Annotated in this window: 83 protein-coding genes (2 of these 83 cut by a window edge); 44 read left to right on the top strand and 39 right to left on the bottom strand. The window is 69.3% G+C overall.

Features of this window, described 5'->3' with window-relative positions:
* The 3 genes from ACXRVZ_RS04835 to ACXRVZ_RS04825 all read left to right on the top strand — a co-directional run.
* Positions 1-419, top strand: partial view of a sensor histidine kinase gene (locus ACXRVZ_RS04835; protein WP_457418311.1) — the 3' portion only. It extends 652 nt beyond the left edge of the window; the window shows 419 of its 1,071 coding nt (coding positions 653-1,071); the start codon falls outside the window, past its left edge; its stop codon occupies positions 417-419.
* Positions 416-1,174 carry a LytR/AlgR family response regulator transcription factor gene (locus ACXRVZ_RS04830; protein ID WP_457418309.1) on the top strand — a complete coding sequence of 253 codons (759 nt, stop codon included), beginning with the start codon at positions 416-418 and terminating at the stop codon, positions 1,172-1,174. The genes ACXRVZ_RS04835 and ACXRVZ_RS04830 overlap by 4 nt, the downstream gene beginning before the upstream one ends.
* A gap of 109 nt (positions 1,175-1,283) precedes the next feature.
* The gene (locus tag ACXRVZ_RS04825) at positions 1,284-3,002 is read left to right on the top strand and encodes a M14 family metallopeptidase (protein ID WP_457418307.1); all 1,719 of its coding nucleotides are present in this window, start codon (positions 1,284-1,286) and stop codon (positions 3,000-3,002) included.
* Here ACXRVZ_RS04825 and yidD read toward each other — a convergent pair whose 3' ends face one another.
* The gene (gene yidD / locus ACXRVZ_RS04820; protein WP_457418305.1) at positions 3,003-3,440 is read right to left on the bottom strand and encodes a membrane protein insertion efficiency factor YidD; all 438 of its coding nucleotides are present in this window, start codon (positions 3,438-3,440) and stop codon (positions 3,003-3,005) included.
* A complete protein-coding gene (locus tag ACXRVZ_RS04815; protein WP_457418303.1) occupies positions 3,440-4,108 on the bottom strand; it encodes an esterase in 669 nt (222 codons plus the stop codon). The genes yidD and ACXRVZ_RS04815 overlap by 1 nt, the downstream gene beginning before the upstream one ends.
* Before the next feature lie 427 nt (positions 4,109-4,535).
* Between ACXRVZ_RS04815 and ACXRVZ_RS04810 the strand changes: the two genes are divergently transcribed.
* From ACXRVZ_RS04810 to ACXRVZ_RS04800, 3 genes are all read left to right on the top strand, one after another.
* Positions 4,536-7,544: a TonB-dependent receptor domain-containing protein gene (locus tag ACXRVZ_RS04810; RefSeq protein WP_457418301.1), complete on the top strand. Its 3,009-nt coding sequence runs from the start codon at positions 4,536-4,538 to the stop codon at positions 7,542-7,544.
* Between the two features lie 65 nt (positions 7,545-7,609).
* A complete protein-coding gene (locus ACXRVZ_RS04805) occupies positions 7,610-9,688 on the top strand; it encodes an alpha/beta hydrolase family protein (RefSeq protein ID WP_457418299.1) in 2,079 nt (692 codons plus the stop codon).
* Between the two features lie 170 nt (positions 9,689-9,858).
* Complete coding sequence (locus ACXRVZ_RS04800; RefSeq protein WP_457418297.1) at positions 9,859-10,602, top strand: PEP-CTERM sorting domain-containing protein; 744 nt, start codon at positions 9,859-9,861, stop codon at positions 10,600-10,602.
* 67 nt (positions 10,603-10,669) lie between these two features.
* Here the strand turns inward: ACXRVZ_RS04800 and ACXRVZ_RS04795 are convergent, their stop codons facing one another.
* Genes ACXRVZ_RS04795 through ACXRVZ_RS04780 form a run of 4 tightly spaced genes read right to left on the bottom strand, consistent with a single transcriptional unit; the run spans position 10,670 to position 17,775 of the window.
* Complete coding sequence (locus tag ACXRVZ_RS04795; RefSeq protein ID WP_457418295.1) at positions 10,670-11,386, bottom strand: queuosine precursor transporter; 717 nt, start codon at positions 11,384-11,386, stop codon at positions 10,670-10,672.
* Between the two features lie 28 nt (positions 11,387-11,414).
* Complete coding sequence (locus tag ACXRVZ_RS04790) at positions 11,415-14,723, bottom strand: PAS domain S-box protein (RefSeq protein WP_458232210.1); 3,309 nt, start codon at positions 14,721-14,723, stop codon at positions 11,415-11,417.
* Between the two features lie 2 nt (positions 14,724-14,725).
* Entirely contained in the window at positions 14,726-15,529 is an 804-nt protein-coding gene (gene pyrF, locus ACXRVZ_RS04785) for an orotidine-5'-phosphate decarboxylase (protein WP_457418291.1), read from the bottom strand.
* The gene (locus ACXRVZ_RS04780) at positions 15,526-17,775 is read right to left on the bottom strand and encodes a putative bifunctional diguanylate cyclase/phosphodiesterase (RefSeq protein ID WP_457418289.1); all 2,250 of its coding nucleotides are present in this window, start codon (positions 17,773-17,775) and stop codon (positions 15,526-15,528) included. The genes pyrF and ACXRVZ_RS04780 overlap by 4 nt, the downstream gene beginning before the upstream one ends.
* A gap of 80 nt (positions 17,776-17,855) precedes the next feature.
* Between ACXRVZ_RS04780 and ACXRVZ_RS04775 the strand changes: the two genes are divergently transcribed.
* Positions 17,856-18,365 carry a GNAT family N-acetyltransferase gene (locus ACXRVZ_RS04775; RefSeq protein WP_457418287.1) on the top strand — a complete coding sequence of 170 codons (510 nt, stop codon included), beginning with the start codon at positions 17,856-17,858 and terminating at the stop codon, positions 18,363-18,365.
* 5 nt (positions 18,366-18,370) lie between these two features.
* Here the strand turns inward: ACXRVZ_RS04775 and purB are convergent, their stop codons facing one another.
* Genes purB through ACXRVZ_RS04755 form a run of 4 tightly spaced genes read right to left on the bottom strand, consistent with a single transcriptional unit; the run spans position 18,371 to position 23,145 of the window.
* Positions 18,371-19,747: an adenylosuccinate lyase gene (gene purB, locus ACXRVZ_RS04770; RefSeq protein WP_457418284.1), complete on the bottom strand. Its 1,377-nt coding sequence runs from the start codon at positions 19,745-19,747 to the stop codon at positions 18,371-18,373.
* Between the two features lie 40 nt (positions 19,748-19,787).
* Positions 19,788-20,828 carry a M48 family metallopeptidase gene (locus ACXRVZ_RS04765; protein WP_457418282.1) on the bottom strand — a complete coding sequence of 347 codons (1,041 nt, stop codon included), beginning with the start codon at positions 20,826-20,828 and terminating at the stop codon, positions 19,788-19,790.
* The gene (locus ACXRVZ_RS04760; RefSeq protein WP_457418280.1) at positions 20,828-21,955 is read right to left on the bottom strand and encodes a YjgN family protein; all 1,128 of its coding nucleotides are present in this window, start codon (positions 21,953-21,955) and stop codon (positions 20,828-20,830) included. Before ACXRVZ_RS04760 ends, ACXRVZ_RS04765 begins: the two co-directional genes overlap by 1 nt.
* A 2-nt stretch (positions 21,956-21,957) precedes the next feature.
* The gene (locus tag ACXRVZ_RS04755) at positions 21,958-23,145 is read right to left on the bottom strand and encodes a YjgN family protein (protein ID WP_457418278.1); all 1,188 of its coding nucleotides are present in this window, start codon (positions 23,143-23,145) and stop codon (positions 21,958-21,960) included.
* 199 nt (positions 23,146-23,344) lie between these two features.
* On the opposite strand from ACXRVZ_RS04755, the gene ACXRVZ_RS04750 reads away from it, so the two are divergent.
* The gene (locus tag ACXRVZ_RS04750) at positions 23,345-23,968 is read left to right on the top strand and encodes a glutathione S-transferase family protein (protein WP_457418276.1); all 624 of its coding nucleotides are present in this window, start codon (positions 23,345-23,347) and stop codon (positions 23,966-23,968) included.
* A gap of 3 nt (positions 23,969-23,971) precedes the next feature.
* Here ACXRVZ_RS04750 and ACXRVZ_RS04745 read toward each other — a convergent pair whose 3' ends face one another.
* Positions 23,972-24,619: a hypothetical protein gene (locus ACXRVZ_RS04745; RefSeq protein WP_457418274.1), complete on the bottom strand. Its 648-nt coding sequence runs from the start codon at positions 24,617-24,619 to the stop codon at positions 23,972-23,974.
* Positions 24,620-24,725: 106 nt separating this feature from the next.
* A complete protein-coding gene (locus tag ACXRVZ_RS04740) occupies positions 24,726-26,378 on the bottom strand; it encodes an FMN-binding glutamate synthase family protein (RefSeq protein WP_457418272.1) in 1,653 nt (550 codons plus the stop codon).
* A gap of 85 nt (positions 26,379-26,463) precedes the next feature.
* Between ACXRVZ_RS04740 and sppA the strand changes: the two genes are divergently transcribed.
* Positions 26,464-28,344 (top strand): signal peptide peptidase SppA, encoded by a 1,881-nt coding sequence (gene sppA / locus ACXRVZ_RS04735; protein ID WP_457418270.1) that lies wholly within the window; start codon positions 26,464-26,466, stop codon positions 28,342-28,344.
* Positions 28,345-28,366: 22 nt separating this feature from the next.
* Positions 28,367-30,133 carry a zinc ribbon domain-containing protein gene (locus ACXRVZ_RS04730; protein ID WP_457418268.1) on the top strand — a complete coding sequence of 589 codons (1,767 nt, stop codon included), beginning with the start codon at positions 28,367-28,369 and terminating at the stop codon, positions 30,131-30,133.
* 14 nt (positions 30,134-30,147) lie between these two features.
* Here the strand turns inward: ACXRVZ_RS04730 and ACXRVZ_RS04725 are convergent, their stop codons facing one another.
* Together ACXRVZ_RS04725 and ACXRVZ_RS04720 are read right to left on the bottom strand one after the other, a co-directional pair.
* The gene (locus ACXRVZ_RS04725; RefSeq protein WP_457418266.1) at positions 30,148-30,894 is read right to left on the bottom strand and encodes a PEP-CTERM sorting domain-containing protein; all 747 of its coding nucleotides are present in this window, start codon (positions 30,892-30,894) and stop codon (positions 30,148-30,150) included.
* A gap of 128 nt (positions 30,895-31,022) precedes the next feature.
* Entirely contained in the window at positions 31,023-31,649 is a 627-nt protein-coding gene (locus ACXRVZ_RS04720; RefSeq protein WP_457418264.1) for a glutathione S-transferase family protein, read from the bottom strand.
* 121 nt (positions 31,650-31,770) lie between these two features.
* Here ACXRVZ_RS04720 and ACXRVZ_RS04715 point away from each other — a divergent pair, with 121 nt between their 5' ends.
* Positions 31,771-32,409, top strand: coding sequence for a DUF6515 family protein (locus ACXRVZ_RS04715; RefSeq protein WP_457418262.1), 639 nt, complete (start codon positions 31,771-31,773; stop codon positions 32,407-32,409).
* Here ACXRVZ_RS04715 and ACXRVZ_RS04710 read toward each other — a convergent pair.
* Positions 32,402-33,385 carry an XdhC family protein gene (locus ACXRVZ_RS04710; RefSeq protein ID WP_457418260.1) on the bottom strand — a complete coding sequence of 328 codons (984 nt, stop codon included), beginning with the start codon at positions 33,383-33,385 and terminating at the stop codon, positions 32,402-32,404. The two genes, ACXRVZ_RS04715 and ACXRVZ_RS04710, sit on opposite strands and share 8 nt — an antisense overlap.
* 95 nt (positions 33,386-33,480) lie before the next feature.
* On the opposite strand from ACXRVZ_RS04710, the gene ACXRVZ_RS04705 reads away from it, so the two are divergent.
* Complete coding sequence (locus tag ACXRVZ_RS04705) at positions 33,481-33,963, top strand: nuclear transport factor 2 family protein (protein ID WP_457418258.1); 483 nt, start codon at positions 33,481-33,483, stop codon at positions 33,961-33,963.
* Positions 33,964-33,973: 10 nt separating this feature from the next.
* On the opposite strand, the gene ACXRVZ_RS04700 is transcribed toward ACXRVZ_RS04705, so the two are convergent.
* The 3 genes from ACXRVZ_RS04700 to ACXRVZ_RS04690 all read right to left on the bottom strand — a co-directional run bounded on the left by ACXRVZ_RS04700 (position 33,974) and on the right by ACXRVZ_RS04690 (position 37,284).
* A complete protein-coding gene (locus tag ACXRVZ_RS04700; RefSeq protein WP_457418256.1) occupies positions 33,974-34,837 on the bottom strand; it encodes a hypothetical protein in 864 nt (287 codons plus the stop codon).
* 102 nt (positions 34,838-34,939) lie between these two features.
* Positions 34,940-36,667: a hypothetical protein gene (locus ACXRVZ_RS04695; protein ID WP_457418254.1), complete on the bottom strand. Its 1,728-nt coding sequence runs from the start codon at positions 36,665-36,667 to the stop codon at positions 34,940-34,942.
* Between the two features lie 80 nt (positions 36,668-36,747).
* On the bottom strand, positions 36,748-37,284 hold the full coding sequence (locus ACXRVZ_RS04690) for a DUF924 family protein (RefSeq protein ID WP_457418252.1): 537 nt from the start codon (positions 37,282-37,284) through the stop codon (positions 36,748-36,750).
* Positions 37,285-37,432: 148 nt separating this feature from the next.
* Here ACXRVZ_RS04690 and ACXRVZ_RS04685 point away from each other — a divergent pair, with 148 nt between their 5' ends.
* The 6 genes from ACXRVZ_RS04685 to ACXRVZ_RS04660 all read left to right on the top strand — a co-directional run bounded on the left by ACXRVZ_RS04685 (position 37,433) and on the right by ACXRVZ_RS04660 (position 46,059).
* Entirely contained in the window at positions 37,433-37,753 is a 321-nt protein-coding gene (locus ACXRVZ_RS04685) for a BON domain-containing protein (protein WP_457418250.1), read from the top strand.
* A 123-nt stretch (positions 37,754-37,876) separates the two neighbouring features.
* Positions 37,877-38,959, top strand: a complete 1,083-nt coding sequence (locus ACXRVZ_RS04680) for an acyltransferase family protein (RefSeq protein ID WP_457418248.1) — start codon at positions 37,877-37,879, stop codon at positions 38,957-38,959.
* Between the two features lie 86 nt (positions 38,960-39,045).
* Positions 39,046-41,022: a ferritin-like domain-containing protein gene (locus ACXRVZ_RS04675; protein ID WP_458232209.1), complete on the top strand. Its 1,977-nt coding sequence runs from the start codon at positions 39,046-39,048 to the stop codon at positions 41,020-41,022.
* Positions 41,012-43,828, top strand: a complete 2,817-nt coding sequence (locus ACXRVZ_RS04670; RefSeq protein ID WP_457418244.1) for an ATP-binding protein — start codon at positions 41,012-41,014, stop codon at positions 43,826-43,828. The genes ACXRVZ_RS04675 and ACXRVZ_RS04670 overlap by 11 nt, the downstream gene beginning before the upstream one ends.
* A 7-nt stretch (positions 43,829-43,835) precedes the next feature.
* Positions 43,836-44,888: a helix-turn-helix domain-containing protein gene (locus ACXRVZ_RS04665; RefSeq protein WP_457418242.1), complete on the top strand. Its 1,053-nt coding sequence runs from the start codon at positions 43,836-43,838 to the stop codon at positions 44,886-44,888.
* A 61-nt stretch (positions 44,889-44,949) separates the two neighbouring features.
* Positions 44,950-46,059, top strand: a complete 1,110-nt coding sequence (locus tag ACXRVZ_RS04660; protein WP_457418240.1) for a serine hydrolase domain-containing protein — start codon at positions 44,950-44,952, stop codon at positions 46,057-46,059.
* Between the two features lie 17 nt (positions 46,060-46,076).
* On the opposite strand, the gene ACXRVZ_RS04655 is transcribed toward ACXRVZ_RS04660, so the two are convergent.
* Positions 46,077-46,769, bottom strand: a complete 693-nt coding sequence (locus tag ACXRVZ_RS04655) for a helix-turn-helix transcriptional regulator (protein WP_457418238.1) — start codon at positions 46,767-46,769, stop codon at positions 46,077-46,079.
* 230 nt (positions 46,770-46,999) lie between these two features.
* A complete protein-coding gene (locus ACXRVZ_RS04650; protein ID WP_457418236.1) occupies positions 47,000-47,395 on the bottom strand; it encodes a VOC family protein in 396 nt (131 codons plus the stop codon).
* An 86-nt stretch (positions 47,396-47,481) separates the two neighbouring features.
* Here ACXRVZ_RS04650 and ACXRVZ_RS04645 point away from each other — a divergent pair, with 86 nt between their 5' ends.
* The gene (locus tag ACXRVZ_RS04645) at positions 47,482-48,057 is read left to right on the top strand and encodes a TMEM165/GDT1 family protein (RefSeq protein WP_457418234.1); all 576 of its coding nucleotides are present in this window, start codon (positions 47,482-47,484) and stop codon (positions 48,055-48,057) included.
* Position 48,058: 1 nt separating this feature from the next.
* On the opposite strand, the gene ACXRVZ_RS04640 is transcribed toward ACXRVZ_RS04645, so the two are convergent.
* Both ACXRVZ_RS04640 and glpK read right to left on the bottom strand, forming a co-directional pair.
* Positions 48,059-48,310, bottom strand: coding sequence for a hypothetical protein (locus ACXRVZ_RS04640; RefSeq protein ID WP_457418232.1), 252 nt, complete (start codon positions 48,308-48,310; stop codon positions 48,059-48,061).
* Between the two features lie 8 nt (positions 48,311-48,318).
* The gene (gene glpK, locus ACXRVZ_RS04635) at positions 48,319-49,785 is read right to left on the bottom strand and encodes a glycerol kinase GlpK (RefSeq protein WP_457418230.1); all 1,467 of its coding nucleotides are present in this window, start codon (positions 49,783-49,785) and stop codon (positions 48,319-48,321) included.
* A 22-nt stretch (positions 49,786-49,807) separates the two neighbouring features.
* On the opposite strand from glpK, the gene glpD reads away from it, so the two are divergent.
* Complete coding sequence (gene glpD, locus ACXRVZ_RS04630; RefSeq protein WP_457418228.1) at positions 49,808-51,262, top strand: glycerol-3-phosphate dehydrogenase; 1,455 nt, start codon at positions 49,808-49,810, stop codon at positions 51,260-51,262.
* A gap of 60 nt (positions 51,263-51,322) precedes the next feature.
* Positions 51,323-52,288 (top strand): DMT family transporter, encoded by a 966-nt coding sequence (locus ACXRVZ_RS04625; RefSeq protein WP_457418226.1) that lies wholly within the window; start codon positions 51,323-51,325, stop codon positions 52,286-52,288.
* On the opposite strand, the gene ACXRVZ_RS04620 is transcribed toward ACXRVZ_RS04625, so the two are convergent.
* Together ACXRVZ_RS04620 and ACXRVZ_RS04615 are read right to left on the bottom strand one after the other, a co-directional pair.
* Entirely contained in the window at positions 52,266-53,033 is a 768-nt protein-coding gene (locus ACXRVZ_RS04620; protein ID WP_457418224.1) for a metallophosphoesterase, read from the bottom strand. The genes ACXRVZ_RS04625 and ACXRVZ_RS04620 overlap by 23 nt on opposite strands.
* Positions 53,033-53,797 carry a UPF0149 family protein gene (locus ACXRVZ_RS04615; protein ID WP_457418222.1) on the bottom strand — a complete coding sequence of 255 codons (765 nt, stop codon included), beginning with the start codon at positions 53,795-53,797 and terminating at the stop codon, positions 53,033-53,035. Before ACXRVZ_RS04615 ends, ACXRVZ_RS04620 begins: the two co-directional genes overlap by 1 nt.
* Before the next feature lie 69 nt (positions 53,798-53,866).
* Here ACXRVZ_RS04615 and ACXRVZ_RS04610 point away from each other — a divergent pair, with 69 nt between their 5' ends.
* The gene (locus ACXRVZ_RS04610) at positions 53,867-54,475 is read left to right on the top strand and encodes a hypothetical protein (protein WP_457418220.1); all 609 of its coding nucleotides are present in this window, start codon (positions 53,867-53,869) and stop codon (positions 54,473-54,475) included.
* On the opposite strand, the gene ACXRVZ_RS04605 is transcribed toward ACXRVZ_RS04610, so the two are convergent.
* Entirely contained in the window at positions 54,423-55,781 is a 1,359-nt protein-coding gene (locus tag ACXRVZ_RS04605; protein WP_458232208.1) for an SH3 domain-containing protein, read from the bottom strand. The genes ACXRVZ_RS04610 and ACXRVZ_RS04605 overlap by 53 nt on opposite strands.
* Positions 55,706-56,572: a 23S rRNA (adenine(2030)-N(6))-methyltransferase RlmJ gene (locus ACXRVZ_RS04600; protein ID WP_457418216.1), complete on the bottom strand. Its 867-nt coding sequence runs from the start codon at positions 56,570-56,572 to the stop codon at positions 55,706-55,708. Before ACXRVZ_RS04600 ends, ACXRVZ_RS04605 begins: the two co-directional genes overlap by 76 nt.
* Positions 56,573-56,685: 113 nt before the next feature.
* Here ACXRVZ_RS04600 and ACXRVZ_RS04595 point away from each other — a divergent pair, with 113 nt between their 5' ends.
* Positions 56,686-57,768: an alkene reductase gene (locus ACXRVZ_RS04595; RefSeq protein WP_457418214.1), complete on the top strand. Its 1,083-nt coding sequence runs from the start codon at positions 56,686-56,688 to the stop codon at positions 57,766-57,768.
* On the opposite strand, the gene ACXRVZ_RS04590 is transcribed toward ACXRVZ_RS04595, so the two are convergent.
* Positions 57,765-58,916 carry a hypothetical protein gene (locus tag ACXRVZ_RS04590; protein ID WP_457418212.1) on the bottom strand — a complete coding sequence of 384 codons (1,152 nt, stop codon included), beginning with the start codon at positions 58,914-58,916 and terminating at the stop codon, positions 57,765-57,767. The two genes, ACXRVZ_RS04595 and ACXRVZ_RS04590, sit on opposite strands and share 4 nt — an antisense overlap.
* A 35-nt stretch (positions 58,917-58,951) precedes the next feature.
* Between ACXRVZ_RS04590 and ACXRVZ_RS04585 the strand changes: the two genes are divergently transcribed.
* Positions 58,952-60,358, top strand: a complete 1,407-nt coding sequence (locus ACXRVZ_RS04585; protein ID WP_457418210.1) for a pyridoxal phosphate-dependent decarboxylase family protein — start codon at positions 58,952-58,954, stop codon at positions 60,356-60,358.
* Here the strand turns inward: ACXRVZ_RS04585 and ACXRVZ_RS04580 are convergent.
* A complete protein-coding gene (locus ACXRVZ_RS04580) occupies positions 60,333-60,896 on the bottom strand; it encodes an MOSC domain-containing protein (protein WP_457418208.1) in 564 nt (187 codons plus the stop codon). The genes ACXRVZ_RS04585 and ACXRVZ_RS04580 overlap by 26 nt on opposite strands.
* A 105-nt stretch (positions 60,897-61,001) precedes the next feature.
* On the opposite strand from ACXRVZ_RS04580, the gene ACXRVZ_RS04575 reads away from it, so the two are divergent.
* From ACXRVZ_RS04575 to ACXRVZ_RS04525, 11 genes are all read left to right on the top strand, one after another.
* Positions 61,002-62,252: a cation:proton antiporter gene (locus tag ACXRVZ_RS04575; protein ID WP_457418206.1), complete on the top strand. Its 1,251-nt coding sequence runs from the start codon at positions 61,002-61,004 to the stop codon at positions 62,250-62,252.
* Positions 62,249-63,364 (top strand): YbdK family carboxylate-amine ligase, encoded by a 1,116-nt coding sequence (locus tag ACXRVZ_RS04570; RefSeq protein WP_457418204.1) that lies wholly within the window; start codon positions 62,249-62,251, stop codon positions 63,362-63,364. Before ACXRVZ_RS04575 ends, ACXRVZ_RS04570 begins: the two co-directional genes overlap by 4 nt.
* Positions 63,365-63,420: 56 nt before the next feature.
* Positions 63,421-64,440: an ABC transporter substrate-binding protein gene (locus tag ACXRVZ_RS04565; RefSeq protein WP_458232207.1), complete on the top strand. Its 1,020-nt coding sequence runs from the start codon at positions 63,421-63,423 to the stop codon at positions 64,438-64,440.
* Entirely contained in the window at positions 64,437-65,426 is a 990-nt protein-coding gene (locus ACXRVZ_RS04560) for an ABC transporter substrate-binding protein (protein WP_457418200.1), read from the top strand. Before ACXRVZ_RS04565 ends, ACXRVZ_RS04560 begins: the two co-directional genes overlap by 4 nt.
* 3 nt (positions 65,427-65,429) lie before the next feature.
* Positions 65,430-67,607, top strand: coding sequence for a PAS domain S-box protein (locus ACXRVZ_RS04555; protein WP_457418198.1), 2,178 nt, complete (start codon positions 65,430-65,432; stop codon positions 67,605-67,607).
* On the top strand, positions 67,604-71,059 hold the full coding sequence (locus tag ACXRVZ_RS04550; RefSeq protein WP_457418196.1) for a CHASE domain-containing protein: 3,456 nt from the start codon (positions 67,604-67,606) through the stop codon (positions 71,057-71,059). The genes ACXRVZ_RS04555 and ACXRVZ_RS04550 overlap by 4 nt, the downstream gene beginning before the upstream one ends.
* Before the next feature lie 23 nt (positions 71,060-71,082).
* Positions 71,083-71,508 (top strand): response regulator, encoded by a 426-nt coding sequence (locus ACXRVZ_RS04545; RefSeq protein WP_457418194.1) that lies wholly within the window; start codon positions 71,083-71,085, stop codon positions 71,506-71,508.
* 7 nt (positions 71,509-71,515) lie between these two features.
* Positions 71,516-72,655, top strand: coding sequence for a sensor histidine kinase (locus ACXRVZ_RS04540; RefSeq protein WP_457418192.1), 1,140 nt, complete (start codon positions 71,516-71,518; stop codon positions 72,653-72,655).
* The gene (locus ACXRVZ_RS04535; protein ID WP_457418190.1) at positions 72,652-73,551 is read left to right on the top strand and encodes a diguanylate cyclase domain-containing protein; all 900 of its coding nucleotides are present in this window, start codon (positions 72,652-72,654) and stop codon (positions 73,549-73,551) included. Before ACXRVZ_RS04540 ends, ACXRVZ_RS04535 begins: the two co-directional genes overlap by 4 nt.
* A gap of 262 nt (positions 73,552-73,813) precedes the next feature.
* Complete coding sequence (locus ACXRVZ_RS04530) at positions 73,814-75,685, top strand: phosphoenolpyruvate carboxykinase (GTP) (RefSeq protein WP_457418188.1); 1,872 nt, start codon at positions 73,814-73,816, stop codon at positions 75,683-75,685.
* 97 nt (positions 75,686-75,782) lie between these two features.
* Positions 75,783-76,478 (top strand): CAAX prenyl protease-related protein, encoded by a 696-nt coding sequence (locus ACXRVZ_RS04525; protein ID WP_457418186.1) that lies wholly within the window; start codon positions 75,783-75,785, stop codon positions 76,476-76,478.
* Between the two features lie 25 nt (positions 76,479-76,503).
* On the opposite strand, the gene ACXRVZ_RS04520 is transcribed toward ACXRVZ_RS04525, so the two are convergent.
* Both ACXRVZ_RS04520 and ACXRVZ_RS04515 read right to left on the bottom strand, forming a co-directional pair.
* Entirely contained in the window at positions 76,504-76,722 is a 219-nt protein-coding gene (locus tag ACXRVZ_RS04520) for a hypothetical protein (protein WP_457418184.1), read from the bottom strand.
* 20 nt (positions 76,723-76,742) lie between these two features.
* Entirely contained in the window at positions 76,743-77,537 is a 795-nt protein-coding gene (locus tag ACXRVZ_RS04515) for a helix-turn-helix domain-containing protein (RefSeq protein WP_457418182.1), read from the bottom strand.
* 182 nt (positions 77,538-77,719) lie between these two features.
* Here ACXRVZ_RS04515 and ACXRVZ_RS04510 point away from each other — a divergent pair, with 182 nt between their 5' ends.
* Genes ACXRVZ_RS04510 through ACXRVZ_RS04470 form a run of 9 tightly spaced genes read left to right on the top strand, consistent with a single transcriptional unit; the run spans position 77,720 to position 84,364 of the window.
* Positions 77,720-78,184 (top strand): YiaA/YiaB family inner membrane protein, encoded by a 465-nt coding sequence (locus ACXRVZ_RS04510; protein WP_457418180.1) that lies wholly within the window; start codon positions 77,720-77,722, stop codon positions 78,182-78,184.
* Between the two features lie 14 nt (positions 78,185-78,198).
* A complete protein-coding gene (locus tag ACXRVZ_RS04505) occupies positions 78,199-78,636 on the top strand; it encodes a hypothetical protein (protein ID WP_457418178.1) in 438 nt (145 codons plus the stop codon).
* Positions 78,633-79,412, top strand: a complete 780-nt coding sequence (locus ACXRVZ_RS04500) for a DUF2145 domain-containing protein (protein ID WP_457418176.1) — start codon at positions 78,633-78,635, stop codon at positions 79,410-79,412. The genes ACXRVZ_RS04505 and ACXRVZ_RS04500 overlap by 4 nt, the downstream gene beginning before the upstream one ends.
* Positions 79,409-81,310, top strand: coding sequence for an MFS transporter (locus ACXRVZ_RS04495; RefSeq protein ID WP_457418174.1), 1,902 nt, complete (start codon positions 79,409-79,411; stop codon positions 81,308-81,310). Before ACXRVZ_RS04500 ends, ACXRVZ_RS04495 begins: the two co-directional genes overlap by 4 nt.
* Positions 81,307-81,558, top strand: coding sequence for a hypothetical protein (locus ACXRVZ_RS04490; RefSeq protein WP_457418172.1), 252 nt, complete (start codon positions 81,307-81,309; stop codon positions 81,556-81,558). The genes ACXRVZ_RS04495 and ACXRVZ_RS04490 overlap by 4 nt, the downstream gene beginning before the upstream one ends.
* A complete protein-coding gene (locus ACXRVZ_RS04485) occupies positions 81,555-81,815 on the top strand; it encodes a hypothetical protein (RefSeq protein ID WP_457418170.1) in 261 nt (86 codons plus the stop codon). Before ACXRVZ_RS04490 ends, ACXRVZ_RS04485 begins: the two co-directional genes overlap by 4 nt.
* A gap of 19 nt (positions 81,816-81,834) precedes the next feature.
* Positions 81,835-82,128, top strand: coding sequence for a hypothetical protein (locus ACXRVZ_RS04480; protein WP_457418168.1), 294 nt, complete (start codon positions 81,835-81,837; stop codon positions 82,126-82,128).
* A complete protein-coding gene (locus ACXRVZ_RS04475) occupies positions 82,113-82,868 on the top strand; it encodes a prolipoprotein diacylglyceryl transferase (protein ID WP_457418166.1) in 756 nt (251 codons plus the stop codon). Before ACXRVZ_RS04480 ends, ACXRVZ_RS04475 begins: the two co-directional genes overlap by 16 nt.
* Entirely contained in the window at positions 82,865-84,364 is a 1,500-nt protein-coding gene (locus ACXRVZ_RS04470; RefSeq protein WP_457418164.1) for a radical SAM protein, read from the top strand. The genes ACXRVZ_RS04475 and ACXRVZ_RS04470 overlap by 4 nt, the downstream gene beginning before the upstream one ends.
* Here ACXRVZ_RS04470 and ACXRVZ_RS04465 read toward each other — a convergent pair.
* From ACXRVZ_RS04465 to ACXRVZ_RS04425, 9 genes are all read right to left on the bottom strand, one after another.
* Entirely contained in the window at positions 84,361-86,346 is a 1,986-nt protein-coding gene (locus tag ACXRVZ_RS04465; protein ID WP_457418162.1) for a DUF2075 domain-containing protein, read from the bottom strand. The genes ACXRVZ_RS04470 and ACXRVZ_RS04465 overlap by 4 nt on opposite strands.
* Positions 86,347-86,371: 25 nt before the next feature.
* On the bottom strand, positions 86,372-86,878 hold the full coding sequence (locus tag ACXRVZ_RS04460) for a hypothetical protein (RefSeq protein WP_457418160.1): 507 nt from the start codon (positions 86,876-86,878) through the stop codon (positions 86,372-86,374).
* Between the two features lie 5 nt (positions 86,879-86,883).
* Positions 86,884-87,678 carry an efflux RND transporter periplasmic adaptor subunit gene (locus ACXRVZ_RS04455; protein WP_457418158.1) on the bottom strand — a complete coding sequence of 265 codons (795 nt, stop codon included), beginning with the start codon at positions 87,676-87,678 and terminating at the stop codon, positions 86,884-86,886.
* Positions 87,675-89,675 (bottom strand): preprotein translocase subunit SecA, encoded by a 2,001-nt coding sequence (locus tag ACXRVZ_RS04450; protein WP_457418156.1) that lies wholly within the window; start codon positions 89,673-89,675, stop codon positions 87,675-87,677. Before ACXRVZ_RS04450 ends, ACXRVZ_RS04455 begins: the two co-directional genes overlap by 4 nt.
* Positions 89,668-91,818 (bottom strand): hypothetical protein, encoded by a 2,151-nt coding sequence (locus ACXRVZ_RS04445; RefSeq protein ID WP_457418153.1) that lies wholly within the window; start codon positions 91,816-91,818, stop codon positions 89,668-89,670. Before ACXRVZ_RS04445 ends, ACXRVZ_RS04450 begins: the two co-directional genes overlap by 8 nt.
* A gap of 4 nt (positions 91,819-91,822) precedes the next feature.
* Positions 91,823-93,547 carry an efflux RND transporter periplasmic adaptor subunit gene (locus ACXRVZ_RS04440; RefSeq protein WP_458232206.1) on the bottom strand — a complete coding sequence of 575 codons (1,725 nt, stop codon included), beginning with the start codon at positions 93,545-93,547 and terminating at the stop codon, positions 91,823-91,825.
* On the bottom strand, positions 93,544-94,878 hold the full coding sequence (locus ACXRVZ_RS04435; RefSeq protein WP_458232205.1) for a TolC family protein: 1,335 nt from the start codon (positions 94,876-94,878) through the stop codon (positions 93,544-93,546). Before ACXRVZ_RS04435 ends, ACXRVZ_RS04440 begins: the two co-directional genes overlap by 4 nt.
* Before the next feature lie 82 nt (positions 94,879-94,960).
* Positions 94,961-95,560 (bottom strand): PEP-CTERM sorting domain-containing protein, encoded by a 600-nt coding sequence (locus ACXRVZ_RS04430; RefSeq protein ID WP_457418147.1) that lies wholly within the window; start codon positions 95,558-95,560, stop codon positions 94,961-94,963.
* 106 nt (positions 95,561-95,666) lie between these two features.
* Positions 95,667-115,343 carry the 3' portion of a calcium-binding protein gene (locus tag ACXRVZ_RS04425; protein ID WP_458232204.1) on the bottom strand. Its footprint extends 17,199 nt past the window's final position, so only the last 19,677 of its 36,876 coding nucleotides appear in the window; its start codon lies off the right edge, out of view — the gene reads right to left on this strand; its stop codon occupies positions 95,667-95,669.

The raw sequence follows: 115,343 nt of genomic DNA, 5'->3' as shown, positions 1-115,343 counted from the left end.
CGCTGCCGATGTTCGAGCGCGAGCTGCAGCCTTTTGCCGATGAGATCGAGATGGTCAGGCGGTATCTGGCCATCATGCAGGCACGGCTGGGCGAGCGGCTGGAGTTCAGCATCGACGTGCCGGCCGACGTCGACGCCCAGCTGCCGCCAGGCCTCGTGCTGACGCTGGTGGAGAACGCCATCGCCCACGGCATCGAGCCGCAGTTGCACGGCGGTCGCATCGACATCGCCGGCCGTCGCGACGGTGAGCGCCTCGTGCTGACCGTGCGCGACGACGGCCCCGGCCTGGCCCCCGGCTGGACCGACGGCGTGGGCCTGGCCAACACGCGCCGCCGCCTCGCCCAGGCCTGCCCCGCCTGCACCCTGACCCTGGCCGATGCTGCCCCCGGCTGCATCGCCACATTGACGCTGACGCCATGAACCCCATCACCGCCCTGATCGCCGACGACGAGGAAGCCCCGCGCGAACAGCTGCGCGCCGCGCTGGCACGCCTGTGGCCCGAGCTCAGGCTCGTCGCCGCCAGCACCAATGGCGCCGAGGCCTGGGACGACTGCCTGGCGCACGAGCCGGCCATCGCCTTCCTGGACATCCGCATGCCCGGCCTGACCGGCCTGGAGGTGGCGCGCCGGCTCTCGGCCCTGGCCACGCCGCCGTTGATCGTCTTCGTGACGGCCTTTGACGACCATGCGCTGGCCGCCTTCGACGCCGGCGCGGTGGACTATGTGCTCAAGCCCATCGACGACGAGCGCCTGGCCCGCGCGCTGACCAAGCTGCGCGCGCGGCTGGCCCAGCCCGCACCCGACACGGCGGCTTTGCAGCGCCTGCTCGCCGGCCTCGTCCAACCCAGGCCGACGACCCGCCCCATCCAGGCCAGCGTCGGCCGCGAGGTGCAGCTGATCCCGCCGGAGGACGTCATCTACTTCGAGGCCGACGCGCGCTACACCCGCGTCGTGCACAGCGGCGGCGAGGCGCTGATCCGCACGCCGCTGCGCGAGCTGCTGACCCAGCTCGACCCCGAGCAGTTCTGGCAGATCCACCGCAGCGTGCTCGTCAACAGCCGCTGCCTGGCGCGGGCCATCCGCGTGGACGAAGGCACCATGGTCGTCACGCTGCGCGGCCGGGACGAGAAGCTGCCAGTGTCCCGACAGTTCCAGGCGCTGTTCAAGGGCCAATAAAGGGCAAAGGTGGGGGCAAACCCTGGGGGAGCCAAGGGGGCGAGTTCGGACAATCCGCGCCATTACAGATGTCCCTAGTTTTGGGGGCACCCACACCAGACCAGCCACCATGCCCAGTGCTCTGCCCAACCCGCGCTTTGACCACTTCTATCGCTACGACGAGCTGACGGCGCTGCTGTTTGCCTACGCCGAGGCGCGCCCCAACCTCGTGTCGGTGCGCGCCATCGGCAAGAGCTACGAGGGCCGCGACATCTGGGTCGTCGTCGTCACCAACCTGGCCAGCGGCATGGACATCGACAAGCCGGCGCTGTGGCTTGACGGGAACATCCACGCGGCGGAGCTGACGGCGTCCACCACCTGCATCTATTACCTGCACCATTTGCTGAGCCTGCATGGTGGCACGTCGGCCGAAAGCCAGCAGGTCAACCGCCTGCTGGACACGCGCACCCTCTACATCGTGCCGCGCCTGAACCCCGACGGCGCCGAGCTGGCCCTGGCCGAGCGGCCGCGCCACATCCGCAGCTCCACGCGCGCCTATCCCTACACGGAGGAACCAGTCGACGGCCTGACCGTGGAGGACATCGACGGCGATGGCCGCATCCTGACCATGCGCGTGCCCGACCCGCACGGCGGCTACAAGCGCCACGCCGGCGACCCGCGCCTGATGGTGGCGCGCGAGCCGGGCGAGCATGGCGGCGAGTACTACCGCCTCATCCCCGAGGGCTTCATCAAGCACCACGACGGCCTGACCGTGAAGGTCAACCCCGACCGCGAAGGGCTGGACCTGAACCGCAACTTCCCCGGCGAATGGCGCCAGGAGTTCCAGCAGTTGGGCGCCGGCCCCTACCCGACCAGCGAGCCCGAGGTGCGGGCGATGGTCGAGTTCATCACGAGTCATCCCAATATCGGCGCGGCGGTCAGCTTCCACACCCACAGCGGCGTCATCCTGCGCCCCTGCGGCACGCGCAGCGACAAGGACATGACACCCGAGGACCTGTGGCTGTTCCAACAGTTCTCGGCGCTGGGCGAGAAGCACACCGGCTACCCGGCCATCAGCATCTACGAGGACTTCCGCTACCACCCCAAGGACGTCATCACCGGCACGCAGGACTGGGTCTACGAGCACCTGGGCGCGCTGTTCTGGGTCGTCGAGCTGTGGTCGCCCAAGAAGGAGGCAGGCGTCGAGGACAACCAGTGGATTGACTGGTATCGCCAGCACCCGGTGGAGGACGACCTCAAGCTGCTGAAGTGGAGCGACGAGCAGTGCGGCGGCAAGGCGCATGTGGAATGGACGCCCTTCCAGCACCCGCAGCTCGGCGCCGTCGAAATTGGCGGCTGGGACAAGATGAACTACTGGCGCAACCCGCCGCCGGCCTTGCGCGAGCGTGAGGCGGCGCGCTTTCCGGCCTGGATGACGCAGATCGCCATGAGCCTGCCCAAGCTGGAGCTGATCCGCACCGAGGTGCGGGCGCTGGGCCCCGACATGTGGCGCGTGCGCCTGGCCGTGGCCAATGCCGGCTACCTGCCGGCCTACGTGACGCAGCGCGCGCTGGAGCGCAAGACGGTGCGCGGCGTGATGTTCGAGCTGCACCTGCCCAGCGGCGACCCGGCCATCAGCCTGGTCAGCGGCAAGGAGCGCATGGAAGGCCCGCAGCTTGAAGGCCATGCGCCCAAGCAGAGCCAGCTTGCCTTCCTGGCCAACAAGCAACCGACTGACGACCGCGCCGTGGCCGAGTGGGTGGTGCGGGCGCCGGTGGGCACGCGGCTGGCGCTGAGCGCCAGCGCGGAGCGGGCGGGCGTGGTGCGGACCGAGGTGGTGCTGGACTGATCAGCCGTCGCGGCGCCGGCTGGCGTCTGCGTCGGCGGATTCGTCCCAGCGGCCGGCTGGCGCGGCGCGACGCTGGCGTTTTTCCTGGCGCCGCGCCTTTCTCTCGGATGACGAGCAATCGCCACAGTCGCAGCAATCGGCGGCGTCGCTGCAGTCCACGTCGCCAGGCACGAAGTCGAAGTCACAGGCCCCACGCTGCGTCGCCAACGGCCGCCTGGGCTGCGCGTCCACGCAGCGCCGATGGACCTCGCTGCAACCACGCAGCCTGAGTTTCAACACCCCCAGCCCGCGCCACACGCCCCAGCGCCGGATGGCCCGTGCGCCGAGCGCCGAGCAGCTCGCCCGGCCGGTGTGCTCGCGGTAGGCGCAGCAAAAGCCCTTGTAGGGCGAGACGTAGCGCTGATAGACGCCGATGGCGGCCAGCGCGACCTCGCGCATCAGTCGGCCGCCCGTTCGCTCTCCTGAGCGGCCACCACCGCCGCCCGCCACAACCGCGCCGGGATGAAGGTGCGCAACTGTTCCATGCCCTTGGCGATGAGGGCCGGGTGCAGACCATGGTCGAGATGAGGCAGCACGTCCGCCGTCACGTCGGCGCCCAGGTCGACGAGGGCCTGAGCGGCGTCGACGACGTGGCGGTAAGGGAAGCGCTGGTCCGCCAGGCCGTGCAGCAGATGCACACAGACGTCCTGCGGCGCATGCTCGGGCCGCGACAGGTAGCCGCCGGCAAACGCCAGCACGCGGCCCACCAGTTCGGGTTCGGCCTGCACGGCCTCCAGCGCCAGCAGCGCACCGTCGCCCACACCGGCCAGGGCAACGCGCTCCCAGGCCAGGCCCAGCTTGGCGGCCTCCAGGCGCAGGCGCGCTATCAAGTGCGGCAGTGCGGCCTCGACGCCCTCCAGGCTGGGCGCGTCATCCGCCCACCAGCGGCAGCGGCCCTCGGCGTCGCGCAGCGGCGGGTGTAGCGTCAGCGTGGCGGCGTTCGGGTACTGGGCGTGCAGGGCCGCAGCCAGCGGCGCCACCGTGTCGGGGCCGTCCGGCGCGAGGCCGCTGTCGGGCAGCAGGGCGAACAGCAGATCGGGGGCCGCAGCGTCTTGGGTAGGGCTCATGACGGTATTTTCGGCGTCGGCGCCGTATTTTTTCAACTCAGTAAGAAACCAGGTCGATATTTTTCAACTCAGTAAGAGAGTGCGCTTTTGGCGAGATTCAAGCCAGTTTGATTTCGCCGCCTTCGTTTTCAGAGTTCGCAGTATGCGAAGGTTTGCGTCTATTTTTCCCCGCACAAAACCGTGCCTCTGCACTAGGCGAATGCCCGAGCGCCGGCCTAGGCCCGGCCGACACACTTTGTTGGCTGGCCGCAACGTTGCCGTCACGCAGCATGGTCCAGACGGATCGGTAATGACCCTAGGTGCGTGCCGAAGGGCACATGTAACTAAGCCCACCCCCTAGCATCGAAGTCGTTGACGAGCCGCAGGCTGCGCTGCCCTACCCGGGCGGCGGATGGCTTTGAAACGCACCCCCTTGATGGACCCTTTTATGCCCACCCATTCCTCCAGTTTCAAACCCGTTTACAAACCCGTCGCCCTCGCGGTTCTCGGCCTGCTGTTTGCGCAGCATGCTGCAGCGCAACAAACCCCGGCCGACAGTAACAAGCCGGCCACCGTCGCAGAAACTCCCGCACCCGTCCAAAAGCTGGACGCGGTTGTCGTCACTTCCGGCTCGCGCATCAAGCGTGACGCGTTCAGCTCGCCGGCGCCCATCCAGGTCATCAAGAACGAAGACGCCGCACTGGCGGGCTTCACCTCCACTGCCCAGGTGCTGCAGAGCACCAGCGTGACCGGCGGCCAAGGCCAGATCAACGCCGCGTTCGGCGGCTACGTCACCGACGGCGGCCCTGGCGCCAACACCGTGGGCCTGCGTGGCTTCGGCCCGACCCGCTCGCTGGTGCTGCTGAACGGCCGCCGCATGTCGCCGTCCGGCACCCGCGGCTCGGTCGGCGCCGCCGACCTGAACACGCTGCCCAACTCCATCGTCGACCGCATCGAAGTGCTGAAGGATGGCGCTTCGTCCATCTACGGCTCCGACGCCGTGGCCGGTGTGATCAACATCATCACCCGCAAGGACCTGGACTCCATCCGCATCGACGCCGGCGTGACCGCAACCGAGCACGGCGGCGGCAATGCCTACAACTTCTCCATCGCCGGCGGCGTGATCAAGGACAACTTCCGCGTCCTGGCCGCGTACAACTTCAACGACAACCAGGCGCAGACCCTGGGTCAGCGCGACTGGACGAGCTGCAACACCACCTACCAACGCACCACCGCCGGTGGGGTGATGGGCGAGTGGGGCAGCGCCGACTACAAGGACCCGAAGACCGGCAACCCCAAGTGCTACCCGACCGGCCTGACGGGTGAGAACGGTGTGACCATCAACACCCTGGGCACCAGCAACTTCACCGGCGTGGGCGCCACGAACGCTGTCGGCACGACCTTCAACCGCTGGCGCCCGAACGCCGCCGTGACGACCGGTCTGGTGGGCTACGAAGGCGTGGGCGGCGGCTCGACCACCAGCCTGTATGTGCGCGACACGTTTGACCCGCGCATGCTGGACAACACGCTGCTGTCGCCGATCCGCAATCACAACTTCTACGCCGAAGGCGCCATGGACCTGCCGGGTCTGGGCGATGCAGAGCTGTACGGTGAAGTGCTGTTCAACCGCCGCGAGTCCTCGCAAGTGGGCTTCCGCCAACTGTCGCTGGACTACGCCAAGGGCAGCCCGCTGATCCCGGCCAACCTGGCTTTCAGCCAGATCCAGGCTGCGGCCACCCCCATCACCAACGGCGCTGCCCTGGGCGTGCGCGGCTTCATCGGCGCCGGCAACAGCTATTCCAGCCAGTCAGTGGACTTCACACGTGCCGTCGCCGGCCTGCGTGGCTCGTTCTCCAAGATCAGCTGGGACTATGACGTCTCGGTGGCTCAGTCCGAGAGCAAGGCTTCCTACACGTTCGACGGCTTCGCGACTGATCGCCTGGCGCAGAGCCTGAACGTCGCCTCCAATGGCAGCGGCGGCTTCAACTGCATCAACACCGCCAACGGCTGCGTGGCCGCACCGGCACTGACCACCGATGTCATCAACGGCAAGCTGCCGGCGGCCTGGCTGGGCTTCGTCTACGGCAACTTTGTCGGCACGACGAAGTACAAGGAAACCGTGGTCACCGCCTCGACGACCGGCAAGCTGTTCAAGCTGCCCTATGGCGACCTGAAGGGCGCATTCGGCGCGGAGTTCCGCAAGGCATCCATCGACGACACGCCGTCGGAAGCCATGCAGAACGCCAACATCTACAACTTCACCTCGGGCGCACCGACACGCGGCAGCGATCAGGCCACCGACGTGTTCGCCGAGCTGGAAGTGCCGCTGCTCAAGGACGTCACGATGGCCAAGGAGCTGACGCTGAATCTGTCGGCTCGCCGTGCGGACTACAAGTCCTATGGCACGGGCTCGACCCACAAGATCGGCGCGCTGTGGGCACCCGCAGGCTGGATCTCGGTGCGCGGCACCACTGGCACGTCCTACCGCGCTCCGGCGCTGTTCGAACAGTTCGTGGGCGCAACGACCGGCTTCCTGACGGCATCGGGCGACCCCTGCAACGACTACACCTCCAAGGGTGCCGTGCGTTCAGCCAACTGCGCCAGTGAAGGCCTGCCGGCCAACTTCCAGCAGGTGAACAGCATCACCTCGATCACCTCGGGCGGCGCCACTGCGGGGCTTGCCGCTGAGACGTCCAAGAACGGCTCGTGGGGCATCATCCTGCAGCCGGGCCTGCCGACGGGCTTTGGTGACCTGTCGCTCGCCGTGGACCGCTTCGACATCAAGGTGGACAACGGCGTCTCGCGCGTCGGCACCGGCTCCATCCTGAGCAAGTGCTACGACGACCCGCAGTTCCGCTCCGGTGGTGGCTTCTGCCGCCTCGTGACCCGCAACCCGGGCAACAACGCGCTGTCGGTGAACAACAGCTACGTGAACCTGGCCACCGACGTCGTCCGCGGCTATGACTTCAACGTGCGCTACACCAACGAAGTCGGCATCGGCAAGCTGCGCGTGAACCTGACCGCGACGGAGTTCAAGGAGCAGTCGAACAAGCTGTTCGCCGAAGATGCGCTGGACGACACCAACGGCACCCTCGGTTCGCCGAAGTGGTCGGGCGCGATGGACGTGAACTACACGGTCAAGGGCTGGAACGTCTACTACGGCCTGGAATGGGTCGGCAAACAGTCGAACTACGAGTACTACGGCATCAACCCCGCCACGGCCGCATTCAAGATCGACACGCCGAACTACTTCCTGCACTCCGTGTCGCTGTCCTACAGCGACGCGGTGAGCAAGTGGAAGGTGACCGCCGGCGTGCGCAACATCGCCGACAAGATTCCGCCGCTGATCTCTGCGGTCACGGGCTACGGCAACAACCGCATCGGCAATGCCTCGCTGTACAGCGGCTATGACCTGCAAGGCCGCCGCTTCTTCATGAACGTCTCCAAGACCTTCTAATCGGCAAACGGTCCATCGCCCTGGCAACCCCCGGTTGCCAGGGCTTTTTTTCAGGTGTGATTTCCATGCAAAGCTACTTGAACAAGCTGGCGCGGCTGCTCGCCGTCGCCGGCGCCGCGTTGGCGGCCTGCCCGGCTGCCGTGCTGGCGCAGGCAGCGCCCGCCGCTGCGCCCATCCGCGTCCCGACCGTCGAGACGCTGGCGCAGTTCCCCGGCATGACCGGCTTCCAGATCTCCCCGGACGGCAAGCACATGATTGCCCTCCAGAGCCAGGGCGACAACCGCACCATCCTGGTCTGGAAACTGGCCGACCTTGCGGCGAAGCCGACCGTCATCGGCGCCAAGAACATGCAGATCTCCAGCGTGTCGTTCCTGAAGAACGACATGCTGCAGGTCAGCATGACGCAGCCCTACGACCTGCGCGGCGACGAGTTCATCAAGGTCTTCATCAACAAGCTGTTCTTCACCGACCTCGAGGGCAAGACCTGGATCGAGCCGATGGCGGCGACCGAGATCCCGCGCTCCGAGACCGCAAAGAAGGCAGCCGCGCTGGCCAACCCGACGGTGCTGAACCGGCTGCTGACCGACCCCGAGAACGTCATCGTCGTCAGCGACTCGGGCAGCGCGTCCAGCCGTGACGTCTACCGCTACAACCTGCGCAGCAACAAGGCCGTGCGCATCATGCGGCTGAGCGAATCGGACAGCAACGTGTTCGTCAACAGCAAGGGTGTCGTCTGGGCCAAGTCGCGCCTGAACACCGATGGCCAGGGCGCCTTTGTCGCGATCGACTTCCGCAACAAGGATGGCGATTGGGAAGAACACTTCCGCAACTACGTGAAGAACCGCGACGTCGTCGACGTCATCGCGGTGGGCAGCAAGCCCGGCACGGCCATCATCAGCAGCAACGTGGGCCGCGAGTTCGCGGGCCTGTACGAGTACGACATCGCCAGCCGCAAGGTTGCGTCCACGCTGTTCGAGCACAAGTACTTCGACGCCACCGGCGTGCGCTCCTTCCGCACCGACGACGCACCGCCCGAAGAAGGCTATGACGGCTACACCTACGACGGCCACCTGGGCCGCGACACTCACTGGGCCAACGACAAGCTGGATTCCGTCGTGCGCGGCGTCGGCCAGGCGCTGGGCATCAAGGAGATCGACCAGGAGTTCGTCGGCGTCGCCAGCGGCGAGCGCGCAGCCGTGCGTTCGTTCGACGGCGTGTCCGTGCGGCTAGCGGGCTATGTGGGCGGCGAGACACCCACCTACCTGATCCGCGTCAGCGGCCTGACCTACCCGACCGAGCACTACCTGCTGCGCGGCCAGAGCATCCAGCTGCTGGCCAAGGAGCGCCCGGACGTGGACCGGCGCGCCCTCGGCACGGCGCGCTTCGTCTACTACAAGGCGCGCGACGGCCTGAACATCCCCGCCTACCTGACCGTGCCCAACCCGCAGCTGTGCGGTGCCGGCCCCTACGCCGCAGTCGTGCATCCGCACGGCGGCCCCTGGGCGCGCGACACGATGGACTACGACGGCTCGGGCTGGGTACCGCTGCTGGTGTCGCAGTGCCGCGTCGTGCTGCAGCCGCAGTTCCGCGGCTCGCAGGGCTGGGGCCGGGCGCTCTGGTACGCCGGTGACCGCGAGTGGGGCCAGAAGATGCAGGACGACAAGGACGACGGCGCCAAGTGGCTGGTCAGCGAGAAGCTGGCCGATCCCAAGCGCATCGCCATGTTCGGCTTCTCCTACGGCGGCTATTCAGCCTTCGCCGCCTCGGTGCGCCCGAACGGCCTCTACAAGTGCGCCATCGCCGGCGCCGGCGTGTCGGACATCGACCGCATCTGGGCCAAGTTCTTCACCAACCCCTACTTCCAATCGGCGCAAGGGCCCACCGTGAAGGGCCTGAGCCCGCTGAGCCTGGCAGACAAGATGGAGATCCCGCTGATGGTCTATCACGGCGAACGCGACCAGACCGTGCCGATCATCCAGTCCGAGCTGTTCGTCGACAAGGCCAAGGCCGCCGGCAAGCCCGTGGAATACCACGTGCTGGCCGACTACGCCCACGGCCCCGCCTGGACGCGCAAGATCATGGCCGATCAGTTGAACCTGATCAGCACCTACCTGGCCAAGGGCTGCGGCACGGGCGGCTTGTAAGCGCTTGGCTGGCCGCAGCCGGCAACCTGGCTTTCCCACCATCTGGGGGTGTCGGCGGCATTGACAGTGGAGCCATGGCCGCACGGCCGGCGAGGGCCGTCTCATGGGAGAAATGTCACCGTGGCGCGAAGTTTGCGTTCCAGGTGTCATTTCTTCCCTTGAGGCTGAACATGAAAAAGATTCAAACCCTGCTGGCCACCGCCCTGATCGCCTGCGCCGGCCTCAGCCAGGCCGCGCCGGTCTTCTGGACCGATTGGCAAGGCAGCGACCTCGACCCTGGCGTCGGCTTCCAGGCCCAGGGCATCATCACCACGACGACCTCCAGCGTCACGGTGACCTACACCAACGCCCGCGGCATCGGCTTCTACCAATCCAACGGCGGCCCCGACTACTACGTCAACGGCGCCAATGGAGGCCTGGCCTCGCCCTACGAGAGCAGCACCGTGGACAACCGGCCGCTGGGCACCGACATCGTCGCGTTGACGTTTGCCGGCCCGCAGACCTTGCAGTTCTCGCAGGCCATCGCCAACCCGGTGTTCGCCTATGTCAGCCTGAACGGCAATGGCTACGGCTTCGACCAGGATTTCGACATCCTCAGCTACGACGATCCGGCCACCGGCCACGCCTGCGGCTACTGGGGCTGCGGCACCTCGTACAAGAACGTCATCGACCATGGCGGCGGCGTGTTCGAGTACCAGTTGCTGGGCACCGGCGAGCCGCATGGCGCGATCCGCTTCAAGGGCAGCTTCGACACCGTGCACTGGAACAGCCTGTCCAACGAATACTGGAACGGCTTCACGGTCGGTGTGCAGGGCACTGCGGTCGAGGTCTTCGGCGTGCCCGAGCCCACAGGCCTGGCATTGACCGGCCTGGCCCTGCTGGCCGCCGCCGGCGTGCGCCGCCGTCGCGACTGAACGGCCGGCTTCAAGTCAAACGGCGGCCCCAGGGCCGCCGTTTGCGTTTCTGGCCGGTCTGCGGTGCTCACACCTTGATCGAAAACGGATTGAAGCTGGTGTCGCGGTCGTAATGGTCCAGGCCCTCGACGCGCTTCAGGAAGGCGATGAAGCGCGCCGTGACCGGGAACAGCACCGCCTCCCAGATCAGCTTGAAGATGTACTGCGCGACGAACACGGCGAGCAGTTGCTCCTGCGGCCAGATGCCCCAGAACGCGATGCTCAGGAACAGCCCCGTGTCCAGCAGCTGGCCCACCGCCGTGGAGCCGACGATGCGCGCCCACAGGTAGCGGCCATTGGTGGCGACCTTCATCTTCGCCATCACGAAGCTGTTGGCGAAGCTGCCGGCGGCAAAGGCGATCATCGAACCGGCCACGACGCGCCAGGTGTTGCCGAACATCGCCTCGACGTGCAGCTGATAGGCGTCCATGAAGCCATTGCGCGCGGGCGGCAGGTGCACCACGACAAAGGCCATGAAGGCCGCGAACAGCAAAGCCCCGAAGCCGGCCCAGACGACGCGGCGGTCGCGGCCATAGCCGTAGACCTCGGTCAGCACGTCGCCAAAGATGTAGCTGATCGGGAAGAAGAACAGGTCCGCCCCGAAGGTGACCGGGCCGATCCACGGCAGCTGCACCTGGGCAGCCTTGGCCGGGCCGATCAGGTTGGCGCACAGCAGCACGCAGACGCAGGCCGCCATGATCAAGTCGTAATACTTGAAATGACGCTGTGGCACGGTGACGCTCATCGGGCTCCTCCTGTTGGAGCCGGCATTGTCAACCGGCCCTGGTCAACCTCAGCAGCGTCTGATGCAGCTTGGGCGTGTCGATGGGCTTGGTCAGGAAGTCGTTCATGCCCGCCGCGAAGGCGTCGTTGCGCTCCGAGACCAGGGCCGCCGCCGTCAGCGCGACGATGGGCAGTTCCTCGGCGCTGAAGTGCTTGCGCAGCTCGCGTGTCGCATCGTGCCCGCCCATGACGGGCATCTGCACGTCCATCAGCAGGATGTCGAACGGCTTGCCGACGCTGGCGGCGGCCAGCACGGCCTCGATGGCCTGGCGGCCGTCGCTGGCCTGGGCGACCTCCATGCCCCACTGCTCCAGCTGCGCCACGGCGATGAGCATGTTGACCGGATGGTCCTCGGCGATCAGCACGCGCCGGCCATGCAAGGCCTCGTGCGCCGCGCCGGTGGCGCGCGGCTCGCGTGGCTGGTGGGCCATGGGTGCCGGCGCGCCAGGCAGGGGCAGTTCGGCCCAGAAGGACGAACCCTCGCCGACGGCGCTGCGCATGCCGACCTCGCCGCCCATCAGCGAAGCCAGCTCGCGGCAGATGGACAGCCCAAGGCCCGTGCCCCCAAAGCGTCTCGTCGTCGACTCGTCGGCCTGCGTGAAGGGCTGGAAGAGGCGCTTCTGCTGCTCGGGCGCGATGCCGGCGCCGGTGTCGCTGACCTCGATGTGCACCCACTCGCCGGCGCTGCCCTGGCTGTTGCGGCTCATGGCCTTCACGCTGACGGTGATGCCGCCGTGGGCGGTGAACTTGAGCGCGTTGGTCAGGTAGTTGGACAGGATCTGGCGCGTGCGCAGCGGGTCGCCGAAGACCCAGCCGGGCAGGGCCGGGTCGATCTCGACGGCGAAGGTCAGGCCGCGCGCCTGCGCCAGCGTCAGGTAGGCCAGGCGGATGGAGGCGAGCAGCTCGCGCAGCGAGAAGGGCTGGCTCTCCAGCGTCAGCCGGCCGGCCTCGATCTTGGAGAGGTCGAGGATGTCGGAGATCAGGCCGGACAGGCTCTCGGCGCTGTCCATCATCTGGTTGAGATAGTCGCGCCGCTGCTCCTCGCTGAGGTCGGGCTGCTGCGCCAGGCGGCCCAGGCCGAGCAGGCCGTTGAGCGGCGTGCGGATCTCGTGGCTGGTGTTGGCCAGGAAGGCACTCTTGGCGCGGTTGGCGGCCTGGGCTTCGTCCTTGGCATGGGCGAGCTGGTCCTCCACACGGCGGCGCTCGGTGATGTCTTCAATGATCCAGATCGTGCCGCCGCGGCTGGGGTGGGCGGGGTCGACGGCCTGGGCCAGCAGGCGGGCCAGGAAGGTGGAGCCGTCGCGGCGGCGCATGGTGAGCTCGGTCTCGGCCTGCTCGCCGGCCACCAGGCGCGGGCCCAGTTGCTGGCCGGCGGCCTGCCAGTCCTCCACGGTGGGCCAGACGACGCTGCCATGCTGGCCGATCAGCGCGCCGCGCTCCCAGCCGAACATGGCCTCCACACGCGGGTTGGCCAGCACGAACTGCTGGTCGCGCGTGAGCGCGATGCCGATGGACGCGTTCTCCAGGATGGCGCCGTGCACGAGGCGCGTGCGCTCGCTCTCGGACACGTCGCGCGCGTAGAGCACCAGGTAGTTCTGGCCGTCCATCTCGAAGGGCGCGACCGACACCAACATGGCCACGGCACTGCCGTCCTTGCGACGGAAGCTCACCGGCACGTTGCTGGCGACGCCGTCGCGGCGCAGGGCGTCGCGGATGGCCGCGCGCTCGGCCACGTTCTGCCAGATGCCGATCTCGTCGGCCGTGCGGCCCAGCAGCTCGGAGCTGCTCCAGCCGCTGAGCTGCTCGAAGGCCTTGTTCACCATCGCGTAGCGGCCGCTCTCGGCCTCGGTCAGCGTGATGACGTCGGGGCTGGTGGCCACCAGGTGGGACAACAGGCCCTCGCTGCGCCGCAGCGCGTCCTGAGCGCGGCTCTGCTCGGTCTGGTCGGTGAAGAAGGTCAGCGTGGCCGGGCCCGAGGCCGTCTCGACACGCACGCTGGTCGCCTGCACCAGGCGGCGGCGGCGCGACAGCGTGCGCAGCCGGTACTCGGCCATCGGCTGCATGGCGCCGGGCGCCAGGCCCTCCAGGCGCGCGGCCTGCTGGCGAGCGGTCTCGTCGTCGCCGGGCTCGTAATGGCTGAACAGGTCCTGCCCGATCATGCTGGAGCGCTGCGCATAGCCGAACATGGCCATGGCCGCCGGGTTGGCGTCCACCACGCGGCCCCAGCGGTGCAGCACCAGCGGGCTGGGCGAGCGGCGGAACAGCTCGCGGTAGCGCGTCTCGGTGGCCTGCACGGTCTGCTCGGCGGTGACCTCGTGCGTCACGTCGCGGCCCACGCCCCAGTAGCCGCGGAAGTTGCCTTGCGCGTCCAGGCGCGGCTCGCCGCTGATGGACACCCAGCGCGTGCTGCCGTCCAGGCCCTGGCGGCGCGCCACCATACCGTGAAAGGCACGGTGCGATTCGAGATCGGCGCGGTGGGCGTCGAGCTCGTCGTCGCTGATGCCCATGCCGTCGATCTCCCATGGCGTCTTACCCAGGCGGCATTGAAGATCCAGGCCCGAACCGCCCGGGCGCTCCTCGGCGACATGGGTGAAACGGAACTCGCGGTCCATCTCCCAGTACCAGTCCACCGCCATGCCCAGCAGGCCACGGAAGCGCGCGGTGCGCTCGTCGGCCTCGGCCAGCGAGCGCTTGACCATCTTCAGCAGGCCGACGCCGGAGATCAGCCCCGAGGCCAGCAGGGCCGCCTGCACGAAGCCGCGCAGCCCCAGGCCCGACGAGCCCATCGGGTGGGTGGCCCAGCCCAGCGACTCGGCCACACCCAGGCCCGCCAGCGCGGCGGCCGCCAGCGCGGTCAGCGCCAGGCCCGCCGCCAGGCCGTGCAGGCCGGTCGCGAAGGCGATCACCAGGCTCATCAACGGCAGGCTCAGCGACCACAGCCCCAGGTCGCGCGACACCGCCACGACGACCGGCAGCGCCAACACCAGGGTCAGCATGGCCAGCGCGGCCAGCGGCTGCTCGCGGCGGCGCGGCGCGCGCGCCAGCGCCAGCAGGCGCAGCAGGGCCAGCACCGCGATCAGCAGCGCCAGCCCGGGCGGCAGCCAGCCGCCCTGCCATTCATGCGTCTGGCGGGTGACCCACAGCAGCAACGCCACCGGCACGAACACCGGCCCGCAGGCCAGCAGGAAGATGCGCGAGGCCTGCATGCGCAGGCTGGTCTGCAGGCGCTCGCGCTGCTGCTCGGGCGGCTCCGCGTGGCCGACGAGGCTGCTGAGGTCGTCGCTGGCGACGCGAGGCATGTTCAGGCGAGAGCGATGCGGGTGGCTTCGGCCACGGCGCGAGCGCGCTCGGCGAAGTCGGCGCCGTTGCTGGCGTACAGGATGGCGCGCGAGGAGCTCACGACCAGCGGCGCGCTGCGGCCGGCGGCCTGCACGACGGCCGCCGCATCGCCGCCTTGGGCACCGATGCCCGGCACCAGCAGCGGCAACGTGGGCGCAAGCGCACGCACGCGGGCAATCTCTTCGGGATAGGTGGCGCCGACGACAAGGCCCAGCTGGCCGTTGCGGTTCCACTGCGTCTCGGCCAGGTGGGCCAGGTGCTCGAACAGGCGCGGCTGGCCGGGCACGTCGGCCAAGCGCTGCATCTGCCAGTCGTCGCCGCCCTTGTTGGACGTGCGGCACAGCAGGATGGCGCCCTTGCCCTCGTAGGCGAGGTAGGGCTCGATGGAGTCGAAGCCCATGAAGGGCGACAGCGTCACGGCGTCGGCCTGGTAGCGCACGAAGCACTCGCGGGCGTATTGCTCGGCCGTGGAGCCGATGTCGCCACGCTTGGCGTCGAGGATGACCGGCACGCCGGGCGCGACCGCGTGGATGTGCGCGATGAGGCGCTCGAGCTGGGCCTCGGCGCCGTAGGCGGCGAAGTAGGCGATCTGCGGCTTGAAGGCGCAGACGAGGTCCTTCGTGGCATCGACGATGGCTGCGCAGAAGTCGTAGAACTTGCTCGCATCACCGGCCCAGGCGCCGGGCAGCTTGCTCGGTTCGGGGTCGAGGCCGACGCAGAGGCGGGATTGAGGGGTCAGGGCTTGAAGCTGGGAAACGAAACTCATGGAAGGGCGGCGTAGGCGGAAATGGGGGTGGAGGCCGTCGACGTTCTGGCCAGCACGAATTCTGCAAAAGCCTGGGCCGGCAGCGGCCGGCTGAACAAGTAGCCCTGCACGGCCTGGCAGCCCTGGCGGCGCAGGAAGGCGAGCTGGCCCTCGGTCTCGACGCCTTCGGCCAGCGTCTCCAGGCCGAGCGCGCCGGCCATGCGGATGACGGCGTCGACGATGGCGCGGTCTTCGGCGTCGTCGGTCAGGTCGCGGATGAAGGACTGGTCGATCTTGAGTTTGCTGACGCGGAATTTCTTCAGGTAGCTGAGCGACGAATAGCCGGTACCGAAGTCGTCGATGGACAGGCGAACACCGCGCTCGTGCAACCGGTTCATGACGGTGATGGCCACGCTCGGGTTGTCCATCGCGGCGCCTTCGGTCAGCTCCAGCTCAAGGCGCTCGGCGGGCATGCCGACGTCGCCCAGCACGCGCTCGACGAGTTCGGGCAGGTCGTCGTGGCGGAACTGCACGGCCGACAGGTTCACGGCCATGGACAGCTCGGGCAGGCCGGCGTCGTCCCAGCGGCGCAGCTGGTTGAGCGCTTCGGTCAGCACCCATTCGCCGATGGGCAGGATGAGGCCGGAGGTCTCGGCGATGGGGATGAACTCGGCCGGCGACACCCAGCCCAGATCCGGGTGGTGCCAGCGCAGCAGCGCCTCGGCGCCGACGATGCGGGCTTCGCCATCACCTTCGAGCACGAACTGCGGCTGGTAGTGCAGGCTGAGCTGGTGGCGCTCCTGCGCGCGGCGCAGCGCGTTCTCCAGCTGCAGCGCGCGGGCCGACTGGGCCTGCATCTCGCTCGTGAAGAAGCGGTAGGCATTGCGACCGTCGCGCTTGGCGCGGTACATGGCCGCGTCGGCGCATTTGCACAGCGTGTCGAAGTCGTCGCCGTCGGTCGGGAACATCGCAATGCCCATGGACGGCGTGACGGTCAGCTCCTGCTGCTCGACCTGGAAGGGCGCGCTGGCCAGGGCCATCAGTTTGGTGGCCAGGTGGGCGGCGCCGGCGATGTCGGTCAGCGGCAGCACCAGCACGAACTCGTCGCCCCCCATGCGGGCCACGGTGTCCTGCTCGCGCACGGCGCCGCGCAGCCGGCTGGCGAGCTGGGCCAGCAGCGCATCGCCGATGCGGTGGCCCAGCGAGTCGTTGACGTTCTTGAAGTGGTCCAGGTCCAGGAACAGCACGGCCAGCGGTTCGTCGCCGCGGCGGGCGATGTCGATGGCCTGGCTGGCACGGTCCGCCAGCAGGTGGCGGTTGGGCAGGCCGGTCAGGCCGTCGAACAAGGCCAGGCGCTCGGCGCGGGCTTCGGCCGCCTGCTGCTCGGCCACCTTGAGCTCCAGCTCTGCAACGGTCTGGCTGAGCTGCTGGGTGCGCTGCTCCACCAGCAATTCCAGCTGCGCCTTGGCCTCCACCAGCTCCTGCTCGGCGAGCTTGCGGGCGGTGATGTCCTGCGTGATCCAGATGGAGCCGCGCGACAGGTCGGCGCGGTCGATGGCCTTGCTGCGCACCTCGCACCAGACCGGGCTGCCGTCCTTCCTGACCAGCAGCATCTCGGCGTGGAAGGACTCGCCACGCGCCAGCGGCTCGTAGCAGAGGTCGCCGGCCGCCTGCCAGTCCTCGTCGCTGCCGTACCAGGTGCGCGACAGCTGGCCATCCAGCTCGCCGGGCTCATAGCCGAAGAGCTGCTCGAAGGCGCGGTTGCAGCGCGTCACGCGGCGGCCGCGCAGGAAGACGATGCCGACCATGGTGTGGTCGAAGATGAGCTGCTGCTCGGCATGCAGATCGGCCAGCGTGGCGTCGGCGAGCCGGCGCTCGTGGACGTCGTCGACGATCCAGATCGAGCCGTCGGCAGCGTTGTCAGGGTGGATGAGCCGACCCGTCAGATGGGCCCAGAACAGCTCGCCGTTCTGGCGCCGCATCAGTTGCTCGCTGCGGAAGGTCTCGCCGGCGGCCAGCAGCGGGTAGGCGCGGCGGCCCAGGTCACGGGCGTCTTCCTCGCTCTCGTAGAGCTCCACGCTGCTGCGGCCGATCGCGTCCTCGGGACTGTCGAAGCCGTAGATCTCGGCGTAGCGCTGGTTGCAGCGCACCAGCGTGCGGGCTTTCACGAAGACGACACCGACGCCGGCGTTGGCCAGGATGACGTCCAGCTCCCGCAGCGCCTGGCTTAGCGCGGGGTTGTCGCTGGAGTCGGGCGCGAGGCTCATGAAGGTCTGTGTGGCGGCAATCTGGCGGCGGGCTGGCGGGCGGCGGGGAATGCGGGCATGACCCGTTATTGTCTGGTCTCATGCACATCCTGAACACCGCGCGCCTGTCGCTGCGTGAATTCACACCGCTTGATGCGCCCTTCCTGCTGCGGCTTGTCAACGAGCCGGGCTGGCTGCGCAACATCAGCAAGCCCGGCGTGCACACGCTGGACGATGCGCTCGGCTGGGCCGAGGGCCGGCTGTTCAAGCCCTACCGCGAGCTGGGCCACGGCTTCTGGGCCGTCGAGCGGCGGGCTGACGGCTTGCTGGTCGGCATGTGTGGCCTGTTCAGGCGGCCCGTGCTGCCGGAGCCCGACATCGGCTACGCGCTGCTGGCCGAACACGAGGGACACGGCTATGCACTGGAAGCGGCGCGCGGCTGCGTGGCGCATGCCCGTGACGTGATGGGCTGGCCGACGTTGATGGCCATCACGGCCGTGGACAACCCGGCCAGCGTGGCGCTGCTGGGCAAGCTGGGCTTCGTCGAGCAGGGCCAGGAACAGCTCGAGGGCTACAACGAGCCCTCGAGGGTCTTCAAGCTGGCGCTCTGAAGCTCTTAGATTCGCTTCGCCAGGTCTTGCGCGATACCGGTATAGGACCCCGGCGTCATCTTCAACAGCCGCGCCTTCTCGCCCTTGGGCAGATCCAGCCCCTCGATGAAGGCGCGGATGGACTCCTGCGTGATGGCCTTGCCGCGCGTCAGCTCCTTGAGCTGCTCATACGGGTTGGGCAGGCCGAAGCGGCGCATCACCGTCTGGATGGGCTCGGCCAGCACTTCCCAGGCCGAATCGAGGTCCTCGGCCAGCGCCGCTTCGTTCACCTCCAGCTTGCCCAGGCCCTTGGCCAGGGAGTCGTAGCCCAAGAGCGCGTAGCCCAGGCCCACGCCCATGTTGCGCAGCACGGTGGAGTCGGTCAGGTCGCGCTGCCAGCGGCTCACGGGCAGCTTCTGGCTCAGATGCGTCAGCACCGCGCTGGCCAGGCCGAAGTTGCCTTCCGCGTTCTCGAAATCGATGGGGTTGACCTTGTGCGGCATCGTCGAGCTGCCGATCTCACCCGCCTTGGTGCGCTGCTTGAAATAACCCAGGGAGATGTAGCCCCAGACGTCGCGCGACCAGTCGATCAGGATGGTGTTGGCGCGCGTGAACGCGTCGAACAGCTCGGCCATGTAGTCATGCGGCTCGATCTGGATGGTGTAGGGGTTGAAGGTCAGCTTGAGCTGCTTCTCGATGACGGTCTTGGAGAACTTCTCCCAGTCATGCTTGGGCCAGGCCGACAGGTGGGCGTTGAAGTTGCCGACCGCGCCATTCATCTTGGCCAGCGGCTTGACAGCGGCGATGCGCGCGCGCGCCGTCACGAGGCGAGCCACGACGTTGGCAATCTCCTTGCCCACCGTTGTCGGGCTGGCCGTCTGGCCATGCGTGCGGCTGAGCATCGGCACGCCAGCGAACTGGTGGGCCATGCCGCGCAGCTTGTCGACGATGCCGTCCAGCGCTGGCAGCATCACTTCATCGCGCGCGGCCTTCAGCATCAGCGCGTGGCTGGTGTTGTTGATATCTTCGCTGGTGCAGGCGAAGTGCACGAACTCGCCGGCGGCCAGCAGCTCGGGCTGGCCTTCGAAGCTGCGCTTGATCCAGTACTCGACCGCTTTGACGTCGTGGTTGGTCGTGCGCTCGATGGCCTTGATCTCTTCCGCATCGGCCTCGCTGAACTTCTTCACCAGCCGGCGCAGGCGCGAACGGGCGGCGGACGACAGCGGCTTGAACTCCTTGAAGCCGGCGTCCGACAGCGCGATGAACCACTCCACCTCGACCTGCACGCGGCGGCGCATCAGCCCGTACTCGGACAGCAGCGGGCGCAAGGCGGCCACCTTGGCGGCGTAGCGGCCGTCCAGCGGCGAGAGGGCGCTGATGGCGGAGTAGTCGGAGGTGGTCATGGCAGCCGGGCGGATCGTGGAAAACCCGGCATTCTAAAAGTCACGGCTCGCTGAAGAACTTCACACGCTCGTCGTCGGCTGGATGCGACGAGATGGCGATGGCCACCGGGTTGCTTTCCACGGTCGCCTCGCGCTTCTTGGCGACACGCTCGAAGAAGACCGCCATGCGCGAGGCATCCACGCCGCCGGCCCGCGCCAGCGTGCGGGCATAGAGGTCGGCCTCGCGTTCGTTGTCGCGCGAATAGGCATTGCTGGCCAGCAGGGCCGGCGCCGCAGCCAGCAGCGTGGAGAAGTCGCCCACGACCACCGAGGCGACCACGCTGATGGCGCCCGCCCGCAGCATCAGCCGCAGGCCGTGGCGGTGCTCCACATGGCCCAGTTCATGGGCCAGCACAGTCAGAACCGCGTCGGGCTCGTCGGCCAGCAGTTCCAGCAGCTTGTCGGTGATGACGATGTCGCCGCCCGGCAGCGCAAAGGCGTTGGGGCCAAGCGCCTTGCCGCCGTCGCGGAAGTGGATCTCGAAGCGCTCCGGCACGGCCGGGCCGCCGTTGGCGCGCGCACGGCTCAGCGCCTTGGCCCAGCGCTGCCGCCAGGCCTGCTGCTGGTCGGTCGCAAGCCCGCTGGGCTTGAGCCAATCGCCGTCCAGCCCGCTCAGCAGATGCTCGCCCAGGCGGTGTTCGGCAGCGCGCGGCAGCGCGTCGACCGCCCGGTCCACCGCCCAGGGCAGGCCCCAGCGGTAGGCCCCCAAGAGGCCGGCCACCAGCAGCACCAGCGACAGCACGGCCAGCCGCCAGCTCTGCTGCCACTGCACCACCGCACTGTCGCTGCGGCCCGAGGCCAGCGCCCAGGCGTCGAAGGCGTCCGCGTCGGCAAAGCTCAGCAGGCCGCCACCGGGCAGCAAGACCTGGCGCTGGCCATGGCGCTGGCGCTCGGGCCAGGTCAGGCCGGCCAGCGGGGCGCTCTGGTCGCCGAAGTGCAGCGTGGCATCGGCCAGCCAGACCTCCACCGGCCGCGCGCGGGCGCTGCGGCCGTCGAACCAGTCGGCCGCGAGGCGCGGGCCGAGGCGAGGGGTGCCGTCCATCACAAGCCCAGATCGATGCCGAAGAAATCGGCAGCGAAGTCGCCCGCCGCGTTGTCGTCACGCCCCGCCTCGTTGCCCGCCAGGGCGTCGAGATCGATGCTCGTTTCCAGCGACACCGCCTCCAGCCGCAGCTTGGCCGTTGCGACCGCTGCGAACGGCCGGTACAGGCCCAGCGTGAGGACCATCAGCAGCCAGTTCTTCAGCGTCAGCTGGGCCAGGTCCAGGGTTTCCAGATCACTCTTGAAGCCGACGTTGTCGCTGGCGGTGCGCGACCAGGCCATGTTCTGAAAACCGGCCGTGAACGCGGAACTGATCCAGACATAGATCGCGCCATAAACGAGAGCGCCACCGGCGATCGGCACCCAGTCCCCCGCCCCACGTACCGACGGCAGCAGGATGGCCGCGAAGACGCCGATGACCATGGCGGCGATGCCGCCCATGAAGCCGGCGCGGAAGCTCAGCCCGTAGACCTGCGAGGGTTCCAGCCAAGTGCGGGTCTGCTGGTTGGCGAAGCGGTAGTGGTTGTGTTGATAGCGCTTGGCCAGGCCGAGCGTCCAGGGCACCATGAAGTTGACCGCCAGCGCGGCGATGCCGGCCAGAGCGCGCAAGCCCATGGGCGCCTCTTGGGGTACGACCACCAGCACGACCAACGGGATGCCCAGCGGCAGGAACACCTTGTAGGCATCCGCAACGTTGCCAGCAAAGCCAAAGCGCAGGCCGCGCCAACTGGTGTGGCTCAGCCGAAAACGCATGCCGGCCCGCCACAGCGGCGGCCACATCACCGCCAGCACGACGAAGGCAAGCCCGCCGAGCAGGGGCGACAGCCAGCTCAGGCCGCCATACACCGCCATCACCCCCACCAGCAGCACGAAGCCGCGGAACATCTTCCAGGGGTCGCCGTGGAAGCTCAGTGCCTGGCCGTCCACCAGCGTGTTGGCGTAGAAGTAGCGGATGCGCCGCGCCTTGGCAAAGGGCAGGTAGAAGCCCAGCGTCACCAGCGTCAGCAGCATGTTGACGGCCCAGATGCGGAAATATTCGCTGCCGGAACCGGTGAAGCGGATCTCCAGCAGGCGCTTCTGCGGCGTGGCAGGCAGGGCGGCGAAGCCAGGCTCGATGACGTCCAGCATGCTCACAGCCCCATGTCGATGCCGAAGAAGTCGCCGGCAATCTCGCCGGTGGCGTCGGCATGGCTGGCCAGGCTCGCGGCCACCCAGTCGGCCGGGTCTTCCTGGCTGGCTATCTGCACGGCCTCCAGGCGCAGCTTGGCCGTAGCGACGGCGGCGAAGGGGCGGTACAGGCTTAGCGTCAGCGCCGTCAGCAGCCAGTTCTTCAGCGTCAGGCCGAACAGGGACGAGAAGCTCAGCGCGCTGCGGAAAGCCAGCGACTGGCTGCGTGTGCGGTTCCACACCAGGTCCTGAAGGCGCGCCGCGCCATAGGGCATGACGACGGCGAACATCAGCAGGTAAGCGAGCAGACCGCCGATGCCCACAATCAAGATGCCCAGGGCGCGGTCCGGTCCCGTTGCCATCGTGCGCGCCAGGCCGGCAAAGAGCGCGATCAGCACGCCGCCGGCGGCAATGGGCAGCAGCGCCACACCGAAGGTCTTCAGCGCCAGCAGATAGACCTTGCCGGTGGGCAACTCCACCCAACCATGCTGGCCGGCGTAGCGGTAGCCGTTGTGCTGGTAGCGCTTGAACAGCGCCAAGCTCCACGGCGACAGCAACATGATGGCGAGGACGCCCGCTAGGTTCATGCCCATCGCGGCGGTGAAATGCCGGGCAGGCTGCGCTTCTTCAGGCGCCATCAGCATGCCGGCGGCGACCACGGCCATGGCCGGCAGATAGGTCGGCGCACAGGCCAGGTAGGCCTGTTTCAGCGGGGCGTCGAAACGCATGCGCAGGCCGCGCCAGCTCGTGTTGCCCAGGCGGAACTGCAGCGAAGCCCGCCACAGCGCCGGCCAGACAGCGCACAGGATCAGAAAGGCGATGAAGGCCGCCGTCGGCGACAGGCGCCCGGCAAAGGTGTACGCCCCCATCAACACCACCATCAGCATGAAGCCGCGGAACATCTTCCACGCGTCGCCGTGGAAGCTCAGCGCCTGGCCGTCGACCAGGGTGTTGGCGTAGAAGTAGCGGATGCGCCGCGCCTTGGCAAAGGGCAGGTAAAGCCCGAGCGTGACGAGGATGAGCAGCAGGTTGACGGACCAGATGCGGAAGTACTCGCTGCCGGAACCCGTGAAGCGGATTTCGAGGACACGGGGCCCCGGAATGGGCGATGGCGCAGCAGCCGCGTCGGCGGCGGCGTTGAGGTCTGACATGGGAACTCCCTGACTATGAAAGCCACCATCTACTGCGGTGGGCCGGCCGACACTTTGGCGGGCACCCGCGTGGCTGGCAACCCCTGCTTCCCTGGGGGGCCTGTCGGCCCCAGCCGACAGGCCTTTTTCACGGTCGGGCTGTCAAGGGCCGCTCGCTAGAATCGTTTCGACTTGTGACCCCTGCCTGCCTATGACCGCGATGAAGTTGATCGGATCTCTCGCCAGCCCCTACGTGCGCAAGGTGCGCATCGTCATGGCCGAGAAGAAGCTCGATTACCAGTTGGTGCTGGAAGACGTCTGGGGCAGCGACGCCATCCTGAAGATGAACCCGCTGGGCAAGGTGCCCTGCCTGGTCATGGAAGGCCAGGACTCGATCACTGGCGCCGTCTTCGACTCGCGCGTCATCGTTGAGTACGTGGACACGCTGTCGCCGGTGGGCAAGCTCATCCCCGACCGCGGCCGCGAGCGCTGCGAGGTGCGCACCTGGGAGGCACTGGCCGACGGCATCGTCGACGCCGCACTGCTCGCGCGGCTGGAGCGCACCTGGGCCCAGCGCACGGACGAGGAGCGCAGCCCCGCCTGGATCGCCCGCCAGATGGCCAAGGTGACGGCGGCACTGGCCGCGATGAGCCAGGGCCTGGGCGAGAAGCCCTGGTGCTCGGGTAACCATTTCTCACTGGCCGACATCTCGCTGGGCTGCGCCCTGGGCTGGCTTGAGTTCCGCTTTCCGGAGATCAACTGGCGCGAGGACTACCCGAATCTGGCGCGTCACATGGACAAGCTGTCCCAGCGCCAGAGCTTCGCGGACACCGTCCCGGCCTGATCCTCAGGCGATCAGCAATTCCCTGGAGCGAACATGCAGCAGGCGCACCAGGCGCCAGATGCGGCGTTCGATCTCGGCGGCTTCCAGCGTCCACAGCGTCGCGATCTCGGCCAGCAGCAGGCCTTGCGCCAGCAGCGTCAGCAGATGGCGGCTGGCCTGGTCGATCTGGCGGCCGGCGGGCGTGGTGTCCAGCGCCGCAGCGGTCTGGCGGGCGGTGACGAGCGGGCTGCGCTCGATGCCGAAGGCGGCCATGCCCTGGCGGGCAAGCTGGGGGCTGAGCATGGCGCGGCGGTCGTGCAGGCGCGTGATGGCCTCGACCAGCCCGCCCCCGCTGCCGTCGTCAACGTGATAGGCATTGGCCCCGGCGCTCAAGGCAGCGAAGAGCTGCAGATCGTCGGCCGTGGGCGTCAACAGCAGCAGCTGGGGCCGCACCGGCAGCCGGCCGAGTTCGTGGGCGACGCGCATCGCGTGGCTGTCCACCAGGCGCAGATCGCTGGCGACGATGTCGGGCGCGAGGGAGGCAATCTCCGACAAGGCATCTGTGAGATGACCATGGCTGCCGGCCAGCTCGATGCCGCCGGCCTGCAGCAGCAGGGAGCGCGTGCGCTGCAGGGTGGGCTCGCTGAGGCGGAGGAGATAGACGGTCGGCATGACGGCAGGGAAGGCGCAGCGATTGTGCGCGTTTTGGCCTTCATCCCCCTAACTTAAAGCCTTCTTCCGCCTCCAACCCCCGCGTCCGGGCGGTTGCCCCCCGAGTTCAAGGTGAGCGTTCGATGGCGCCCTGCGGCGCAAAGCTGTGGGCGCTGGCCAGCGGCCAGTAGACCTTGAAGGTGTTGTGCGGCAGCTCGCCGCGCAGCACGGCGCCGGGCGAGACGAAGGGCAGCAGGTTGGCCAGCAGCTTGACCTCGTGCTTGTCCAGCCGGTGCACGATGTGCTGGGCCGTGATCTCCTGCGGGTGGCACAGGCCGGCCGCCTCGACGAGTTCCTTCAGCGCCTTCAGCGTGCCCTGGTGGAAGTTGGCGACGCGCTGGGCCTTGTCGGGCACGACGATGGCGCGCTGGCGCTGCGGGTCTTGCGTCGTCACGCCGGTGGGGCAGTGGCCGGTGTGGCAGGCCTGGGCCTGGATGCAGCCCAGCGCGAACATGAAGCCGCGGCCCGAGTTGCACCAGTCGGCGCCCAGCGCCATCAGGCGCACGATGTCGAAGGCCGTCGTGACCTTGCCGGCACAGCCGATCTTGATCTTGTCGCGCAGGTTCAGGCCGACCAGCGTGTTATGGATGAGCAGCAGCCCCTCCTGCAGCGGCGCACCGACGTAGTTGGTGAACTCCAGCGGCGCCGCGCCCGTGCCGCCCTCGGCGCCGTCGACGACGATGAAGTCAGGCGTGATGCCGGTCTCCAACATGGCCTTGGCGACCGCGAACCATTCCCAAGGATGGCCGATGCAGAGCTTGAAGCCGGTCGGCTTGCCGCCCGAGAGCGTGCGCAGCTGCTCGATGAACTGCATCATCTCGATGGGCGTCGAGAAGGCGCTGTGGCGGGCCGGCGAGATGCAGGCCACGCCCTCGGGCACGCCGCGCGCGGCGGCGATCTCGGCCGTGACCTTGGGGCCGGGCAGCACGCCGCCATGGCCCGGCTTGGCGCCCTGGCTGAGCTTGAGTTCGATCATCTTGACCTGCGGGTCCACCGCCGCGGCCTGGAACTTCTCGGGGCTGAACGAACCGTCGTCGTTGCGGCAGCCGAAATAACCCGAGCCAATCTCCCAGATCAGGTCGCCGCCATGCACGCGGTGGTGGGCGCTGATGGAGCCTTCGCCGGTGTCGTGCGCAAACCCGCCCTGCTTGGCGCCCTTGTTCAGCGCCAGGATGGCGTTGGCGCTCAGCGCCCCGAAGCTCATGGCCGAGATGTTGAACACGCTGGCCGAATAGGGCTGGGCGCGGCCCGCGCCGATGGTGATGCGGAAGTCGTGGCTGGTGAGATGAGTCGGCGCCAGCGAATGGTTGATCCACTCGTAGCCGCGCGCGCCGACGTCGAGCTGGGTGCCGAAGGGCCGCTGATCGGGGTCGCCCTTGGCACGCTGGTAGACGATGGAGCGCTGGGCGCGCGAGAAGGGCGCGGCGTCGTTGTCGCCTTCGACGAAATACTGGCGGATCTCCGGGCGGATGAACTCCAGCAGGAAGCGGAAGTGGCCGATGACGGGGTAGTTGCGCAGGATGGAATGGCGCGTCTGGCGCACGTCGCGCAGGCCCAGCAGCGCCAGCGCCAGGAACACGATCACCACCACGCCATCCACCAGACCGCCCATCCAGCGGATGGCGAAGAACAGCGCCAGCAGGCCGCACAGCACCCAGGTCAGATAACGCAGCGGGAAATGCTGGTTGAGGCGTCTCGTCCAGCGGGGCCAAGCAAGCATGTGGGGTTCTCTCAACCGTGACTTGCAGAGCTTAAAGCCGCCGGACGACACAATCGCCGCGCATCAACCCTCAAGGTCTCCGGCGATGAAGTCCCTGTTCTCCGCAATCGGCTGGTTCTTTTCCAAGGCCTGGTGGCTGCTCGACGGCACACGCCGGGCGCTGACGAATCTCTTCGTGCTGCTGCTCATCGTCATCGTCGTCACGGCGCTGCTGACGCGCGGTCCCAAGCCGCTGGCCGAGAAGACGACGCTGGTGGTCAAGCTGGACGGCAACCTCGTCGAGCAGTTCTCGGGCAGCCCGCGCGAGCAGCTGATGGCCCAGGCCCAGGGCCGCAGCGTGCCGCGCCAGACGCGCCTGCGCGACGTGCTCGCCGCGCTGGACCAGGCGGCCAAGGACGACAAGATCACCTCTGTGCTGCTGGACGTGGAAGACCTGGGCGGCGCGGGCCTGGCCGGCCTGCACGAGGTGAGCGCGGGCCTGCAGCGCTTCAAGGCGTCGGGCAAGCCGCTGCTGGCCTATGCCGACAGCTACAGCCAGCGCGGCTACTTCCTGGCCGCCCAGGCCAACGAGGTGTACGTGCACCCCATGGGCATGGTGATGATCGAGGGCTTCGGCCGCTACCGCACCTATTACAAGGACGCGCTGGACCGCCTGGGCGTGACGGCCCATGTCATCAAGGTCGGCACCTACAAGAGCTTTGCCGAGCCCTACACCGCCACCGGCCCCAGCCCCGCCACGTTGGAGGCGGAAGGCCTGGTCTACGGCGAGCTGTGGAGCGGCTTCACCGGCGCCATCGAGACCGCGCGCAAGCTGGAAGCCGGCAGCATCGCCAAGGGCATCGCCGAGCTGCCGCAGCGCCTGGCCGCCGTGAAGGGCGACCCGGCCCAGCTCGCGCTGCAGACCAAGCTGGTGGACGGCCTCAAGACGCGCGACGAGATGCGCGCGCTGCTCATCGCCAAGGGCGCGAAGGACGAGCAGAGCAAGAGCTTCCGCCAGGTGTCGCTGAATGAGTACATGGCCTATGTGAAGGACGCCGGCACGCCGAGCAAGCTGCAGCCGGGCGTGGGCATCGTCGTGGCCGAGGGTGAGATCGTCGACGGCGATGCCGGCCCCGGGCGTATCGGCGGCGACACGACGGCCCGCCTGATCCGCAAGGCGCGCGAGGACGAGGCCATCAAGGCCATCGTGCTGCGCGTGAACTCACCCGGCGGCAGCGCCTTCGCGTCCGAGATCGTGCGCCGCGAGCTGGAGCTGACGCGCGCGGCCGGCAAGCCGGTCGTCGTCTCCATGGGCGACGTGGCGGCCTCGGGCGGCTACTGGATCGCCACCAGCAGCGACGCCGTCATCGCCGATCCCGGCACCATCACCGGCAGCATCGGCGTGTTCGGGATTCTGCCGACGGCCGAGGGGCTGATGAGCAAACTGTCGCTGCACACCGGCGGCACGACAACGACCTGGCTGGCCGGCAGCATGGACCCGCGCCGCCCGCTGGACCCGCGCCTGCAGGCCGTCATGCAGTCCAGCATCGACAACATCTATGCTCGCTTCACCACGCTCGCGGCGCAGGCGCGCAAGAGCACGCCGGAGAAGATCGACGCCGTGGCGCAGGGCCGCATCTGGACCGGCGCCCAGGCCAAGGAACGCGGCCTGGTGGACCGCCTGGGTAGCCTGGACGACGCCGTGCAGACGGCCGTCACGCTGGGCAAGCTGGAGGTCAAGGACGGCGACAAGCCGCGCCTGGTCTACGTGGAGCGCGACATGAGCCGCAAGGAGCGCCTGCTGGCCTCGCTGACCGACGTGGTGGCGCCGCCGCTGGCCCAGGCGGTCGGGCAGGCGCTGGGGCTGGATGCACTGCCGGCGCCGGTGATTGAGGAACTGGCCACGTTGAGGGAGTTGGCGAAGCAGTCGGCGCAGGGCAAGTGGGAAAGGGCGGCGGCGGTGCATTGCCTGTGCGCGGCGCCTTGATCAATCACGGGGAGGACGCCTCATGAGCTATGACTACAGTTCCGCCGGCGCCACGCTGGAACTGCCCAATCCGTACAAGGTCCAGAACCTGTTCCTGCTGTTGTGCGGCGGCGCGCTGTTCGTCGGCGGCGTGCTGGCGCTGCTGCAGGGCAGGCACACGCTGGCGCCCATCCCGCTGGGCATCGGCCTGGTTCTGGTGTTTGCCGCGCTGCTGGCCATCGCCGTGGCGGCCAAGCGCCTGCGCTTCTTCTTCGGGCGCGGCCGGCCGCACTCGCTGGCCGCAGAGATCCCACCCACCGCCGAAGGCAACTCCCCATCGGCCGACGCGATCAAACGGCTGCTGCGCGAGGGCGCACTGACCTACCCCGAGCCCACCGGCGCCGTGGAGGGCGTGCTCTACCACTGGGTGCCCAAGCTGATCACGGCCCCGCTGGCCGTGCAGGATCAGGCGCGCAGTGCCTTCTTCAACGTCTGCGCCATGGTCGCCGCCTCGCTGAGCTTCGTCGTGGCCTGGGGCGTCCTGGGCAACGAGGCCAGCCGGCCGCTGCTGTCGGCGGCCTACTTCGTCTTCGGCCTGGTCTTCCTGCTGCGGCCCATCCTCGGCGCGGGGCGGGCCAACCTGAGCACCAAGACCCTGGTCATCCTGATCGCTGCGGCGGTCGTCGGCCCGGCTCTGGTGGTGACCGTGGTCGGCAAGGGCCTGCCGACCTTCCAGTTCTCGCTGGCGCCGCAGACCTTCATGCTGCTGATCTCCGGCACGCTCGCCTCCGCCCTGCTGCTGCTCGCCACGCTGCGGCAGGTGGCCGCCCCACCCGCCACGCAGACGAGCTCCGAGCAGCTGCGCCTGTCGCTGAACGTGCCGCCCAGCCTCTTGCTGGACGAGCTGGAGCGCCGCATGCAGGAGCAGTGGACCGAGCGCATCCCCAACCGCCGCTACGCCCGCGCCACGCCGGTCATCCATCCCGAGCTGCATTCCGGCCCCTTCAGCGGCGAGCTGCTGGAGGAAACCCAGCCCACGCCCATGCCGAACATGGTGCCCACGTCCGCGGGCCAGGCACTCGGCTCGGACCGGCACCGCTTCCTCGTCAGCCTGGACCTCTACGCCACACTGCTCACGCTGGCCGCCACCGTCTGCGCCGTCTGGTTTGCACGCAGCAGCGAGGGGCTGCAGGTGAGGGACCTACCCCTCCAATTGCTCGGCGCGTCGCCGATCTTCCTGGTCGTGGCCGGCTTCTGCTTCCGCTCCGCGGCGCAGCTCTGGGGGCGGTTCGACTTCCAGTCCTTCATGACCTGGGTCGAGATGGAAGGCACCTACCAGACGGCCAGTGTCGGCACCGGCAACCAGCTCACCGCCCGGGTACAGACCAGCAACCAGATCGTCCGCACCGAGGCCATGACCCTGCGCGTCTGGCGCGCTCGCATCGAGTCCGTCGTCTTTGGCAAGGATGCGGGCCGCCAGATCACGGCGATGTTCTCAACCGATGCAGATGCCCGGGAGCTGGCCGCGCACCTGAGCGAGTTCGGCCGCAGCCGGGCCAGCCTGGTGGCGCCGGAGAGCGCGGAGGACATGAGCCGGATTGCGGCGCTGGGGCATGCGGAGCGGGCGATGGCGAGTGCTTCGGGAGCGCCGGCATTGGCTGGCGAGGCGGCTGCTTTGCTGGGCGCAGCGGCAGCCTCCGCCACGGCAAGCGCAGCCACGCAGGCGGGTGCGAAGTTCTGCCGGCATTGCGGGGCAAGGAACCTTGCGGATGCGCGGTTTTGCCAGGGGTGCGGCCAGCGGTTTGAGTAAGCCGTGCGCCGCCCTCAAATCCCGGTCGGACGTGGGCAGGGTGAGTCAGCCGCCGCGCCGCCGCGCCGCCGCACCGCCCCCGCCACCAGCCCCAGGCCCGCCACCAGCAAAGCCATGCTCGCCGGCTCGGGCACCGGGGTCGTGCTGAAGGTATCCAGCGCAAAGCCCGCGCCGCCGGGGCCGGAGACGAAGACGCTGATGGCGTCGATGTCGGCCCAGTTCACCGGGCTGGAGTTGCCGGCGTCGTTGACGAAGGCGCTGAAGGGGATGACCAAGGTCTGCGCCTGCGAGGCGGCGAGGGCGGTGGCGAAGTCGGCCACGCTGCTGAAGGTGCCGGCGCCGTGGGCGGTGATGACGGAGACCGTCAGCGACATGGGCGCCGAGACGTAGCGGAAGTCGAGCCGGAAGGCGGCCTCGCTGAGCAGGTCGATGGAGAGGTCCTGGCCCAGCTGGTTGGCCACGCCGTAGGTCAGGTTGGTGACCAGCGGTACGGCCGCATCGGCCAGCGTGAAGTAGGCACCGGCCTGGACGGCGGCAAAGGTGGATTTGCCGGCTTGGGCCACACCCGCTTCGATACTGTTGGCGAAATAGCGCCCGCCGCCTGGCGCCTGCGCCGAGGGCAGCCAGGTTTCGACATAGGGCGCAGCATCGGTCTGAATCAGGCCGGTGCCGTCGCTGAAGGTGTCCAGAATGGAGGCGGCCTGGGCGCTGTTGAGGGCAAAAGCAGCGGCGGCACAGACGGCGAATTGATGGCGGTTCACGAGGTTCTCCTTGGGTGGATGGAATGCAGTCGACAAGTTCGACTCATTCCGACCAACGCAAACCACCGCACGACCCGGACAGGGCCGGCCGCCACGAACGTGGGGGGAGCCGAGGCAGGCGCAGAGACTCAGTACACCGGGTCCGGCAACTTCTCCTTCGCCACCACCCGCTGCGTCGCCGGCCGGTCGAACACCCGCTTCAGATACGCCCCCAGCGCCGGCCGCGTCTTGGCCGGGTTGGCCTGAATGCGCGTCCAGCGGCACAGCATGAAGGCCAGCGGGTCGACCGCCGTGTAGGCCTCGCCCAGGAACCAGTCGCCGCCGTGGCGGGCCAGGTGGGCGTCCATCTGGTCCAGCATCGGCGCGACTTGCGCCTCGGCGCGGGCCTTGACCTCGGCCGCGTCGCTGGCCATGCGGTCCGGGTAGAAGTAGTGGATGAGCATGGCCTGCAGCGTGTTGGTCAGCCAGACCATCCATTTGTAGTACTCGGCCCGCTCGGTCGTGCCGGGCGCCGGGGCGAAGCCGGGATGGCAGTCGGCCAGATGCATCAGGATGGCGGCCGTCTCGTAGAGCACCAGATCGCCGTCGACCAGCGTCGGGATCAAGCCGTTGGGGTTGAGCTTCAGGTAGGCCGGCGACTTGTGCTCGTTGTTGGCGCGGTCCACCGTGCGCAGCGTGAAGGGGATGCCCAACTCCTCCAGCAGGATGTGGGGCGCGAAGCTGGCGTTGCTGGGGAAGTAGTGCAGTTCGATCATGGTGGGCAGCGGCGGCAGTTGCGACTGCGGCGAACTTTACGTGGCTGCAATGCCGCCGCAGTGCACGCGGCGCAGCCTGACGGCGTTGCGAATCCCTCCCCTGGCTTTTGGGTTGATGACCATGAAGACCTTGCTCCACACCACCGCCGCCGCCGTTACCACCGCTCTAGTCGCGCTTTGCGCCGCCCTGCCCGCCCACGCCGACGTGCGCGTGCGCGCCAACATCGGCATGGTGTTCGACAACCGCTACCACCATGACCACTACTACCCCGCGCGCGGCTATGTGGCGCCCTACGTGCCGCATGGCGCCGTCATGGTCGGCGCGGGCCCCGGCCGCTACTGGTTCCAAGGTGGCGTCTGGTATCAGCCTTACGGCCCGCGCTACCGCGTCGTGCAGCCATCGCTCGGCATCGTCATCCCGCTGCTGCCGCCGTCCTATGTGACGCTGACGCTGGGCGGCCTGCCCTACTACTACGCCAACGGCGTGTACTACCGGCCGGTGCCGGAGGGCTATGTCGTGGCGGCGCCGCCGCCCGAGGCCAACACGGCGCAGGTCATGCCGGCGCCGCCGCCCCCACCGGCCCCCAAGGCCGAACCCATCATCTACCCGCGCAACGGCCAGTCCCCCGAGCAGCTGGAAACCGACCGCCGCGACTGCAATCGCTGGGCGACGACCCAGCCGAATGCGCAAGCCGATGCCAGCGTGTTCAACCGTGCAGTGGACGCCTGCATGGACGGCAGGGGCTACACCGTCAAGTAAGGGCGCAACCTGCCTCAGCCCTCGCGCCCCCGGCGCGATACCGCACCGCCGTCATCTCCGCCAGGATGCTCAACGCGATCTCCGGCGGCGTGCGCGCGCCGATGTCCAGGCCCACCGGGCCATGCAGGCGGTCGAGTTGCTCGTCGGTCAGGCCGAAGTGCTCACCCAGGCGCGCGCGGCGCTTGGCCTGGTTGACGCGCGAGCCGATGGCGCCGACGTAGAAGGCGGCGCTCTTGAGCGCTTCCATCAGCGCCAGGTCGTCGAGCTTGGGGTCGTGGGTCAGCGCGACGATGGCGGTGGCGCCGTCGGGCTGGAAGGCCATGACGACGTCGTCGGGCATGTCGCGCGTCAGCGTGGCGCCTGCCAGCGTGAAGCCGTCGGCGTACTCGGCGCGCGGGTCGCAGACGGTGACGCCGTAACCCAGGGCCAGCGCCATCTGCGCGAGGTAATCGGTCATCTGGCCAGCGCCGATGACGAGCAGCCGCCATTGCGGGCCGTGATGGCTGATGAGCTGTGTGTCGGTCAGCGTCAGCGTGTCGGCGCCGGGCTCCGCGTCGGCCAACGAGGTGGCGCCGGTCAGCAAGTCGAGCGAGCGGCGCACGCGCTCGCCACGCGTCAGGCGAGCCAGCAGCTCATCAATGCCCGACTGCGGCCCCAGCGGCTCCAGCATCAGCTCCAGCGTGCCGCCGCAGGGCAGGCCGAAGCGGCGTGCCTCCTCGGCGCAGACGCCGTAGCGCAGCGGTGTGGGCTTGTCTATTGCCAAGCTGCCGGCACGCAGCTGGGCGATAAGGTCGTCCTCGATGCAGCCACCGGACACCGAGCCGGCGATCAGCCCGTCGTCGCGCACCGCCACCAGCGAGCCCACAGGCCGTGGCGCCGAGCCCCAGGTGCGGGTGATCGTGCCCAGCACGACGCCGCGCGCCTCGGCAAGCCAGCCGGCGGCCGTGCGCAATACGTTGAGATCGAGGTTGTCCATGGCTTCGCTGCAGATCGGGCGCGACCATACCGCGAACCGGTTCTGCCTGCAGCCAAGGGCTTCCTACACTCGCCGCTCCGCTCCCGAAAGCACGCATGAAGCACGCCCTCCTCTCCGGACTTCTGGCCGCCATGCTGGCCGGCCCCGCACTCGCCCAGGTGCCCGTCCAGGCCAACGCCGACCACGCCCAGCTGTTGGCCAGCGCCGATGCCAGGCTGGCGGCCAACAAGCGCCTGGTCTACGACTTCTGGCGCGAGGTATTCGAGGGCGGTCACATGGACCGGGTGGACCGCTACCTGGCCGAGAGCTACGTCCAGCACAACCCGATGGTGGCCACCGGCCGCGCGGGCTTCGTGGCGGTGTTCTCGCAGATCGCCAAGCCCAAGCCCATCGAGGACCGCGTCAAGGCGCCGCTGGTGGCCATCACGGCAGAGGGCGACCTGGTCATCCTCAGCTTCGTCAGCGAACGGCCGGACCCCAAGGATGCGACGCAGAAGTACACGACGACCTGGTTCGACATGTTCCGCATCGAGAACGGCAAGATCGCCGAGCACTGGGACCCGGCGACTCGCCGCTGAACCCGCCGGCTTACCAGGCGAAGCGGGCGGCCAGTTGGCCATAGGTGGCGCGCGTGCCCTGCGGGCCGTGGCTGCGGCCTAGTGCCGGCGCCAGCGTCCAGCCACCGCCCACGGGCACCGCAGCCTTGAGCTGGGCGGTGCGCAGGCTGCCGCCGTCCTGCAGGCGGTCCTGCATCACCTCGCCGCTGACGGCGACCTGGTTGTCGAAGCGCCAGGTCGCGCCGACCTGCGAGCTGCGCGCCAGGGCCAGCTCGTCGCGGTTGACGACGGAGGGGCGCGGCTGCAGCAACAGGCCGCCCAGTGCGCCGGACGAGCCGGCCTGCGTCGTCGTCTCGCTGACCTTGTAGCGGTTGCGCAGCGTCGCGCCGTAGACGGTGAGCTGCTTGCCCACGGCCACCGCGCCGTGCACGCCAACGCCGCGGCCACGCAGGCGCTGGTCGGTTGTCGCGTTGCGCGCACGGGCGGTGCGGTGCGTGGCGTCCACACCCACGCTGACGCCGTCCACCGGCCGCACGTCGGCGGCGGCGGCCCAGTCGGTCTGGTTGAGGGTGCTGCCGTCGCGGCGGTGGGTGGCGTCCAGCGTGGCCTGCCAGGCACTGCCGGCCACGCCAACGCCGGCGCTGACCTGCTTGGGGCGGTAGGTGCGGCCGGTGATGGCGTCCTGGCTGCGCGATGTGCCCGCACCAACGTTGACCCAGGCGCGCTCGCCCACCGGCAGGCTCAGCGCTGCGGCAGCCTGCTGGTTCTTCTGCGAGTCGCGCTGCGCGGCGACGCTGACGGCGCGCCGGCCAGCGTTGGGGGCCGGCTCTTCCGCGTGGGCAAGCACGGGCAGCGCAAGCAGGACGGCAAGCGTGGTGATCGAAAGGCGGGACATGGCGGGCTCCTCGGTGTTGTGGGTGGGGCCTGCTTCCAGCCCCTTCACCTGCACAACGCCCGCCGCGCCGCCTTTCTTCCCGACCCAGGTGCAACCAGATGTTTACGGGTACTCGTTCAACGTCGCCGTATTGGCCCCGCCCTTGCAGCGCGCCGCGTCGCCCTTGTCATTCACGATGCGCTCGATGCTGCCCTTGTCCACCAGGCAGACGGTGATCATGTGGTGCAGCTTCACGCCAGGCTTCTCCGGCACCTCGATGGCCCGGTCCAGCAGCACGTCGGGTTGCAGGAAGACGCTGTAGATGCCCAGGCCCCAGGCCTCGTGGCGGGTGACCGTGTCGGCCACCTTGTACGAAGCGAAGCCACGGCCGGTGGGGCTGGTCCATGCGCTTTGCGTCGGCGGGTCGTACGGCAGCTCGGACTGGTAGAAATAGACCTGCCCGCCGTTGCCGCGCCAGACCACCTGATGGTCCTGGAAATGCTCGACGAAGAGGCCGTAGACGGTCACGTCCTCGCCGTCCACGACCAGGCCGTGGGCGGACGGGTTGCTCGTCCAGCTGACGCCTTCGCCGTGGTCGGCGCGCCAGAGCCAGGTGTGGTCCACCAGCGTGTCGTGGGCGTGGATGCGCAGAGCGGTATGCACGCGGCCCGGCGCGGCGCCGCCGATGCGGAAGAACACGTCGTGCAGCACGGTCGGGTTGGCCTTGTGGCGCAGCTTGCTGCCCGGCGGGCCCACCTCCATCAGCACGCCGGAGTCCTCGCGGCCGGCGTCCAGGAACAGACCCGAAATCGTCAGCCCGTCCACGTCGGCCGTCTTCAGCAGCGGCGCGCCGTTGTCGGAGCGCAGCGTCGGGAAGCCTATGCCCAGCACCACCGTGCCGGGGCGTTTGACCTGCAGCGTCTCGGTCAGCACGTACTCGCCCGGCGTGAACAACAGGTGCTTGCCGGCGGCAAGCTGGGCGTTCAACGCGGCGGCCGTGTCGCCGGGCCTGGCGATGTGGAAGCGGCTGATCGGCAGCGTCTTGCCGGGCGCCATGCCCTGCTTCCAGGAGATGCCGGCACTGTCACGCCGCAGCGCCGGCACACGCACCGCGTAGCCGCCGTGCTTGTCGATGAACAGCCAGGGCTTCTCGCGCACCAGCGGCGTCTGCGCAACGCGGGTGTAGCGCGTGGTGGGCGCTGGAAAGTCGCCACCAGGGGCCTGCGGCACGCCGACGAAGACCATGTTCCAGTTCGAACCCGTCCAGCTCGCCCACTCGCTGTTGCGCGACAGCCATTGCTGCTGCGTGGCCGAATTGACCTGGCCGTCCACCAGCACGTCGGCAAACCAGCCGCCGCTGGACCAGCCCTGCTTCTGGTTCAGCCGCATGTTGCCGCGCACATGCATGCGCCGGAACGGGATGGCCTGGGACACGGCCCACTGCATCGTGTTGTCGCCTATGCCCAGCGTGGGCGTGACCGAGAAGTTCTCGGCGCCGCGCCAGAAATTGGTGGTGGCGTTGTCGTTCTCGAGCAGCGCCGTGGAGCGCAGGTCGCCGATGACGTGCACATCGTCCGGCTGCCCGCCGAGCCCCAGCACCTGCGTGAAGAAGCCCACCGGGATGCGCAGGTCGCGGTAGGTGCCGGGCTTGAGCAGGATGGCGTCGCGGCGCGGGCCGAAATGGTTGGGCCCCTGGGCCTCGTAGATGGCGTCGATGCGCTGCTGCAGCCCCGGCGTGGCGGGGTCCAGCACATGGACGTTGGGGCCGAAGTCGGGCGGTGCGGCTAGGGCGATGAGAGGCGCAGCGAGAGCTGCGGCCAGCAGGCGGGCGTGATTCGGTTTGCGGGGCATGTCGATTTGGAATCGGTTCCAATTCCCGCATTGGAGCATGCCCGGCCGGTGCGGCCGTCGGGGAGACTACCGAGCGCGCCTCAGAAGCTGGAGCCCGGCTGCTTCAGGAACTCCAGCTCCTCGGCTGTCGACGTGCGGCCCAGGATGGCGTTGCGGTGCGGGTATCGCCCGAAGCGGTCGACTATTGTCTTGTGCTTCAACTCGAAGTCATGCGTGTGCTGCGGCGCCCGCTCCTTCATCAGCGGCTCGCCCGCCGCATGGATGGCGGCGGACTCGCTGTGCATCCAGGGCATGTAGAGGAAGGAGCGCTGGTCGAACTGCAGCTGCAGGTCGGCGCCGGCGGCCACGGCCTCCTGGGCCAGCGCCAGCGCCAGCGGGTCGGCCGCAAAGGCGCGCGGCGTGCCGCGGTGGATGTTGCGGGAGAACTGGTCCAGCACGATGACCTCGGCCAGCCGGCCCTCGGGCGTCGTGCGCCAGGCCGAGAGCTCGCAGCGCAGCGCCTGCTCGTGCAGCGCGCCAAAGCGGGTGCGCACCTGGTCGTCGAAGGCGGGGTCTGAGGCCCACCAGTCGGCGGGGCGGATTTCCTGGAACCAGAAGGCGAGGACGGTGTGCGGCATGGTGGCCACGATAGCGCTTTGGTGCGGCTAGGAACTCTCCTACAGCTCAAGCTCCCGTCGCCCGGCACCGCGCACACGCCAGCCTGCCTAGATTTGCAGCCATGGCGACGCGCATGGGGCGCGTCAGTTCTGTTGAAAGGAACAACTCATGAAGTTCTCCAAGCTCGCCTCCCTCACCATCGCCGCTGCCCTGGCAGTTCCCCTGGCCAGCTTTGCGGCCGACAAGCCCGCCGGCCCCACCAAGACCTGGGTCAAGGACTCGGTCGTCACGACCAAGATCAAGGCCCAGCTGGCCGCCAGCAAGGTCTCGTCGCTCGCCGTCGTCCATGTGGACACCGACGCCGACGGCTTCGTGCTGCTGACCGGCAAGGTGCACACGTCGGCCGAGAAGGACCGCGCCGAAGCCATCGCCAAGGCGGTGGACGGCGTGAAGTCGGTCGACAACCAGCTGACCGTGACGGCCAAGTAAGCCGGCCGGCGTTTCCTGTCGCAAAGCTCTTTACGGGCTTTTACCGAGGTAGCGCCGGTACAATTTCACGTCTTCCGAACAACGGGCCTGCATTGCGCAGGCCCGTTCCTTTTGTGTCCTCCGATGTCCACGCCCTCCCGCCGACTGCCGCACATTGACGCCCTGAAGGCGCTGGCGGCACAAGTCATCGTGCTGCACCACCTGGCGAGCTACGGCCCCATCGCCCGTGCCGCGCATGAGGCGTTGCCGCTGCTGGCGGGCCTGATGCATCAGTACGGCCGCATGGCGGTGCAGGTCTTCCTGGTCGTCGCCGGCTTCCTTAGCGCGCGCGGCCTGTCGCCCCGGGGCGGCGCCCTGCAGGTGGGCGTGCCGGAGCTGCTGTGGCGGCGCTATCTGCGCCTGGTGCTGCCCTTCCTGGCCGCGCTGGCGCTGACGCTGGGGGCTTGCGGCCTGATCGCGTCGTCCTGGCCCGAGCTGGTGCCGGCCGACATCAGCGCCGCCCAGTTGCTGGCGCACGCGCTGCTGCTGCACGACGTGCTGGGCTACGAGGCGCTGACGGTGGGCGCCTGGTATGTGGCCATCGACCTGCAGCTGTTCGCCGTTCTGGTGGGCCTGCTGTGGCTGGCGCGGAGCGGCTGGCGGCACCCGAGCCGCCTCGTCGTCGGCCCGCTGCTGGTGGCGGGCCTGGCGCTGGCCTCGGCCTTCGCCTTCAACCGCGACGCGACGCTGGACGCCTGGGCGCCCTACTTCTTCGCCGCCTATGGCCTGGGTGCACTGGTGCACTGGCTGGGCCTGTGGCGCCACCGCCGCGCCGGCCTCGTGCTGCTGGCCGTGGCCTTTGGCGCGGCGCTGTGGCTGGACTGGCGCGACCGCCTGGCCCTGGCCCTGGCCACCGCCCTGTGGCTGGCCCTGGCCGAGGGCCGCCACGCGCGCGGCTTGGCGCTGCTGCCGGCGCGCGGGGCCGAGGTGCTGGCCCGGTGGGCCACACCTTCCTATGCGCTGTTCCTGCTGCACTTCCCGGTGCTGCTGCTGACCAATGCGCTGATGACCCACCTGGGCAGCGCCTCGCCCGCCGTCGGCCTGACCATGCTGGTGGCGACCTGGGCGCTGGCCAACGCACTGGCCCGGCCTTTCCACCGCTGGGTTGAGGCGCCGGCCGCGCGCTTCGATCCACTCATGTGGCTGCCGAGACTTCGCACAGTCTGAACCAGCCCTTTGCGCGTGGGTTCGCCACAGGGCATACGGCCCGGCCTGCGTGCTAATGTCGCGCCGCCTGTCGAGCGACCCGCCTCATGACTCACTCCCCCACTGCTGCGGCGCCCAGCCGCGAGCAACTGCTGCACAGCCTCTACGAGGCCGCCGAGCTGGAGCACAACCTCATGTGCACCTATCTCTACGCGGCCTTCAGCCTGAAGCAGGGCGAGGCCGAAGGGCTGCGGCCTGAAGAAGCGGCGGCGGCGGAGCGCTGGCGGCGCGAGATCGTGGCCGTCRCCGTCGAGGAGATGGGCCACCTCGTCGCGGTCTGGAACATCACGGCGGCCCTGGGCGGCGCGCCGCACCTGGGCCGCGGCAACTTCCCGCTCGACCCCGGCTATCTGCCGGCCAGCGTCGTCGTCAAGCTGGCGCCCTTCAGCGACGCGACGCTGCAGCACTTCATCTACCTGGAGCGCCCCGACGGCAGCACCGAGGCCGATGGCGAAGGCTTTGCCGCCGAGCGCCCCTTCTCGCGCAACGCCGTGGCGCCGCGCATCACGCCGATGGCGCGCGACTACGAGACCGTGGGCCACTTCTACGCCACGCTCTCGGCCGACCTGCAGGCCTTCGTCGCCGAGCACGGCGAGGCGGCCAGCTTCTGCGGTGACCGCACGCTGCAACTGAGCCCGAGCGAGCTCAACCTCGCCGGCGCCCGCCAGGTGCTGTGCTCGAAGACAGCGCTGGCGGCCTTCGACGCCATCGTGCGCCAGGGCGAGGGCGCACCCAGCGACAGCGAGGCCTCGCACTACCAGCGCTTTGCCGCCATCCGCACCGAGCTGGCCGGGCTGCGCGCCGCCAACGCGGCTTTCGAGCCCGCCTGGCCGGCCGCCACCAACCCGGTGCTGCGCCGCCCGCCGCGCCCCGAAGGCCGGGTCTGGCTGGAAGACGCCGCAGCGGCTGCCACCGTGGACATCGCCAACGCGAGCTACGGCCTGATGCTGCGCCTGCTGGCCCAGGCCTATCTGCTGCCCGGCCCGTCGACCGAGAAGAGCCTGCACGTCGACCTGTCGCTGGGCCTGATGCGCGCCTTCACGCCACTGGCCGAGCACGCCGCCCGCCTGCCCGCCGGGCCCAGCAACCCGGGCTGCCATGCCGGCGCCAGCTTCACGGCGCTGCGCGACACGGCCGCCCTGCCGCCGGGGCCGGCCGCGCGCCGCTTCGTCATCGAACGCCTGGCCCAGCTGGCCGACGCCGCTGCCAAGTTGCATGACGAGCTGGGCGCCGAGCGCACCGGCCGCGCCGCCCGCCAGCTCCAGGCCCTGCGCGAACGCGCCGAGCGCGGGCTGGACCTGGCCGCGCCTGTCGCGGCTGCACCCGCGCCCGTGGTGGCCGCGCCGCCGCCGCCCGCGCCACCCACGGAAGTCACGGACGGCGTCGAGATCGTGCAGGGCGAGAAGCTGGAGCTGCGCTTCGAGGCCAAGCGTTGCATCCACGCGCGCTTCTGCGTGACCGGCGCGCCCAAGGTCTTCCTGGCCAATACGCCCGGCGCCTGGCTCTACCCGGACGCGATGCCGGTCGAACGTCTCGTCGACATCGCCCATGCCTGCCCGTCGGGCGCCATCCAGGTCCGCCGCAAGGACGGCGAGGCCGACGAAGCGCCGCCGCCCGTCAACCTGCTGCAGGTGCGCGAGGCCGGGCCGTACGGCATCCGCGGCGACCTGCACCTGCGCGGCGAGGCCATCGGCACGCGCGCCACGCTGTGCCGCTGCGGCGCGAGCAAGAACAAGCCCTTCTGCGACGGCAGCCACCACGACATCGCCTTCACCGCCACCGGCGAGCCCGAGACCGGCCTGCTGGGCTTCTCCACCGACATGCCGGCCGTGCGCGACGGCCGCATCGACATCGAGCCCGAGCCCAATGGCCCGCTGCAGCTGCGCGGCCAGATCGAGGTGCTGAGCGGCACCGGCCGCATGGTCTGCCGCGTGGCGCAGGCGCGGCTGTGCCGCTGCGGCGGCAGCCAGACCAAGCCCTTCTGCGACGGCAGCCACGCACGCAATGGCTTCAATGCCGAATAGCCCGGCCAGCGCGGTCGCCCCCGCTCGCGCCGCCGAGCCCGCCTCGGGGGCGGCCGCGCGCGAGTCGCCGCAGGCGCTGGCGGCGCGTGTGCTGGTCATCGTGCTGGCCAGCCTGGGCGGCGCGATGACCCTGCTGGCTGCGGTCGAGTTCGCCACCGGCCGCGTCTCCGCGCTGTCGGGCCAGCGGCTGATGATCGCGCTGGGCATCCTGGCCGCGGCCGGGCTGGGCCACGGCCTGCGCCGCGCCGGCCGGCCGGCGGCCGCCAGTGTGGTGACGCTGGCGGTAGCCATGCTGACGCTGGCCGTGCACGCCGTGCAGGTGGGCCTGGGCGTGCACACGGTGTCGCTGGCCGCCGCCTGCCTGGCCATCACCCTCGGCGGCGGCCTGGCGGGCAGCCGCGCGGCGGCGTTGCTGACGGTCCTCTATCTCGCCGTCGTCGCGACGCTGGCCGTGCTGGAGTCGCGCGGTGTCATCCCCGGGCAGGCCGCGCTGCTGCGCGTGACGCTGAATGACCGCCTGCTGGCCCATGTGCTCTACGCCACCACGGCCCTGCTCGCCGCGCTGCTCATCAACCGCGTGCTGGGCGCCGCCTTGCGCAAGGCGCTGGACGAGGAGGCGCGCCTGGCCCGCCTGGTGCAGGCCGCGCACAACTGGGCCTGGGAGGCAGATGCGCGCTTTCGCGTCACCTGGTTGTCCGACGAGTTCGAGCCGCTGTCCGACCACAAGCGCGAGGACTTCCTGCGCATGGGCGAGCCCGACGGCGCCATCATCGTGCGCGACGCCGACTACCACGCGCTGGTGGAAGACATCCGTCTCAAGCGCGCTTACCGCGACCGCATCAACGGCTTCCGCACGCCCGACGGCCGGCTGCTGTGGACGCTCAGCTCCGGCGAGCCCATCTTCGACGCCGCCGGCACGCACACCGGCTGGCGCGGCGTCAGCCACAACATCACCGGCGAGCGCCTGACACTGCAGCAGCACGAGCGCACGGCCAGCATGCTGGACCGGCTGCTGCGCGCCAGCCCCGATGCCATCTGCGTGGCACGCACGGCCGACGGCCGCATCCGCTTCGCCAACTCGGGCTTCTGCGCCCTCATCGGCCGCAACCGCGACGACGTCATCGGCCGCTCCGGCCGTGAGCTGGGTCTGTGGCCCGACAGCCGCGAGCCCAAGCGGCTGGCCACCGAGATGGCCGACACCGGCATCGCGCGCGACTTCCGCTCCGCCATCCTGGTGCGCGGCGAGTGGCGCGATCTGCTCGTCTCCGCCGCCACGCTGGACTGGGACGGCGAGCCGGCCACCATGCTGATCGCACGCGACATCACCGAGCGCGAGCGCGCCCGCATCGAGGCCGACGCCATCCTCGACCACGCCAGCGTCGGCATCGCACTCACCCGCGGCGAGCGCTTCGAGCGCGTCAACCGGCACTGGCGGGAGATCTTCGGCGGCGCCGAGCCCGAGCTGCCCGCCGCCCAGGTGGCGGCCGGCGAGACGCAGGCTTTCGAACTCGACTTCGAGCGTGCCGACGGCTCGCTCATCACCGTGCACCTGAACGCCCGCGGCCTGCCGCCGCTGTCGGGCCATATCGAAGGCGACCACGAGCGCGACACGCTGTGGGTGGCCGAGGACGTCACCGAGCACCGCCGCCAGCAGCACGAGCTGCAGGCCGCCAAGCAACAGGCCGAGACCGCCAGCCTGGCCAAGAGCGCCTTCCTGGCCACCATGAGCCACGAGATCCGCACGCCGCTCAACGGCGTGCTCGGCCTGGCTCGACTGCTTGAGCAGGCCGGCACCGACGACGCACATCGCGGCAAGTACCTTTCCCACCTGGTGGGCGCGGCCGAGTCGCTCAACGAGATCGTCTCCAACGTGCTGGACCTGTCCAAGATCGAGGCGGGTCACCTGGAGCTGGAGAAGATCGAGTTCGATCTGCATGCGCTGGCCCAGGCGAGCTTCGAGGGTTGCGCGGCGCTGGGCCGCGAGCGCGGGCTGGAGATGCAGATCGACGTCTCGTCCGCCCTGCCCCGCCTCGTCATCGGCGACCCGGTGCGGGTGCGCCAGATCCTGGCCAACTTCCTCGTCAACGCGCTCAAGTTCACCGAGCGCGGCTTCGTCAAGCTCAGCCTGGCGCCGGCCGGCCCGGACCGCGTGCGCCTGTCCGTGCAGGACAGCGGCATCGGCGTGCCGCCCGATCAGCAGACGCGGCTGTTCCGCCCGTTCGCGCAAGCCGACGACTCGACGACGCGGCGCTTTGGCGGCACCGGCCTGGGCCTGTCCATCTGCCGCGAGCTGGCCGCGCGCATGGACGGCCACGTCGGCGTGGACAGCGACGGCCGCAGCGGCTCCACCTTCTGGGCCTCGCTGAGCCTGCCGCGCTCGCTGACCATCGATGACACCGCCACGCGCCGGCGCATCCCCATCCCGCAGCGCCACCCGCTGGCCGGCCAGCGCCTGCTGGTGGCCGAGGACAACCCCGTCAACCGCCTCATCATCACGGCCCTGCTGCAGCGCCTGGGCGCCGAGGTCATCGAGGCCGAGGACGGCGAGGAGGCCGTGGCCATCGCCCGCGCGCAGGCCGGCCAGCTGGACGCCGTGCTGATGGATTTGCACATGCCCAAGGTCGACGGCCTGCGCGCCACGCAATTGCTGCGCGCCGACCCCAGCACCGCACACCTGCCCATCCACGCCTTCACCGCCGCCGTGCTCGACCAGGAACGCCAGGCCGTGCTGGCCGCCGGCATGAACGGCTTCATCGGCAAGCCGGTGTCGGAGGCAGAGGTGATCCGGGTACTGGGCAAGCCCTAGCGCGGGCATGTACGAAACCCTGTCCTTCTGCAGCGCCGTCCTGGGCCTCTTCCTGGCGGTGCCCTTGCTGGCCCTGCTGCGGCGGCGCGCCGCCAACGCCTGGATCGGCTTGTTCGTGCTGTCGATCTCGCTGCTGTCGCTCTCCGGCACCCGCTGGTATCACGCCCATCCCGAATGGTTCGGGCTAATGGATTGGCCGGTGACGACGCTCGGCGCCTTCTACCTTTGCTATATGCGCGCCATGGTGGGCCTGGGCAATGACGGGCGGCAGGCCTGGCACTTCCTGCCGCTGGCGGCGTTCATCGGCTTGCTGCTGCGGGCGAAGTTCTTTCAGCCCGTCGATTTCGGCCTCTTCTTTCTCGCCTGCGAAGCGCTGGCGACGGCCTACGCGGTTGCGGCAGGATGGCATCTGCACCGCGCTTCATCGCTGCCGCGCCGCGACCGGGTCTGGCTTGGCGCGCTGAGCGTGGTGGTGGTGCTGATCCTGCTGAACTGCGTGCTGTCCAGCCTGTTCGGTGGCCTCTGGGACTGGGGCCTGCTGGTGCACCGCGTCGTGATCCTGTATTTCGTCGGCTGGTTCGGCCTGCGCCAGGTCGAGGTCTTCCTGCCCGAGCGCGGCACGGCGGACGCGCCACCGCCCCAGCTCGCCGCCGAGGCCGACACCGGCAAATACGCCCGCTCCGGCATGACCGACGCCGCCCAGGCCCTGATCGGCGCCAAGCTCCAGCAACGCATGGCCCAGGCGCGGGACTTTCTGGAGAACGAGCTGACGCTGGCCGACCTGGCCGAGCGCATCGGCACCTCGCCGCAACTGCTGTCCCAGTACCTGAACGACACGCTGGGCCTGAGCTTCTTCGACTACATCAACGGCCTGCGGGTGGCCGAGGTGCAGCGCATGATGGCCGACCCGGCCCAGGCGTCGGCAACGCTGCTGGACCTGGCCTACGCGGCGGGCTTCAACGCCAAGTCCACCTTCAATGCCGCGTTCAAGAAGATCAGCGGTGCGACGCCCTCCGAGTGGCGGCGCCTGCAGGCCCGAACGTCCGAGCCGATCCGCTGAGACGACGCGGCAGGCCGGGGCTTCCAGACTGGCGCACCTTACCGCCAGGTCCAGACCCAAGATGAGCGCCTCTCGATCGACGTCCCTCGCCCTGCCATGCGCCTTCGTGCTGGCCCTGCTGCTCGCCGGCTGCGGCGGCGGGGGCAGCAACCCGGCGGCGACCGACAACGCCGCCACGACCACCATCCCCACCTCCGGCACGCTGACCGAGCGGCTCAACGCCTATCTCGCCGCTCAGCCGGCCGATCAGCCTGGCATCAGCGTGCTGGCGGTCCGCGACGGCATGGAGTTCTACAGCGGCAACCGCGGCATGGCCAATACCCTCACGGGCACCGCCGTCGGCCGCCACACGGGCTTTCGCCTTGCCTCGGTCAGCAAGCCCTTCACCGCCGTAGCCATCATGCAACTGGTGGAGCGGGGCCAACTGCGCTTGTCGGACTCGCTGCTGGACTACATCCCCGAGCTGCCGGCCGCCTGGCGCGCCATCACCATCGAGCACCTGCTGACGCACCGGTCCGGCGTCATCGACATCTTCAACGACTTCTGGACGCCGGCGGTCTTCGAAGGCATGACGCTGGACGGACTCATCCCCTACCTCGCCACCCGCCAGACCACGCTGGAGTTCACGCCGGGCAGCCGCGGCGACTACAGCAACACCGGCTACATGCTGCTGGCCAAGGTCATCGAGCGGCGCCTGGGTGTGAGGTTCTCGGACCACATGGCCGAGAACATCTTCAAACCGGCCGGCATGACGGACTCCTACATCAATGACGAGTTCCAGCCCATCAAGCCGGGCGACGCACTGAACTACGCCGACCGCACCACCTTCTACGGCCACACGACCTACTTCAAGGGCTCGATGGCCCAGGTCAGCTCGACCGACGACTTCCTGCATTTCTTCAACGCGCTGCTGGCCGGCAAACTCGTCTCGGCCCAGACGCTCAGCGACATGACACGCCTGCAGAGCACCCTGGGCGGCAACGTGAGTTATGGCTACGGGTTCGGCATCACCAACTACGGCGTCAACCACCTCGGCGAGTGGGACGGCTTCTGGACGTCGATGAGCATCGACTTCACCCATCGCCGCGCCTGGTTCGTGCTGACGAATTCCGGCCCGGTCGGCCAGAGACACATCACGGCGCTGGAGCCGATCTTTCGCGACTCGCTGTGACCCACGCCGCCGGCTGCTCAGGCCGCGCCGCCCTCCTGCGCCTCGTGCTGGCGCCTCATGTCCGCCAGCGTCTTACCCGGCTCGTCGCGGAAGCTCTCCATGGGCTCCAGCGTCTCGATACGGTCGACGCGGAAGCTGCGGAAGTCGTTGCGCAGCTCGCACCAGGCCGACAGCGTCCACACCGGGCCCCAGAACAGGCAGGCCAGCGGGCGCACGATGCGGTCGCTCCTCACGCCGCCCAGGTCCAGGTAGCCGACCTTGAGCTTGCGCCGCGCCTCGGTGGACTCGCGCAGCACGGTCAGGTGGGCGCCGGTTTGCGGGTCCAGCGCCGGCAGCGGCGCGTACAGCGCCAGGCTCTCGGCGGCGGCGCGGGCGTCCAGCGGCAGCACGGCGAGGATCTTGGAGAGCGCGTTCTCGGCCTGGCGGGCCAGCGCCGCGTCCAGCCGCGACTCGGCCATGCGCACGGTGGCGACCAGGGCCTGCGCTTCCTGCTTGCTGAACATCAGCGGCGGCAGGTCGAAACCCGCCCGCATGCGGTAGCCCACGCCCGCCTCGCCCTCGATGGGCACGCCCTGCTGGGCCAGCGCGGCGATGTCGCGGTAGACGGTGCGCATGGACACCTCCAGCCGCTGGGCGAGGTAGTCCGCCGTCGTGAGGCGACGACCGCGGATGAGCTGGACGATCTGGAAAAGGCGGTCGGCGCGGCGCATAGCGGGTCATTGTGGGTCAGCGGGCATGCCCCTTGCAGAAGACACATGTCGCCGAAAACGAGGTCGAGTCTCATCATGGGCATCTACGCCTCTTCCGTGGCCCGCGGCACCCAGCGGGTCGATGTGGTTTCACTGGGCGCCATCAGCGCCCCGCTGCCGTCACTCGCGCATGGCCAGCTTTTCACCGCCCGCGCCGGGACCGGGCCGGCCCGCCCAACGAAGGGGCAACTTCAGCCCATCGCCGTGCAGAGTTCCACCAGCGTGCCGTCCGGGCAGCGCACATAGGCCACCGTCTGGCCCCAGGGCTTGGTGACCGGTGCGGCCAGCGCGCGGGCACCGGCGGCCACGGCCTTGTCGAAGGCCGCTTGAACATCGGTCACCGTGAAGCCGATCTCCATGCCCAGCGGCTTGTCGCTGGTGTCGGCGGCGACGTAGTCGTGCTGCACGCTGTCGCGCGCCGTCGCATGGTCGACAAAGGCCAGCGTCGTGCCGCTGGCGCCGGTGTCGACCTCGCCATAGGCGCCGCTCTCGTGCAGGAAGCGCGCCTTCAGGCCGAAGGCCTTGTCGAAGAAGGCGAGCGACGCGGCAACGTCGGCCGCGTAGACGAGGGTGTAGGCAAAGTTCATGTGAAAGGCTCCTGGGCTCGAAAGCCTGCATGCTGCGCCTGGCTGCCTGTCAGGCCGTGTCAGGAGCGCCAGGGAAAATCGAAGCGATGCAAGCCTTCCTCATCGCCACCGGCCTCGTGGCCCTCGCCGAAATTGGCGACAAGACCCAGCTCCTCGCCTTCATGCTCGCGGCCCGCTTTCGCAGGCCCTGGCCCATCGTGGCGGGCATCTTCGTCGCGACCGTCTTCAACCACGCCGCTGCCGGCGCCCTCGGCAGTTGGCTGACCAGCCTCATCAGCCCGACGGCCATGCGCTGGGGCCTGGGCCTGTCCTTCATCGCCATGGCCGGCTGGATGCTGATCCCCGACAAGCTCGACGAAGACGACGCGCCCAAGCCGGGCCACGGCGTGTTCGTCACGACGGTCATCGCCTTCTTCCTCGCAGAGATGGGCGACAAGACGCAGATCGCCACCGTCGCGCTGGCGGCGCGCCTCCCGCTGGATTTCATCGGCGTCGTCGCCGGCACGACGGCCGGCATGATGCTGGCGAACGTGCCCGCCGTGCTGGTAGGCGACAAGCTGGCGCACAAGCTGCCGGTGAAGCTGGTGCACACGGTGGCGGCGGTGATCTTTGCGGTGCTGGGGGTGGTGACGCTGGTGGCGGGCGGGGCGTTGCTGGGCTGATCTAGCCTTTCAGCACGCGATAGCCAAGCCCGCAGAAGACCGCGCCTGCGGCCAGCCAGAGCAAACCGCCCACCAGCGCCCCCGTCCCGGCGCCGAATAGCTCCGTCGCCAGCAGCGCCAGCCCGCAAAACGCCTTGCAGCTGAGCCCTTCGGCAGGCGCGAATTCACCGGCCAACGTGACCACGCCCGCCAGGATGCCGGTGCCGCCCAGCGCCAGAGCAAACCAGCCGAACCACTTCGTCTCACGTTCCATACGCGTCCTCATTCCGCCAACACCTGCCGCACCGCCCTGTCCCACTGCGCCAGCCGCACACCCGCCTCATCGCGTGACATACGCGGCTCGAAGGCGCGGTCGAGTTGCCAGATGGAGCCGATCTCTTCGGGCGACGCATAGACCCCAGCGCCAATGCCCGCCAGCAGCGCCGCCCCCAGCGCCGTCGTCTCGATGACCTTGGGCCGCAGCACCGGGATGCCCAGCAGGTCGGCCTGGAACTGCATCAGCAGATCGTTGGCCGACGCGCCGCCGTCCACGCGCAGTTCGGTCAGCCTCTCGGCCGCACCCACGTCGGCATTCATCGCCGTGAGCACCGCCGCGCTCTGGAAGGCGATGCTCTCCAGCGCCGCGCGGGCGATGTGGGCCTGCGTGGTGCCGCGCGTCAGGCCCAGGATGGCGCCGCGTGCATCGGGCCGCCAGTAGGGCGCGCCCAGGCCGGCGAAGGCGGGCACGAACATGACGCCGCCGGCATCCGGCACGCTCAGCGCCAGCGCCTGAACTTCGCTGCTGGCTTGCACCGCGTGCAGCCCATCGCGCAGCCATTGCACGACGGCGCCGCCGACGAAGACGCTGCCTTCCAGCGCGTACTGCGCCGCCGCGCCGACCTGCGCGGCGCGCGTCGTCAGCAGGCCTTGTGTTGATGCATGCGGCTGCGTGCCGGTGTGCATCAGCAAAAAGCAGCCGGTGCCGTAGGTGTTCTTGGCCTGGCCAGGTTGCAGCGCGGCCTGGCCGAAAAGCGCGGCCTGCTGGTCGCCGGCAATGCCTGAAATGGGCGCGCCGAACTCCGTCGACTCGCCGAAGACGCCGGCCGACGGCCGCACCTCGGGCAGCAACGCGCGCGGGATGCCGAAGACGCCCAGCAGCTCGTCGCTCCAGTCGCCGCGGTGGATGTCGAACAGCAGCGTGCGCGAGGCGTTGCTGGCGTCGGTCGCATGCACGGCACCGTCGGTGAGTTTCCACAGCAGCCAGCTGTCCACCGTACCGAAGGCCAGCTCGCCGCGTTCGGCGCGTTCGCGGGTGCCGGGCACGTTGTCGAGCAACCAACGCAGCTTGGCGGCGGAGAAATATGGGTCCAGCAGCAGACCGGTCAGCTCACGCACACGCGGCTCCAGGCCCTGCTGTTTGAGCGTCTCGCAGAAGGCCGCCGTGCGCCGGTCCTGCCAGACCAGGGCCTTGTGCAGCGGTTCACCCGTCTTGCGGTCCCACAGCACGACGGTCTCGCGCTGGTTGGTGATGCCGATGGCGGCGGCCTTCACACCCGCCTTGGCCAGCGCCTCGCGGGCACAGGCGATCTGGCCTTCCCAGATCTCGCCGGCATCGTGCTCGACCCAGCCCGGCTGCGGGAAATGCTGCGTCAGCTCGCGCTGCGCGACGGCGAGCAGGCGGCCGTCGCGGCCGAAGACCACGGCGCGTGAACTCGAGGTTCCCTGGTCCAACGCAAGCAATGCATCCATGGCCGTCAATTAGAGTGATCGCATGGATGATTTTGACGTGGTGGTCGTCGGCGGCGGCATCAACGGCACCGGCCTGGCCCGCGACCTGGCCGGGCGCGGCTGGCGGGTGCTGCTGGCGGAGCGAGAAGACCTGGCCTCGCACACGTCGTCGGCCTCCACCAAGCTCGTGCACGGCGGGCTGCGCTACCTGGAGACCTACGAGTTCTCGCTGGTGCGCAAGGCCTTGCAGGAGCGCGAGGTGCTGCTGAGGAGCGCGCCGCACCTGATCCAGCCGCTGCGCTTCGTGCTGCCGCATGCCACCCATCTGCGGCCGGCCTGGATGATCCGCATCGGTCTGTTCCTCTACGACCACCTGGCCCGCCGCGAGCTGTTGCCGGGCTCGCACGGCCTGCGCCTGACGGGCAGCGTCTACGGCGCGCCTTTGAAGCCAGAGTTCATGCGCGGCTTCGTCTACTCGGACGGCTGGGTGGACGACGCCCGCCTCGTCGTCGCAAACGCGCTGGACGCGCAGGCCCGAGGCGCCGAGGTGCTGACGCGCTGCGCCGTCACGCGCGCTGAACGCAGCGCCGGCGCCTGGCAGGTCACGCTACAAAGTGGGCGACAGGTTCGCAGCCGCGCTCTCGTCAACGCCGCCGGGCCCTGGGCCGAGCGCTTCCTGCGCGACCAGGGCCTGCCAGCGCGCGGGCTGCGTCTCGTCAAGGGCAGCCACATCGTCGTGGACCAGCGCTTCACGCATGACCACGCCTACATCTTCCAGAACGCCGACGGCCGCATCATCTTCGCCATCCCCTACCAGGAGCGCTTCACGCTGATCGGCACGACGGACGTGGAGCTGCCCGACGGCCAGGACCCGCCGCCCCGCGCGCAGATCGAGCAGGGCGAGGTCGACTACCTGTGCGCGCAGGCCAGCCGTTATCTCGCGCGCCCCGTGACGCCTGCCGACGTGCTGTGGACGTATGCCGGCGTGCGCCCGCTGCTGGACGAAGGCGGCTCGGCATCCAGCGTCACGCGCGACTACCTGCTGGAGACGGATGTGGCCGGCGGCGCGCCGCTGCTGAATGTCTGGGGCGGCAAGCTGACGACCTACCGCAAGCTTGCCGAAGATGGCGCCACGCAGCTCGGTGAGTTGTTGGGCGACGCGCGCAAGCCGTGGACGGCCGGCACCCACCTGCCCGGCGGAGACCTCGGCAAGCATGGCGTGGACATCGCCGCCTTCACGGCCGAGCTGCAGGCCCGCCACGCCGGCCGCCCGCTGGCCATGGTCGCCCGCATGGCCCGTGCCTATGGCAGCGCCACGGCCGGGCTGCTCGCCGCGCCGGGTGCCGAGATTGCGCCCGGCCTGTACGAGACCGAACTGCGCCATCTAGTGGACATGGAATGGGCGCGCAGCGCCGACGATGTGCTGTGGCGGCGCAGCAAGCTGGGCTTGCACTACACGGCCGAGCAGCGCGCGGCGGTGGCGTCCTGGTTCGGCTAGCAGACGCGCCTTAAGCCCGTCGCCCCGGCGGCAGCCAGGCCTTCGGGGATGATGCGCGCCATGCTCTTCGGCCTGCTGTTTGCCCTTGCCGCCGGCCTCATGTGGGGCCTGGTGTTCGTCGCGCCCGTCATGCTGCCCGGCTATGCGCCGGCGCTGCTGACGGTGGGCCGCTACCTGGCCTTCGGCCTCATCGCCCTGCCGCTGGCGCTGCTGCTGGACCGCCGCGTGCTGCGCGAGCTGCACGCCGCCGACTGGTGGGAGGCCGCCAAGCTCAGCCTGATCGGCAACTTCCTGTACTACCTCTGCCTGTCGGCCGCCATCCAGCGCGCCGGCGCGCCGCTGCCGACCATGATCATCGGCACGCTGCCCGTCGTCATCGCCGTCTGCGCCAACCACCGCAACCGTGTGCGCGACGGTCATCTGCCTTGGGCGCGCCTGGCCCCGTCATTGGCCTTGATCGCCGCCGGCCTGGCCCTCGTCAACCGCGACGAGCTGCTGGTGCTGCAAGCCGAAGCCGGCGACCCGCGCCGCTATGCCGAAGGCGCGCTGCTGGCCGTCGCCGCCGTGGCCTGCTGGACCTGGTATCCCATCCGCAACGCCGACTGGTTGCGTGCGCACAGTGACCGCAGCCCGAGGGCCTGGGCCACGGCGCAGGGCCTGGTCACGCTGCCGATGGCCTTGATCGGCGCGGTGTTGCTGGGCCTCATCCACCTGGCCGCGCCGGGCACGCTGGTGCCGGCCGACTACGCCCGGCCGCTGGGCGACCGGCCGCTGGCCTTCATAGCCCTGATGGCCGCCATCGGCCTGTGTTCGTCCTGGCTGGGCACGCTGTGCTGGAACGAGGCCAGCCAGCGCCTACCGACCTCGCTGTCGGGCCAGCTCATCGTCTTCGAGACGCTGGCCGCGCTGGCCTATGCCTTCCTATGGAACCAGCGCACGCCGCCGCCGGCCACGGTGGCAGGTGTGGTGCTGCTGGTGGCGGGCGTGATCTGGGCGCTGAGGATCAAGCCGGTTCAAACACACTGACCACCAGCTGGCCGTCGAAGCCATCGGCCTCGCCCTTGCGGAAATGGCCGCGTGCGTTGCTGACGATGCGTGTATCGCCCAGCCGGTAATCCTGCCGGCAATGCAGATGGCCATGCAGCCACAGCTGCGCGCCGGGGATCAGGTCTTCATCGTCATTGCAGAAGCTGGCCGTGCCCGGCTGGCGGCCATAGCGCGGGTCGGCGCTCTTCAGGCTGGGGGCGAAATGGGTGATGGCGACCGTCGCGTCCCAGTCGCCGGTGCGCTTGAGTTCGTCGGCCAGCCAGGCGCGGCTCTCCAACGCGAATGCGCGCACGGCGTCCACGCCGAAAACCTCGCCGTGGCGCGTGGCCTGCATGACCTTCTGGAAATAACTCCCCGCCCGCATCGCGCGGTCACGACCGGACGGCCCGAAGGCGTCGAAGTCGCACCAGCGCGTGCAGCCGATGAAGCGCACGCGCCGGCCTTGGGCGTCGGTCAGCACGGTGGACTCGTCGTCCAGCATGTGCAGGCCGATGGCGTTGACGTGGGCCCGCAGCGCCTCGCGCGCCTCGTCGACATCACGGCCGTCGAACTCGTGGTTGCCCGGCACGAACAGCACCGGCACCGGCCAGCCTCGGAACAGCTCGAAGCTGCGCCAGGTGGTGTCGATGTCGCCGGCCAGGATCAGCAGCTCAGCGCCCGGCGCCGGAACCGGCTGGTAGGACTCCGTCTCCAGATGCAGGTCCGACAGGAGCTGCAACCGCATCAGTTGCTACCGTGGCAGACCTTGTACTTGCGCCCGGAACCACAAGGGCAAGGATCGTTGCGCCCGACCTTGGGCGTGTCGCGCCGGATGGTCTCGACGCGGTAGCGCTCGGCCTCGGTGAGGTCGGCCAGGTCGGCCACCGTGGCCACCATTTCCTCGATGGCCTCGTCCAGGTCCTTCAGCGGAAATTCGCGGTTCAGCGTCGCGACAACTTCCTTCTCCTCGTCCGTCTCGGCCGGCAGGTGGCGGTACAGGCGGGCCAGTGCGGCGGAGATGTCGTCGTTGGGCAGGTCGGCCAGCTCGGGGAAGCACAGCGCCGCATGCTGGAAACCGGCGACCCAGGGCATCAGCGAGCGCGACAGCGGGCCCAGCGCGTCGTAGCTGGCGCGGGCGGACTGCTCCTCCTCGCTCGCGTCCTCCGGCAGCGGGTCGGGCTCCTGGTCTTCGTCTACCTCCAGCACGACGGGGTCGAACCAGCCGTCCTCGGCCAGGCCACGGCTCAGGGCAGCGTGGCGGCGCTCGACGAGCTGGGTCAGGCGGTCCAGCCAGGTGGCGTCGACGCTGTCGGGCAGCAGGCCGCCGTCGTAGTCAAAGATGTTGGGCAGCCACTCGTCCGTCTCGATGAGGCGGGGCTGCACGATGACGCCGCAGAGGTAGCCGTCCAGCATGGAGGCATCCAGCGGCTGCAGCGGCTCGGGCGTGGCGGCGAGGAGTTCGTCGAGTTCGGCGAACTCGGCGTCGGTGAGGTCTTGGGTGGTGCTCATGGCGCGGGATTGTCGGCCCAGCGCATGAACTCGGGAAAGGCGCGGCGCCAACTCGGGAGAATCTCCGGCATGCCCGTCCATCCGCCCCTGTCGCGCCCCGCCACCGTCACCGCCGTTCTTGTCGCCGTTGTCGGCTTCATGGCGATCAGCGCCTGGAGCTACGCGCCGGTCTGGGAGCGCGCCTTCCGCTCGGACGCCTCGCCGGTGGCCTGGCTGTCCAGCGCGCTGCTGCTGACGCTGGCGGCGATGTCGCTGCGTTTATCGGCAGACGGCGGCCTGCCCCGCTGGCTGGGCGGCTGGATGGCCGCCGCCATGTTCACGCTGGCGCTGGACGAGCAATTCATGTGGCATGAGCTGTGGAAGTACCGCTGCGAGGAGTGGACGGCGCTGTGCCGGTTTGAGGTGGTGAGGGAGCTGCCGATGCTGGGCGTGGCCGTGGTGGGCACGTTGACGGCGTGGGCGCTGGACCGCGCGATGCGGTCGCGGCTGAGCCGCGGGCTGCTGTGGGCGGGGTTGGCGATGGGCCTCTGGGCCATCACCGTCGATCAGGTCCCGATGACCTACCCGATTGCCGAGCTGGAAGAAGGCTTCGAGGTGTTGGCCGAGGCGCTGGTGCTGGCGGCGTTCATGTGCAGTCCTGGTCTTGCCACTCACCCGCCGAAAACCACTGGCCGTTGACGTTGAGGAACCAGTAGAGCTGGTAGACGACGGCGACGGTGATTTCGCCGGCATACAGGGGCTTCTCGATGAGCAGCACGTCGGCGATGCCGTCGCCATCGAGATCAATCTCGCGCAGCACGGCTCTCGGATTCAACTCACTTTGGGCCGGCGGCGATGTCTTGCCGTCGGACATCTTGAGGCCGTTCACAGCCTCCGACTGCATGCGCACCTTGGCGCTCTGCCGCAGCGGCTTGTTGCCAGATACGACCAGTGTGACAAGCACCTCACTGCCCTCTTTCAAGGCGGCAAAGCCGCGCTGCGGCGTGATATCCATACCCTCTTCGACAGGCAGGCCATGTGCCATGGCGTCAGCAAACGGCAGGCTCCTACCGAGATATCGACCGCCGCAGTAGTGGCCCTCGCCGCCGACGTTGAAGGGCAAGGCCCTTAACGCCGAGGCTCCAACGAGGCCATTAGCGGCGACCGAGTAGACCGTGAGCGGTGGCTCAAAGCTCAACACCGCCCCGCCTACGTCCCAGAAGCCGGTGATGCCTTCTATCTCGGGGCCGTTGTGGCGGGAGAACCATCCCGTCGGGAGCCCGGTCGGCGACAGGCTCACCCGGCTGCCCGTCACTGCGGCCAGGCCATCGGCATCCTGTTCGGACACCAGGGCAACGCTCTGCGGCGTACGGAACAGCGAGGGCTTGATTGGCGCCGGCCGCAGCCTGAAGCCCGCCAGCACCGCGACTGGGTCACCGGGCGCTCCGCGGGCGATCTCCACCAGCGGGTCTAGCAGCACGCCAGCCTTCATGCGCTTCTTGGCGGCATCAAACTCGGCCGCGGGTGGGAAGCGCACCGTGTCGCCGGATTTCACCGTCTTCTGCAGCGCCTCCAGCTGCAAGGCGGGCGGTGGGGTCAGCGAGTGGCCATAAGCCGCCAGGCGGTTGGGCGACGGTGCCACCCAGAAGGCACGCGCCGCATTCCGGGCGGTGTCGGCCAGCGTCAGTGGCTTCGGCCCCAGCAGCCCGCAGGATACGAAGCCGGTCCGGCCGGCCCCGAACCGCAGCGCGCACCAGTCACCCTGCCGCGCCGTCACGTCGACCGGCGTGTTCGTCGTCAGTTGCTCGATGGCCCGCGCCGTGTTGGCTCCGGCCTCGCGCACATTGACCCAGGAGCCGTGGATGAAATGCGGCCCGGTCTGCGCCTGTGCCGCGCCAATGAGGGCGGCCAGCGCTAGGACCGCCGCTTTCATGCCGCCTTCTGCTCCAGCACGAAGTTCGCCCCGTCGTACTGCCCCAGCTTCTCCACTAGCAACGGCAGGCACTCCGCCAGCTCGTCGTGCAACGTGAACGGCGGGTTGGCGATGAACATGCCGCTGCCCAGCATGCCCAGGCCCTTGCCGTCCGGGCGGTCGGCGGGTTCGGCCACGGTCAGGCGCACGTGCAGCCAGCCCTTCTTGGCGGTCGCGTCGGCGCTGGCCTTCAGGCGCGGGACGAGCTGGCTGGACTCCAGCAGCTGCAGCTGCGGGTACCAGATCATGACGACCGTATCGGCCGCGCGCTCCAGCGCCTCGCGCAGCGCCGTCAGCACCTTGCCGTAATCGCTCTTGATCTCGTAGGACGGGTCCATCAGCAGCGCGGCGCGGCGGGTGGGCGAGGGCAGCTCGGCCTTGATCGCCGAGAAGCCGTCGCGGTCGCTGACCTGGGTGTTGGGCCGGCTCTCCAGGTAGCTGAGGAGGATGCGGTGGTCCGTCGAGTGCAGCTCGTAGGCGCGCAGCCGGTCGGTCTCGCGCAGCAGGAAGTTGGCAATCGCCGGCGAACCCGGGTACTGGCGCAGCTGGCCATCGGGGTTGAAGGCACGCACCAGGCTCATGTAGTCGGCCAGCGGCGCGGGCAGGTCCTTGCGGTCGTAGAGCCGGGCAACGCCCTCGGAATACTCCGCCTTCTTCTGCGCATAGCGGCCCTCGACCGAGTAGCCGCCGGCGCCGGCGTGGGTGTCGATGAGGGTGTAGGGCTTGTCCTTTTCGGCCATGTAGCGCAGCACGCGGGTCAGCACCAGGTGCTTGAGGACGTCGGCGTGGTTGCCGGCATGGAAGGCGTGGCGGTAGGCGAGCATGGGGTGATTGTCGCTAAGAGGTGGCTAACACACACCCATCAACCCCGCTCAACCGGGGAAAGCGGTGGCGCGGCTAGCCTTGAAGCCATCCACTTCTTCCCCATCTCCCCGCCATGACTACCCTTTTCGACCCCGTCCGCTTCGGCGACATCCCCCTGGCCAACCGCGTCGTCATGGCGCCGCTGACGCGCAACCGCGCCACGCAGCAGACGCCGCATGCACTCCACGTCGAGTACTACCGCCAGCGCGCTGGCGCCGGCCTGATCATCACGGAGGCGACCCAGATTCGCCCCGATGGCCAGGGCTATTTCGACACGCCTGGCATCCACTCGCCCGAGCAGGTCGCCGGCTGGAAGCAGGTGACCGACGCCGTGCACGCCGACGGCGGCCGCATCGTCGTGCAGCTCTGGCATGTGGGCCGCATCTCGGTGAACAGCCTTCAGCCGGGCGGACAGCAGCCGGTGTCGTCCACCGACCGCGCCGCCAAGACCAAGACCTATGCCGCCCACGGCGAGCTGGTGCCCACCGACGTGCCGCGCGCGCTGGCCACGCACGAGCTGCCGCAGCTGATTGCCGACTACGTGCAGGCGGCGAAGAACGCGATTGCCGCCGGCTTCGACGGTGTCGAGATCCACAGCGCCAATGGCTATCTGCTGGACCAGTTCCTGCGCGACAGCGCCAACGACCGCAACGACGAGTACGGCGGCTCCATCGAGAACCGCGCGCGCCTGCTGATCGAGGTGATGACGGCCGTCGCCGGCACCATCGGCGCGGGCCGCACGGCGCTGCGCCTCTCCCCGGTCACGCCCAGCAACGACATCGGCCAGGACAGCAATCCGCAGGCCTTGTTCAACTACGTGGCCGAGCAGCTTGCACCGCTGAAGCTGGCCTTCCTGGAAGTCGTGGAAGGCGCCACCGGCGGCCCGCGTGACAACGCGCCTTTCGACTATGCCGAGCTGCGCCGCCGCTTCGCCGGCCCCTACATCGCCAACAACGGCTACGACCGCGCGCTGGCGCTGGACGCAGTGGCCAGCGGGCGCGTGGATGCGGTGGCCATCGGCCGGCCCTTCATCGCCAACCCCGACCTGGTGGAGCGCCTGCGCGACAACCTGCCCTGGGCTGCGCCACAGAAGGAGACGTTCTATGGCGGTGGCGCCGAGGGCTATACGGACTACCCGACGGTCCGCGCTGCCTAACTCTGGAAAGCGCCCGGGTGCCGCGCCGGCCCGCTCAGCGCGGCGCTGCTGTGCGGGTGGCGGTACTCACGCGTCGGGCTGAGCTTCAGCCCCTCCGCCTCGCCCATGTCCTGCGCCTTGCCGCGCAGTGACGATTCCGGCTTGAGGCGGAAGTCTTCGCGCGAGGCGCGCACGAACTCGTCCCAGTCGGCGCTGAAGTTGGCGCGGCGCGTCCAGTAGCCTTCGGCAGCGAGCTTGGGCGCGCCGACGAGCAGGTTGTTGGCCAGCATGACCTCGGTCTCGCGCGGCGTCACGCGCAGCCAGATGCCGCCACTGGGCTTCTGGTCCACCAGCGTGTTGTTGACGAGGTAGAGCGCCTGCTTCGGCCACTTCGCGCCTTCGACGCCGAAGGAGATGACGTGCGGGTTCTCCGTCGTCGAGCTCTGCATGATGAGGTTGCCCATGACGACGGCGACGCCGCCGTTGGGGAACTCCAGCTCGTAGCTGGCGCGGCCGCCGATCTCGTCGCTGAGGCGGTTGTAGAGGATGTAGTTGACGGCGGCGCGGCTCTTCAGCAGGTGGCCCAGCATGCCGTTGTGAAAGTAGCTGCCCGTGACGGCCAGGCGCTTGATGGTGCCAACGTAGAGGTTGTGCGTCTTGCCCTCGCGCAGCGGGATGGGGCCGAAGTCGCAGTCGACGATGTCCAGCTCGATGGCCTCGTTGTTGGCCGTCATCAGGCCGTTCTCGTTGTCGCGAAAGCCGCAGTCCACCAGCGTCAGCGAGCCGGCCTCGACGCGGATGCCGGCGCCGTTGCGGTCGGGCACGTTGCAGCCGATGAAGTCGAAGCCTTCAATGCGCTGGCGCTGGCCCGTCGTGACAAACAAGCCCTTGCCCTGGACATGCGCGCCGGCGGCAACGACGCGCACACGGCCGCCCACCGCGCGCAGGGTCAGGTCGTGCTGGGGCCAGGCGGCCGCGTCGGCGATGTAGTCGCCGGCATCGACTTCGATCAAGCTGCCGTCCTTGGCCTGGCGCGCGGCGGCGGCCAGGGACTTGACGGCGCGCCGCGCGCCCACCCGCAGCACGGGTGCAGCCGATACCAGCGCTGGCGCCAGCCCGCTCAGCAGCAGGGCGCGCCGCCGCAGCGGCCGGAGATCGGGACGGGTCATGCGCAGGCAAGTCTTGAGGATGCGCGGATTGAATCATGCGTCCCACAATCGCCCGCTTCCGCAACGCGAAGGCCCAGGCCATGCATGACTTGCTCGAAGACGCGGCCCGGCGCGCCATCAGCTACCTCGACGGCATGGCCGAGCGCCGTGTCTCGCCCACCGACGCGGCCGTGGCCGCGCTGGCGGCGCTGCGCATCCCACTGCCCGATGGGCCGCAGCCGCCGCAGCAGACGCTGCGCGAGCTGGACGAGCTGGGCTCGCCGGCCACGCTGGGCATGAACGGCGGGCGCTTCTTCGGCTTCGTCATCGGCGCGTCGCTGCCGGTCAGCATCGCCAGCAACTGGCTCACCACCGCCTGGGACCAGAACGCCGCGCTGCACGCGCCCTCGCCGGGCGCCGCCACGTTCGAGAGCGTGGCGCTGGGCTGGGTGCTGGACCTGCTGGGCCTGCCCGCCACGGCCGGCGGCGCCTTCGTGACGGGCGCCACCATGGCCAACTTCTCCGCGCTGGCCGCAGCCCGCCACGCGCTGCTGCGGCGCGAGGGCTGGAACGTCGAGGCCGACGGGCTGTTCGGCGCGCCGCCCATCACCGTCGTCATCGGCGACGAAGCCCACCCGACGCTGCTGAAGTCGCTGGGCATGCTGGGCCTGGGCCGCAAGCGCGTCGTGCGCGTGCCGGTGGACGGCCAGGGCCGCATGCGGGCCGACAGCCTGCCGCCGCTGCGCGGCCCGACCATCGTCTGCACACAGGCCGGCAATGTGAACACCGGCGCCTTCGACCCCTTCGAGCCGCTGGTGGCCGCGGCCCGCGCGCAGGGCGCCTGGGTGCATGTGGACGGCGCCTTCGGCCTGTGGGCCGCCGCCAGCCCGGCACATGCGCCGCTGGTGCGCGGCATGGCAGGCGCCGACTCTTGGGCCACCGACGCCCACAAGACACTGAACGTGCCCTACGACAGCGGCCTGGCGCTGGTGCGCGACGCCGGCGCGCTGCGCGCCGCCATGGCCATCTCGGCGGACTACCTGCCCACCGAGAGCGAGTTCCGCAACCCGTCGGACTACACGCCCGAGCTGTCGCGCCGCGCGCGCGGCGTGGACGTGTGGGCCGCACTGCGCACGCTGGGCCGCAGCGGCGTGGCCGAGCTGGTGGCGGGCTGCTGCGCACACGCACGCCGCTTTGCCAGCGAACTCGCCGCCGACGGCTGCGCGGTACTGAACGACGTGGTGCTGAACCAGGTGCTGGTGAGCTTTGGCGACGCCGACACGACGCGGCGCGTCATCACGGCGCTGCAGCAGGAGGGCAGCTGCTGGGCCGGGCCGACCGTGTGGCAGGGCAGGACGGCGATGCGCATCAGCGTCAGCTCCTGGGCCACGACGGACGACGACGTGACGCGCAGCCTCGCCGCAATCCGGCAGGTGGTCAGCGCTTGCGCATCTTCGCCCTGAACAGCTCCGAGATGCCGACCTCGCGCGGTCCCGGGATCAGCTCGAAGCGCTCTCCCGGCGCGATGCTGCCCTCGCGCTTCACGGCCAGATAGAAGCCGCAGTAGCCGCTCTGCACCATCATCTTCACGGCGTGCTTGAAGCCCATGTGGGCGGCCAGCTTGAAGCAGGGGTAACGCGGCTCGGAGACGACCAGTTCGCAGTCCGGAAAGCGCAGCACGTCGCCGATCCAGGCCTGGCCCTCCAGCATGCCGGTGATGGTCAGGTTCTCGCCGAGGTCGCCCGGCTGCAGCGCGGCCTCGACCTGGGCCTGGCCACGCAGCGTCGCCCAGACGGCGAAGTGCTCAAGCGGGTAGGCGTAGACGGCCTTGGCGAGGCCGCCATGCACGCTGGGGTCGGCCTGCTCGTCGCCCTCCAGGCCCAGCGGGCCGACGCCGATGCGGCCTTCGCGGGAGCGCTTGCGGATGGCCGAGTCCAGCGTCTCGCCATTGGTGGCAACGAAATGTTCGATGCGAGCGGTGTTGACGCTGATGATCTGCATGCGGGCCATTGTCCACAGGGGAAGTGGCGTCTTTTCGGCGTCTTCGCCTACAAGGCGGGTCACTTCACGCGTCTAGTCTCCGCCGGGATATTTTGAAGGAGATGCATGACTGCACTCGACAGTGGCGCCCGGGTGTGGGCGGGTCTGGCCGTCACACCGCCCAGCGAGTTGATGTTCATCGTCGGCGTGTTGCTTGCCGGCGCGCTGGCGGGCGAATTCATTGCCGCCACGACGCGGCTGCCGCGAGTGGTGGGATACACGCTGGCGGGCTGCTTCGCGGGCGCCTTCGGCCATGGCGTGGCAATGCCGCTCAATGGCGCAGCGCAGACGGTCACCGACCTGGCGCTGGGCCTGCTGCTGTTCGAGATCGGCAGCCGCGTRCATCTGCGCTGGCTGCGCCGCAACCCCGGCCTGTTGGCCACCAGCCTGGCCGAGGCCTTGCTGAGCGCCGTCGCCGTGGCCTTCGTGCTGCGCCTGTTCGACGTCGGCTGGCAGACCGCGATTGCCTGCGCCATCCTGGCCATGCCGGCGCCGGCCGCCGTGTCGGGCCGCGTCGCGATGGAACTCGGCGCGGCCGGCCAGGTGACGCAGCGCGCCACGCTGCTGACGGCGCTGAACACGCTCTACGCCGTTGTCGCCCTCACATTGATGCGCACCTGGTGGGCGGCCGACGACGGCGGCAACCTGGCGCAGGCGCTGGCTGGCCTGGCCATCTCACTGCTGACGACACTGGGCGTGGCCGCGCTGCTGGCCGGCGCGGGCTACCTGGCCGCGCGGCGGCTGGACCTGCGCAACGAGAGCGCGGCGCTGCTGCTCTTCGGCATGGTGGCCTTCGCCATCGTCGCGGCGCGTTCCATCGGCGTGTCCACGCTGCTGATGCCGCTGCTGGCCGGCCTTCTGCTGCGCAACACCAGCGACCGGCCCTGGGTGTGGCCGCGCCACTTCGGCACCTCGGGCGGGGCGCTGGTGCTGATGCTGTTCGTCATCGTCGGCTCGGCCTGGTCGCCCAAGGTGCTGGTGGCCGGCGGCTTTGCGGCGCTGGCGTTGATGGCCGCGCGCTTCCTGGCCAAGTCGGTGGCCATCATCGCGCTGGCGCCTGCGGCCAAGGCCAGCTGGCGGCAGGGCCTGGCGCTGTCGATCACGATGATGCCGCTGTCGGGCACGGCCCTGGTCATGCTCAGCGAGCTGATGCGCGCCGAGCCCGAACTCACGGCCGGCGCCGTGCCCATCATCCTGGCCAGCATCGCGGTGCTGGAGCTGGTCGGCCCCATCGCCGTGCAGTTCGCGCTGCGCCTGGCGGGTGAGTTGCCGCCTTCGCCAAGGCGCGCCAGAAAGATCAAGGAGACAGACCAATGAGTTTGGGCGCGTTCTCCAAATCGCAGCCGCTCACGCTCGGCGTGGAGCTGGAGCTGCAGATCGTCAGCAGCGACGACTACGACCTGGCGCCCGTGTCGGGCGACCTGATGCGGCTGATGGAAAAGCACAAGATCCCGGGCGACGTGAAGCCCGAGATCACCAGCAGCATGATCGAGCTGGCCACCGGCGTGTGCACGGGCCACGGCCAGGTGCTGTCGGAGCTGGGCCAGATCCGCGACGCCCTGGTGAGCTGCGCCGAGCAGCTGGATGTCAGCCTGTGCGGCGGCGGCACCCACCCCTTCCAGCACTGGAAGCGCCAGCGCATCTTCGAGACGCCGCGCTTCCACGAGCTGTCGTCGCTGTATGGCTATCTGTCCAAGCAGTTCACCATCTTCGGCCAGCATGTCCACATCGGCTGCCCGAGCGCCGACGAGGCCCTGGTGCTGCTGCACGGCATGAGCCGCTTCATCCCGCACCTGATCGCGCTGGCGGCCTCGTCGCCTTTCGTGCAGGGCGAGGACACGGGCTTCGACTCGGCGCGGCTGAACTCGGTGTTCGCCTTCCCCTTGAGCGGCCGCGCGCCCTTCGTGCAGACCTGGGGCGACTTCGAGACCTACTTCAGCAAGATGACGCGCACCGGCGTCGTCACGGGCATGAAGGACTTCTACTGGGACATCCGCCCCAAGCCCGAGTTCGGCACCATCGAGGTCCGCGTGCTGGACACGCCGCTGACCATTGAGAAGGCGGCGGCCATCGCCGGCTTCATCCAGTGCCTGGCGCGCTGGATCACCGTGGAGAAGCCGTTCAAGCTCAGCGAGGACGACTACCTCCCCTACACCTTCAACCGCTTCCAGGCCTGCCGCTTCGGGCTGGACGGCACCTTTGTCGACCCCGAGACCGGCGAGCACCGCGTGCTGCGCGACGACCTCGCCACCGTGCTGAGCCGCCTGGACACGCATGCCGCCGACCTGCGCGCCGAGGCCGCGCTGCACTACCTGCGCCGCGAGATCAACGGCGTGGGCAACGACGCCACGTGGCTGCGCCGCATCGAGAGCGAGAACCACCTGCTGCCCGAGATGGTCCGCCGCGCGACCAAGCGCTGGCACGGCTGAAGCAGGGTCAATCTTGAGCGGCCGCGCGGCGCGGCGCGGGGGCAGAATGCGCCGTCATGCTGACCCCCTTGTCGTGCGGTGCCCTCTCCGGCCTGAGCCGACTCTGGCGCATGAGCGTCGGCCCCCTTTGTGCGGCCGCGCTGCTGAGCCAGGCGCCCGGCGCCGCTGCGGCGGAGCTGACCTTGGCGGTGTCCCGCACGGCGCTGTCGCTGCCCCTCTTCGTCGCCGAGGCCCAGGGCTATTTCGCGGCCGAGGGTGTGGCGCCGAAGCTGGAGGAATGCATAGGCGGCCAGCGTTGCATGAAGCGCCTGTTCGACGGCGCCGCAGACCTGGCCACGGCGTCGGACCTGCCGGTGATGTTCAACAGCTTTGTGCGCTCGGACTACGCCGTCATCGCCTCCTTCGTCAGCACCACCAACGACGTGAAGCTGATTGCCCGCCGCAGCGCCGGCATCTCGGCCGCCGCCCACCTGGCGCGCAAGAAGGTGGGCACGGTCAAGGGCGCCAGCGCGCACTACTTCCTCGACGCCTTCCTGCTCTTCAATGACGTCGACCCCCGCCTGGTCGAGATGGTGGACATGGCGCCCGAGAAGCTGGCGGCCGCCCTCAAGAACCGCGAGGTGGACGCCATCGCCGCGTGGGAGCCCAACGGCTGGCTGGCCATGCAGGCGCTGGGCAGCGACGCCGTCGTGCTGCCCAGCCCGCGCATCTACACCGAGACCTTCAACCTCGTGGCCAGCCGGCGCGCGCTGGCCGAGAAGGCGGACGAGGTGGGGCGCGTGCTGCGTGCGCTGGCCCGGGCACAGCGCTTCATCGCCACGCGGTCGCGCGACGCCAAGGACATCCTCAAGCAGCGCCTGCAGCTCGACGAGGCCTTCGTCAGCTGGGTCTGGAAGGACCTGGACTACCGCCTGGGGCTGGACCAGTCGCTGATCACGACGCTGGAGGCCGAGGCCCGCTGGGCGCGGCGCGAAGGCCATGTGGCGCCCGGCCAGGCCATTCCCAACTACCTGCGCTTCGTCGAGCCGGCGCCGCTGCGCCGCGCGCTGCCGGGCGAGGCCAACGTCCTGCAATGAGCGCGAGCGCGGCCAGAACCTTCTTCGCCGCGCTGCTGGCCCTGGCGGCGGCGCTGCCCTGCGGCGCCACCGAGCTGCGCCTGGCGGTGTCGCGCGGGCCGGTGTCCCTGCCGCTGTACGTGGCCGAGGCCAAGGGCTATTTCTCGGCCGAGGGCCTGGCCGTGAGGATGCTGGCCTGCAACAGCGGCCGCGAATGCTTCCAGCAGATCGGCGCGGGCGCGGCAGACCTGGCGACCTCGGCGGAACTCATCCCGGCGCTGGACAACCTGCAGGCAGCCGGCCCGGCGTCCGCCGTCGTCATCGCCACCATCAGCACCTCCACCCAGCAGATCAAGCTGGTGGCGCGGCGCAGCGCCGGCATCACCGCGCCGGCCGACCTGCGCGGCAAGCGCGTGGGCACGGTGGCGCACACGTCGGCGCAGTACTTCCTGGACAACTGGCTGCTGTATCACGACGTCAGCGCCGAGCAGGTGACGGTCGTGCCGCTGGCGGTCGGCCAGCTGGTGGACGAACTGGCCGCCCAGCGGCTGGACGCCATCGCCATCTGGGAGCCCATCGCCGGCGAGGCCGCCGCACGGCTGGGGGCCGACCTGGCCCGGCTGGCCACGCCGCGCGTCTACACCCAGCACTTCGTGCTTGCCATCGCCAGGGACAAGCTCGCCGCGCGGGAGGCCGATGTGCAGCGCCTGCTGCGCGGCCTGCTGCGCGCCCAGCAGTTCATCGCCAGCCAGCCCGGCGAGGCGGCGAAGCTGCTCGCCGAGCGCCTGCGCATCGCCCCGGCTGCGGCGCTGGCCGCCATGGGCGAGCACGCCTACCGGCTGGACCTGACCCCAGTGCTGCTCAGCACCATGGACAGCCAGTCGCGCTGGGCCATCCGGGAGCGCATCGTCGAGCCGGGGTCAGGTCTGGCCCCGGTGTCGCGCGCCATCGACGCCGGCCCGCTGCGCAAGGCGGCACCCGGCGCCGTCACCTTGCCCATCCGCTGAGCCATGAAGATCCGCCAGCGTCTCCTCGCCGCGGCCCTGGTGGCCCTGGTCGTGACCGCGATGTCCATCGTCGGGCTGGTGCAGGTGATACGCGCCGATGCCGACGGGCTCAGGCAGCAGACGGCGTCACAGGACATCGCCCGCGACATCGGCAGCCTGCTCACACTCACCAACGAGTTCGCCACTTACAGCGGCGAGCGCGCGGCCACGCAATGGCGGCTGCGCTACGACCAGCTGGCCACCACCGTCGACCTGGCCATGCAGGGCAGCCCCGAGCCGCCCGCGACGCTGCTGGAGCTGCGCCGCAACATCGACGCGCTGCCGCCGCTGTTCGAGAAGCTGGTGGAGCAGGCCGGCGCGGCGCCCAGCGCCCTGTCCGCGCGGCGGCGCGACCTGCTGATCGAGCGGCTGCTGAGCGAGACCCAGGGCGTCATCGAGAGCAGCCACCGCTGGGGCTACGAGGTCGCCGCCGAGCAGGCGGCCAACCAGCGCTGGTTCAGCGCCATGGTGCTGGCCACGCCCGTGCTCTTCCTGCTGCTGCTGGGCGGCGTGGGCGTGATGGTGTGGCGCCGCGTGCTGCAGCCGCTGCGCCGCATCGACGACGCCGTGGCCAGCATCCGTGCCGGCAACCTCGACGCGCGCTGCAATGTGCAGGCGCTGGACGAGCTCGGCGACACGGCGCGCGCAGTCGACTCGATGGCGCGTTCGCTGGGCGCGCAGACGCAGGCGCTGCGGGCCTCCGAGGAGCATCTGCGCCTCGTCACCGACAACGTGCCCGCACTGATCGGCTACATCGACGCCGAAGGCCGCTACGGCATGGTCAACAAGGCCTATGAAACCTGGCACGGCCTGCCGCGCGAGCAGCTGATCAACCAGCCGCTGCGGGCCTTCTACAAGGACGGCGACTTCAGCCCCTTCGATGCCCATCTGCAGCGGGCGTTGGGCGGCGAGACCGTCGAGTTCGATGCCGACGTCATGCGCAACGGCCGCCCGTGGTCCATGCGGCTGAACTACCTGCCCCATGTCGACGAGGCCGGCCGCACGCTGGGCGTCTATGTGCTGGGCAACGACCTCACGGCGCTGCGCAAGAGCGAGCGCCAGTTGCGCACGTTGATGGAGTCGTCGCCGCTGGGCATGTTCCACGCCGATGCGGCCGGTCGCTGTCTCTACGTCAATCCGGCCTGGCTGGAGATTGCCGGCATGACGCTGGAGGCCAGCCTGGGCGAGGGCTGGATGCGCGTCGTCCACCCCGCCCACCGTACGCAGATGCGGGCCGCTTTCGCGGAGGTGCTGGCCAGCGAACGCGTGGTCGTCACCGAACACCGCTACCTGCGCCCGGATGGCGGCGAGGTCTGGGTGCGCGGGCATGCGGTGCCGCTGCGCGAGGGCGGCCAGGTCAGCGGCTTCATCGGCACGGTGGAAGACATCACCAGCCGCCGCCAGGTCGATGCGGAACTTCAGGACCGCCGCGAGGAGCTGCAGCGCTCCAACGCCGAGCTGGAGCAGTTCGCCTACGTCGCCTCGCACGACCTGCAGGAGCCGCTGCGCATGATCGCCAGCTACAGCCAGCTCATCCTGCGCCGCCACCGCGACGCCATGCCCGCCGAGGCGCAGGAGTTCATGGCTTTCATCGAGGACGGCGGCCGCCGTGCCCAGGCGCTGATCGCCGACCTGCTCAGCGTCGCCCGCGTCAACAGCCACGGCAAGCCGCTGGAGCCGGTGTCGGTGGCCAGCGTGCTGAAGGAGGTCATGCGCTCGCTGCGCGTAGCGCTGCTGGAGGGCAACCCGACGCTGACCTGGGACGAGCACCTGCCCACCGTCCGCGCGGACCGCCGCCAGCTCAGCCAGCTGCTTCAGAACCTGCTGGCGAACGCCTTGAAGTTCCGCGGCGAGGCGCCCCTGCGCATCCATGTCGGCGCGGCCCGTGAGAGCGATGGACGCTGGCGCATCTCGGTGCGGGACAACGGCCTGGGCATAGACCCCAAGTTCCACCAGCGCATATTCGGCATGTTCCAGCGCCTGCATCTGCGCGATGAGCACGCCGGCACGGGCATAGGCCTGGCCATCTGCAAGAAGGTGGTGGAACGGCACGGCGGGCGCATCGGCGTCGACTCGGCGCTGGGCCAGGGCTCGACCTTCTGGTTCACGCTGGAAGAAGCGCCGGCCGAGGAGCCGGCATGAGCGAGCGGCCTCAGGGCGAACAGTGGGTGGCGGTGCTCGGCCTGGCGGCGCTCTACTACGCCGCCGCGCGGCTGGGCCTTTTGCTGGCCTTCGAGGGCAGCAACGCCTCGCCCGTGTGGCCGCCGTCCGGCCTGGCGGTGGCGGCGCTGTTCCTGCGCGGCCGGGGCCTGCTGGCGGGCGTGGCGCTGGGGGCCTTCAGCGCCAACGCGGCCGTGTTTGCGGCCAACTCGGCCAGCCTGCCCACCGTGCTCGGCGCGTCGGCGGCCATCATGGTGGGCAACTGCCTGGAGGCCTGGCTGGGCGCCTACCTGCTGCAGCGCTGGGTGGACAAGCCCAACCCCTTCGAGCGGCTGGGCGACGTCGCCAAGTTCATCGCCATCGCGGCGCTGGCCAGCGTTGCCAGCGCGGCCGTCGGCACGGCCACGCTGCTCGTCGGCGGCATCATTCCCGCAGCGGCGGCGGCCACCGTCAGCCTGACCTGGTGGATTGGCGATGCGACCGGCATCCTCGTCGTCGCCCCCTTGCTGATCGCGCTGTCGCGGCGCGAGGGCGGCGACTGGCACTGGCGGCCATTTGCACTCGGACTGTTGCTGGCGGTGGCACTCGTAGCGCTGGGCGCGCTGGTCTTCGCCTTCCCCGCCGGCCAGGCGCTGGCGGACCGCCGCTTCGCCTGGCTCTTCATGCCCTGCATCGCCTGGGCGGCCTACCGGCACGGGCCGCTGGGCGTGGCCGCCGCCTCGCTGCTGACCGCGAGCATGGCGGTGTGGGGCACGACGCGCGGCCTGGGGCCCTTCACGCGCGGCAACCTCAACGACGCGCTGATCGTGCTGCAGACCTTCGTCGGCCTCACCGCCGTGACCGGCCTGGTGCTGGCGGCGGACCGCTGCGAGCGCCGGCAGCTGGGCCGCCAGAGCGCCGTGCGGCGTGACCTGGCCGTGCCATGGACGGTGCTGCTCGCCAGCCTGGGCATCACGGTGCTGGGCTGGCATCTGGTGGCCTCCGACACCGAACGGCGGGCGCAGGAAAGATTCCATTACGTCGCCAGCGAGATCCAGGACCGGATCGTCGAGCGCATCCGCGCCAACGAGCAGATCCTGCGCGGCGCCGCCGGCCTGTTGGCCGCCTCGGACGAGGTGACGAAAGAGGAATGGCACGCCTACGTCGCGAGCCTGGACCTGGCGACCCACTTCCCCGGCATCCAGGCCATGGGCTTTGTGCGCATGCTCAGCCGCCAGGAGCGGGATGCGCACCTGCTGGCCATAGGGACCGACGGCCTGCCCACGCAAGACCGGCACCCACCCGGGGACAGCAGCGGCTATTCGGCCATCATCTACATTGAGCCCTTGGACGAGCGCAACCGCCGCGCCCTTGGCTACGACATGCTGACCGAGCCTATCCGGCGCGCCGCCATGGAGCGGGCCCGGGACAGCGGCCAGCCGGCCGTGTCCGGCAAGGTCATCCTGCTGCAGGAGGACGCCCACGACGTGCAGGCCGGCATCCTGTTCTATCACCCGGTCTTCCGCAACGGCGCCCGGCTGGACACGCTGGCGCAGCGCCGCAGCGAGCTGGTGGGCTTTGCCTACATCCCCTTGCGCATGAGCAATGTGATGCGCCACGCGCTGGGCCAGATGGCCGAGCAGGAAGGCGTGGCCGTGCGCCTGTACAGCGGCCGGGCGGCGCTCGACGCCGATCATCAGCTCTACGACAGCGGTGGCCGCGCGGCCGCGATGCGCACGCCCCTCATCGCCACGCACCGCATCGAACTGCCCGGCGGCGAATGGACGCTGCAGGTCACCAGCCTCGCCGGCTTCGATGCGTCCATCGACCTGCAGAAGGCCCAGATCGTGCTGATCGCGGGCGTGGGCCTGAGCCTGCTGCTGTTCGCGCTGGTGCGGGCGCTGACGCTGACGCGCGAGCGGGCACTGATGTTTGCCGAGGACATGAACATCGCCGTGCGCGACTCCCAGGCCCAGTTCCGCTCGCTGGCGGAGTCGGCCAGCGAGGCCTTCGTCATCGCCGATGGTGACGGCCTCGTGTGCTCCTGGAACCGTGCTGCGCAGGCGATCTTTGGCTATACCGAGGAGGAGATTCGCGGCCAGTCGCTGACGACGCTGATGCCGCCCGGCTATCGCGAGAGCCACCGCGACGGCATGGCGCGCATGAAGGCCGGCGGCCTGCCCGGCGTGGTGGGCCGCACGGTGCAGCTCGAAGGGCTACGGGCGGACGGCAGCGTCTTCCCCCTCGAACTGTCACTCGCGAGCTGGGAGAGCGCAGCCGGGCGCTTCTTCAGCGGCATCATCCGCGACATCACCGACCGCGAGCGCGCCGCCCAGGCCCTGCGCAACAGCGAGCGCCTGGCGCGCGAGGCCGAGGGGCAGCTGCAAGCTGTGCTGCGCGCCTCGCCACTGGGCATCATCTTCACGGACCTGCACGGCCAGCTGCTCTATGGCAACCCGACCTATCTGCACATCACCGGCCTCACGCTGGCGCAGGCCCAGGGCGAAGGCTGGGCCAGCGCCATCCACCCGGACGACCTGCTCCGGGTGAGCGCGCAGTGGCGACGCGCCGTCGGCGACGGCGGCGAGTTCCGGGGCGAGTTCCGCTACCTGCATGGCGACGGCAGCGTCGTCTGGGCGCGCGCCATCTCGGCCGCCATCGTCGAAGACGGCCAGACGACGGGCTTCGTCGCCGTCGTCGAGGACATCAGCTCGCGCAAGGCCGCAGATGCCGAGCTGGCCGCCAAGACCGGCGCGCTGGAGCGCTCCAACGAGGAGCTGGCCCAGTACGCCTATGTCGCCTCGCACGACCTCAAGGAGCCGCTGCGCACGGTGGCCAGCTACAGCCAGCTGCTGCTGCGCCGGCACAGCTCCCAGCTCGACATGGAGGGCCAGGAGTTCGTCGCGCTGATTGCCGACGGCGCCAAGCGCTCCCAGGCCCTGGTGTCGGACCTGCTCAGCCTGGCGCGCGTGGACGGCAGCGGCGGGCCGCCCCAGCGCGTGGCCCTGCACGACGTGCTGGACGAGGTGCGCCGCCAGCTCGCCGTGGCGCTGCAGGACGCGTCCGTCAAGCTCGTCGAGGACAGCTTGCCCTGGGTCATGGGCGACCGCGCCCAGCTCTGCCAGCTGCTGCAGAACCTGATCGGCAACGCCATCAAGTTCCGCCGGCCGGGCGCCGAGGTCGTCGTCCATGTCTCGGCGCGCCCGGAGGCCCAGGGCCTGTGGCGCATCAGCGTGGCGGACAACGGCATCGGCATAGACCCGCGCTTTCACGACCAGATCTTCACCATCTTCAAGCGCCTGCACCGGGCCGATTTCCCGGGCACGGGCATCGGCCTTGCAATCTGCAAGAAAGTGGTTGAACGTCACGGCGGCCGCATCGGTGTCGAGTCCGTTCCCGGCCAGGGCTCGACCTTCTTCTTTACCATCGCCGCTGCCGACCCCGAAGTGGCCTAACTTCACCGTAGCTGACAGTTCACATGAACATCCTGCTCGTCGAAGACAACCCCGCAGACATGCGCCTGGTGCGCGAAGCCATGCTGGAGCGCAACTCCGCCACGGCGCTGCACTGGGTTGCGGACGGCGATGCCGCCCTCGACTACCTGCACCGCCGCGGCGCCCACACGGCCGCGTTGGCGCCCGACCTGGTGCTGCTGGACCTGAACCTGCCCGGCATCAGCGGCAAGGAGGTGCTGTCCGAGATCAAGCAGGACCCGCAGCTCGGCAGCATCCCGGTCGTCGTGCTGACGTCCTCGTCCGCCCGCCAGGACGTGCTGGACGCCTACCGCGCCCACGGCAACGCCTACATGGTCAAGCCGGCCGACTACGACGACTACCTCGACCTGGTGGACCGCATCCAGACCTACTGGCTCAGCGCGGTGCTGCTGCCAACACGGGTGGCATGAGGCTGCCGTGAGCCACGCGCTTTCCTCGGTGCTGCTCATAGAAGACAACGCCGGCGACGCACGCCTGGTTCGCGAGCAGCTGAGCGAGCGCTTCGGCGACAGCTGCCAGTTGCATGAAGCCTCGTCGCTGGCCAGCGGCCTGAGCTGGCTCGACAGCCATCGGCCTGACCTGATCCTGCTGGACCTGTCGCTGCCCGACAGCCAGGGCCTGGAGACCTTTCTGGCGGTCCGCGCGCATGCACCCGACACGCCGGTCGTCATCCTCAGCGGCCACGACGACGACGAACTCGCGCTGGACGCCGTACGCGCCGGCGCCCACGACTACCTCGCCAAGCAGCACGCCGACGGCGTGGCCCTGGTGCGCAGCATGCGGCACGCGGTGGAGCGCCACAAGGTGGAGACCGCCTTGCGCAACGACGAGCTGGAAGACCGCGTGGCCCAACGCACCGCCCAGCTCGAAGCCGCCAACGCCGAGCTGGCCCTGTTCAACCGCTCCATCGCCCACGACCTGCGCACGCCGCTCAATGCCATCGTCGGGTTTGCCACGCTGCTGGAGCAGACCGGCGGCGTCGCCGCCACTGAGAAGGCCCGCCACCAGCTGGAGATGGTGCACAAGAGCGCCCTCGGCATGGGCGACCTCGTCAACGCGATGCTGGCCCTGTCCCAGGTGGAGCGCAGCAAGTTCCGCCGCCAGCCGCTGGACCTGTCGGCCATGGCGCAGGACGTGCTGGCCCAGCTGCAGGCGGCCCAGCCGGATCGGGCGGTGACGCTGGACATCGAGCCCGGCGTGCAGGCCCAGGGCGACCCGGCGCTGGTGCGCGACGTGCTGGTCAACCTGCTGGGCAATGCCTGGAAATACACCGGGCAGACCGCAAAACCGTGGATACGCTTCGCCATCGAACGGCACCCGGGCAGCGAGCCCGTCTACGTGGTGCAGGACAACGGCGTCGGCTTCGACATGAAGGACAGCGACATGCTCTTCCAGCCCTTCCACCGGCTCGCCTCAAGCGCGGGCTTCGAGGGCACGGGCGTGGGCCTGGCCACGGTGCGGCGCATCCTGCAGCGTCACGAGGGCCGCGTCTGGGCGGAAAGCCGGCCCGGCGAACGCACCTGCTTCTTCTTCACGCTGGGGACGGCCTCCTCATGAGCAAAGATCCGTACATCCTGCTGGTCGAGGACAACCCGGGCGACATCCGCCTGGTGCAGGCCATGTTCGACGACGCGCCGCCCGGCACGCTGCCGGAGCTGCTGTGGGAGCAATCGGTGCGCGGCGCGGCGGCGCGGCTGGCTAGCCAGCCGGGCTGCACCGCGCTGCTGCTGGACCTGGCCCTGCCCGACAGCCACGGGCTGGAAACCCTGGCGCTGCTGCGCGACCTGGCGGGCGACGCGCCCATCATCGTGCTGTCGGGCAACGACGACGAGGACGTGGGCCTGTCGGCCGTCGTCAATGGCGCGCAGGACTATCTCGTCAAGGGCTACTTCGACGCGACCCAGCTGCGCCGCGCGCTGCAATACGCGTCGCACCGCAAGCGCGTCGAGCAGGAGCTCGTCAAGCGCGCCATGCATGACCCGCTCACCGGCCTGCCGACGCGGGCCCTGATGCTGGACCGCCTGAGCATGGCGCTGAACAACGCCTCCCGCAGCGGCAGCGGCGGTGCGCTGCTGTACATCGACCTGGACCGCTTCAAGCAGATCAACGACGAGTACGGCCATGCGGCGGGCGACGCCGTGCTGCTGGCCTCGGCCCAGCGCATGCTCGCCGCCATCCGCTCCAGCGACACCGTGTCCCGGGTGGGCGGCGACGAGTTCATCGTGCTGCTGCCCGCCATCGGCGACGAAGGCGCCCAGCCGGTGGCGCAGAAGATCCTCGGCGCCCTGATGCAGCCCGTCCAGACGCACGGGCAGTCCCTGGCGGTCGGCGCGAGCATCGGCGTGGTGGAGTTCAGGCCCGGCGAAGCCACGGCCGAGGACCTGATCGCGCGGGCCGACCAGGCCATGTACACCGCCAAGCGGACCGGCCGGGCGGCGGTGCATCTGGCCTGAGGCCGGCCGGGCGCGATGCGCTCAAGCCCGAGAAGTTACGTCGGTTTTCACGCTGACTTCGCGCAAACCCTAGCCTTGCTTCACCACCGGAGGGAGCGTTAAAGCCACGCCAGCATGCGCCTATGCACGTTTTGCATGAGCCTCTCGGGTCGAAAAGTTACCGCCTGATTACATTGGATTCCACGCTGCCGGCCTCAGGCCCGGTGTGCTTGGGCCAGCTCCGGGGTTGCCCCAAACACATCCCCATGATTGGAGCTTTCCCATGAACCAACCCGCGATGCAGGGCTTGCGCCTGAATCTGCCCGCCTATGTCAAGAACGCCCGGCTGATCGCCTGGGTCGCCGAGATTGCGGCACTGACCGAGGCCGCCGACATCTACTGGTGCGACGGCAGCACGAGCGAATACCAGCGCCTGTGCGACCAACTCGTCGCCGCCGGCACCTTCAAGAAGCTCAACCCCGAGCTGCGCCCCGGCAGCTACCTGGCCACGTCCGACCCCAGCGACGTCGCCCGCGTGGAGGACCGCACCTTCATCTGCAGCGAGCACGAGGCCGACGCCGGCCCGACGAACAACTGGATGGCGCCGGCCGCCATGCGCGACCTGCTGCAGACCGGGCAGAACGCCCTTTTCAAGGGCTGCATGCGCGGTCGCACGCTCTATGTGGTGCCCTTCAGCATGGGCCCGCTGGGCAGCCCGATCGCCCACATCGGCGTGGAGCTGAGCGACAGCCCCTATGTGGCCGTCAACATGCGCACGATGACGCGCATGGGCCGCGCCGTCATCGACCTGCTGGGCACCGATGGCGACTTCGTGCCCTGCGTGCACACGGTGGGCGCGCCGCTGGCGGAAGGCCAGGCCGACGTGAGCTGGCCCTGCAACAAGACCAAGTACATCGTCCACTACCCGGAGACGCGCGAGATCTGGAGCTATGGCTCGGGCTACGGCGGCAACGCGCTGCTGGGCAAGAAGTGCTTCGCGCTGCGCATCGCCTCGACGATGGGGCGTGACCAAGGCTGGCTGGCCGAACACATGCTGGTGCTGGGCGTGGAGAGCCCGTCTGGCCAGAAGCGCCACATCGCCGCCGCCTTCCCCAGCGCCTGCGGCAAGACCAACTTCGCGATGCTGATCCCGCCCGCCGCCTTCGACGGCTGGAAGATCACCACCATCGGCGACGACATCGCCTGGATCAAGCCGGGTGCCGACGGCCGCCTCTACGCCATCAACCCCGAGGCGGGCTATTTCGGCGTCGCTCCCGGCACCAACTCGCACACCAACCCCAACTGCATGGCCAGCCTGCAGCGCGACGTGATCTTCACGAACGTGGCGCTGACGGACGACGGCGACGTCTGGTGGGAAGGGATGACGGACACCCCGCCCGCGCACTGCGTCGACTGGCAGGGCAAGGACTGGACACCCGAGATTGCCAAGGCCACCGGCGCCAAGGCGGCCCACCCCAACGCCCGCTTCACGGTGGCTGCCATCAACAACCCGGCGCTCGACGAGAACTGGGACAACCCCGCCGGGGTTGCCATCGACGCCTTCATCTTCGGCGGCCGCCGCTCCACCACCGTGCCGCTGGTGACCGAGGCGCGCGACTGGACCGAGGGCGTCTACATGGCCGCCACCATGGGCAGCGAGACCACGGCCGCCGCTGCCGGCCAGCAGGGCATCGTGCGCCGCGACCCGTTCGCGATGCTGCCCTTCATGGGCTACAACATGGCCGACTACTTCCAGCATTGGCTGGACCTGGGCATGCGGCTTCAGCTCTCGGGCGCCAGGCTGCCGGCCATCTACTGCGTCAACTGGTTCCGCAAGGGTGCCGACGGCAAGTTCGTCTGGCCCGGCTACGGCGAGAACATGCGCGTGCTGAAGTGGATGCTGGACCGGCTGGAAGGCCAGGGCGGCGGCCAGGAGCACGTGTTCGGCGTGACGCCGGGCTACGGCGACCTGAACTGGGACGGCCTGGACTTCTCGCCGGAGCAGTTCGACACCGTCACCCGCATCGACGCCGCCGAATGGCAGGCCGAGATGAAGCTGCACGACGAGCTGTTCGCCCAGCTGGCGCAGGGCCTGCCGGCCGCGCTGCCGGCGACGAAGGCGCGCATTGAGGCGCGCCTGGCCGGGCTAGGCTGACTTCAGAGCGACGGCTTGCTGCAAGCCGCCCACCCCTGAGCCTTGGGGGGCGGCTGGCCCTCGATACGTCACGGCCGGCGGCTAAGCTCGCGCCGACATGCCCGCCGAATTGCCCAACACTGAACCCGCGCTCAGCCCCGCCGCACTCGCCCGCTGCATTCCCTTCATCGTTTTCATGGCCTTGCTGGCGCTGCGCGGCTATCTGCCGGACAGCTTCGGCCTGGATGCGCGCTGGATCTACGGCGCCCAGACCCTCGTCGTCGCCGGCCTGCTGGCCTGGTACTGGCGCAGCTACGGCGAGCTGGTGCGGCAGAACCTGCCCGACGCGCGTGAGGCCGGCTGGGCAGTCGTCGTCGGCATTGCCGTCTTTGCCATCTGGGTGCAGCTGGACGCACCATGGATGCAGCTCGGCACGGCCACCGCCGCCTTCGTGCCGCTGGACGCCGCCGGCCAACCCATCTGGGCGCTGATCGCGCTGCGCCTGGCCGGCGCCGCGCTCGTCGTGCCGGTCATGGAGGAGCTGTTCTGGCGCAGCTTCCTGATGCGCTGGGTGCAGCACCCCGGCTTCGAGCGCGTCGACCCGCAGACCGTGGGCATCAAGGCCGTGCTGCTGTCCACTTTCGTCTTCACGCTGGCCCACACGCTGTGGCTGGCCGCCGTCGTCGCTGGCCTGGCGTATGCGCTGCTCTATCGCAAGAGCGGCAAGCTGTGGTCGGCCGTCATCGCCCATGCGGTGACGAACGGGCTGTTGGGCGTCTGGGTTATCTGGACCGGGCGTTGGGAGTTCTGGTAAAGCCCCGCCAGCACTTTGCTGGGGCCTAAGAGGCCTTGCACACGCAGAATTCGTTGCGCGCGGGCCGCGACGTTGAGCCATGCGCCGGTCCTGAACGTTCAATGACGCCACGCTGGGGCGCGCAACTGCGCGCGCATGTCTCTTGATCCGGCCTTTGCGCACCCCAGCTCGAAAACAGCAGCGCCAGCGCCACGGTGCCGGCGCCAAAGCCGATCACCACCAGCAGTCTTTTGACGTTGATCATCTTGCCTCGTTCACCTTGTTCTAGCCCTGGTGATTCGGCCGGCGACCGCCGCCTATCTCGCCCTTGCGCTGACCCAGGCCTGGCCTCTCCAGATCCCTGAACGCCTCGAACACCCACGACCGCAAGCCGATGATGACGCTGTAGGGCCGCTTCTCGGCCGACGGCAGCTTCTGGTCCAGCAGGTGTTGGCGGGCGAAATCGTCGGCCGTACGCTGCAGGCGCTCGGCCAGTTCGCGCGCATGGCCGGCGCCGAACTCGCCGTGCACGAGGGTCAATAGCTCGCCCTCGCCGTCGAAGCCACCGGCGAAAAAGTCCGCCATGACACGCTCCCTGAAGAACGTCATCACCGGCCCCTGCGGCCGCCAGCGCAGCGTCTTGGCCACCTTGAGTTTGTAGCGGTTGTGGGCCCGCAGCTCGATGACTCCCAGGCGGTCCAGCTTGACCAGTGCCGCGACGGCATCCGCCTCGCTGAGCCGGTAGCGCGCCAGCACATCCTCCAGCGCCCACAGGCTGAGGCAGCAGATGGCGACCAGCAGCAGCTTGGGGTCGGCGACAACGGCCTTCTCCTGTTCCAGGCTCAGCTGGCGCTGCGCGGGCGACTGGCTGGCGAGGCGCCCGGCCAGCTCGGCGAACTCCAGCTTCAGCACACGGCAGATCTCGTCCACGCGCGACAACGGCATCTCTCCGCCCGGCGCCAGCATGCGCTTGACGCTGGACTCCGACAGTTCCAGCGCCTGGGCCAGCTCGGCATAGCTCAGGCCTTGGCTCTTCAACTCGGCCTTGATCAGGCTCACGAGGGATTGCGTGCTCGACATGGGCGCGAACGGTAGCGCATGACGGCACCGGCCGCACCTCCCGACCCCAAGGAAGCCCGACCCAGTAGCGCCAAACGCTGCCACGCGCCGCCTGCCACGCCACTGCGAACAATTCCCCTACTGGCCCCGCAGCCGCTGCGAGAAGATCGCGCCCATTCCAAAACGACCAGGGAGTTTTCAAGATGCCTTCCCCCATGACCATCCGCCGCGACACAGGCGCCTGGCGCCTGCAGGTCTGGCTGTCCTTCGCCATCAGCGTGCTGCTGTGCGCCTCGGGCCTGGCCTGGCTGCCTGGCCAGGACCTCGACCGCGCCTTCATGGTGATGGGCTATGTGTTCTGCCTGTCCACGGCCTTCGCGCTGGCCAAGTTCATCCGCGACAACCAGGGCCGCCAGGTCGACACGCCGATGTGGCGCGTCGTCGTCTGGGCAGGCTTCGCGCTGGCCATGGGCCTGACGGGCTGGGGCCTGTGGCGCATGGAGATTCAGCCGGTGTGGAAGGCCTACCTGGGCGTCTGCTGGCTGTACCTCATTTCAAACGTTTTTACCCTGGCCAAGATGCTGCGCGACGCCCACGAGGCTGACCTGCTCGAAGCCCGTCTGCAAGGCCGCCGCGAAGCGCTGGCCGGCGACGTTGCAATGCAATGAACAAGGAGTCGCTGATGAAACCCGTGCTCGCCGCCCTCACCCTGTCGCTGGCGCTCGCCTCGGCGCAGGCTCACACCAACCTGTCCGAGGCCAGCGTGGCCTTGTCGCTGGCGCCGGTCGTGCTGTCGGTCGGCGCGGTCAGCGCCACCGGCGTGGCGCTCAGCGCGCTGCCGGTCGGCATCCTGTCGGCCGGCGTGACGCTGGTGGTCGTCGGCGTCGAGATCGTTGGTGGCGCGACGGTCTGGGTGCTGGAGCGTGCGTCGGACGGCGCGCGCATCAGCATCAAGGCCTCGGGCAAGCTGGCCGAGGGCGTCATCGTGTCCACGGGCGCAGCGGTGACGGTGTCGGTCATCGGCGCGGGCACCATCCTGTCGGCTGCGGGCGCGGTCATCGCCTTCATCCCCAACGAGATCGGCAAGGCACTGCTCTACAACGAGCAGGTGAGCCGGTGAGGTTGATCGCCGCGTTGCTGCTTGCGGCAGCGGCCTCGGCCCACGCCGGCCGGCCTTGCGAGGAAAAGCAGCCAACGACGCGCCAGATCGAGCAAGGGCTGAACCTCGCCCAGGCCACGGCCCGGCAACTCGATGCAAGCGGCGCGCAGGTCGTCGTGCTGGCCCGCGCGGGGCAGGACCTGTCCAAGTACGGCCTGAAGTGGTCGCACCTGGGCTTCGTCTACAAGGACACCTCGCAGGAGCCCGCTGTGTGGCGCGTCATGCACAAGCTCAACAACTGCGGCACCGACCACGCGGCGCTGTACCGCCAGGGCCTGGGCGAGTTCTTCCTCGACAACCCCTACCGCTACGACGCCGCCTTCGCCGTGCTCAAGCCCGAGCTGCAGCAGGCGCTGCTGCCCGTGCTGACGGACAACGCCCGCGTCGCTCGCTTCAACGAGCGCCGCTACAGCATGGTGGCCTATGCCTTCGGCACGACCTACCAGCAGAGCAACCAGTGGGTGCTGGAAACGCTGGTGGGCGCCGCAGCGCCCGGCATCGACAACCGGCGTGACGCCCAGGCCTGGCTCAAGGCCCAGGGCTACCAGCCGACCGACCTGCACCTGTCCACGCTGACGCGGCTGGGCGGGCGCTTGACGCGCGCCAACATCGCCTTCGACGATCATCCGAGTGCGCGCCGCTTCAGCAGCCACATCGACACGGTCACCGTGGACTCGATGTTTGCGTGGCTGACGCGCGTCAACCTGTCCGAGTCACCCCAACAAGTCCAGAAATGAGCCACGACGCACACCCGAACCAGTTCGCGCTGCTCAAGCAGCGCCGCTTCGCGCCGTTCTTCTGGACGCAGTTCCTCGGCGCCGCCAACGACAACGTCTTCAAGTTCGCGTTCACGCTGATGATCACTTACCAGCTGCAGCTGGACTGGCTGCCGCCCAGCCATGCGGGCCTGGTCATCGGTGCGCTGTTCATCCTGCCCTATGTGCTGTTCTCGGCCACCAGCGGCCAACTCGCCGACAAGCACGACAAGGCGCGCCTGATGCAGTTGGTGAAGAGCCTGGAGATCGCCATCATGGCCATCGCCGCCTGGGGCTTCTATGCGGCCAACGTGCCGGCACTGCTGGGCTGCGTGTTCCTGATGGGCCTGCACTCGACGCTGTTCGGCCCGGTCAAGTACGCCTACATGCCGCAGCAGCTGAGCGAGCGCGAGCTGACCGGCGGCAACGGCATGGTGGAGATGGGCACCTTCGTCGCCATCCTGCTAGGCCAGCTGGCCGGCGGCATCCTCGTCGACACGCCCATCGTCGGCCCACAGCACGTGGCCTGGGCCTGCCTCGCGCTGGCCATCGCCGGCCGCGCGACCGCGCAAGCCATTCCCGCCAGCCCGTCGACCGACCCTAACCTCGTCATCAACTGGAACCCCTTCACCGAGACCTGGCGCAACCTCAAGCTCGCGCACGAGGGCCTGGCCGTGTTCCGCTCGCTGCTGGGCATCTCGTGGATGTGGTTCTTCGGCGCCGTCTTCCTGAGCAACTTCCCGGCCTTCGCCAAGGAAGTGCTGCATGGCAGCCCGCAGGTCGCGTCTCTCTTGCTGGCGGTGTTCTCCATCGGCATCGGCATCGGCTCGCTGATGTGCGAGATGCTGTCCAAGCGCCACGTCGAGATCGGCCTCGTGCCGCTGGGCGCCATCGGCATGAGCGTGTTCGCCATCGACCTCTACTTCGCCGCCAGCGGCCTGCCGGCGAGCGAGCCCTACACGGTCAGCGGCTTCCTCGCGGTGACGGCCCACTGGCGCGTGCTGGCGGACCTGACGCTGCTGGCGCTGTTCGCCGGCCTGTACAGCGTGCCCATGTACGCGCTGATCCAGCTGCGCGCCCAGCCCAGCCACCGCGCGCGGATCATTGCCGCCAACAACATCCTGAACGCGGCCTTCATGATCGCCAGCAGCGTCATCGCCGGCGCCATGCTGAGCGCGGGCCTGACCATCCCGCAGGTCTTCCTGGCCGTCGGCATCGCCAACGCCGTGGTCGCCTTCTACATCTTCCTCATCGTGCCGGAGTACCTGCTGCGCTTCGCCGCCTTCGTGCTCACGCGCATCGTCTATCGCTTCCGCGTCGTCAACGACGAGCGCATCCCGACGACCGGCCCGGCAGTGCTTGTCTGCAACCACGTCAGCTTTGTCGACGCCGTGCTGTTGATGGCCGCCAGCCCGCGCCCCATCCGCTTCCTGATGGACGCGCAGATCTTCAAGACCCCCGTGCTGGGCTGGATGTTCAAGCTCGCCAAGGCCATCCCCATCGCACCGGCCAAGACCGACCCGGCGACCTACGAGGCGGCCTTCACGGCCGCCCGCGCCGTGCTGGCCGACGGCGAAATGGTCTGCATCTTCCCGGAGGGCGGCATCACGCGCGACGGCGAATTGCAGCCCTTCAAGGGTGGCGTCATGAAGCTCATCGACGGCCTGCCCGACGTGCCCGTGATCCCGATGGCGCTGGGCAATCTGTGGGGCAGCTACTTCTCGCGTGTGGAGGGTGGCAAGGCGATGAGCAAGCCAATGCGGCGAGGGTTCTGGAGCCGGATCAGCTTGACGGTGGACGAGCCGCTGAAGCAGGCGGATGTGACGCCTGACACGCTGCGCCAGCGCGTGGCCGGCCTGCTGGCGCCGCAGACAGCATGAGCGGCGCCGCGTCATCGCTGGGCCGTGGGCTGCTGGTCCTGGTGCTCGCGGTGGGCGTGCTGGGGTTTGGTGCCATCGGGCTGTGCGGCGGCATCTTCACGCTGACCTTGCTGACCGACCTCGGTGCGGCGGCGATGCTGATCCTGTCGCTGCCATGTTTCATCGGCGGCTTCTTCATGGTCTGGGTCTGTGCGCAGAAGATCCGCCGCACGCTGGGCCAGTCGCAGCGCGACGAGGGTGCCTCATGAGCGACGACACCGGTTCCAAGGTCGGCCGCCTGCTAGTCGTCGGCCTGCTGATGGCGGCCGTGCTGGGCTTCGGCCTGGCGGGGCTGTGCGGCGCGGTGTTCACCGCCATTGGCCTGGGCGGCGTGACTTTCTCGGAGAGGCATGACCCCTATTCCGTTGCCATCCTCGTCATCTCCGTGCCCAGCCTGCTGATCGGCGGCGGGCTGGCGTGGTGGTGCGTCCGCTTGCTCGCCAGGCGCTGGCGCGACGACGCCTAATCGCCGGCGCCATCGCTTCATGACCATCTCCGGCATTGGGCGGGCACTGCTGATTTGCGTGCTGACCCTCGCCACGCTGGGTTTCGGCCTTGCCGGCCTGTGCGGAGCGGTATTCACGATCACGACCTTGCCGGACGTTTTCACCATGCTCATCACGGGCAACTTTGACGGTTTCTTCACCAAGCGGGCGCCAAGCGGCGGCATCCGGTTTGGAGTCGGCAGCACCCTGGAAATCTCGGTGCCCAGTCTGCTGATCGGCACAGGTGTGGCTTGGTGGTGTGGCCGCAGGATACGGAAGTGGCTGAACAAGTGATCGCCGACGCCGCCACCGCCGCCTGGGCCCACACCGCCTTCGCCTGGGCCGGCATGGCGCTGGGCGCGGCGATGTGGCGTCGGACCTTGAAACGCCAGCAGCGCGGCGGCGCACTAGCACCGGGCAACTTCGGCGTCCTCGTCGGCCTGCTGCTTGGCGCGGCCATCGGCAACAAGCTAGTTTTCCTCATCGAGCGGCCCGACGTCGCGCTGGCCATCTGGCAGCAGCGCACGCTGATCTGGCCCGGCCAGAGCATCGTCGGCGGACTGCTCGGCGGGCTCATCAGCGTGGAGATCGCGAAGAAGCTGACCGGCCAGACCCGCAGTACGGGCGACGCGATGGTGCTGCCCATCGCCGTCGGCCTCGCCATCGGCCGCATCGGCTGCTTCCTCGCCGGCCTGCATGACGACACCTACGGCCTGCCGACAGCGCTGCCCTGGGGCGTGGACTTTGGCGACGGCGTGGCACGCCACCCGACCCAGCTCTACGAGATAGCCGTCGTGCTGCCGCTGGGCCTCGCACTGCACCGCGCCCGCTTCGCCACGCCCAGCCTCGTCTTCAAGCTCTTCCTGAGCGCCTACCTGCTGTGGCGCTTCGGCGTCGAGTTCCTCAAGCCCGTGCCCGTCGCCTATCCCTTGGGCCTGTCGGGCATCCAGTGGACCTGCCTCGTCGCGCTGGCCGTCTACACACCCCTCGTGCTGCGCGCCTGGCGCCGCCCACCTCGATTGGCCACGTCATGACACGCAAGGTCCGCCCCTACCTGTTCTACGACACGACGCAGTCCGTCTGCACGACCTGCCTGCGCCCGGTCGAAGCCAAGATCGTCATCAAGGACGATCACGTCTACATGGACAAATGGTGCCCAGCCCACGGCACCGAGCGCGTGCTCGTCAGCGACGACGCGGCCTACTACCGGCAATGCCGCGAGGTCTTCGTCAAGCCGCCCGAGATGCCGCAGCGCTTCGCCACGCCCATGAAATACGGCTGCCCCTACGACTGCGGCCTGTGCCCCGACCACATGCAGCACAGCTGCCTGTCCCTCATCGAGATCAGCGACCACTGCAACCTGCGCTGCCCGACCTGCTACGCGGGGTCGGGCCCCGAGCGGCTTTCGCACCGAACGATGGACGAGGTCATCGCGATGCTGGACGCCGTCGTCGCCAGCGAGGGCGAGGCCGACGTCGTGCAGATCTCCGGCGGCGAGCCGACGCTGCACCCGCAGTTCTTCGACATCCTCGACGCCGCCAAGGCGCGGCCCATCAAGCACCTGATGGTCAACACGAATGGACTGCGCATCGCCCAGGATGCGGCCTTTGCCGAACGGTTGGCGGGTTATGCGCCGGGGCTGGAGGTCTACCTTCAGTTCGACTCGCTGCGGCGCGAGGCGCTGATGGACCTGCGCGGCGCCGACCTGCGCGGTCCGCACGACGCGGCGCTGGCGCGGCTGGATGCCCTGGGCATCTCGACGACGCTGGTGATGACGGTCAAGCGCGGCATCAACGACGACGAGATCGGCGACGTCATCCGCCACGGTCAGAGCTACGGCTGCGTGCGCGGCGTGACGCTGCAACCCATCCAGAACGCCGGCCGTGTGGAGGTCTACGACGCCACGAAGCATCGCCTCACCGTCAGCGAACTGCGCCGCCGCATCGCCGAGCAGAGCGGCGTGTTCACGCTGGCCGATGTGCTGCCCGTGCCCTGCAACCCCGACACGCTGGCGATGGCCTACGCGCTGCGGAGCCCGAATGGGCTCGTGCCGCTGACGCGCTATCTGGACGCAGCCACGCTGCTCAGCGGCGACCGCAGCACCATCGTCTTCGAGGGCGACCCGGCGCTGAAGGCCTCGGTCTTCAAGCTGTTCTCCACCAACCACTCGCCCGAAAGCCAGTCCAACTGCCTGTCTGAGCTGCTGTGCTGCCTGCCCAAGATAGATGCACCCCAGCTCAGCTACCGCGACGTCTTCCGCGTGCTCATCGTGCAGTTCATGGACGCGCAGTCGCTGGACATCCGCGCGCTGAAGAAGAGCTGCATCCACATCGCGCGACCGGACGGCCGCATGGTGCCCTTCGAGGCCTACAACCTGTTCTACCGGGAAGAGCGCCAGGCCGAGCTGGCCACCATCCGCGCCGAGATCGATGTGCAGCGCGAACAGCGCCTGCAATTCAGACCGAAAGTCGCGCCTCTCGTGCGCGCCTCCGGCACAGCGCTTGCCTCACCTCAGGTCACGGGCCCCTAAAGAGTCGGCATACCGATTTCGCGCAGGTAGTGAAATATCGGGTCATAGAACGCCGAGGCACGTGTCGGATCTTCTGAATCGCCAGGCGGAACAACGATGACCATGCCTTGCCGAGCGCGTGTCAGCAGCACCCTGTACGCATTCTTCAGGTAGAGCTGCCGTTCCGCCTTGTGGATGTTCTGCCACTTGTTGCCAACAAACTGGTGATGACGCCAGCCACCGTTGGCGATGCGCAAATCCGCGTCCCAGACCACACAGGCCCAGTCGAGTTCCAGGCCTTGCACGTGAAACTCCGTCGCAACGTCTTCGAGGTAGTACGAAGAACGCACATCGTCTTTTTCATCCAAGAACCAGTGCACGGGGTCCATCGGCGAGCGCACGTTGATCGCGTGAGGTTTCAGCCGCTCGGCTTGGGATGAGACGACGATTCCGTAGCGCTCCGTCCCACGCGCTTGGGACTTGAGCCATTGCTTGGCTGCCGATAGGTCGCGAGTGACAACGATCGGATACCGCTGTTGAACGGCTGGCAGTGCCGCGGTCGCTTGGACCTCGTCCCGATCCAGCAAATGCTTCACAAAGCCTGATACGTGTTCAGCTCTGAACGAGCGCATGGAAACGGCCAGATGCAGGCCTTCATTGAAAACAACATGGGCACGTTGCTGGAGCGAAGCAATCGCGTCAGTTGCCGCGTACTCACTGTCCGTCAGATGCGGCGACACGTAAACCAGCCACGAGGGGTAATGACTTTCAATGGCCGCCAACCATTCACTGATGCCGGCCTCGCCGGTGTTGATTTCTTGTCCGCCACCGACGAGGCAGATCACCACGGCCCAGTCCTTATGGCGGTCCATGCAAGAAATGAGGAACTCAGGCTCGGACCGATTGAAGTTGGGGCGGCCCTTCTTCTGCGCCATGAACTTGGTTGTCTGCTCCAGAGTCCACGCGCGCTGCGCTTCATCGAAGATCACCACGTGGTCGACGGGAGCCTGGTCGTCAACGAGGTACGCATCCCGGAAGTGGTGGATGTTCTGAATGAACGTTTGCACCGCCTTGCTGGCCTCACCTTTACGGAGACGCACGTTCTTCGATCTGGCCCTGGTGACTTCGTCGCGGGCCAAGGCCTCGCAGAGAATTTTTACCAACGGCCCGTTTCCAGAGAGGTAAACACTGTGCAGCTCGTTGCTCGCATCCATGTGTTTGGTCGCAACATCAAGACCGACCAACGTCTTCCCCGCGCCGGGTACGCCGGTAACGAAACAGATGGCCTTGCGTCGCTGCAATCGTGCTGATTCGATGACCTCGTCGACGACAGCAGAGGTGATTGACAAGTTCTTGGCACCTGCATCACTGCGCGACAAGTCTGCTACCGAATGCTGCCTATACAGAGCTGAGGCGGCTTCCACAATCGTGGGCGTTGGCTTGTAGCGTCCGCGCACCCATCTGTCGGGGTCGATGTCTGCCCCTTCACTCAATGAGAGCACTTGCCGGATGCACAAACTCAATGATGCTGGGTCTGTCCTGATGGGCAAAAGAACCCCGTCGTCGTGATGGCTTGTCGCGACGACGCTGAATCCTGCGGCGGCTTCCGTTGCAACGAGTAGTGGAGCAATCGTCACCCCGTGACTCGGTTCGTGGAAGTTCTTCAGATCGAGCGCGTAGTCCCAGACCTGATCGAGTGCGGCACGTGTGAAGTGGGCTTCGCCTACTTTGAACTCGATGACCAGTACCGTGTTGCGGATGAGCACCAGAACATCGATACGGCGCCCCATGCGAGGAACCACGAACTCAAGAAAAATGTGTCCTGCGTGCCCCCATTCTTGGAGCTGCTGCTTGAGGATTTCGGTCTGTCGAACCCAGGCGTTGCGCTGACTCAGTTCAATCGAGAACCCTGAGTTCCGCGCCAACTCACCGAGTACGCTGTCTGCCGACGCGCGCAGGAATTCGTCGAGATTCGAAGAGTAGTAAGCGCGGCTGACATTCATGTTTTCCAGTATCGAGCCGGCAGCTTCATGTCGACGGCGGCGTCTCTCGCCCGCGCCTGAACAGCCGCTTCACCCGCAGCTTGATCGCCCGCGCGGACCGCCACACGGCGCTGGCGCGAACCCAGGCGAGCAGCTCGGCCTTCCAGGCCGTCCAGCGCCCATGCAGGCGCGCGAACCAGGGCAACTGCATCAGTGCCGGCTGGATGAGCTGGAACAGCCAGGCCAGCAGCGCCGTACCGATCAGCTTGGCCGCGATGACGAGACTCACGCCGAACATCACGCGACCCTCGGCCACCAGCCAGACGGCCAGCAGCTTGATAGGCAGGATCAGCAGGCTGGGCAGCAGCAGCACGACCAGCGCCCAGCGTGGCGGCAGGCGCTTGAGCAGGGCCTCGAACTGACGGATGACCGGCAGCTTGGCCAGCAGCGCAAAGACGCGCCGCAGCGGCTCCCAGCCCCATTCCTCGAAGAGGATGAGCAGCGCAAGGACGAACCGGGCGAGCCAGCGCAGCGGGGCGAGCAGGTGCTTCAACACACCTACAGTTTGACGCGACAGCGCAGCCCTGCCGGAAGTTCACCCTTGGCGTTGGCGATCTCGGCCACGATGCCGAAGGTGCCGGCCGCAGCGTCCAGCACGCGGTCCACCGTGCGGACCTTGGCCTGGATGGGCTTGTCGGCGAACGGCGCCTCGGGCGTGACGCTGACGATCTGGCCCACCTTGACCTGCGTGAAAGCCTTGACCGGCAGCAGGGCCTGCACCTTCAGCGGGTCGGTCTGTGCGATCTTGAGCACGGGCTTCTTGGTGTCGCTGCTGTCCATCAGCGCACCGGGGTAGAGGTATTGGTCGACCACGACGCCGCTGAACGGCGCGAGGATCTGGCGGCGGCGCAGCTGGTCGACGGCCTGGCGGTGGTCGAGGCGGGCAATCTGGTTGTTCTCCGTGGCGGTCTTCAGTTCGGCCTCCGCCAACTTGAGTTCGGCCTGCGCGTCTTCAACCGCCTGGGCGGAAACAAATTCCTCCGCGAGCAGGTCCTGCAAGCGCCGCGCCTTCTCGCGCAGCGCGGCCACCCTGGCGTTCGCCAGCTGCGCTTGGCCTTGCGCGTCGGCGCGGGCCTTGGCGGAGTCGGCCGCGCTGGCCTCCACGCTGCTCTCGATGCTGACCAGCACCTGGCCTTGGCGGATGGCGTCGCCGCGGCGCGCATGCACGCGCTCCAGGATGCCGACGACGGGGCTGCGGATCTCCACCGTCTGTGCGGGTTCGATCATGCAGTCGTAGTCGGCGGCAAAGGCCGGAGAAGCGGCCAGCAAGGCAAGAAGGGCGTGGGGTTTCATGTCGTGGTGCCTGCAATGCCAATGATGCGGTGTAACTCGCGATCCTGGCGGAGAGTCTGTTTGCGCATCTGCCAGGCGCGGCGCTCGGCGGCGCCCTGGGCCAGGCGTACCGCGAGCGCGAGTGCCTGACCACTGGCGAGCGCCGCGCGCAGCAGCGCGGGCAGCGTCTTGAAGAGCGGATCGTCCGCCGCCACCAGCGCGCGCACCGTGCCGGGCTGCCCCTGGCGGCCGCTGCGGCCGAAGAGCTGGCGGTCCACGCGCGGGGACTCGTGGTATTCGGTCAGGATGACGTGCAGGCCGCCGGCAGCGAGGGCCGCCGGGTCGGGCTTGATGTCGGTGCCGCGGCCGGCCATGTTGGTGGCCACCGTGATGCGGCCGGACACGCCTGCATGGGCCACGACGGCGGCTTCCTCGGCATCCTGGCGCGCGTTCAACACGACGACGTCGACGCCGCGTTCGGCGAACACGGCCGCGACGGCCTCGCTGGCCTCGACGCTGCGCGTGCCCACCAGCACGGCCTGGCCGCGCGCGGCAGCCGCGATGGCATCATCGGCCACAGCCTGCCATTTGATAGCAGAGTTAGCAAAGCAGCGCGCAGCAAGTTCACGGCGCCGGATGGGCTGGTTCGTCGGCAGGCGGCGCACGCGCAACCGGTAGGTGGCCCACAGCTCGGTCGCGGCCTCGGCGGCCGTGCCGGTCAGGCCGGCGAGCAGGTAGTAGCGGCGGAAGAACCGCTGGAAGGTCATGCGCGCCAGCGTGTCGCGGCCGGCGGTGAGCTTCACGCCCTCCTTGGCCTCGATGAGCTGGTGCAGGCCCTGCTCCCAGCTGCGGTCGGCCATCACGCGGCCGGTGCTCTCGTCGACGATCTGCACCTTCAGGCCCTCCTCGGGCTTGTCTCCGGGGGCGAGGATGTAGTGCTGGTCGCGCTCGTAGAAGTGCAGCGCCGTCAGCGCCTGGCGCAGCAGCTGTTCGCGCCAGGGCCGCGCACGCCAGACGGGGCGGATGCCGTCGGGCAGCGGCGGGCAGGCGTCCAGCGTGCCGGGCTTCAGCTCCACCTCGCGGTTGGCCCGCTTCAGCGCAAAATGCTCGCCCTCACGCAGGCCCCGCGCGGCGCCTATCGCCCAGGCCAGCAGCGCCGGCTCGTGGATGCCCTCGGCCTCCTGCGACAGGATCATCGGCGTGCGCGCCTCGTCGATGAGCACGCTGTCGGCCTCGTCGACGATGGCGAAATGCAGCGCCGGGATCAACGGCTCGGGCGCATCGCCACGAACGAAGCCGCGCACGCCTGCGACGCGGCCGGGCAGCAGGCCGTGGCCGGCGAGGCGGTCCTTCAGGTAGTCGAACACCAACTCCTTGCCGCTGACGTAGCAAACGGCGTGGCGGTAGGCGGCACGGCGCTCGTCGGGCTCCATGCCGCCCTTGACGAAGCTGCCCGTCAGGCCAAAGCACTCGAACAGCGGCCGCATCTCCTCGCTGTCGCGCTCGGCCAGGTAATCGTTAGTGCTGACGACGTGCACGCGCGCGCCGCTGGCGGCCATCACCGTGGCGGCCAGCGCGGCCACCAGCGTCTTGCCCTCGCCGGTGCGCATCTCGGCCAGGCGGCCGGTGATGAGCAGGCGCGCGCCGGCGAACTGCACGGGGTGGGGCCACAGGCCCAGCTTGCGCCGCGCGGCTTCGCCAACGGCACCGAGCGCGCGGGCCAACGCGGCGGCGTCGTTCGCATCGGCGCGCAAGGCCACCATCGCGGCGTGCAGTTGCTGCGCGAGGTCCGCGTCGCTGATGTCGCCCAGCGGGAGCGCGGTGATGGCCGCGTTCAGCGTGGCGATGCTGCGTGCCGACTCGCTCTGCACCGGCAGCCAACCAGTGCTGTCGCGCAACCAGCGCTCCAGCTTAGCGTCGCCCTCAGCGCCGCGCTCGTCGCGCAGCGTGTCGGCGCGGCGGAACTCCGGGCCAGCGAGGGCGCGCAGCCAGCGCAGGTCGGCAACGGCACTAGACATTCAGCCTCGCGAGGAAGGCCTGCCGCAACCGCAGCAGCCACTGCGCCGCCAGCGGCGTGGGGCCCAGGTCGAAGCGCACCCAGACCTTGTCGCCAAACACCGCGCTGGGCGAGGGCTTGTCGAGTTGCAGCTCGATGTCGAACACGCGTCGCAGGCTGCGCTTGCCGCCTTCCTTGGCCGGGTCGACGCCGATCTCACCGCCGCCAGACGAGCCCAAAGCGGCGGACACCAGCTCGAAGCCACCGCCCGGCACCTCGCGGCGCACGCGCGCGTCGAGCATGGCGTGCGGCTTCTGCATCAGCCGCACCTGCACAGACTGCACCCGATGCTTGACCATGTCCGCATCCTCCTGCGTGACGGCCACGCGCACGCGGTCGGTCGGGCCGCCGACGAGATAGCCCAGCAGCTCACCGCGCTTGACGGATCGGCCGGTCAGCTCGGTCGGCGCGTCAGGCAACCAGCGGCCGGCCGTGGCGGCCACCACATCGAGCGCGGCCACACGCGCGAGCGCTTGGTCGTAGCGCGACTGCCGCGCGGCCAGCTCGCTGCGCAGCGGGATGGCCCGCGCCGGTTCGGCCACTTCGGCACGGCGCAGGGTCGCCTCGGTCTGCGCCAGCGCGGCGGCAGCCTGCGTCAGCTCAGCCTGCAACGGCAGGTTGTCGACCTTCAACAAGGCGCCACCCCGCGCCACCGCGCTGCCCGCCGCGGCCTGCACGGCGCTGATCTGGCCCGGCGCCTCGGCGCGCACCAAGGCCTCGTCGGGCAGCCAGATGACACCCTGGTGCACCGAGTAGAACGGCAGCGGCACCAGTCCCAGAAAGCCCAGCACGCCGGCCAGCAGCAGCAGCGTGCGCCGCTTGGCGCTCTGGCGTCGGCGCGCCAGCGAGCCGCCTTCGTCGAGATGCTTCCACGCCTTCCAGATCGGCATCACCAGCGCCTGCCAGCCCGCCATGACGGCCATGACAGCGCCGATCAGCAGGTACTCGCTGGCGACGAACCAGATCAGACCCACGGTGATGAGCAGGCGGTAGACCGGCGCGATGGCGCCGTAGAGGAACAGGATCCAGCGTTCGCCCTGGGACGCCAGCGGCGGCTCGGCATCCTTGGCGCCGAAGAGCCAGCGGTCGCTCAAATAGACCCAGTAGTTCTGCGCGCGCTGCGCGAGGTTGGGCAGCTCCAGCAGGTCGGTGGCGATGAAGTAGCCGTCGTAGCGCATCAGCGGGTTGCCGTTGACGAGCACGGTGGACACGCCGGCGATCAGGATGACGTTGTAGGCAATCGCCGTCATCAGCCCCGGCTCGGCCGCCAGCCACACATAGACGGCCACGGCGCCCAGCGCCAGCTCGGCCAGGATGCCCGCTGCGGCCACCTGGGCCCGCGCCCACTTGGACGGGAAGCGGTAGGACGAGGTCGCATCCACGTAGGGCACGGGCGTGAAGATGATGAAGAGCAGGCCGATCTCCCGCACCGTGCCGCCGCGCGCCTTCACCGCCAGGCCGTGCGCCCATTCGTGCACCGCCTTCACGGCCGGGTAGACGAACCACAGCAGCACGAGGTTGCTGGCCGACAGCACACGGTCCGACAGGTTCTCGGTCAGCGCCTGCCAGTGCTGGGCGCCCAGCACGGCGGCCGGCACGACGAGGGCCAGCCACAGCAGCGCGACCGGCAAGCTGAACAGCACGCGGGCCAAGGCCGTCTGCTTGTCGAACCAGGCATCGGGGTGGAGCAGTGGCAGGCGCAGGCTCATCGGGTTGAGCCAGTTCTGCTTGAACTTGGCCTTGCGCTGGCGCTCGAAGCGCTCGAAGACCTCGCCGGCATCAGGCGAGACCTGGGTCTGCAGCAGGTCGTTGGAGTGCAGCGACGACACCAGCTGCACCAGCTCATGTTGCGAGATGCTTGCACCATCGTCGCTGGCGGCGGCGCATGCAGCGTCCCAAACTTGGTCGAGCGTGCGGCGGCCGTCGCACAGCGACAGCACATGCCAGACCTCGGGCGTCATGCGGTGAAAGCGCTGGCTGACGGGGTCGGACAGCAGCACCCAGGAGCGGCCGCGCAGGCGGCGGTGCAGCGGTTCGACGCCGTCGCGCAGGCGGGGCCTCAGGTGGCGCAGTGCATGCCAGTGCTCCGACAGAAGCGCTTGCATAGCTCTAGATCCAGTACTGCCACAGCTTGAGCCGCAACCAGTCCAGCGACTCACGCGTCCAGATCGTCACCAGGTTGGACCTGCCGACCACGACCTTGGCCACGCCCTGCATGCCGGGGCTCAAGGCGGGCGTCTCGCCCACCCAGGCCGCCTCGGCGCGGAAGCCGTTGGCGCCGTCCTGCACGCTTGCCGTGGCGGTGACGCGGCTCAGCTCGAAGTCGTGGCCGTCCTGCGGCTGGCCGGCCAGCCGCAGGACGCCGCGCTGGCCGGTGCGCACGCGGGCGATGTCGCGCTCAGGCACATGCAGCACGACGCGGTAGCCCTCGGAGGCGATCTCGAACAACTCCTTGCCCAGCTCGGCCGGTGCGCCGACCTGCTGCACCCAGTCGCCGCTGACGACCAGGCCGGCGATGGGCGCGACGAGTTGGGCACGCGCCAGCTTGGCTTCCACCAGCGCGAGCTGGCCCTCGGCGCCCTGCAGCTCGGCGCTCGCCAGCGCCACGCTCGCGGCCTCGCGCTCGGCCATGGCCTGGCGCAGCTTGGCGGCGGCCTGGTCGCGGTCGCCGCGCAGCCTGGCCTGCTCCAGCTTCAGCTCGCGGTCGTCCAGGCGCAGCAGGACCTGGCCCTGGCGCACGCGGTCGCCTGGCCGCACCAGGGCCTCGGCGATGAAGCCCTCGAAGGGCGCGGTGACGAGCTGGCGCGTGYGGCCTTCGATGACGGTGTGGGCCGTGACGCGGTCGTCCACCGGCACCAGCAACAGAACGGCCAGCACCAGCAGTGCGGCCGCAGCACCGGCCTTCCAGGCCCAGTGGCCGGGGCCGCGCAGGCGGCCGCCGACGAGGAGCAGCGCGCGCCAGGTCTGCACGGGCAGGGGCAGCTCGGCCGCGCGCCAGTGGCGCAGCAGCGGCTCCGCTAACGCCGCACTCGTGCGCAGCACCTGCTGGGCGGCGGGCGTGGCCTGCCCTTGAGCCACCAGCACGGCGACGACCTCGCCCTGGTCCAGCAGCGGCAGCGCCCAGGCCTCGCGCTCCGTCAGCTCGCGCCCTTCGACAAAGGCCCGTTGGGCGACCTCGCCGGCCGCCTGCACGCCGGGGCTGGCCGTCTCGGCATAGGCCACGTCGGCGGCCACCCACCAGTGCGTGCGCTCATGGCGCACGTCGAACAGCGACAAGCGCAGTTCGCCCTCCGACGGCAGCTCGCGCCGCGCCCAGGCGGCCGTGCGGTTGATCCAGTCCTGCGCCGCCGCACGGGCGTCCTTGTGCGAGGCGACGTGGCCCATCAGCTCCAGCAGCTCGGCGGCGCGCTGGTTGTGCGCCAGGCTGGCCGCGCTCAATGTGAGTTGCAGCCAGCCCAGCGACAGCAGCAGCAGTTGCAGGCTGCGGTCGTTGTGCGGCGGCTCAAGCAATGCGCCGACGATGCCGGGCTGGCCGCTGGGCAGCATCAAGTGGGTGGCAACGAGCAGCTCACCCGTTGGCACACGGTTGAGTGCGACGGGGCTGTCGCGCGTGACCCGCGCGCGCGCCTCGGCCCAGGCTTCGGCCACGTCGGCGCGCTCGAAGGGCGCGCGCCAGGCCGCATCGGCCGCATGCAGCGCCACGCCCTGGCAGCCCAGGCCGGCAGCGTGCAGGCGCTGCAGCCAGATGGCCAGTGCGGGGGCCAGCTCGACGGCCTGCGGCGTAGCCGAGGGCGGCGGCAGGATGGCCTCGTGGTCGTTCACGCCCACGCTCATGACCCGCTCCTGTCCCGCGCGCGGCCCATCTCGCCCGGCCGGTGCTCCACGAGCTGCGCGTCCAGCGCTTCCCAGTCGCCATCGCCGAGCGCGCCGGACAGCGCGCGCAGCTTGAAGTAACTCGCCCAGGCATCGTGGCGGGCGCGGGAGAGGTCGCGGCGCGCCTCGAACAGCTTGCCCTGCGCCTCCAGCACGTCGGCATTGGTCTTGATGCCGACCTCGAAGCCGCGCTGATTGGCGCGCACCGACAAGGCCTGCGAGCGCTCGGCCGTGCCCAGCGCCCTGGCCTGCGACAGCGCCGACAGCGTGGACACAAAGGCCTGGCGCACGCCGATGACCAGGGTGCGGCGGGCTAGGTCCAGCTCGCTGGCAGCCTTGTCGCGCAGGGCCAGCGCCTCGACGACCTTGGACTGCGTGGCGCCGCTGGCGAAGAGGGGGATCGTCAGCGTCGCGCCGACGGCCGAGGTATTGCCTCGGCGCGGGAAGATGCTGGTCACCGAGCCGTTGTCGCTGGAGCGCGTGTAGCTGGCGTTCAGGTCCACGGTGGGCGCATGGGCCAGCGAGGCCTTGCGTGTCTCGGCCTCGGCGGCTTCCACGGCGAGCCGGGCCTGGCGCAGCGACGGGCTGTCGGCCTCGGCGCGCGACAGCCAGTCCAGCACGCTGTCGGCACGCAACTGCGGCAGCGCCTCGGGCGCGACGGCACGCAGCAGCAGCGTCGGCGTCGGGCCGTTGGCGATCTCGGCCAGCACCTGCTGGCGCAGGTCCAGCTCGGCCTCGGCCGCCAGCGCCTGGGCGACCGCGTTGTCGACACGCGCCTCGGCCTCGCGCACCTCGGGTGCTGCCGCGCGGCCGACCTGGAAGCCGCGCCGTGCCGACGCCAGCTGCTCGGTCTGCGCCTCGCGCAGCGCGGCGGCATGGGCCAGCACGTCGCGCGCCTTGAAGACCTCCAGCACCGCCTCGGCCAAGCGCTGCTGCGCCTCCAGGCGCGACTGCATCAGCGCGCTGCCGGCCTGTTCAAACTGGCTGCGCGCGGCCTGCATCGCCGGGTAGAGCGCGCCGCGCCACAGCGGCTGCGTGACCTGCACGACGTACTGGTCGGAGCGAATGCCGCGCGAGTCGTAGGTCGGTGCCTCGGCGTAGTGGCTTTTGTTGCCCGTCACCGTCAGGTTGGCCGTCGGGCCATAGGCGGCCTTGGCCTGGAAGAGGCGCTCCTCGGCCGCGCGCAGCGAGGCGCCCGTGGCGCGCACGGCGGGGTCGGCGTCGAGCGCGCGGGCGGCCAGTTCGGGCAGCGTCTGGGCGGCAACCGGCAGGGCGAACAACAGTGCGAACAACAGCGGGAGGAGTCGGATCAAGGAGCAGCCCAAACGAAACGCGCCGGCCGAAAGGGCCGGCGCGTGAGTGTCCGTGAAAGCGTCAGTCGCGACGGCGGCGGCGGGTGAGCAGCACGCTGGCGATCGCAATGCCGGCAAGGGCGACGCTGCCGGGTTCGGGGACGGTGTTGCCGGTGGCGTCCTGGGTCTGCAGGATGAGCTTGATGTAGCCGAGGCTGCCGCCGTCGTCGGGATCAGCAGTGCGGATCTCCACGGCGTTGTCGGCAACGATCAGACCGAGGAAGGCCGACAGGTCCAAAGCGTCAAGGTAGGCATAGCTGAGGTCACCCCCACCGCTGTCGCCGTTGGTGAGTTCGCCAACGAGTTGATTGTTCAGATAGACGCCTGCATTGCCGCCAAATCCCCAGCCGCCCGAAAAGACCTGCAGCGAGGCACCGGTCAAGCTGCCGCTCCAACTGATGCTGAGCGAAGCCGTGAAGCCGCCGCCGACCCAGTCGTTGGTGCCGTCAGCCTGGGGATTGATCAGATTGCCGTACTCGAAGCTGTCGCCGCTGGCCAGGCCGATGCCGAGACCGTCCAGCGCGCCGAAACGGGTCTCGACGGTAGCGGCGGCAGCCGCGGAAGTGGCCAGCGACAGCGCGAGGCCAAGGGCGGTCAGGCATGAGCGGATCGAGTTTTTCATGGGTTTTCTGTGAAATATTGCGCAATCGCTTGCATCCTAGAGAGACTGGCGCGACCAGCCCATCCCCGGACCATGGGACGGGCGAGGCGCCGGAACGACACCGGCCTCATTTGCCGCCAACCAATTGCTGCCATTGCTGCTTGGCACGCTCTTCAAGCTCCTTGAGCCAGGCATCGCTAAGGGCACGAGCCCTGTCGGCCTCGGCCTGAGCGATCTCGGCGGCGGTCTTAGGCAGCGGAGCGGCCTCGGGTGCACCACCCAGTTGGCCACGAGCGGCAGCAAGCAGCGCCGCCGCAGAAGCCGATGCGGGGGCCACGGTCATGCTGCCGGCCTGGGCGTCTGTGGTCCGCGCCCCAGCGGTTGTGACGACGTAGGGGTTCAGACCCACCGGCGTTGCCACGGCGGCACCGGGCAGCATGCGCAGCGACAGGCTCTGACTGACGCTGGCGCTGGCGCCATTGCTCGACTCGGCACTGGTCGCACGCAGTGTCAGGGTCAGCTCACCGGTGAAGCCTGCCGGTGGCTTGGCACTGAGCTTGGCCATGTCCCAGCCGGCCAGGTCGATGGCTGAGCCGCCAACGGCGCTGTGCACCCCGTCACTGAGGACGGCGCCGACCGGCAGGCCGGTCAGCGACAGCGCGAGGGCCTCGCTGCCGAACTGGTCGGTCAGCGCGGCGGCAACCTTCGGCAGCGCAATCGCCGTGTCGACCAGACCGTAGACCACCGCGACGCCGATGGGCAGCGTCTCGACAATGCGGATGTCGTCGATGTTGGCACTGCGCTGCGGCACCGCGCCGCCAGCGACGGCGCTGCCGCCTTCCAGCACGATGGCGATCTTGCGCGTCTGGCCGTTGCCGCCGAACGTGAAACTCAACGTCTCCCAGTTCAGCGCCGTCGTCGAGCTGGTGCCGGCATAACCACCTACCTTGATGCCATCGACATAGATGCCGATGGCGGTGTTGGCAACCGCGAAGCCGAGACCGCCTGCATAGTCCAGACCGAGGGTGTAGATCGCGCCGTCGATGGTGTCGACGATGCGCTCGATACCCAGCGTCTGGTAGGCGAGCGCCGCGCGACCGTTGCGCAGCGTCAGCCACTGGCTTCCGTTGCCGGTCATCGGCTGAACCGTGGCGAAGTTCCCGCCGATATTGGTGACGCGGTCGCCGGCGGCCTGAATCTCGAACGCGGTCGCTTTGCCCGTGGTCGCGGACAGCACGGTCCAGCCCTCCAGCACGGGGCCGGCGACGACGGCGACCGCCGTGTTCGGGTTGGCCGGCGTCTCCCAACTCGTCGCCACCAGCTCACGGCTGACGGCAACATCGCGCGGGCTCAGCGTCAGAGTCGGCGCATCGGCCACGGCGACGAATTGCGCGGTCAGCAGTTGGGTCGTCGTCGCGTACTCGCCGGTGGCGCCTTCGATGGCGGTGGCCTGAAGTTGCAGGGCCACGCTGCCATTGAAGTCGCGCGGCGGCGTCAGCACCAGGGCGTCGAGCTGCCAGCCGGCGAGGTTGACGACGCGTTGCGTGGCCGAGGGCGTGAAGCTGCGCGTGCCGTCGGACAGCGTGAAGCCGTCCGGCAGGCCGGTCAGCGTCAGCACCAGCGCCTCGGAGCCATCGTTGTCGACGAGGCCGGCGACGATGGCGTGCAAAGCCAAAGCCGCGTCCTCCAGGCCGGTGGCGGTGTTGCCGCCGGTGACGGCGAGCGTGGGCGCATCGGCCACGGCCGTGATGTCGATGACGAGGCGGGCGGCGGCGCTGTAGAGCTCGCCGTCGAAGGCCTTGAAGGCTATGTGGGCGTAGTGCGCCTGGCCGTTGCCCTCGCCCGCGCCAAAGTAGCCGGCGCCGCCCGAGGCGTTGGCCGCTGGCACGAAGCGCAGACCGCGCGCCGCCAGGTCGGCCTGGTTGAAGCGCGCGCCCACCACGACTGCGGCCCAGCTGCCGTCGGTCTGCTGACGTTGCAGCAGGCCATCGAACGGCAGGTCCGTGATCTCGACCCGCAGCAGGTCTGGCCGGTTGTCGGGGTCAACGACCGCGAAGTGGCTCCAGGTCAGCGCCAGTGCCTCGTCCTCGCTGCCGGCGGCCAGGCCGTCGGCGGCCGTGGGGGCCAGGTTGGGCGTGCCGTCGTTGCTGACGGTGATGGCCACGGTGACCAGGTTGGACTCGGCCTGGCCGTCGCTGACGCGGTAGCTGAAGCTGTCCGGACCGGCGAAGCTGCTCGCCGCCTTGTAGCTGAAGCTGCCGTCCGCCAGCACGCTCAGCACGCCGTGGGCCGGACCGTCGACGACGGCCGCGGTCAGCGTGTCGCCGTCGATGTCGAAGGCCGTGCTCAGCGGGTTGATGGCCACAGTCTGGCCGGCCTGGGCCGCGAGGCTGCGGCCGGTCAGCGTCGGTGCGTCGTTGACGGGCCGCACGGTCAGCGCCACGGTGGCCGTGTTGCTCGGTTGCCCATCGATGACGAAGCGGTAGCTGAAGCTGTCGCTGCCGTTGTAGTTGGCCGCCGGCTGGTAGCTGAACTGGCCGTTGGCCAGCAGGGTCAGCGTGCCGTGGGCCGGGCCGTCGACCTGTTCGATGGTGACGCTGGTGGCGCCGAAGACCAGGTCATTGGCGAGCACGTTGCCGCTGGCACTGCCGTCCTCGTCGAGCGCGACCGTATCGCCCACGGCCTGCGGGTCGCCGATGAGCTTGATGTCGCGCACGGTCATCGTGCTGGTCTGAGCGGCAAAGCCGAGCAGGTCGAAGCTCAGCAGCACGGCCTTGCCGGCCAGCTCGGGCGCCAGCGCGACGAAGTAGGTCGCGCTGCCGTCGGCGTTGAGCTGCTTGCGCACCGTGGTGGCCAGGCGCTCGCGGCCGTTGGTCTGCAGGTTGAGCAAGGCGTCTGAGCCGTTCAGGCCGATGCTGCCGGCGATGGGCAGACCGGTGATGGCGTCGAGCAAGGCCACTTCGAACGCATCGAACGGGCCGGCCGCGTTGGCCAGCAGGTGCGGCGATTCGATGGTGAAGCTGAGCAGCTTGTCGTTGGCGCCCAGCGTGAAGGCCTGAGACAGCTGGGCCTGGCGCGAGGCGGATTCGCCCAGCGTGGCTTTGCCGCCTTGGACGACGACATTGCCGCGCGTGCTCCAGCCGGTGGCGTCGTCCAGGTCGCCGCCGCGCAGCGAGGCGTAGACGGGCAGGCCGGAGGCGAAGCTGGGCGCAGCTGCGGCCTGCGCACCGGCAGGCCCGTCAGCGGGCTGCACCAGCATCGGGGCCACGTCGGCCACGCCGGCCGCCGCGCCCTCGGTCGCGGGCGGCGCGCCGAGGTAGGTGCTCTGGCGCGCCAGGGCCTGCATGTAGAGGATGAGGTTGTCCACCTGCATGCGGGTCAGCGGCTCGTCGCGGTCGCCGCGGCTGAGGGCCAGGTCCATCAGCTGGTTGACCTCGTCCGAGCGCTTCACCGAATTGGCCTCGGCCATGAAGGTCGGGGTGGGCACCAGGATCTGCGGATTGCCGGCGCCATCGAGCTTGTACTCGTCGGGCAGGCCCAGGCTGTGGCCCAGTTCGTGAGCGAACAACCAGCCGAAGTAGCGGCCGAGCGCGTACATGCGCTGGCTGCGACCTTCAATGCCGCCCACCACTTCCAAGGCTTCGCGCAGTGCAGCCGGCACCGAGACGAAGGGCGCGACGCCATAGGCCGTGCCGTTCTGCTGCTGGTTGATCAGGCGGCTGAGCACGTACTCCTTGCTGCGGATGCTCTGCTGGTTGGTGACCGCGCCGCTGGCCGACGTGAGCAGGATGTCCATCTGGTTGGACGCGAAGTCCCAACCCGAGCGCCCTGCCTCGCCGGCGTTGCCGCCGATGCTGGCGTCCAGCGCGACGTTGGTCGTGTGTGCAGCGGTCGTGGCGTCCAGGCTCGCAGCGTCCTCGAAGGAGAAGTCGATGGCGCTGTAATAGCGGTCGCGCAGATAGACACCGCCGTTGAGGCCGATCGCCACCTTAACGCCGTAGCCCAGCGTTTCCAGGTCGCCGGCGCCGAGGTCGGCCGGCAGCTTGTCGGCCAGGCCCACCAGCAGGTTGTAGACGGCGAGGTCATTGCCGCTCAGCAACGAGACGTCGGCGGTCGGCGTGTGCGCCAGCGCAGCGGCCTGCACCAGCAGCGCGTTGAGCTGCGCCAGGTCCACGTTGACCTGCTGGGTTGCGCGCACGTCGACACGCACCTTGGCCGTGAAATAGACCTGGTTGTTCAGCTTGAACTCCAGCGTGCTCTCGATGCGGCCGCGGTCCTGGGCGGTCGACACCAGCGTCAGCGTGGTGACGGCGCCTTCGGTCTTGACCTCCCAGCGGCCGTCGCCCTCGATGACGACGTTGTCCGGGTTGTAGATCTTCAGCGTGCGGGTCTCGCCCGCGCGCAGCGCTGCTGCGGTCAGCACGCCGTCGATCTGGTTGAGGTTGGTCAGCTCGCCGAAGTAGTAGGTGCGCACCGTGGCGGCACCGGCGTCGACAGGCCCGTTCGCGGACTCGCGCGTGGTGTCGAAGCGCAGCAGGGCCGGCAGCAGGACGGCGTCGTAGCTGTCGCCCCACTGCTGGCGTGCCGCGTCGGTCAGTTTGGCCGCGATGTTGACCTGCACGGACTGGCCCGCGCCAAGACTGCGGCCGCTGAACAACTGCTTCTCGCTGGCCGCAGGCGTCACCCCCGACAGGCCGGAGCTGGCATTGCCGTCGACATAGAGGTAGTCGATCGGATAGGTGCCGGCAACGGCCGTGGCGCGGTAGGTCAGCGTCGCGGCGCTGTCGTTGCGCAGGGTCAGCACATGCTCGTTGGCCTTGTAGAAGCCCTCCGGCTTGGCCCAGGCCAGCGCCTCGTCGGCGCTGCTGGACGCGCTGGTCATGCGGTCCTGCATGAAGACGGTCGCGTCGTCGACCTGGCCGCTGGTGTCGGTGACGCTCAACGATGCGCCGATGTTGATCTGGTCGACGATGACGCGGTCGTTCAAGGTGACCGCCTTGGCGGCACCCGTGACGTAGTCGTAGTTGACCAGCTTCAGGCGCAATTGCACGGCCTGTGCCGACTGGCTGCGCACACTGTCGGGCACCCGCACGCTCAACATGCTGGCGCCGGCCAAGTTGCGCACCTGGATGCGGTCGGCGACGACTTCCGTCTCCTTGCCGGCGCTGTCGCGCGTGACGAAGATGACCTCAAGCACCGGGGCGCTGCTGGCGCCGATGCTGGACGGATCGACCTCCAGGGACAGCAGCTGGCCGTTGCGCGGCAATGCCATCCAGTTGTGGGTCAGCGTCGTGTAGTTGCCATCGAGCTGKAAGCCCCATTCGGCCACCTTTTCGAGGTTCTGGCCGAAGTCGCCGATCTCCTGCTCGTAGCCCAGCGTCTGCTTGAAGAAGGCGAAGTCGACGATCTTCTGGCCGATCAGCTCGGTCAGCGGGCCGATGAGCGCCTTGTCGAACAGCGGGTTCTGGGTGGCGATCGCCATCACCGTCGCCTTGACGGTCATGTCGCGCACGAACTCGCCGAGCTGGGCCTTGTTGATCGCCTGGCTGAAGGTGGCCAGGCTGAAGGTGTTGCCATAGCTGGCCTGGTACTTCGCCAGCGTCGCCTTGAAGGCATCGGCATCGCCGGCCTTGAGGTACTTCTCCACCAGCGCCTGGTTGTAGCCCTTGAACACGAGCTGGGTGGCCTGGACGTTGTCCTGGTAGGCCGGATTGATCGTGCCGTCCGCGTTCTTAAGCGCGTTGCCGTTGTGCATGGCCCAGCCCGGCAGCTCATAGGTGGTCAGGAAGCGCCCGAAGAAGGGCCGCACGCTGGCCTGGAAGCCGCCATTGAAGACCGATTGCACGGCCTCCTTGCCGTCACTGCCGAACTCCGTGTTGTCGGTCGTCAGCGCGGTGCGGGCCACGAAGGTGCTTGGACGGTCGACCGCGCCGCCGCCCAGCTTGCTGAAGAAGAAGCCATCGCCGACCGCCTCCCAGGTGTCGGCGGGGCCTACCTTGGGCGGCGCCTTTTCGGCCTGCTCCTTCAGGCCCGACTTGTCGGTGCGGCCATAGATCGTCGTGCCGATCAGCTTGTCCAGCCGCTGCAGATACCAGGGCGCCTCGTTGTGCAGATACAGGGCCGGCGTCACCGCGCCCTTGACGATGCTCTGCAGGAAGGGCGGCACCTCGGGCCGGTTGCGCTCATAGGCCGCGTCGGCGCGGCGCTTGATGATCCAGTCACGGCCCGAGGGCTGGTCGGTGCCCAGGATGACACCGGCACCGAAATACTGCATGCCGGGCGTGACAGTGCCCGCGTACCAGGCATGCGGCCGCGAATGCGTCTCCGCCTTGGAGCCGACGACGGCGACCTTGTCATCCACCGTGAAGCCCTTCAGGCCCGTCAGGTCCACCTCGACGTCGAAGCCGTCGGTGAACAGGGATCGCCCGTTCGGCGTGACCGTCTTGCCGGGGGCGGCCTTTTCGTCGGCGACATGCTGGTAGTAGTTGTCGGCGAAGTTGACGCCTTGCCAGGCCTTCACGTCCGGGTCGAAGAAGTCACCGAAGTCGATGTTCTTGAGGCCCAGCTTGCCGGGGTCCAACTCGAAGAAGCTCTGCTTGACCTTGATCGCCAGGTCGGCTGCGGTGCCCACCCTGCCGGCCAGGCCAAGCAGCACGTCCTGCACGAGCTTGGCAGCGTTCTCGGCCAGCGTGGCGTTGTCCAGGCCGATGCCGCCAAGCACGCTGCCCAGATTGAGCCAGTTCACCAGCGACTCAACCGGCAGGTCGATCAGTACGGCCAGCGCCGTGCTCAGGAACTGGCCTTGGTCGACGTTGGCCAGGATCTTGGACATCGCCTGGCTCTGGATCAACGACGGCTGGTTGAAGTCGTGCGGGTCCAGCGTCGTCATCTGCAAGTCGGCCGGCTTGGGCATGCCGAACTTGTCGGCCGCCCACAGGATGCGCTGCGCCAGCTCGGAGTTGACGACGGTGCCGCGGCTGTGCCCGATCAGATGCAGATTGCCGCTCAGCAGCTTGCCGCCCGAGTCGGCGTTGGCGCGCAGCAGGGAGGCATAGATGGCGTCGGCCGCGGCCTCGGAGAAGCCCGAATCGCTGAAGCCGGACTCCAGCACCCAGTCGGGCACCAGCGCCACGGGCTTGCCCAGGCGCAGCGCCTCTTTCAGCTCGGGCTGGTCGCTGTCCTTGTCCAGTGCGGTCCACAGTCCGGTGGCCTTTTCGTAGCGGTAGGCATAGCCGCCCTGATCACGCGCGATCTGGCGCGCAATCTCCGCCGACGCGGTTGCGCTGGGGTCGGTGGGCTTGCCGCTCATCACGGCCGAGGCGCCGTCGGTGCCGGAGATCAGCGGCGGCTGGTAGCCGTGCGTGACGATGGTCACCGAACTGCCGTTGAAGCCCGATTGCTCATAGGCGCGCTTGATCGTGAACGGCTGCGCCGACGTGACCTTGGTGCCGTTGGCCAGCACGGCCTCGGCCGCCCACCAATACATTTCGCCGGCCGTCAGCTTGAAGTTGGCATAGGCCGCCTTCTCGGCGAAGTCCTTCCAGGTGTAGACCTTGTTGGCGTCCCAGTCCTCGTCGCCGGGCAGCAGGTCTATGGTCGTGAGGATGCGTTCGTCGTGGTCCAGGTTGATCGGCGACTGCTTGCCGTCGATGACGCCGCCGTGCCAGTCCGGCAGGCGCGGCGTGTCGTTGGGGAACAGGCCCTCGCCGGGGCCGAAGGAGGACACGTAGATGCGCAGGGACTTGATGTCACGCGTGGCCTTGAGCTCGAAGACGGGCCGGGCATCGGCGCCGATGCGCGGGCTGATCAGCTCCAGCTCGCCGTTGTTGGCGATGGTGTCCACGGCCCAGGACTTCAACAGCGGCTCCGTGCCGGTGTCGCTGGCGGGCAGGCTGGTGTAGCGGCGCGGCGCCAGGGCCGGCATGTTGAAGTCGACCGGCTTGCGCAGATCGCCATTGCCGCTCTCCGCCACGGTCAGGATGCCGGGGATGTTGTACTCGTAGACGGCCGAGAAGAAGCGGCTGTAGTAGCCGTCGCCCGGGCCGCCGTACTCCTCGGCCATGGCCGTGGCCCAGAGCTTGGTGCCGTCGGCGGACAGCGACAGGCTCTCCAGGCTGGCGCCCTCGATGGGCGTGGTGGAGCCGATGTACTCGGCCTTGCCGAAGGGGTCGCGGATGATGCCGATCTTGCCGCCGACCTGCTTGCTGATCAGCAAGCCGTCCATGAAGCCGATCTCGTCGAAGATGTGGTTGTAGTCGGCGACGAAGGCGTACTTGCCGTCCGGTGACACCGCCACGCCGGCCGCGCGCTGCACGTTCTGCATGAAGGCGTAGCGCTTGCCGTTGGCGAAGTAGAGGTTGTTCCACCACTGCGGCTGGCTGGGCTTGAGCGCGGGCGCCTTGACCGCCGTGCTCGTCCAGGCGCCGCTTTCCTCGTCACGGCCGACGGTGACGGCCGAGAAGCCATAGTTGTAGGCCTGCGTCGTGCTCATGACGAACTGGCCGTCTTCGGGCCCGTTGTCGATGTAGTAGGGCAGTTGACCGGCGCGCGCGGTGGCGGCGCTGAAGTCCAGCGACTTCACGTCTGCGGCGTCGACACGCAAGGCAGCGTCGGCGCCTTCGGTCTCGTCGAGCTGCTTCTCGTAGGCCTCCTGCATCGCTTCCAGGTCGATGATGTAGACGTCGCCCTTCTCCTTGGAGCCGAAACCGAAGCGCGTGAACCGGTCCACCGGCGCGGTGACGCCGAGGTAGCGGCCGGCACTGACGGCCAGGTCCAGGAAGCCGTTGGGGCCGGGCTTGATGACATCGGGCAGCTGCAGTTTCTGCACTTCCTTCATGAAGCGCGCGTCCTTGCCGTTGATGTTGACGCGCAGCAGGCGCGGCGAGCCGGCCGTGCCATAGCTCGCGCCCTCGGCCACGTAGAGCCAGTCCCCGGCCACGGCCAGCGAGCTGATGTTGGTGCCGGCATCGCCCACGTCCAGCGTGTAGACGAGCTTGCGGGTCACCATGTCGATCATGTAGATCTTGCCCGCGCCGGCGACGAACACCTCGCGGTTGTCGGGCCCGTAGGCCAGCGCATCGGTCTTCAGGCCGGTGAGATAGCCCGGCAGCGTGACGGCATCCTGCAGCACACGCAGCGTCTCCTCCGCGCCGCTGCCCGCAGGCGACCCGACACCCTCGGTGAACTGCACCGTCGTGCGGTCCAGCACGACGCCAAGCTCGCGCGGCGGCTTGAACTGCACGCGGTTGCTCGGGTTGCCGGAGAACAGGCCGAACTTGTCGCCGGCCGTGCCGTCCTTGTTCGGCTCGTCGAAGACACGCTGCACCCACACCTCGTGCAGCCCCAGCGCCACGCCGTCGGGCACCTTGAACACGACCTCCGTGTCGCTGGTGCTCTGCACCTGCATGAAGTTGTAGAGCAGGCCCCGGTCGGGCGAGTTGCTCATCTCGCTCAACGCGCTGCCGACCGGCTTGAGCCACAGCTGCACGCGGGTCTTGACCCCGGCGATGGTGAAGCCGCTGCCCGTGACCTTGTAGGTGCTGGCGTCGATCTGCGTGAGACCGGTGATCGCTGGATCGTTCTTCAGCAGCTTGGGCGGTGGCGACACCTGCACGTCCAGCTTGTCGCCCTCGACCTTGCTCGTGCCGGTCTGAATGTACTGGGCCGTCGTCGAGAACGTCGTGAGCTGGAAGGTGGCGAGCGGCAGCATGGACATCAGGCCCACGGCCACCATGGAGCCGCCCGGCACCGCCGCAATGCCCATGGCCATGTTGATGGTGGCGAACCACATCAGCTGCCAGTTGGCATCCAGGCTGACGAAGCGCGTGTCGGTGGCGCCGGTCTTGGGGTCCTTGGCGGTGCGGCGCGCGCTGACGAGGTAGTCGCCGCTGGTCGTCATGCCCGGGTAGGGCGGGCTGGCCGTGCGGGCCGTGCCGTCGGCGCCGATATGGCCGTTGTCGACGATCCACCAGGTGGCCTGCTCGGTGCCGTCGGCCAGCGTGATGGTGCCGCGGCGCAGGATCAGGATCTCGTATTCGTCGGGGTCCAGCCCGAGCGCCGAGGTGGCGATCTGCATGGGATGGCTGGTGCGCGCATCGCCCATGTCGAGATGGAAGCCCGACAACACCTGGAAGCCGTCGAAGCTGGGCGCGGCGAGCGGCAGGTTGGCCAGGTCCAGGTCGCTGACGGCGACCCGCTGCGGCGTGCCCAGGGCGCCGGCCGCGATCGCGATCTGCAGGCCGCCCTGGGTTTGCAGCAGGGCGCCTTCCTCGCCGACCTCGATGGCCGGCGTCTGCGCCGACAGCACGGTCGGCTCGGCGACATGCACGGTCAGCTCGACCTGCCCCGACTTGAAGATCGCATAGACCTTGGTCGTGCCGACACCCTTGGCCGAGATCACGCCGTTGCGGTCCACCGAGACGATGCGCGAGTCACCGACGTAATAGCTGATGAAGTAGGAATCGGCCACCTCGGTGCTGCTGAACACCTCGGTCAGCTTGATCTGGCGCAGGCCCGCGCCGCTGCCATCGGCCTTGGGGGCCACGAGGGACACCGAGCCCGGGTAGACGTCCAGGCCGCCGAGCGCCAGGGCCAGCGTCGCATCGCTGGGACCGTCGATCTCGAAGCTGCGCACGCCCAGCAGGCTGCCCTTGCGAGCCTCGACATGACCCCAGCCGGCGGAACGGCCCGCCAGCAGCGTGTCGCCCGGCGTGGCGATCACGGCAGCCGCGCCGGCCTGCCAGTTCTCCACCGTCCACTGCAGATAGTTGCCCGTCAGCGCCACGCCCTTCTCGTCGGCGAAGTCGCCGAAGGCCTGCAGCTGGCGGGTCTCGCCGGCACGCAGCGGCCCCACGTCGACGATGTTGATCGCCAACAGCGCCGCCGAGCTGACGTTGAACTGCAGCACGATGGGGCCGCTGGAGCCCCAGCCGTCGTCGGCCTCGATGGTGATGGCCGCCGCACCCGCATAGCCCGCCTCGGGCTTGAACAGCAGGGTGCGGCCGTCGGCCGCCAGTTGGGCCGAGCCATGGCTCGCGCCGATGACGCGCCAGAACACGCTGTCGCCCTCGCGGTCCAGCGCCACGTTGTCGAGCGCCAGCCATTTGTTCAGGTCGGTGTGGGCGAGCACCGGCGTGGCGCTGGCCATGCTGACCGGCGCGAGGTTGGCGCGCCAACCGTAGTTGGCGTAGAGCACCTGGCGATCGGTGTCGTTGGCCGTGCCGTCGCCGTTCAGGTCGACGCCCGAGGCCGCGAAGGCGGTCGAATCCGTGCCGTCGATGCGGCCGTCGCGGTTCACGTCGCCGGCGATGCTGACCTTGATGCTGGCCGCACCGTTGCCGGTCAGCGTCAGCAGCTTCAGGCCGGCCTCGGTCACCCGCACGAGCGTGACGGTCTTGCCGCCGTTGGCGACCTGGCCGAGCACGGTCGCGCCTTCTATGGCCAGGCTGGTGCCGGCCGCGGTTTCGATGGCGTAGACGATGGCACCGGCGGCGCCGGGCGCCTTGATGGTGCTGGCGAGTTCGCTGTCGCGCACGACGAAGCTGATGCGTGCCGGCGTGCCGGTGCTCAGCGTGCCACTCCAGCTGTTGTTGGGCGTGGCCACGCTGACCAGCCAGCCCGCTGCGGTGCCGAACTGGGCGGTGATGGGCTCGCTGATGACGCTGCCGTCGGCGTGGTAGCCGATGCTCAGGTTCAGGTTGCCGTCGCCGTAGAGGCTGCGCGCAAGTGCGAGGCGGCCGGTGCTGTCGTAGCGGTAGACGATGGCCGCGTCGGCCGTGGCCGTCTGGCGGCCGACGACGCGCTCGATGCGGCCCTGGCTGTCGCGCTCGAAGACGAGGCGGGTGTTCGGGTCGCTGCTGCCGACCAGGGCCACGCCCGCGTCGGACAACAGCCATTGCTGGCCGTCGGCAAAGCGCACGCTCTGCATCTGGCCGCGCGCGTCGAGCCCGTAGCTGGTGCCGTCGGGGCCGGTCAGCAGGTAGGCGGTGGGCTGCCACGGCAGACCGGTGACGCGGTCAAGCAGGCGCTGACCCTGGGGCAGCAAGGCGACCGGCATGGTCGGGTCGGCGTTGACCACCGACAGGCTCCAGCCCGCCGTGCTGCCCGTGAAGACGGGGCGCTGCACCAGCGGCGAGGTCGGGTCGCTGGACAGCGGCGTGCCGGTGGTGCCCAGCGTGAAGCTCAGGTACTCGTTGGCCGCGTTGGCGGCGGACAGGCTGGTGGGCACCTGCAGCCAGACGCGTGCGCCCAGCACCCAGGCGGCCGAGGCGCCGAGGGCATCGCTGCCGGCCTGGTCGTGGCTGAGGCGGGTGTCCAGCAGCGGCAGCGTCCAGTTGCCGAGGTCGCCGCTGCCGCCGTTGGCGTCGAGATGGCGAGTCAGCGCGAGGTCGTGGTTGCCGAGGCGGAAGACCGCGTCGGTGGCCTGGGCCTGCACGAGCTGCTTGGCTGTCGAGTCGACGAGCACACGCGTCGTGATCTCGGTCGTGCGGCCGGCCAGATCCCAGCCGCGCAGGCGCAGCTGGTAGACGCCATTGGCCCAACGCGACGGGTCGAGCGCGGCCAGCGTCAGGTCGCCGTTGACGGCGGCGGCGCTGAAGTCGGCGGACGCCAGCGTGCGCCAGGCGGACTCATCCACGCGGTCGCCGTTGGAGGGTGCGGCTTCGAGCACATAACCCATCAGTTGCAGGTCGGCAACGCGGGCGGTCAGCGTGGTCGAGCTGCCGATGACGGCGGGGGCGAGGCCGCCCGTGTCGAGCGCGCCGGTGAAGACCAGCGTCGGTGCGGTCGTGTCCAGCGGGTCGCGCACACGCACGGTCTGCGTCGTCGTGGCGGAGAAGCCGTCGGCATCGACGGCCGTCACGCGCAGCTCGATGAGGCCGGGCTGGCTGGGCGTGATGCGCACGCGGCCGAGGCCGTCGAGCGTCACGGGCACCCAGTCCGCCTGGCCGATGCCGGCACCGCGCGCCTGCACGGTGATGCTGGCGATGGGGCTGAAGGCGTCGGCGCGCACGGTGGCGAGCACGACCTGGCCGGGCAGTACGGGTGTGCTGGGCGTCAGGTTGACAAGCAGCTTGGGCGCGTTGGCGCTGGCGTCCGCGACGACGCGCAGCACGAAGCTGTTGGTCGTCGAGTTCCTGCCGTCGCTGACGGTGGCGAGCACGGTGAAGTCGCCCACCTGGCCGGGGCCTGGCGTCCAGTTCAGGCGGCCGGTGGCGGCGTCATAGGCCGCGCCTTCGGGCAAGCCGATGAAGCTGATGGCCAGCGCGGCGGTCTGGGCGGCGCCGTCGGCGTCGAACAGGCGCAGTGCGCCGACCGGTGCCGTGGCGCCCTTGACGACGGGCAGCGAGAAGCTCTGGCCCACCAGCAGCGCGTGGCTGGCGGTGGTGATCTCGGGCGCCTGGTTCACGTCGAAGACGCGGACCTGCACCGTGCGCGTGACGGTGACCAGGCCATCCGTCGCGCTGAAGTTGAAGGTGTAGGCGCGCGTGTCAGCGGTCGCGTTGTTGACGATGTCGGCGCCGGGCGTCCATTCGAAGTAGCCGGTGGCCGCGTCGAAGAACACGCCGCTGGGCGTGCTGGCGTCGTAGATCAGCGCCAGCTGCGTGGCGTCGTTGTCGCCATCGGTCGTGCGCATCGAGAAGGACAGCGTCTGGCCCTCGGGCACCAGTTGCAGCGGCATGGGCAGCAGCACCGGCGCCTGGTTCACGTTGGCGACGACGATCTCGACGTCGCGCGTGAAGCTGGCGGCGCCGTCGCTGGCGGTCAGCTTGAGCAGGTAGTGGCCGGGCGCGGCGCCGTTCTGGTTGTCACTCTGGGCGGCGAACAGGCCGGGCGTCCAGCGCAGTTGCAGGCGGGTCTGGCCGCCGCTGCCGGCGCTGGGCACCAGCAACATGCCGGCCGGGATACCTTCGACGGTCCAGTGCAGCAGGTCGAGGTCGGCGTCCAGGCCGGACAGGTCGATGGCCAGCGGCGAACCCTCGTCGACCTTGACGACGGTACGCGTGCCGGCGAGCGGGTCGCCCTGCACGGCGCCACCGGTGGCGGCGACGGCAAACAGCGTCGGCGTGGCATTGGCGGCGCGCACGACGATGCGCAGGTCGCGCACGGACGTGTTGGGCACCGGCGGATGCTGCGGGTCGGGCACATAGCCCGCGTCGGCCGGCGGCAGGCCCAGGTCGGTGACGGCCAGGCTGATGTCGAAGTTGCCGCTGAGGCCCGCGGCCGGCGTCCAGACCAGCGTGGCGTGGCCGTAGCGCGGGTCGCTCTCGATGCGCGCACCGGCGGGCAGGTTGGTGGCGGCGTAGGTCAGCGCGTCCTGATCCAGGTCGGCCACGAGGATGGGCACACGCAGCTCGGTGCCGGCCACGGCGACGACCTGGGTCGGCAGCGTGATGACGGGCGCCTCGCTCGGGCTCCTGACGGTGACGACGAAGCTCTTGGCGGAGGCCAGCACCTGGTTGACGTCGCCGTCGCCGTTGTCTTGCGCGACGACCGTCAGCGTGTAGTCACCGCGATGGCCGGCGCCGGGGGCGAAGCGGATGACGCCGGTCAGCTTGCCGGCGCTGTTCAGCGTCTGCGTGTAGGTGGCAAAGCTGGGCAGGCCATGCACGGTCAGCGTCAGCGGGTTGCCGTCGGCGTCCGTCGCCTCCAGCGGGATCTGCAGCACGGTGCCGCGGTCGACGAAGGCGTTGGTGAGGTCCTTGATCTCGGGCGCGCGGTTGGCGTTGCTGACGACGATGGGCAGCACGATCTGGCTGGTCAGCCGGGTGCCGGTGCCATTGCCGTCGTCGGTCGCCTTGACCGTCACGTAGTAGGTGCCGGCCTGGGCATAGCCCGGCGTCCAGATCAGTTCCAGCGTCTCTTCGTCGAAGGTCGCGCCGGGTGGCAGGCCGGTGACGTCGTAGTCGACGCTGCTCGTGACGCCGGCGGGGCCGCTGGCTTCGCCGCCGGGGGTCAGACGGACCTTGGGCTCGAAGGCAGGGTTGTCGGGGTCGAAGGCGAACACGCTGATGCGCAGCGGCTGGCCTTCCAGCACACCCCAGGTCTCGACCGGGTCGAACACCGGCGCGCCGTTGGCGTTGCGCACGTCGAACTTGATCTCGCGCTTCACCGCCGTCACGGACTTGCTGCCGTCGACGGCGGTGAAGGTGGCGATCAGCGTGACCGGCAGCGTCAGCAGGCCGGCCTGGGCATAGCCCGGCGTCCAGGCAAACCAGCCGGTGTCGGCGTCCAGCGTCGCGCCGCCGGGCAGCACCTCGGCGCTCCACTTCAGCGTGACCTTGCTGCCGTCGGCCTGTTGCAGCCCGCCCGGCACGGCGCCGGGCAGTTGCRGGCCGAAGCGGTCGCCCTCGCGCAGCACCTGCGTGTCCAGCGTCGGGAAGATGGGCGCTGGGTAGCCCTGGTTGACGGTCAGGTTGAAGCGGCGCTGCACCTCGTGCTTGCCGTCGCTGGCGACCACGGTGATGTCCTGGTAGACGCCGGCCTGGTCGTAGCCCGGCGTCCAGCTCAGGATGCCGGTGGCCGCGTCGAAGAAGGCGCCTGCCGGCAGGTTGCGCACCAGCACCGTGACGGTGTCGCCGTCCTCGTCGCTGGCCAGCAGCGGCAGCTGCAGGCTGTCGCCCTCTTCCAGCGTCAGGTTCTGCACCGCGTCGATGACCGGCACATGGTTGGCGCCCGCCACGTCCAGCGTGAAGCGGCGCAGCGCAACGCCGCCACGGCTGTCAATGACGCGCATGAGGATCTGGTTGTCCGTGCGGTCGGTGGCCTGGGGCGTCCAGTGCAGCGTGGCGCGGTTGCCGTAGCCGCTGGCGCTGCTCTCGACCAGCGCGTCCTGCGTGATCGTCATGCCGGCGGGCGCGCTGACCAGCTCCCAGAAGAACAGGCGGCCATCCGTGTCGACGGCGCCGAGGTTGGCCGTCCAGGCCGCACCGGCGGTGGCGGCAGGCAAGTCGACGGTGGTGAGGTCCAGGCTGCCATCGGCCTTGAGCTGGCCGAGCACCGGCGGCGTGTTGTCGTAGGGCAGTGCGTAGACGCCATGGCCCAGGTTGACCTTGACGATCTGGCCCGAGCCCGGCGTGGTGCCGAAGCTGCTGGCCGGGCGCACGGTGACCGTGCGGTTGGCCAGCGTCTCGCCGGTCTTCAGCAGGTTGCCTTGCAGCGCGGCCGTCAGGTCGAGCACCCACAGCTCTGCCTGGGCGCCATCGCCCTGGGCAGCACCGAGGATGCTGTCGCCGAAGTAGCGACCCGGGTCCAGCAGCAACATCAGCGGGCCCTTGAGGTCGTCGACGCCGATGTTGGTGATGTTGACGTCGTAGCTGATCGCGCCGGTCAGGCGGTCGGCGCGGGTGTCGGCGAACTCCAGCCGCACGAGGTTGGAGATGTCGGTGACGGCCGTGAACACCAGGCCCCAGGCCTCGCCCAGCGTGACCTGGGCGCCACTGCGCACGGTGTTGACGACCTCAACGCGCCAGCCGCCGGCGGGCAGGTTGGGCAACGTCAGGATGACGCTCTTGCTCGCCGCATCCCAGCGCACGCTCTCGGGCGTCAGGATCAGGTTGCTGTTGGCGCCGGTGGCGATGAGGCTGTAGTTCTTCGGGTTCAACACCGAAGACGCGCTGGTGGTGTCCGCGCCGTCGGCACCGGTCCACATGGCCTGGTCGAAGCTGATGGCGAGCTGCGTCAGCGGCAGCGGCACGAGGGCGCCGTCGGCGACGCTGGCGGAGACGACCTTGGGCGCCTTGATGGGCGCGAGCTCGTCGATGCGGTTGGTCTGCGCGACAAGCACGCGGCCGTCGGCCGTCGCGACGATGCTCTCGCCGCGCGTGCCGCCTTCGGCGAGCTTCAGGCTGCGACGGCTGGACAGCTCGATGGCCCAGACCGCGCTGGTGTGCGCAACGGCCGTGCTGCCGTCAGCCGCGACGGGGCGCTGTGCCGTGTTGCTGCTGGCCAGCAGCAGGCCGGCGAGGCCGGTGCCGGCCTTGCCGAAAGTGATGCTGTCGACCAGGCCGGGCAGGCGGTACTCCAGCTCGGCGCGGCCGACGGTGCGGCCGCTCATGGGGAAGCTGACGATGTCGGTCGTCGCCTCGGGCAGCGCGCCCTTGACGTCGCTGCCGGTCCAGCGCACGGCCCACAGGCGGTTGTCGGGGCCGAAGGCGAGGTCGCCGACGCGGGTGTTGCTGAAGTGCTTCCAGGCCTGGGCGGCGCTGGTGGCCTTGGGGTCGAAGATCTCTACGCCGTTGCCGCTGGCCACAAAGATGAGGCCGGTGCCGGGCTGGATGGCCAGCGCATGCGTCAGCGGCTCGCCGGCGGGGGCGCGGGTGCGGCTGATGACGGCGCCACTGCCGCTGTCGATCATCAGCAGCTCGGAGCCGGTCATGACCCAGAGGTTGCCGACGGCGTCCAGCGCCATGTCGAGGATGGCGGCCTCGGTCGTGAACAGCGGCTGCACGGAGCGGCCGCCCTCCTTGCCGAAATGGAAGACCTGGTTGCGTTCGGACCCGGCGCTGGCCAGCACGGAACCGTCGGCCAGTTCGGCCATGGCGAGCGCGCCGATGGCGCCCTGGCTGGCGCCAAAGCCGCTGGCGAAGCCGCGCAGTTGCAGCGGTGCGAGCACCGATTGCAGGTCGGCACCCAGGCCGCCGAGGGCCGGCGTGATGACGAAGCCGGGCAGCCGCTGTGCGGCCTGCGCGAACAGGTCGCTGGGGCTGTAGTTGCGGTCGGGCGCGGCGGCCGGCAGTTCGCCGGTCTGGTCCAGCGTGTCGGTCACGCCCAGGCCCTGCTGGGCCTCGGTGCGGCTGCCGTCGTCGGGCAGCACGGCGTTGCTGATGCTGGCGGCCTCGCGGTTGCCGGCGTTGTCGGTGGCGACGGCCAGGAACTCGTAATGCTTGCCGGCCTGGCCCGCGAAGATGGCGGTGCTCTCGGCACCGGCCACCTGCTTCTGCCAGATCCTGAAGTCGCCGCCGTCCTCGGCGACGTAGACGGTCACGTGCTTGACGCCGGCCGCGTCGTCGACGGCCTTCCAGTTCAGCTTGTAGGTGGGCTGGCCGCTGGCGTTGTTGCCGTTGCTGGTCACGGTCAACGTCGTGACCGGCGCATCGGCGTCCAGCGTGTGGCTGATGGACGAGCTGACGATGGGCGGCGTGGCGTCGAAGAACACACGCGCCGAGGCGCTGATGTTGGCGCCGCTCTGCGCGGTGTCGCTCGCACTGATGGTGTAGCTCGCGAAACCACCGGTGGCCTTGCCGTTCGCGTCCGGCGGCAGCAGGCCGCGGGCCGGGTCGTGCAGCACCTCGCCGGTGTCGGGGTCGATGGCCTGTAGCAGCCAGGTCGCCACGCGGGCCTCGGCGTCGATGCCGGCGCTGACGCGCAGCACATAGCCCTTGCCCGGCGCACCGGTGAAGTCGAAGTCGCCCTGGAAGACGGCCTGACCGGTGGGGATGTGGATGTTGATGTCGCCGATCTTCAGGTCGCCCAGGCGCAGGCTGCGCGAGTCGAGGTCGGGGTCGATGGCCGTCACGAGACGGATTTCTCCCACGGCGGCGCTGGTCGGGTTGTTGAACGACAGCGTGTAGGGCAGCGCGTAGTCGGTCGGGATGTAGGTCGAGCCGTTGGCGGCGGGCAGGGCCTGCGGGCCGCGCACGCTGATGGCGGCGCCAGCGTTGGCCTGGGCCTGCGCGGCCTGCTGCAGGTAGCTGGTGAGGTTCAGCGCCTGCGGGCCGACCGGGCGGAACTCGGCATCCAGCACGCCGATGTGGCGCAGGTACTCCAGCTCGGCGCGGTTGCCGGCGAAGACGTCGAAGCTGATGAAGTGCGTGGACTGGCCGGCGTGCTGGTCGTAGTCGGCCGCATTGGGCGCCACAGGCACGGGGATCTCGACGGTGCCGCCGTCCTCGACCTCGCGGACTTCCACATAGTCGACCGGCGCGTGCGCGGCGTTGCGGTCGCCGGCGTACTTGGCCGTGTCGCCGTACCACTGCTGCACCTTGGCGAAGAAGCCGAGCAGGTCGTTCTGCGTGCGGTAGCTGTCACCGGCCTTGGACATCAGGATGCCGGTGGCCAGCGTGGCGTTCAGGCTCAGCACCAGCTCGTCGCTGCGGATGGCCGGGGCGGTGCCCTCGGCACGCAGCAGGCCGGCGGCTTCCAACGCGCCGAGCCAGCCCTTGACCCATTGCGCCTCGTCTGCCGCCAGCACCGCCAGCGTGTTGGGTGCGGTGGCATCGGCCAGGATGGCCGCGCGCAGCGCCTTGGCGTGGCGGGTCTGGTCGGCGATGAACTCGTCGCGCGTCAGCGTGGTCACGCTGGCCAGCGTGTCGAAGCGGAAGGGCATGGCGACGGCCTCTTCCTTGGTGATGTGGACTTCAGGGTCGGTGGAGAGGAACTTGGCGGTCAGCCCCGGGGAGATGCGGTTCAGGCCGCTAACGCCTTCATCGAGCAGGCCGGCGGCCTTCCAGTCCGGACGGATGGCGTAGAGCTTGTCGCGCAGGCCTTCGAAGTCGTAGTTGATCCACTCTTGCAAGCCCGGGTAGGTCTGGACCTTGAAGGTGGCGCCGGCAAAGCCGTTGGAGGCGAGGTCGAAGGCATAGCCCGGCGCCAGGTTCCAGCCGTTCGTGTTGGTCATGCCGTCCAGCGCGGCCCAGGGCACGTCGGCGCGCACGCCGGTGGTGGGCGTGGTGCCATAGGCCTGGTTGTTGCCGTCGCCGGCCGCAATGGCGCCATCCGGCATGCCGCCCACGTTGGAGCCGAACACGACATAGGGCAGGGCCAGGCCTTCCAGCACGTTGGCGCTGTTGCCCATGTCCGTCGCGCC

The sequence above is a fragment of the Roseateles sp. P5_E8 genome, assembly GCF_054177665.1.
Note: the sequence above shows the minus strand (reverse complement) of the source record. Positions and strands in the feature narration are given on the sequence as shown.

Excerpts from the sequence above, each read along its gene's own strand:
- ACXRVZ_RS04830 (WP_457418309.1), top strand. The coding sequence starts at position 416 with ATGAACCCCATCACCGCCCTGATCGCCGACGACGAGGAAGCCCCGCGC.
- ACXRVZ_RS04825 (WP_457418307.1), top strand. The coding sequence starts at position 1,284 with ATGCCCAGTGCTCTGCCCAACCCGCGCTTTGACCACTTCTATCGCTAC.
- yidD (WP_457418305.1), bottom strand. The coding sequence starts at position 3,440 with ATGCGCGAGGTCGCGCTGGCCGCCATCGGCGTCTATCAGCGCTACGTC.
- ACXRVZ_RS04815 (WP_457418303.1), bottom strand. The coding sequence starts at position 4,108 with ATGAGCCCTACCCAAGACGCTGCGGCCCCCGATCTGCTGTTCGCCCTG.
- ACXRVZ_RS04810 (WP_457418301.1), top strand. The coding sequence starts at position 4,536 with ATGCCCACCCATTCCTCCAGTTTCAAACCCGTTTACAAACCCGTCGCC.
- ACXRVZ_RS04805 (WP_457418299.1), top strand. The coding sequence starts at position 7,610 with ATGCAAAGCTACTTGAACAAGCTGGCGCGGCTGCTCGCCGTCGCCGGC.
- ACXRVZ_RS04800 (WP_457418297.1), top strand. The coding sequence starts at position 9,859 with ATGAAAAAGATTCAAACCCTGCTGGCCACCGCCCTGATCGCCTGCGCC.
- ACXRVZ_RS04795 (WP_457418295.1), bottom strand. The coding sequence starts at position 11,386 with ATGAGCGTCACCGTGCCACAGCGTCATTTCAAGTATTACGACTTGATC.
- ACXRVZ_RS04790 (WP_458232210.1), bottom strand. The coding sequence starts at position 14,723 with ATGCCTCGCGTCGCCAGCGACGACCTCAGCAGCCTCGTCGGCCACGCG.
- pyrF (WP_457418291.1), bottom strand. The coding sequence starts at position 15,529 with ATGAGTTTCGTTTCCCAGCTTCAAGCCCTGACCCCTCAATCCCGCCTC.
- ACXRVZ_RS04780 (WP_457418289.1), bottom strand. The coding sequence starts at position 17,775 with ATGAGCCTCGCGCCCGACTCCAGCGACAACCCCGCGCTAAGCCAGGCG.
- ACXRVZ_RS04775 (WP_457418287.1), top strand. The coding sequence starts at position 17,856 with ATGCACATCCTGAACACCGCGCGCCTGTCGCTGCGTGAATTCACACCG.
- purB (WP_457418284.1), bottom strand. The coding sequence starts at position 19,747 with ATGACCACCTCCGACTACTCCGCCATCAGCGCCCTCTCGCCGCTGGAC.
- ACXRVZ_RS04765 (WP_457418282.1), bottom strand. The coding sequence starts at position 20,828 with ATGGACGGCACCCCTCGCCTCGGCCCGCGCCTCGCGGCCGACTGGTTC.
- ACXRVZ_RS04760 (WP_457418280.1), bottom strand. The coding sequence starts at position 21,955 with ATGCTGGACGTCATCGAGCCTGGCTTCGCCGCCCTGCCTGCCACGCCG.
- ACXRVZ_RS04755 (WP_457418278.1), bottom strand. The coding sequence starts at position 23,145 with ATGTCAGACCTCAACGCCGCCGCCGACGCGGCTGCTGCGCCATCGCCC.
- ACXRVZ_RS04750 (WP_457418276.1), top strand. The coding sequence starts at position 23,345 with ATGAAGTTGATCGGATCTCTCGCCAGCCCCTACGTGCGCAAGGTGCGC.
- ACXRVZ_RS04745 (WP_457418274.1), bottom strand. The coding sequence starts at position 24,619 with ATGCCGACCGTCTATCTCCTCCGCCTCAGCGAGCCCACCCTGCAGCGC.
- ACXRVZ_RS04740 (WP_457418272.1), bottom strand. The coding sequence starts at position 26,378 with ATGCTTGCTTGGCCCCGCTGGACGAGACGCCTCAACCAGCATTTCCCG.
- sppA (WP_457418270.1), top strand. The coding sequence starts at position 26,464 with ATGAAGTCCCTGTTCTCCGCAATCGGCTGGTTCTTTTCCAAGGCCTGG.
- ACXRVZ_RS04730 (WP_457418268.1), top strand. The coding sequence starts at position 28,367 with ATGAGCTATGACTACAGTTCCGCCGGCGCCACGCTGGAACTGCCCAAT.
- ACXRVZ_RS04720 (WP_457418264.1), bottom strand. The coding sequence starts at position 31,649 with ATGATCGAACTGCACTACTTCCCCAGCAACGCCAGCTTCGCGCCCCAC.
- ACXRVZ_RS04715 (WP_457418262.1), top strand. The coding sequence starts at position 31,771 with ATGAAGACCTTGCTCCACACCACCGCCGCCGCCGTTACCACCGCTCTA.
- ACXRVZ_RS04710 (WP_457418260.1), bottom strand. The coding sequence starts at position 33,385 with ATGGACAACCTCGATCTCAACGTATTGCGCACGGCCGCCGGCTGGCTT.
- ACXRVZ_RS04705 (WP_457418258.1), top strand. The coding sequence starts at position 33,481 with ATGAAGCACGCCCTCCTCTCCGGACTTCTGGCCGCCATGCTGGCCGGC.
- ACXRVZ_RS04700 (WP_457418256.1), bottom strand. The coding sequence starts at position 34,837 with ATGTCCCGCCTTTCGATCACCACGCTTGCCGTCCTGCTTGCGCTGCCC.
- ACXRVZ_RS04695 (WP_457418254.1), bottom strand. The coding sequence starts at position 36,667 with ATGCCCCGCAAACCGAATCACGCCCGCCTGCTGGCCGCAGCTCTCGCT.
- ACXRVZ_RS04690 (WP_457418252.1), bottom strand. The coding sequence starts at position 37,284 with ATGCCGCACACCGTCCTCGCCTTCTGGTTCCAGGAAATCCGCCCCGCC.
- ACXRVZ_RS04685 (WP_457418250.1), top strand. The coding sequence starts at position 37,433 with ATGAAGTTCTCCAAGCTCGCCTCCCTCACCATCGCCGCTGCCCTGGCA.
- ACXRVZ_RS04680 (WP_457418248.1), top strand. The coding sequence starts at position 37,877 with ATGTCCACGCCCTCCCGCCGACTGCCGCACATTGACGCCCTGAAGGCG.
- ACXRVZ_RS04670 (WP_457418244.1), top strand. The coding sequence starts at position 41,012 with ATGCCGAATAGCCCGGCCAGCGCGGTCGCCCCCGCTCGCGCCGCCGAG.
- ACXRVZ_RS04665 (WP_457418242.1), top strand. The coding sequence starts at position 43,836 with ATGTACGAAACCCTGTCCTTCTGCAGCGCCGTCCTGGGCCTCTTCCTG.
- ACXRVZ_RS04660 (WP_457418240.1), top strand. The coding sequence starts at position 44,950 with ATGAGCGCCTCTCGATCGACGTCCCTCGCCCTGCCATGCGCCTTCGTG.
- ACXRVZ_RS04655 (WP_457418238.1), bottom strand. The coding sequence starts at position 46,769 with ATGCGCCGCGCCGACCGCCTTTTCCAGATCGTCCAGCTCATCCGCGGT.
- ACXRVZ_RS04650 (WP_457418236.1), bottom strand. The coding sequence starts at position 47,395 with ATGAACTTTGCCTACACCCTCGTCTACGCGGCCGACGTTGCCGCGTCG.
- ACXRVZ_RS04645 (WP_457418234.1), top strand. The coding sequence starts at position 47,482 with ATGCAAGCCTTCCTCATCGCCACCGGCCTCGTGGCCCTCGCCGAAATT.
- ACXRVZ_RS04640 (WP_457418232.1), bottom strand. The coding sequence starts at position 48,310 with ATGGAACGTGAGACGAAGTGGTTCGGCTGGTTTGCTCTGGCGCTGGGC.
- glpK (WP_457418230.1), bottom strand. The coding sequence starts at position 49,785 with ATGGATGCATTGCTTGCGTTGGACCAGGGAACCTCGAGTTCACGCGCC.
- glpD (WP_457418228.1), top strand. The coding sequence starts at position 49,808 with ATGGATGATTTTGACGTGGTGGTCGTCGGCGGCGGCATCAACGGCACC.
- ACXRVZ_RS04625 (WP_457418226.1), top strand. The coding sequence starts at position 51,323 with ATGCTCTTCGGCCTGCTGTTTGCCCTTGCCGCCGGCCTCATGTGGGGC.
- ACXRVZ_RS04620 (WP_457418224.1), bottom strand. The coding sequence starts at position 53,033 with ATGCGGTTGCAGCTCCTGTCGGACCTGCATCTGGAGACGGAGTCCTAC.
- ACXRVZ_RS04615 (WP_457418222.1), bottom strand. The coding sequence starts at position 53,797 with ATGAGCACCACCCAAGACCTCACCGACGCCGAGTTCGCCGAACTCGAC.
- ACXRVZ_RS04610 (WP_457418220.1), top strand. The coding sequence starts at position 53,867 with ATGCCCGTCCATCCGCCCCTGTCGCGCCCCGCCACCGTCACCGCCGTT.
- ACXRVZ_RS04600 (WP_457418216.1), bottom strand. The coding sequence starts at position 56,572 with ATGCTCGCCTACCGCCACGCCTTCCATGCCGGCAACCACGCCGACGTC.
- ACXRVZ_RS04595 (WP_457418214.1), top strand. The coding sequence starts at position 56,686 with ATGACTACCCTTTTCGACCCCGTCCGCTTCGGCGACATCCCCCTGGCC.
- ACXRVZ_RS04590 (WP_457418212.1), bottom strand. The coding sequence starts at position 58,916 with ATGACCCGTCCCGATCTCCGGCCGCTGCGGCGGCGCGCCCTGCTGCTG.
- ACXRVZ_RS04585 (WP_457418210.1), top strand. The coding sequence starts at position 58,952 with ATGCGTCCCACAATCGCCCGCTTCCGCAACGCGAAGGCCCAGGCCATG.
- ACXRVZ_RS04580 (WP_457418208.1), bottom strand. The coding sequence starts at position 60,896 with ATGCAGATCATCAGCGTCAACACCGCTCGCATCGAACATTTCGTTGCC.
- ACXRVZ_RS04570 (WP_457418204.1), top strand. The coding sequence starts at position 62,249 with ATGAGTTTGGGCGCGTTCTCCAAATCGCAGCCGCTCACGCTCGGCGTG.
- ACXRVZ_RS04565 (WP_458232207.1), top strand. The coding sequence starts at position 63,421 with ATGCTGACCCCCTTGTCGTGCGGTGCCCTCTCCGGCCTGAGCCGACTC.
- ACXRVZ_RS04560 (WP_457418200.1), top strand. The coding sequence starts at position 64,437 with ATGAGCGCGAGCGCGGCCAGAACCTTCTTCGCCGCGCTGCTGGCCCTG.
- ACXRVZ_RS04555 (WP_457418198.1), top strand. The coding sequence starts at position 65,430 with ATGAAGATCCGCCAGCGTCTCCTCGCCGCGGCCCTGGTGGCCCTGGTC.
- ACXRVZ_RS04550 (WP_457418196.1), top strand. The coding sequence starts at position 67,604 with ATGAGCGAGCGGCCTCAGGGCGAACAGTGGGTGGCGGTGCTCGGCCTG.
- ACXRVZ_RS04545 (WP_457418194.1), top strand. The coding sequence starts at position 71,083 with ATGAACATCCTGCTCGTCGAAGACAACCCCGCAGACATGCGCCTGGTG.
- ACXRVZ_RS04535 (WP_457418190.1), top strand. The coding sequence starts at position 72,652 with ATGAGCAAAGATCCGTACATCCTGCTGGTCGAGGACAACCCGGGCGAC.
- ACXRVZ_RS04530 (WP_457418188.1), top strand. The coding sequence starts at position 73,814 with ATGAACCAACCCGCGATGCAGGGCTTGCGCCTGAATCTGCCCGCCTAT.
- ACXRVZ_RS04525 (WP_457418186.1), top strand. The coding sequence starts at position 75,783 with ATGCCCGCCGAATTGCCCAACACTGAACCCGCGCTCAGCCCCGCCGCA.
- ACXRVZ_RS04520 (WP_457418184.1), bottom strand. The coding sequence starts at position 76,722 with ATGATCAACGTCAAAAGACTGCTGGTGGTGATCGGCTTTGGCGCCGGC.
- ACXRVZ_RS04515 (WP_457418182.1), bottom strand. The coding sequence starts at position 77,537 with ATGTCGAGCACGCAATCCCTCGTGAGCCTGATCAAGGCCGAGTTGAAG.
- ACXRVZ_RS04510 (WP_457418180.1), top strand. The coding sequence starts at position 77,720 with ATGCCTTCCCCCATGACCATCCGCCGCGACACAGGCGCCTGGCGCCTG.
- ACXRVZ_RS04505 (WP_457418178.1), top strand. The coding sequence starts at position 78,199 with ATGAAACCCGTGCTCGCCGCCCTCACCCTGTCGCTGGCGCTCGCCTCG.
- ACXRVZ_RS04495 (WP_457418174.1), top strand. The coding sequence starts at position 79,409 with ATGAGCCACGACGCACACCCGAACCAGTTCGCGCTGCTCAAGCAGCGC.
- ACXRVZ_RS04490 (WP_457418172.1), top strand. The coding sequence starts at position 81,307 with ATGAGCGGCGCCGCGTCATCGCTGGGCCGTGGGCTGCTGGTCCTGGTG.
- ACXRVZ_RS04485 (WP_457418170.1), top strand. The coding sequence starts at position 81,555 with ATGAGCGACGACACCGGTTCCAAGGTCGGCCGCCTGCTAGTCGTCGGC.
- ACXRVZ_RS04480 (WP_457418168.1), top strand. The coding sequence starts at position 81,835 with ATGACCATCTCCGGCATTGGGCGGGCACTGCTGATTTGCGTGCTGACC.
- ACXRVZ_RS04470 (WP_457418164.1), top strand. The coding sequence starts at position 82,865 with ATGACACGCAAGGTCCGCCCCTACCTGTTCTACGACACGACGCAGTCC.
- ACXRVZ_RS04465 (WP_457418162.1), bottom strand. The coding sequence starts at position 86,346 with ATGAATGTCAGCCGCGCTTACTACTCTTCGAATCTCGACGAATTCCTG.
- ACXRVZ_RS04455 (WP_457418158.1), bottom strand. The coding sequence starts at position 87,678 with ATGAAACCCCACGCCCTTCTTGCCTTGCTGGCCGCTTCTCCGGCCTTT.
- ACXRVZ_RS04450 (WP_457418156.1), bottom strand. The coding sequence starts at position 89,675 with ATGTCTAGTGCCGTTGCCGACCTGCGCTGGCTGCGCGCCCTCGCTGGC.
- ACXRVZ_RS04445 (WP_457418153.1), bottom strand. The coding sequence starts at position 91,818 with ATGCAAGCGCTTCTGTCGGAGCACTGGCATGCACTGCGCCACCTGAGG.
- ACXRVZ_RS04430 (WP_457418147.1), bottom strand. The coding sequence starts at position 95,560 with ATGAAAAACTCGATCCGCTCATGCCTGACCGCCCTTGGCCTCGCGCTG.